At 42.0% G+C, this 115,343-nt stretch carries 109 protein-coding genes and 1 pseudogene (2 of these 110 only partly in view); 38 read left to right on the top strand and 72 right to left on the bottom strand.

Translation table 11 applies throughout. From position 1 onward, the window contains the following. The 19 genes in view from trpA to dapA are tightly spaced (at most 22 nt apart) and all read right to left on the bottom strand, a layout consistent with a single transcriptional unit that may run on beyond the window. Positions 1-653: the 5' portion of a tryptophan synthase subunit alpha gene (trpA, locus tag LEP1GSC050_RS01225; RefSeq protein ID WP_010569251.1), read on the bottom strand. It extends 163 nt beyond the left edge of the window; only the first 653 of its 816 coding nucleotides appear in the window; its start codon is at positions 651-653; the stop codon falls past the left edge of the window. Beyond that, entirely contained in the window at positions 650-1,864 is a 1,215-nt protein-coding gene (gene trpB, locus LEP1GSC050_RS01220) for a tryptophan synthase subunit beta (protein WP_010569250.1), read from the bottom strand. Before trpB ends, trpA begins: the two co-directional genes overlap by 4 nt. A gap of 21 nt (positions 1,865-1,885) precedes the next feature. Further along, complete coding sequence (locus tag LEP1GSC050_RS01215; protein ID WP_010569249.1) at positions 1,886-3,622, bottom strand: proline--tRNA ligase; 1,737 nt, start codon at positions 3,620-3,622, stop codon at positions 1,886-1,888. A gap of 6 nt (positions 3,623-3,628) precedes the next feature. Then, positions 3,629-5,317: a site-2 protease family protein gene (locus LEP1GSC050_RS01210; RefSeq protein ID WP_010569248.1), complete on the bottom strand. Its 1,689-nt coding sequence runs from the start codon at positions 5,315-5,317 to the stop codon at positions 3,629-3,631. Next, positions 5,311-6,480 (bottom strand): 1-deoxy-D-xylulose-5-phosphate reductoisomerase, encoded by a 1,170-nt coding sequence (gene dxr, locus LEP1GSC050_RS01205; protein WP_010569247.1) that lies wholly within the window; start codon positions 6,478-6,480, stop codon positions 5,311-5,313. Before dxr ends, LEP1GSC050_RS01210 begins: the two co-directional genes overlap by 7 nt. Before the next feature lie 7 nt (positions 6,481-6,487). Further along, entirely contained in the window at positions 6,488-7,402 is a 915-nt protein-coding gene (locus LEP1GSC050_RS01200) for a phosphatidate cytidylyltransferase (RefSeq protein WP_010569246.1), read from the bottom strand. Next, the gene (locus tag LEP1GSC050_RS01195) at positions 7,395-8,120 is read right to left on the bottom strand and encodes an isoprenyl transferase (protein WP_010569245.1); all 726 of its coding nucleotides are present in this window, start codon (positions 8,118-8,120) and stop codon (positions 7,395-7,397) included. The genes LEP1GSC050_RS01200 and LEP1GSC050_RS01195 overlap by 8 nt, the downstream gene beginning before the upstream one ends. After that, entirely contained in the window at positions 8,121-8,675 is a 555-nt protein-coding gene (gene frr / locus LEP1GSC050_RS01190; RefSeq protein WP_010569244.1) for a ribosome recycling factor, read from the bottom strand. It abuts the gene before it with no gap. Next, positions 8,665-9,414 (bottom strand): UMP kinase, encoded by a 750-nt coding sequence (pyrH, locus tag LEP1GSC050_RS01185; protein ID WP_020987014.1) that lies wholly within the window; start codon positions 9,412-9,414, stop codon positions 8,665-8,667. The genes frr and pyrH overlap by 11 nt, the downstream gene beginning before the upstream one ends. A 3-nt stretch (positions 9,415-9,417) precedes the next feature. Further along, positions 9,418-10,017, bottom strand: coding sequence for a translation elongation factor Ts (gene tsf, locus LEP1GSC050_RS01180; RefSeq protein ID WP_010569243.1), 600 nt, complete (start codon positions 10,015-10,017; stop codon positions 9,418-9,420). Positions 10,018-10,029: 12 nt separating this feature from the next. Continuing rightward, the gene (rpsB, locus tag LEP1GSC050_RS01175) at positions 10,030-10,941 is read right to left on the bottom strand and encodes a 30S ribosomal protein S2 (protein ID WP_010569242.1); all 912 of its coding nucleotides are present in this window, start codon (positions 10,939-10,941) and stop codon (positions 10,030-10,032) included. 7 nt (positions 10,942-10,948) lie between these two features. After that, on the bottom strand, positions 10,949-11,209 hold the full coding sequence (locus LEP1GSC050_RS01170; RefSeq protein WP_198012825.1) for a hypothetical protein: 261 nt from the start codon (positions 11,207-11,209) through the stop codon (positions 10,949-10,951). A gap of 22 nt (positions 11,210-11,231) precedes the next feature. Continuing rightward, positions 11,232-11,615: a bactofilin family protein gene (locus LEP1GSC050_RS01165; RefSeq protein ID WP_010569240.1), complete on the bottom strand. Its 384-nt coding sequence runs from the start codon at positions 11,613-11,615 to the stop codon at positions 11,232-11,234. Positions 11,616-11,626: 11 nt separating this feature from the next. Next, entirely contained in the window at positions 11,627-11,848 is a 222-nt protein-coding gene (locus LEP1GSC050_RS01160) for a tetratricopeptide repeat protein (RefSeq protein WP_010569239.1), read from the bottom strand. A 4-nt stretch (positions 11,849-11,852) separates the two neighbouring features. After that, entirely contained in the window at positions 11,853-12,233 is a 381-nt protein-coding gene (acpS, locus tag LEP1GSC050_RS01155; RefSeq protein ID WP_010569238.1) for a holo-ACP synthase, read from the bottom strand. After that, positions 12,230-13,279 (bottom strand): CdaR family protein, encoded by a 1,050-nt coding sequence (locus tag LEP1GSC050_RS01150; protein WP_010569237.1) that lies wholly within the window; start codon positions 13,277-13,279, stop codon positions 12,230-12,232. The genes acpS and LEP1GSC050_RS01150 overlap by 4 nt, the downstream gene beginning before the upstream one ends. Then, positions 13,272-14,096, bottom strand: a complete 825-nt coding sequence (cdaA, locus tag LEP1GSC050_RS01145; protein ID WP_010569236.1) for a diadenylate cyclase CdaA — start codon at positions 14,094-14,096, stop codon at positions 13,272-13,274. Before cdaA ends, LEP1GSC050_RS01150 begins: the two co-directional genes overlap by 8 nt. 10 nt (positions 14,097-14,106) lie before the next feature. Continuing rightward, positions 14,107-14,913 (bottom strand): 4-hydroxy-tetrahydrodipicolinate reductase, encoded by an 807-nt coding sequence (dapB, locus tag LEP1GSC050_RS01140; protein WP_010569235.1) that lies wholly within the window; start codon positions 14,911-14,913, stop codon positions 14,107-14,109. Between the two features lie 11 nt (positions 14,914-14,924). After that, the gene (gene dapA / locus LEP1GSC050_RS01135; protein WP_010569234.1) at positions 14,925-15,809 is read right to left on the bottom strand and encodes a 4-hydroxy-tetrahydrodipicolinate synthase; all 885 of its coding nucleotides are present in this window, start codon (positions 15,807-15,809) and stop codon (positions 14,925-14,927) included. A gap of 130 nt (positions 15,810-15,939) precedes the next feature. Between dapA and LEP1GSC050_RS01130 the strand changes: the two genes are divergently transcribed. Then, positions 15,940-16,938, top strand: coding sequence for an MraY family glycosyltransferase (locus LEP1GSC050_RS01130; protein WP_010569233.1), 999 nt, complete (start codon positions 15,940-15,942; stop codon positions 16,936-16,938). Between the two features lie 10 nt (positions 16,939-16,948). On the opposite strand, the gene LEP1GSC050_RS01125 is transcribed toward LEP1GSC050_RS01130, so the two are convergent. After that, a complete protein-coding gene (locus LEP1GSC050_RS01125) occupies positions 16,949-18,130 on the bottom strand; it encodes an MFS transporter (RefSeq protein WP_040910820.1) in 1,182 nt (393 codons plus the stop codon). Positions 18,131-18,321: 191 nt separating this feature from the next. On the opposite strand from LEP1GSC050_RS01125, the gene LEP1GSC050_RS01120 reads away from it, so the two are divergent. Then, positions 18,322-18,717 (top strand): MarR family winged helix-turn-helix transcriptional regulator, encoded by a 396-nt coding sequence (locus LEP1GSC050_RS01120; RefSeq protein ID WP_232225630.1) that lies wholly within the window; start codon positions 18,322-18,324, stop codon positions 18,715-18,717. Here the strand turns inward: LEP1GSC050_RS01120 and LEP1GSC050_RS01115 are convergent. The 11 genes from LEP1GSC050_RS01115 to LEP1GSC050_RS01065 form a co-directional block, all read right to left on the bottom strand. Next, positions 18,714-19,493, bottom strand: coding sequence for an enoyl-CoA hydratase/isomerase family protein (locus tag LEP1GSC050_RS01115; RefSeq protein WP_020986944.1), 780 nt, complete (start codon positions 19,491-19,493; stop codon positions 18,714-18,716). The two genes, LEP1GSC050_RS01120 and LEP1GSC050_RS01115, sit on opposite strands and share 4 nt — an antisense overlap. 164 nt (positions 19,494-19,657) lie before the next feature. Further along, a complete protein-coding gene (locus tag LEP1GSC050_RS01110; RefSeq protein ID WP_040910892.1) occupies positions 19,658-20,158 on the bottom strand; it encodes a hypothetical protein in 501 nt (166 codons plus the stop codon). A gap of 621 nt (positions 20,159-20,779) precedes the next feature. Next, positions 20,780-21,565 (bottom strand): ABC transporter permease subunit, encoded by a 786-nt coding sequence (locus LEP1GSC050_RS01105; protein ID WP_010569227.1) that lies wholly within the window; start codon positions 21,563-21,565, stop codon positions 20,780-20,782. Continuing rightward, positions 21,562-22,281, bottom strand: coding sequence for an ABC transporter ATP-binding protein (locus tag LEP1GSC050_RS01100; protein WP_010569226.1), 720 nt, complete (start codon positions 22,279-22,281; stop codon positions 21,562-21,564). Before LEP1GSC050_RS01100 ends, LEP1GSC050_RS01105 begins: the two co-directional genes overlap by 4 nt. Further along, entirely contained in the window at positions 22,278-23,570 is a 1,293-nt protein-coding gene (locus tag LEP1GSC050_RS01095) for a nitrous oxide reductase family maturation protein NosD (protein ID WP_010569225.1), read from the bottom strand. The genes LEP1GSC050_RS01100 and LEP1GSC050_RS01095 overlap by 4 nt, the downstream gene beginning before the upstream one ends. A 4-nt stretch (positions 23,571-23,574) precedes the next feature. Beyond that, positions 23,575-23,982 (bottom strand): nitrous oxide reductase accessory protein NosL, encoded by a 408-nt coding sequence (locus tag LEP1GSC050_RS01090; protein ID WP_010569224.1) that lies wholly within the window; start codon positions 23,980-23,982, stop codon positions 23,575-23,577. Continuing rightward, positions 23,972-24,580 (bottom strand): hypothetical protein, encoded by a 609-nt coding sequence (locus LEP1GSC050_RS01085; protein ID WP_010569223.1) that lies wholly within the window; start codon positions 24,578-24,580, stop codon positions 23,972-23,974. The genes LEP1GSC050_RS01090 and LEP1GSC050_RS01085 overlap by 11 nt, the downstream gene beginning before the upstream one ends. A gap of 12 nt (positions 24,581-24,592) precedes the next feature. Next, positions 24,593-26,509, bottom strand: a complete 1,917-nt coding sequence (gene nosZ, locus LEP1GSC050_RS01080; protein WP_010569222.1) for a Sec-dependent nitrous-oxide reductase — start codon at positions 26,507-26,509, stop codon at positions 24,593-24,595. 13 nt (positions 26,510-26,522) lie between these two features. Further along, on the bottom strand, positions 26,523-26,984 hold the full coding sequence (locus LEP1GSC050_RS01075; protein ID WP_010569221.1) for a c-type cytochrome: 462 nt from the start codon (positions 26,982-26,984) through the stop codon (positions 26,523-26,525). Positions 26,985-27,464: 480 nt separating this feature from the next. Further along, on the bottom strand, positions 27,465-29,198 hold the full coding sequence (locus LEP1GSC050_RS01070) for a thiamine pyrophosphate-binding protein (RefSeq protein ID WP_010569220.1): 1,734 nt from the start codon (positions 29,196-29,198) through the stop codon (positions 27,465-27,467). Between the two features lie 13 nt (positions 29,199-29,211). Next, the gene (locus tag LEP1GSC050_RS01065; protein WP_010569219.1) at positions 29,212-30,843 is read right to left on the bottom strand and encodes an FAD-binding dehydrogenase; all 1,632 of its coding nucleotides are present in this window, start codon (positions 30,841-30,843) and stop codon (positions 29,212-29,214) included. Positions 30,844-31,064: 221 nt separating this feature from the next. On the opposite strand from LEP1GSC050_RS01065, the gene LEP1GSC050_RS01060 reads away from it, so the two are divergent. The 7 genes from LEP1GSC050_RS01060 to LEP1GSC050_RS01025 all read left to right on the top strand — a co-directional run bounded on the left by LEP1GSC050_RS01060 (position 31,065) and on the right by LEP1GSC050_RS01025 (position 35,425). Further along, complete coding sequence (locus LEP1GSC050_RS01060) at positions 31,065-31,994, top strand: patatin-like phospholipase family protein (protein ID WP_010569218.1); 930 nt, start codon at positions 31,065-31,067, stop codon at positions 31,992-31,994. Positions 31,995-32,190: 196 nt separating this feature from the next. After that, the gene (locus tag LEP1GSC050_RS20920; RefSeq protein WP_020986922.1) at positions 32,191-32,358 is read left to right on the top strand and encodes a hypothetical protein; all 168 of its coding nucleotides are present in this window, start codon (positions 32,191-32,193) and stop codon (positions 32,356-32,358) included. A 46-nt stretch (positions 32,359-32,404) separates the two neighbouring features. Continuing rightward, positions 32,405-32,773, top strand: coding sequence for a hypothetical protein (locus LEP1GSC050_RS01050; protein WP_010569216.1), 369 nt, complete (start codon positions 32,405-32,407; stop codon positions 32,771-32,773). A gap of 364 nt (positions 32,774-33,137) precedes the next feature. Further along, a complete protein-coding gene (locus LEP1GSC050_RS01045) occupies positions 33,138-33,359 on the top strand; it encodes a hypothetical protein (protein WP_010569215.1) in 222 nt (73 codons plus the stop codon). Between the two features lie 452 nt (positions 33,360-33,811). Further along, positions 33,812-34,417, top strand: a complete 606-nt coding sequence (locus LEP1GSC050_RS01035) for a tetratricopeptide repeat protein (protein WP_010569213.1) — start codon at positions 33,812-33,814, stop codon at positions 34,415-34,417. Between the two features lie 227 nt (positions 34,418-34,644). Then, positions 34,645-35,103 carry an SRPBCC family protein gene (locus LEP1GSC050_RS01030; protein ID WP_010569212.1) on the top strand — a complete coding sequence of 153 codons (459 nt, stop codon included), beginning with the start codon at positions 34,645-34,647 and terminating at the stop codon, positions 35,101-35,103. Next, the gene (locus LEP1GSC050_RS01025; RefSeq protein WP_010569211.1) at positions 35,078-35,425 is read left to right on the top strand and encodes an ArsR/SmtB family transcription factor; all 348 of its coding nucleotides are present in this window, start codon (positions 35,078-35,080) and stop codon (positions 35,423-35,425) included. Before LEP1GSC050_RS01030 ends, LEP1GSC050_RS01025 begins: the two co-directional genes overlap by 26 nt. A 70-nt stretch (positions 35,426-35,495) precedes the next feature. Here LEP1GSC050_RS01025 and LEP1GSC050_RS01020 read toward each other — a convergent pair whose 3' ends face one another. Further along, entirely contained in the window at positions 35,496-36,047 is a 552-nt protein-coding gene (locus LEP1GSC050_RS01020) for a hypothetical protein (RefSeq protein WP_010569210.1), read from the bottom strand. A gap of 450 nt (positions 36,048-36,497) precedes the next feature. Continuing rightward, complete coding sequence (locus LEP1GSC050_RS01015; protein WP_010569209.1) at positions 36,498-37,880, bottom strand: SBBP repeat-containing protein; 1,383 nt, start codon at positions 37,878-37,880, stop codon at positions 36,498-36,500. Between the two features lie 386 nt (positions 37,881-38,266). Between LEP1GSC050_RS01015 and LEP1GSC050_RS01010 the strand changes: the two genes are divergently transcribed. Together LEP1GSC050_RS01010 and LEP1GSC050_RS01005 are read left to right on the top strand one after the other, a co-directional pair. Further along, complete coding sequence (locus LEP1GSC050_RS01010) at positions 38,267-39,106, top strand: helix-turn-helix domain-containing protein (protein WP_010569208.1); 840 nt, start codon at positions 38,267-38,269, stop codon at positions 39,104-39,106. Then, a complete protein-coding gene (locus LEP1GSC050_RS01005; protein ID WP_010569207.1) occupies positions 39,048-39,773 on the top strand; it encodes an L-2-amino-thiazoline-4-carboxylic acid hydrolase in 726 nt (241 codons plus the stop codon). Before LEP1GSC050_RS01010 ends, LEP1GSC050_RS01005 begins: the two co-directional genes overlap by 59 nt. A gap of 156 nt (positions 39,774-39,929) precedes the next feature. Here LEP1GSC050_RS01005 and LEP1GSC050_RS21270 read toward each other — a convergent pair whose 3' ends face one another. Both LEP1GSC050_RS21270 and LEP1GSC050_RS00990 read right to left on the bottom strand, forming a co-directional pair. Next, positions 39,930-40,223 (bottom strand): hypothetical protein, encoded by a 294-nt coding sequence (locus LEP1GSC050_RS21270; RefSeq protein ID WP_010569206.1) that lies wholly within the window; start codon positions 40,221-40,223, stop codon positions 39,930-39,932. A gap of 693 nt (positions 40,224-40,916) precedes the next feature. Next, positions 40,917-41,288 (bottom strand): hypothetical protein, encoded by a 372-nt coding sequence (locus LEP1GSC050_RS00990; RefSeq protein WP_010569204.1) that lies wholly within the window; start codon positions 41,286-41,288, stop codon positions 40,917-40,919. A gap of 373 nt (positions 41,289-41,661) precedes the next feature. On the opposite strand from LEP1GSC050_RS00990, the gene LEP1GSC050_RS21060 reads away from it, so the two are divergent. Beyond that, entirely contained in the window at positions 41,662-41,829 is a 168-nt protein-coding gene (locus tag LEP1GSC050_RS21060; protein ID WP_020987028.1) for a hypothetical protein, read from the top strand. 372 nt (positions 41,830-42,201) lie between these two features. Here LEP1GSC050_RS21060 and LEP1GSC050_RS00985 read toward each other — a convergent pair whose 3' ends face one another. The 4 genes from LEP1GSC050_RS00985 to LEP1GSC050_RS20775 form a co-directional block, all read right to left on the bottom strand. Then, positions 42,202-42,807 (bottom strand): low molecular weight phosphatase family protein, encoded by a 606-nt coding sequence (locus LEP1GSC050_RS00985; protein ID WP_010569203.1) that lies wholly within the window; start codon positions 42,805-42,807, stop codon positions 42,202-42,204. Then, positions 42,804-43,889 (bottom strand): ACR3 family arsenite efflux transporter, encoded by a 1,086-nt coding sequence (gene arsB / locus LEP1GSC050_RS00980; protein WP_010569202.1) that lies wholly within the window; start codon positions 43,887-43,889, stop codon positions 42,804-42,806. The genes LEP1GSC050_RS00985 and arsB overlap by 4 nt, the downstream gene beginning before the upstream one ends. 41 nt (positions 43,890-43,930) lie before the next feature. Beyond that, positions 43,931-44,260, bottom strand: a complete 330-nt coding sequence (locus LEP1GSC050_RS00975) for an ArsR/SmtB family transcription factor (RefSeq protein WP_010569201.1) — start codon at positions 44,258-44,260, stop codon at positions 43,931-43,933. Positions 44,261-44,841: 581 nt separating this feature from the next. Next, positions 44,842-45,003: a hypothetical protein gene (locus LEP1GSC050_RS20775; RefSeq protein WP_156895921.1), complete on the bottom strand. Its 162-nt coding sequence runs from the start codon at positions 45,001-45,003 to the stop codon at positions 44,842-44,844. Positions 45,004-45,168: 165 nt separating this feature from the next. Here LEP1GSC050_RS20775 and LEP1GSC050_RS00970 point away from each other — a divergent pair, with 165 nt between their 5' ends. Next, a complete protein-coding gene (locus LEP1GSC050_RS00970) occupies positions 45,169-47,133 on the top strand; it encodes a beta strand repeat-containing protein (protein ID WP_020987012.1) in 1,965 nt (654 codons plus the stop codon). 380 nt (positions 47,134-47,513) lie between these two features. On the opposite strand, the gene LEP1GSC050_RS00965 is transcribed toward LEP1GSC050_RS00970, so the two are convergent. Together LEP1GSC050_RS00965 and LEP1GSC050_RS00960 are read right to left on the bottom strand one after the other, a co-directional pair. Further along, positions 47,514-47,873, bottom strand: coding sequence for a PilZ domain-containing protein (locus LEP1GSC050_RS00965; protein ID WP_040910890.1), 360 nt, complete (start codon positions 47,871-47,873; stop codon positions 47,514-47,516). Positions 47,874-48,043: 170 nt separating this feature from the next. Further along, on the bottom strand, positions 48,044-48,397 hold the full coding sequence (locus LEP1GSC050_RS00960) for a PilZ domain-containing protein (RefSeq protein WP_010569197.1): 354 nt from the start codon (positions 48,395-48,397) through the stop codon (positions 48,044-48,046). A gap of 912 nt (positions 48,398-49,309) precedes the next feature. Here LEP1GSC050_RS00960 and LEP1GSC050_RS20915 point away from each other — a divergent pair. The 3 genes from LEP1GSC050_RS20915 to LEP1GSC050_RS00945 all read left to right on the top strand — a co-directional run bounded on the left by LEP1GSC050_RS20915 (position 49,310) and on the right by LEP1GSC050_RS00945 (position 57,339). After that, positions 49,310-49,477: a hypothetical protein gene (locus tag LEP1GSC050_RS20915; RefSeq protein WP_198012823.1), complete on the top strand. Its 168-nt coding sequence runs from the start codon at positions 49,310-49,312 to the stop codon at positions 49,475-49,477. A gap of 780 nt (positions 49,478-50,257) precedes the next feature. Next, complete coding sequence (locus LEP1GSC050_RS00950; RefSeq protein ID WP_010569196.1) at positions 50,258-50,746, top strand: hypothetical protein; 489 nt, start codon at positions 50,258-50,260, stop codon at positions 50,744-50,746. A 671-nt stretch (positions 50,747-51,417) separates the two neighbouring features. After that, positions 51,418-57,339 carry a protein kinase domain-containing protein gene (locus tag LEP1GSC050_RS00945; protein WP_232225629.1) on the top strand — a complete coding sequence of 1,974 codons (5,922 nt, stop codon included), beginning with the start codon at positions 51,418-51,420 and terminating at the stop codon, positions 57,337-57,339. A gap of 486 nt (positions 57,340-57,825) precedes the next feature. On the opposite strand, the gene LEP1GSC050_RS00935 is transcribed toward LEP1GSC050_RS00945, so the two are convergent. Then, entirely contained in the window at positions 57,826-58,146 is a 321-nt protein-coding gene (locus LEP1GSC050_RS00935) for a phasin-related domain-containing protein (protein ID WP_010569193.1), read from the bottom strand. Between the two features lie 859 nt (positions 58,147-59,005). Further along, on the bottom strand, positions 59,006-59,224 hold the full coding sequence (locus tag LEP1GSC050_RS00925; RefSeq protein WP_040910889.1) for a helix-turn-helix domain-containing protein: 219 nt from the start codon (positions 59,222-59,224) through the stop codon (positions 59,006-59,008). A 502-nt stretch (positions 59,225-59,726) separates the two neighbouring features. Here LEP1GSC050_RS00925 and LEP1GSC050_RS00920 point away from each other — a divergent pair. Next, positions 59,727-60,089 carry a PilZ domain-containing protein gene (locus LEP1GSC050_RS00920; protein WP_010569190.1) on the top strand — a complete coding sequence of 121 codons (363 nt, stop codon included), beginning with the start codon at positions 59,727-59,729 and terminating at the stop codon, positions 60,087-60,089. A gap of 371 nt (positions 60,090-60,460) precedes the next feature. Here LEP1GSC050_RS00920 and LEP1GSC050_RS00915 read toward each other — a convergent pair whose 3' ends face one another. The 3 genes from LEP1GSC050_RS00915 to LEP1GSC050_RS00905 form a co-directional block, all read right to left on the bottom strand. Beyond that, positions 60,461-61,714: an RNA polymerase sigma factor gene (locus tag LEP1GSC050_RS00915; protein WP_040910810.1), complete on the bottom strand. Its 1,254-nt coding sequence runs from the start codon at positions 61,712-61,714 to the stop codon at positions 60,461-60,463. Then, the gene (locus tag LEP1GSC050_RS00910) at positions 61,711-62,049 is read right to left on the bottom strand and encodes a YciI family protein (protein ID WP_010569188.1); all 339 of its coding nucleotides are present in this window, start codon (positions 62,047-62,049) and stop codon (positions 61,711-61,713) included. Before LEP1GSC050_RS00910 ends, LEP1GSC050_RS00915 begins: the two co-directional genes overlap by 4 nt. Before the next feature lie 472 nt (positions 62,050-62,521). Beyond that, a complete protein-coding gene (locus LEP1GSC050_RS00905) occupies positions 62,522-62,944 on the bottom strand; it encodes a DUF1761 domain-containing protein (RefSeq protein ID WP_010569187.1) in 423 nt (140 codons plus the stop codon). Between the two features lie 22 nt (positions 62,945-62,966). Here LEP1GSC050_RS00905 and LEP1GSC050_RS00900 point away from each other — a divergent pair, with 22 nt between their 5' ends. Continuing rightward, positions 62,967-63,431, top strand: a complete 465-nt coding sequence (locus LEP1GSC050_RS00900; protein WP_232225628.1) for a winged helix-turn-helix transcriptional regulator — start codon at positions 62,967-62,969, stop codon at positions 63,429-63,431. A 481-nt stretch (positions 63,432-63,912) separates the two neighbouring features. On the opposite strand, the gene LEP1GSC050_RS00895 is transcribed toward LEP1GSC050_RS00900, so the two are convergent. The 4 genes from LEP1GSC050_RS00895 to LEP1GSC050_RS00880 form a co-directional block, all read right to left on the bottom strand. Further along, positions 63,913-64,362 (bottom strand): SRPBCC family protein, encoded by a 450-nt coding sequence (locus LEP1GSC050_RS00895; RefSeq protein WP_010569185.1) that lies wholly within the window; start codon positions 64,360-64,362, stop codon positions 63,913-63,915. A 164-nt stretch (positions 64,363-64,526) separates the two neighbouring features. Then, a complete protein-coding gene (locus LEP1GSC050_RS00890) occupies positions 64,527-64,973 on the bottom strand; it encodes a VOC family protein (RefSeq protein ID WP_010569184.1) in 447 nt (148 codons plus the stop codon). 71 nt (positions 64,974-65,044) lie between these two features. Further along, positions 65,045-65,476: an SRPBCC family protein gene (locus LEP1GSC050_RS00885; protein ID WP_010569183.1), complete on the bottom strand. Its 432-nt coding sequence runs from the start codon at positions 65,474-65,476 to the stop codon at positions 65,045-65,047. After that, positions 65,473-65,793, bottom strand: coding sequence for an ArsR/SmtB family transcription factor (locus LEP1GSC050_RS00880; protein ID WP_010569182.1), 321 nt, complete (start codon positions 65,791-65,793; stop codon positions 65,473-65,475). Before LEP1GSC050_RS00880 ends, LEP1GSC050_RS00885 begins: the two co-directional genes overlap by 4 nt. Before the next feature lie 987 nt (positions 65,794-66,780). On the opposite strand from LEP1GSC050_RS00880, the gene LEP1GSC050_RS00875 reads away from it, so the two are divergent. Next, positions 66,781-67,836 carry a methyltransferase domain-containing protein gene (locus LEP1GSC050_RS00875; protein WP_010569181.1) on the top strand — a complete coding sequence of 352 codons (1,056 nt, stop codon included), beginning with the start codon at positions 66,781-66,783 and terminating at the stop codon, positions 67,834-67,836. Between the two features lie 925 nt (positions 67,837-68,761). Here the strand turns inward: LEP1GSC050_RS00875 and LEP1GSC050_RS00865 are convergent. The 4 genes from LEP1GSC050_RS00865 to LEP1GSC050_RS00850 are packed head-to-tail and all read right to left on the bottom strand — an operon-like array spanning position 68,762 to position 72,649. After that, positions 68,762-69,445 (bottom strand): hypothetical protein, encoded by a 684-nt coding sequence (locus LEP1GSC050_RS00865; protein ID WP_010569179.1) that lies wholly within the window; start codon positions 69,443-69,445, stop codon positions 68,762-68,764. Positions 69,446-69,489: 44 nt separating this feature from the next. Beyond that, positions 69,490-70,341, bottom strand: coding sequence for an HAD family hydrolase (locus LEP1GSC050_RS00860; protein WP_020986898.1), 852 nt, complete (start codon positions 70,339-70,341; stop codon positions 69,490-69,492). 47 nt (positions 70,342-70,388) lie between these two features. Then, the gene (locus LEP1GSC050_RS00855) at positions 70,389-71,237 is read right to left on the bottom strand and encodes an SDR family NAD(P)-dependent oxidoreductase (protein ID WP_010569177.1); all 849 of its coding nucleotides are present in this window, start codon (positions 71,235-71,237) and stop codon (positions 70,389-70,391) included. Then, positions 71,234-72,649, bottom strand: a complete 1,416-nt coding sequence (locus LEP1GSC050_RS00850; protein WP_010569176.1) for a flavin-containing monooxygenase — start codon at positions 72,647-72,649, stop codon at positions 71,234-71,236. The genes LEP1GSC050_RS00855 and LEP1GSC050_RS00850 overlap by 4 nt, the downstream gene beginning before the upstream one ends. Before the next feature lie 142 nt (positions 72,650-72,791). Between LEP1GSC050_RS00850 and LEP1GSC050_RS00845 the strand changes: the two genes are divergently transcribed. Beyond that, complete coding sequence (locus tag LEP1GSC050_RS00845; RefSeq protein ID WP_020987052.1) at positions 72,792-73,445, top strand: TetR/AcrR family transcriptional regulator; 654 nt, start codon at positions 72,792-72,794, stop codon at positions 73,443-73,445. 1,322 nt (positions 73,446-74,767) lie between these two features. On the opposite strand, the gene LEP1GSC050_RS00830 is transcribed toward LEP1GSC050_RS00845, so the two are convergent. The 3 genes from LEP1GSC050_RS00830 to hpnA form a co-directional block, all read right to left on the bottom strand. Beyond that, the gene (locus LEP1GSC050_RS00830) at positions 74,768-75,757 is read right to left on the bottom strand and encodes an NAD-dependent epimerase/dehydratase family protein (RefSeq protein WP_010569172.1); all 990 of its coding nucleotides are present in this window, start codon (positions 75,755-75,757) and stop codon (positions 74,768-74,770) included. After that, positions 75,754-77,622: a PP2C family protein-serine/threonine phosphatase gene (locus tag LEP1GSC050_RS00825; protein ID WP_010569171.1), complete on the bottom strand. Its 1,869-nt coding sequence runs from the start codon at positions 77,620-77,622 to the stop codon at positions 75,754-75,756. Before LEP1GSC050_RS00825 ends, LEP1GSC050_RS00830 begins: the two co-directional genes overlap by 4 nt. 82 nt (positions 77,623-77,704) lie before the next feature. Continuing rightward, complete coding sequence (gene hpnA, locus LEP1GSC050_RS00820; RefSeq protein ID WP_010569170.1) at positions 77,705-78,691, bottom strand: hopanoid-associated sugar epimerase; 987 nt, start codon at positions 78,689-78,691, stop codon at positions 77,705-77,707. Between the two features lie 279 nt (positions 78,692-78,970). Here hpnA and LEP1GSC050_RS00815 point away from each other — a divergent pair, with 279 nt between their 5' ends. Beyond that, entirely contained in the window at positions 78,971-80,596 is a 1,626-nt protein-coding gene (locus LEP1GSC050_RS00815; RefSeq protein ID WP_020986984.1) for a xylulokinase, read from the top strand. 18 nt (positions 80,597-80,614) lie between these two features. Beyond that, on the top strand, positions 80,615-81,835 hold the full coding sequence (locus LEP1GSC050_RS00810) for an MFS transporter (protein ID WP_020986979.1): 1,221 nt from the start codon (positions 80,615-80,617) through the stop codon (positions 81,833-81,835). A gap of 200 nt (positions 81,836-82,035) precedes the next feature. On the opposite strand, the gene LEP1GSC050_RS00805 is transcribed toward LEP1GSC050_RS00810, so the two are convergent. Further along, the gene (locus LEP1GSC050_RS00805; RefSeq protein ID WP_020986919.1) at positions 82,036-82,692 is read right to left on the bottom strand and encodes a TetR/AcrR family transcriptional regulator; all 657 of its coding nucleotides are present in this window, start codon (positions 82,690-82,692) and stop codon (positions 82,036-82,038) included. A gap of 147 nt (positions 82,693-82,839) precedes the next feature. Here LEP1GSC050_RS00805 and LEP1GSC050_RS00800 point away from each other — a divergent pair, with 147 nt between their 5' ends. From LEP1GSC050_RS00800 to LEP1GSC050_RS00780, 5 genes are all read left to right on the top strand, one after another. Next, positions 82,840-83,484, top strand: a complete 645-nt coding sequence (locus LEP1GSC050_RS00800; protein ID WP_010569167.1) for a class II aldolase/adducin family protein — start codon at positions 82,840-82,842, stop codon at positions 83,482-83,484. 55 nt (positions 83,485-83,539) lie between these two features. After that, complete coding sequence (locus tag LEP1GSC050_RS00795; protein WP_020986961.1) at positions 83,540-85,024, top strand: aspartate aminotransferase family protein; 1,485 nt, start codon at positions 83,540-83,542, stop codon at positions 85,022-85,024. A 24-nt stretch (positions 85,025-85,048) separates the two neighbouring features. After that, complete coding sequence (locus LEP1GSC050_RS00790; RefSeq protein ID WP_010569165.1) at positions 85,049-85,780, top strand: class II aldolase/adducin family protein; 732 nt, start codon at positions 85,049-85,051, stop codon at positions 85,778-85,780. Positions 85,781-85,795: 15 nt separating this feature from the next. Continuing rightward, the gene (locus LEP1GSC050_RS00785) at positions 85,796-86,578 is read left to right on the top strand and encodes an SDR family NAD(P)-dependent oxidoreductase (protein WP_010569164.1); all 783 of its coding nucleotides are present in this window, start codon (positions 85,796-85,798) and stop codon (positions 86,576-86,578) included. Positions 86,579-86,647: 69 nt separating this feature from the next. After that, positions 86,648-87,373, top strand: a complete 726-nt coding sequence (locus LEP1GSC050_RS00780; protein ID WP_010569163.1) for a TetR/AcrR family transcriptional regulator — start codon at positions 86,648-86,650, stop codon at positions 87,371-87,373. A gap of 1,443 nt (positions 87,374-88,816) precedes the next feature. On the opposite strand, the gene LEP1GSC050_RS00770 is transcribed toward LEP1GSC050_RS00780, so the two are convergent. Next, positions 88,817-89,173, bottom strand: coding sequence for a PilZ domain-containing protein (locus LEP1GSC050_RS00770; RefSeq protein WP_010569161.1), 357 nt, complete (start codon positions 89,171-89,173; stop codon positions 88,817-88,819). Positions 89,174-89,674: 501 nt separating this feature from the next. Next, positions 89,675-89,935, bottom strand: a pseudogene (locus tag LEP1GSC050_RS21265) (transposase). An 844-nt stretch (positions 89,936-90,779) separates the two neighbouring features. On the opposite strand from LEP1GSC050_RS21265, the gene LEP1GSC050_RS00760 reads away from it, so the two are divergent. After that, positions 90,780-92,846: a TonB-dependent receptor gene (locus LEP1GSC050_RS00760; RefSeq protein ID WP_020986959.1), complete on the top strand. Its 2,067-nt coding sequence runs from the start codon at positions 90,780-90,782 to the stop codon at positions 92,844-92,846. 444 nt (positions 92,847-93,290) lie between these two features. On the opposite strand, the gene dmpG is transcribed toward LEP1GSC050_RS00760, so the two are convergent. From dmpG to LEP1GSC050_RS00730, 6 genes are read right to left on the bottom strand one after another with little or no spacing between them, the layout of a single operon-like run. Continuing rightward, on the bottom strand, positions 93,291-94,307 hold the full coding sequence (gene dmpG, locus LEP1GSC050_RS00755; RefSeq protein ID WP_010569158.1) for a 4-hydroxy-2-oxovalerate aldolase: 1,017 nt from the start codon (positions 94,305-94,307) through the stop codon (positions 93,291-93,293). Further along, on the bottom strand, positions 94,304-95,260 hold the full coding sequence (locus LEP1GSC050_RS00750) for an acetaldehyde dehydrogenase (acetylating) (protein WP_010569157.1): 957 nt from the start codon (positions 95,258-95,260) through the stop codon (positions 94,304-94,306). The genes dmpG and LEP1GSC050_RS00750 overlap by 4 nt, the downstream gene beginning before the upstream one ends. A gap of 27 nt (positions 95,261-95,287) precedes the next feature. Further along, positions 95,288-96,082 carry a 2-keto-4-pentenoate hydratase gene (locus LEP1GSC050_RS00745; protein ID WP_010569156.1) on the bottom strand — a complete coding sequence of 265 codons (795 nt, stop codon included), beginning with the start codon at positions 96,080-96,082 and terminating at the stop codon, positions 95,288-95,290. 1 nt (position 96,083) lies between these two features. After that, positions 96,084-97,826, bottom strand: coding sequence for a bifunctional 3-(3-hydroxy-phenyl)propionate/3-hydroxycinnamic acid hydroxylase MhpA (gene mhpA, locus LEP1GSC050_RS00740; RefSeq protein WP_010569155.1), 1,743 nt, complete (start codon positions 97,824-97,826; stop codon positions 96,084-96,086). 19 nt (positions 97,827-97,845) lie between these two features. Beyond that, positions 97,846-98,829 carry a VOC family protein gene (locus LEP1GSC050_RS00735; RefSeq protein WP_010569154.1) on the bottom strand — a complete coding sequence of 328 codons (984 nt, stop codon included), beginning with the start codon at positions 98,827-98,829 and terminating at the stop codon, positions 97,846-97,848. Positions 98,830-98,832: 3 nt separating this feature from the next. Beyond that, positions 98,833-99,753, bottom strand: coding sequence for an alpha/beta fold hydrolase (locus LEP1GSC050_RS00730; RefSeq protein WP_084695299.1), 921 nt, complete (start codon positions 99,751-99,753; stop codon positions 98,833-98,835). 406 nt (positions 99,754-100,159) lie between these two features. Here LEP1GSC050_RS00730 and LEP1GSC050_RS00725 point away from each other — a divergent pair, with 406 nt between their 5' ends. Together LEP1GSC050_RS00725 and LEP1GSC050_RS00720 are read left to right on the top strand one after the other, a co-directional pair. Further along, positions 100,160-101,230, top strand: coding sequence for an amidohydrolase family protein (locus LEP1GSC050_RS00725; protein WP_010569151.1), 1,071 nt, complete (start codon positions 100,160-100,162; stop codon positions 101,228-101,230). 39 nt (positions 101,231-101,269) lie between these two features. Further along, positions 101,270-101,587, top strand: a complete 318-nt coding sequence (locus tag LEP1GSC050_RS00720) for a hypothetical protein (RefSeq protein ID WP_010569150.1) — start codon at positions 101,270-101,272, stop codon at positions 101,585-101,587. A 58-nt stretch (positions 101,588-101,645) separates the two neighbouring features. On the opposite strand, the gene LEP1GSC050_RS00715 is transcribed toward LEP1GSC050_RS00720, so the two are convergent. Then, a complete protein-coding gene (locus LEP1GSC050_RS00715) occupies positions 101,646-102,224 on the bottom strand; it encodes a TetR/AcrR family transcriptional regulator (RefSeq protein ID WP_156895924.1) in 579 nt (192 codons plus the stop codon). A gap of 164 nt (positions 102,225-102,388) precedes the next feature. Between LEP1GSC050_RS00715 and LEP1GSC050_RS00710 the strand changes: the two genes are divergently transcribed. The 5 genes from LEP1GSC050_RS00710 to LEP1GSC050_RS00690 all read left to right on the top strand — a co-directional run bounded on the left by LEP1GSC050_RS00710 (position 102,389) and on the right by LEP1GSC050_RS00690 (position 106,400). After that, positions 102,389-102,787 (top strand): DUF2721 domain-containing protein, encoded by a 399-nt coding sequence (locus LEP1GSC050_RS00710; protein ID WP_010569148.1) that lies wholly within the window; start codon positions 102,389-102,391, stop codon positions 102,785-102,787. Positions 102,788-102,988: 201 nt separating this feature from the next. Beyond that, entirely contained in the window at positions 102,989-103,528 is a 540-nt protein-coding gene (locus tag LEP1GSC050_RS00705) for a hypothetical protein (protein WP_198012822.1), read from the top strand. Continuing rightward, positions 103,521-104,621 carry a VOC family protein gene (locus LEP1GSC050_RS00700; RefSeq protein ID WP_010569145.1) on the top strand — a complete coding sequence of 367 codons (1,101 nt, stop codon included), beginning with the start codon at positions 103,521-103,523 and terminating at the stop codon, positions 104,619-104,621. Before LEP1GSC050_RS00705 ends, LEP1GSC050_RS00700 begins: the two co-directional genes overlap by 8 nt. A 17-nt stretch (positions 104,622-104,638) precedes the next feature. Then, positions 104,639-105,589: a fumarylacetoacetate hydrolase family protein gene (locus LEP1GSC050_RS00695; protein WP_010569144.1), complete on the top strand. Its 951-nt coding sequence runs from the start codon at positions 104,639-104,641 to the stop codon at positions 105,587-105,589. Positions 105,590-105,596: 7 nt separating this feature from the next. Next, positions 105,597-106,400: an SDR family oxidoreductase gene (locus LEP1GSC050_RS00690; RefSeq protein WP_010569143.1), complete on the top strand. Its 804-nt coding sequence runs from the start codon at positions 105,597-105,599 to the stop codon at positions 106,398-106,400. 297 nt (positions 106,401-106,697) lie between these two features. On the opposite strand, the gene LEP1GSC050_RS00685 is transcribed toward LEP1GSC050_RS00690, so the two are convergent. The 5 genes from LEP1GSC050_RS00685 to LEP1GSC050_RS00665 all read right to left on the bottom strand — a co-directional run bounded on the left by LEP1GSC050_RS00685 (position 106,698) and on the right by LEP1GSC050_RS00665 (position 110,914). After that, on the bottom strand, positions 106,698-107,168 hold the full coding sequence (locus LEP1GSC050_RS00685; RefSeq protein ID WP_010569142.1) for a hypothetical protein: 471 nt from the start codon (positions 107,166-107,168) through the stop codon (positions 106,698-106,700). Next, entirely contained in the window at positions 107,165-108,142 is a 978-nt protein-coding gene (locus tag LEP1GSC050_RS00680) for a PdxA family dehydrogenase (protein ID WP_020986999.1), read from the bottom strand. Before LEP1GSC050_RS00680 ends, LEP1GSC050_RS00685 begins: the two co-directional genes overlap by 4 nt. 20 nt (positions 108,143-108,162) lie before the next feature. Further along, positions 108,163-108,603: a bactofilin family protein gene (locus LEP1GSC050_RS00675; RefSeq protein ID WP_010417822.1), complete on the bottom strand. Its 441-nt coding sequence runs from the start codon at positions 108,601-108,603 to the stop codon at positions 108,163-108,165. A 169-nt stretch (positions 108,604-108,772) separates the two neighbouring features. Continuing rightward, entirely contained in the window at positions 108,773-109,546 is a 774-nt protein-coding gene (locus LEP1GSC050_RS00670; RefSeq protein WP_010569140.1) for a hypothetical protein, read from the bottom strand. A 54-nt stretch (positions 109,547-109,600) separates the two neighbouring features. Further along, entirely contained in the window at positions 109,601-110,914 is a 1,314-nt protein-coding gene (locus LEP1GSC050_RS00665) for a tetratricopeptide repeat protein (protein WP_010569139.1), read from the bottom strand. A gap of 58 nt (positions 110,915-110,972) precedes the next feature. On the opposite strand from LEP1GSC050_RS00665, the gene LEP1GSC050_RS00660 reads away from it, so the two are divergent. From LEP1GSC050_RS00660 to LEP1GSC050_RS00650, 3 genes are all read left to right on the top strand, one after another. Continuing rightward, positions 110,973-113,228, top strand: a complete 2,256-nt coding sequence (locus LEP1GSC050_RS00660; protein WP_010569138.1) for a lytic transglycosylase domain-containing protein — start codon at positions 110,973-110,975, stop codon at positions 113,226-113,228. 197 nt (positions 113,229-113,425) lie between these two features. Next, on the top strand, positions 113,426-114,715 hold the full coding sequence (locus tag LEP1GSC050_RS00655; RefSeq protein ID WP_020986988.1) for a citrate synthase: 1,290 nt from the start codon (positions 113,426-113,428) through the stop codon (positions 114,713-114,715). 117 nt (positions 114,716-114,832) lie between these two features. Further along, positions 114,833-115,343, top strand: the start of a protein-coding gene (locus LEP1GSC050_RS00650; protein ID WP_010569137.1) for a class I SAM-dependent rRNA methyltransferase. Its footprint extends 755 nt past the window's final position; the window shows 511 of its 1,266 coding nt (coding positions 1-511); the start codon lies at positions 114,833-114,835; its stop codon lies beyond the right edge, outside the window.

Here is a 115,343-nt window from a genome sequence, read left to right as displayed (position 1 = left end):
GCCTGCTCCGGCGACGAAATTCCAAATCCGGCGCAAACGGGAAGTTCGAAAAGAGTCTTGGTAAATCGAATTCGATCCTCCAAACCTTCCGAAACGGCTTTTCTTTCCCCCGTTACTCCGTAGGACGTAACGTAATACACGAAACCTGACGCGAATTCGCGAATCCCTTTCATTCGGGAAGCCGGGGTCGCTGGCGTAACCAAATGAATAAGATCGATTCCTCTTTTTTTGAGCGATTTGAAAAGTGCATCGGTTTCCGAAGTGTCGAACGGAAGGTCCGGGATAATCATTCCTTGAATTCCGGAAACCTTGGCCTTTTCTGCGAAACGTTCGAAACCATAACTATAAATCGGATTAAAATAAGTCAGGTAAACGAGAGGAATATGAGGATGCTTTGCGTAAATTCTCGCAGTAGTATCCAAAATTTGATCCATCGAAAAAGGGTGAGCTAATGCTCTCTTGAAAGCTTTCTGGATGATGGGTCCGTCCGCCACCGGATCGGAAAAAGGAATTCCCAATTCTAATATTCCGGCCCCTCCTCGAATCAGAGCGTCGGCCCAATCCACGCAAGAATCATAATCCGGATCGCCCAGAGAAATATAAGGTATGAATGTGCTAGCGGTTTCTGAAAAGACGCTTCGAATTGCACTCAAAGAACTTCTCCTTTAATGATTCCCGTTAAGCGAGCAACTTCGGCGACGTCCTTATCGCCCCTGCCCGAGAGACAAATCAGTATATCCTTCTTCTTACCTAAATCCTTCGCTAAGCTCTTTGCGAAGTGGAACGCATGTGCGGTTTCGAGAGCGGGAATAATTCCTTCCACACGGCATACTTCTAAAAATGAATCCAGGGCTCCTTCGTCGGAAACAGTTTCGTATTTGACTCTGCCCGAGCTATGCAAGTAAGCATGTTCAGGCCCGACCCCCGGGTAGTCTAAACCCGCGGAAACGGAATGTGCAGGAACGACCTGCCCATTCGAGTCTTGAATCACTAAAGTCTTGGTTCCGTGTAAAAAACCGGTCTTTCCGAAAAGCATCGTAGCGGAATGTTCCCCAGGAGAACTCCCTCTTCCTCCAGCCTCGACCCCGTATAACTTTACTTTTCTCTCATGTAAGAAATCGTAAAAGATTCCCATCGCGTTGGAACCGCCTCCGACGCAGGCAACCACCGCGTCCGGCAATTTATCATTCGTTTTGCGAAATTGTTTTTTTGATTCCCGTCCGATTACCGACTGAAAATCCCTAACGATCGTCGGGAACGGATGAGGCCCGATCACCGAACCTACTATATAATGAGTATCGGCAACGTTGAGCGCCCAATCTCTCATCGCTTCCGAAGTGGCGTCTTTAAGTGTCGCAGTTCCTGAAGAGACACCCACGACCCTCGCCCCTAACATCTGCATGCGAATTTCGTTCAACTTCTGGCGACGGAGATCTTCCTCTCCCATATACACGACGGTTTCAAATCCGAATAAGGCGCCCACTGTCGCAGTAGCGACTCCGTGTTGCCCAGCGCCGGTTTCTGCGATCACCCGCCTCTTTCCCATTGCTTTCGCGATTAAAGCCTGGCCGACGGTGTTATTGATTTTGTGCGCGCCGGTATGATTCAAATCTTCGCGTTTGAGCCAAATCCTAGCGCCACCCCAAGCTTGGGTCAATTTCTCCGCAAACGTTAAAGGAGAAGGTCTTCCGATATAATTTCTTTGATAGTATTCCAGATCTTTCTTAAATTTCTTACTTTTGCGAAGTCGATTATAAGTCGATTCCAGTTCGATCAATGCCTCGGTGAGAATTTCGGGGGCGTATCTTCCCCCGAATTCCCCGAAGTATCCTTCTTTTTCCGTGAAGCTGCGTTCTTTAGCCATATAGCGGCTCCTTACGGAGGATCAATCCTCCGCCAACTCTTGGTATAATTCCTGGCGTAACCGTTCCACTCGATTTACGAGATCATCAAAACTCTTGAACGTAAAAACTTCTTCTTTATCTTTCTTCCTATTATAGATGGAAATTTCTCCGGCTTCGAAGAACTTCTTACCGACGGTAACTCGGATCGGAAAGCCGATCAATTCGGAATCTTTAAACTTGAATCCCGGGCCGAGGTCTCGGTCGTCCCAAAAAACTTCGATGCCCTCGCTTGAAAGAGCGTCGTAAAATTCCTTAGCCTTCGCTTCCTGCTCGGAACCTTTTCCCAGAGTCACTAGAGAAACTTCGAAAGGAGCGATACTGATTGGCCAATAAATGCCTTTTTCGTCGTTACACTGCTCGATGACAGTCGCCATCGTACGATTCACTCCGATTCCATAACAACCCATAGTAAGAGATCTAGCTTTTCCCCGCTGGTCCAATACTTGAATCTGGAACGACTTGGTGTATTTATCGCCTAGTTTAAAAATATGTCCTACTTCGATTCCCTTCTCCGCTTTTAGCGGCTTTCCGCAATCGGGACAGGGATCTCCCTCCCGAGTCAAAGCGATATCGGCAGTTTCGAATTCCGACTTCATTTCCTTTGCCGGGACATAGCCTTGAATATGCGCGTCTTCCTTTCCGGCGCCTACGATATAGGCTTGGTCGTTACGAATGGAAGAATCCAAAATTACTCTGAAGGACGATTTGGCATCGGAAGGTCCGATGTAACCCGGAAAGAGTCCGGCGGATTGCAATTCGGCTTCGGGTATTAAATCCAATTCGGGCCATTTAAGATGGGCCTTTAGCTTATGTTCGTTTAATTCCAAATCCCCGCGTAAAAAGACCAGCACGGATTCTTTCCCGTTTTTTAAAGCCACCGCTTTCAAAGTATCTTTCGGCCGAACGGAAAGAAGATCCGCGACTTCTTGGATACTTTTTTTACCGGGAGTCGAAACTTCCTTCTTCTCTTTCGGACCGCTTGGACAGTCAGCATCGGCGGAAATAAACGGAGTTTTTTCGCTATTGGAATTGTATCCGCAGTTTCCGCAAAGCAGTAGCGTTTCTTCTCCTATCGGAGAAACGACCATAAACTCTTCGGAGGCGGAACCTCCCATCGCTCCGGAATCCGCTTGAACGGGTATGGTCTTTAATCCGCATCGCTGGAAAATTCTTCTGTATGCGGTTCTCATATCCTGGTATGTCTCATCTAAAGACGCGTCGTCTATATGAAAAGAATATGCATCTTTCATAATGAACTCTCGGGAACGGATTACGCCGAACCTAGGCCTGATTTCGTCCCGAAACTTGGTATGAATTTGGTAAACATTTAACGGTAAATCCTTGTAGGATTTCAAAAGCGGTTTTACGAGATAAGAAAAGGATTCCTCGTGCGTGGGACCGAGCGCATACCACTGATCATGACGATCTTTTACTCGGAACATTTCCGGTCCCATTACTGACCAACGACCGGATTGCTCCCAAAACTCTGAGGGAGTTAATATGGGAAGTTCAAACTCCAGGGCCCCGGTTGCGTCCATCTCTTGTCGAACGACGGATTCTATTTTTTTTATAACTCTTAATCCTAGAGGTAAAAAGAAGTAAAATCCCGAACCTGATTTTCGTACAAGTCCGGCGCGGATCATCAATCGATGTGACGCAACGACCGCATCTGCGGGATTTTCTTTTTCAGTCGGTAAAATATATTTTGATGCTCTCATGCCAGCCTAACGGAAAAAATCGTAATAGCTGACATAGAATCCCAATCCCAATAGGAAGAAAAATCCGATTCTCAAGATTCCTTCCATGACTCTTTGGGGTAAAGGCCTACCAGCTACCGCTTCGTATGCAAAGAAAACGATATGTCCACCGTCGGCCACAGGAATCGGAAGTAAATTCATAATCATTAAAGCGATCGAAATCTTAGCGACGAATTCCCAATAATCCAGGATCCCGTTCCCCATAAAATATTGCGAGGCCTTGAAGAGCCCTACCGGACCCGAAAGACTATCCTTCACTTTGATCAATCCAGAAAATAGCATTCCCAATCCTCGAAGATTATCGGAAATCATTTTTACGATATCCTTTCCGGATTGAGTGAACGCTTCCAAAAGCGAAAGCTTGCGATCCATTCTTTCTTCGTTAACGTACATCGTGGCCCGGAACCCGAGCAGACCGATATTTCTTAATCCGAGAGTTGCTTCCCAGGAATCCCCGCCCATTTGCAATTGGGCCCGCTGCCCGACTCTACCCCGAACTTCGTCCAGAAAATCCTCGAAGCTTGCGAAAGATTTCCCGTTTAATTTAAGGTTCAAAAGTTTCAATTTCACTTCGGGGTCGTAGCTCAGCAGATTTCGAGACGACGGAGAGAGTTCTGGATATTTTTTATCCTTTAAATTTTTAAACTCGACGACGTATGCGGGAAGAACCGGCATCTCTACCTCTACTTTCTCCCGAGACCAGGGATTCAAAAGAGGATATTTTTTCCGATCGATTACGAGTTTGACTTTCTCTTTCTGAAACTTACCTAGGGTTTCCTGCAGTTGCGGAACCGTATGAACTTCCATCCCGTTGACGGATAAAATACGATCACCGTCGTTTAAATAATCCAGTGCCCTTGCTTGGAGAATTTTTTGACGTTCTTTCGATTCCTGCAAAGCTAATTGCTCGGGAGGAAGATCCCTTCCGACTGCTATACGCTCCATCCTTTCTTTTTGATAGAGTTCCGCTTCCTTATTCTTATCCAGCTTCGACGAGAGCCAATGATAAAGGCGATCGGACAGATCGAACTCGGCTTCCACCCACCGCTCGCCCGCAAACTCGATCCCTAAATACGCGTCCGGGACCGTAATTTCGAACGGCTTCCCGCCATCTCGCTCCACGCGAAGAGCGACTTCATGTCCTTTAGAAAGTCCTAATTCAGAAATGAGTTCATACTTGGTTTCGGTCTGAATTCCATTTACAGCCAAAATTTTATCGCCGCTTCTTAAGCCGGCGTGATACCCGGGCGAGTATTCGTTATAAGCCGGCTCCAGATAGATTCGATTTCCGGACGGATTATGCCCGTAAAGATAAAGCACTAATACGATGATGAAGCCTAGAATTAAGTTGAATAAAGGTCCGCCTATGACGGGTATCATCCTCTTTAAAGGAGGAGTAGAAAGGAACTCACCCTTTTCTCCTTTGACATTACTACCGTACTCGTCTCCTTTAAAGAGAACATATCCACCGATTGGAATCCCCGTGATTTGAAAAGTAGTTTCCCCGATCTGCTTTTTCCAGATTCCCTTGCCGTAACCGATGGAAAAAACTCTGGCCTTGACTCCGACGAGCCAACCCATGACTAAATGCCCGAGTTCGTGAATGAAAATACAAAGCGCGAGCATAAACACGGCGCCGAAGATAAGCGTTAACATGATTGCGTAACCTTTCCTTTACGGGAATTAAGAACAAATTCTCTAGTTTTACGATCCGCCTCTTCGTAACCCTCCAAATCGGAAGGAAATGAAATTGCGATCGTATTCAAGGCGGAATGGATTTGATTCGGGATTTCCGTGAATCGAATCTCGCCTTTCAAAAAAAGATCCACAGCGACTTCATTCGCCGCATTGAAGATCGAAGGTGCGGTACCGCCGGCCCGACCGGCTTCGTAAGCCAAAGACAAGCCTGGATACCGAGCCGGATCAACTTCTAAAAATTCCAAATTTCCCCAAGACGTGCTCGGGTGGGAGCGTAATACTTTCGGAACAATTGCCGGATAGAAGAGGGAATGGGCGACGGGAAAAATCATATCCGGGTAAGAAGAATAAACGAAACTAGCGCCGTCCTTCATCTCCACAATTCCGTGTGCAACGCTTTGAGGATGAATAACCACTCCGATTTTTTCATAAGGAAAACCGAATAGATAATGAGCTTCAATTACTTCCAAACCCTTGTTGATCATTCCGGCGGAATCCACCGTAATTTTCGGTCCCATATTCCAGGTCGGATGCTGCAAAGCCTGCTGAATCGTAACTTTCTCCAATTCTCCAATCGCTAACTTTCGAAACGGACCGCCTGAAGCGGTTAGAACGATCCGCTCCAGAGAATCCTTTTTTACGTTTTCCAAAAGTTGAAATAATGCATTATGTTCCGAGTCGACCGGTACCAAATACGCTTTAGAATTCTTTAATAGTTCGTTGATATAAGGCCCGCAGGTGACCAACGTTTCTTTATTGGCTATACCGATTTTTTTCCCGGCTCGAATCGCTTCGATTGTGGGTCGAACTCCGCTGGCTCCCACGACTGCCGTAATTACCGTTTCGATTTGGGGATCCTGTACTAATTGAGAAAGAGAGGACATTCCGTATAGGATTTCAGTATTGCCGATTTTCTTTCCTAAAACGAGTTTGTCCGCTGACTCGGCAGTCACGCAAAGAATATCCGGGCAAAATTCTTCCGCGATCGATTTGGCCTTGTCTAAGTTTGAATGAACGCTGAAGGATCGGAGCCTGAATTCTTCCGGAAAAGTTCTCAGTACCTTGAGCGTGGATTCGCCTACGGAACCGGACGCTCCGAGGATGCAGACGTTCCTGGTCATATAGGGATTAGACTGGAAAGCCCAAGGCCCCTTTGATCTGAAGATAAAAATAGAGCATAGGAACCGTTAGAAGAAGAGCATCAGCTCGATCCAAAATTCCGCCGTGTCCCGGGATTAGATTGCCGGAGTCCTTTACTTTGGCATCCCTCTTCATTGCAGATTCCAAAAGGTCTCCGATTACGCCTACAATGGAAAGAATCAAGGAAATCAGCAATACTTCGGCTCCCCCCACAGGAGTAGCTACGCCCGTATTTTTTTCCCAAATGAAATTCAGTAAAAATACGGAGAGCGCCGCGATAATGATTCCCGAGACGTAACCCTCCCAGGTTTTTTTAGGAGAAATCGCTAATCCCGCCGGATTTCGCCCGAACCATCGACCGCCAAAATATCCGCCTACGTCCGTTAAGAACGTGGCAACCGAAACAAGAAAGATATAATAAATTCCGTCATTCATTCCTAGAAGTAAGAGCAAATGTCCCAACGGAACCGCCGCATAGAAAACTCCTAAGACGGTGGAGCTAACGGAAAAAATGGCTCCGTCCAAAGGTCTCCTCAAAATTTGCAGCACGAAACTCGTGATGAACAATAAGATAAATGCAAGTATAACTGCATCGAACGGGGGCACGAAGAATTTAAAGTTCCTTTGAAAGACCATCGGAGCCTCGAACTTATTTTGGGCCGCGACGAATCTAAAGTAGTACAGCAACAAAATCACAAGGAAGAAAAAAATTCCGGTTCCCTTAAAAGGTCGTCCGTCCTGCTGGCGATCGGAAAGCCTATAGAACTCGGTCAGCCCTATCACTCCGCCGACTCCAAGAAGAATTAACGTTTGAAGATAATAAAAATCACGATAGAAAATCATGAAAAGATAAAGGACTACAAGTACTGCGGCGGATAGGATCCGTTTCGGCGTTTCACCCATTTTCTAAACCTCCAAATTTTCGAGTTCTTCCTGCGAACCATTCCAATGCGAGTTCAAGATTTTTTCTGTCGAACTCGGGCCAGAGCGTTTCACTGAAAAAAAGCTCCGCGTATGCGGATTGCCATAGGAGAAAATTGGATAGCCTCTGTTCTCCGGCAGTTCTGATCAGTAAATCTACGGGAGGAAGAGGGTACGTATACAAATATTTTTCAAGTTCTTTAGTGGTGACCGCCTTTCCGGATGAGACTTTATTCTTACGCCTCTCCTCGATCAAATTCCCGACTGCAGTGAGCAGCTCCTCTTGCGAGCCGTAATTCAGGCAAAAGTTTACGGTTAAATTACGATTTTTTCTCGTTACTTCTATGGCATGATCGATCTTCGTTAAGACCTTAGCGGATAAACGTTTACGGGAACCCGAATGCATAATTCGAATTCCCCTTTCGGCAATGGTATCCAAGCGAGATTCGATGAATTCCACAAGCAGATCGAAAATCGATTTAATTTCGGTAATCGGACGTTTCCAGTTTTCGGTAGAAAACGCATATAGAGAAACGTTTTCCAAACCGATCGCAAGACTAGCGTCCATCAACCGGTCGATCGCATCCGCTCCGGCACGATGACCTTGAGATCGAGGCAAACCTTTGGCCGCGGCCCATCTGCCATTTCCATCCATTATGACCGCCACATGGCGGGGAAGTTTAGAACTAGAAGAAATCACTTAGATTGTGGTGATTTCCTTCTCCTTGTCGGCCGTGACTGCGGAGATTTTATCGATGTAAGAATCGGTAATCTTTTGCACCTGATCTTGAACAGACTTTAATTCATCCTGAGATATTCCCTCGGAATGTCTTTTCAAATCTTCTAGAGTGTCCCTACGAATATTGCGAACCGCAACCTTCTTCTCTTCGGATTTCGATTTGACGACTTTTGCCAGTTCTTTTCGTCTTTCCCCGGTTAGTTCGGGAATAACTATACGAATAACGGAGCCGTCGTTCGTAGGTTGGAGTCCGAGACCAGAAGCTTGAATGCCCTTTTCTATATCCTTAATGATTCCCTTATCGTACGGAGAAATCACGAGCAATCTGGGCTCGGGAACGGAGATATTACCGAGTTGATTGATCGGAGTCAGGGCGCCGTAGTATTCTACTTTAATATCTTCGATAAGAGCGGGGTTGGCTCTTCCCGTCCGAATCCCGGCAAAATCCTTACGAAGGAGTTCCACCGTCTTGTCCATTTTGGACTTCATTGTGTTTAGAAGTTCGTCATTCGCCATCGATCTGTATATCCTCCGAGTTAGAAATCAAAGTACCGATTTCCTTCCCGACGACCAGATCTTTTAAATTGCCCCGCTTAAAAATGTCAAATACGATAATGGGCATATTGTTTTCCATACACAAGCTAAGCGCGGTAGAATCCATGACCTGTAACCGTCTTTTGATCGATTCCATAAACGAAACCTGGCTGTAGCGTTTTGCGGTCGGATCCTTCTTAGGATCGGCTTCGTAAACTCCGTCCACTTTGGTCGCCTTGAGGATCAATTCACAACCGACTTCGACCGCTCTTAAGCTAGCCGCGGTATCCGTGGTGAAATAGGGGTTACCGATTCCACCGGCAAAAATAACGATTCGTTTTTTTTCTAGGTGGCGAACGGCACGCCTCCGAATATAGCTCTCGGCAACGGAATGAATATCTATAGCGGATTGAACCCTAGTATAGAGTCCTTTTTTTTCGCAAGCATCCTGCAAAGCTAACGCGTTTTGAATGGTCGCTAGCATTCCCATGTAATCGGCAGTGGCTCGGTCGATCCCGACTTTTACCAAATTGGCTCCTCGAATTAGGTTCCCGCCTCCGACTACGATGGAAATCTCCACCCCGAGAGCATGAACTTCCTTCAATTCTTCCGCCAAGGAATGAGTCTTTTTACTATCGATTCCGAACTCGCCCTCTCCGGCAAGGGCTTCGCCGGAGAGTTTGATTAAGATACGCTTGTACTTTGCGGTTTCCTGTGCCAAAGTTTACAGGCCGCCTACCTGGTAACGGGTAAAGCGAGCTACGGTGATATTTTCGCCAAACTTCGCGATGGACTCCTTAACCAGATCGTCGACCGTCTTAGCATTGTCTTTGATAAATGCTTGGTTGAGTAGGCAAACTTCGGAAAAATATTTCTTAATTTTTCCAGGAACGATCTTTTCGATTTGTTCCGGCTTTTTGCCCTCTTCCTTTAGCTGCGCTTCGATCACTTTTTTTTCACGCTCGATATCCTCTGCGGGAACTTGATCTTCGCTGACGTATATGGGAGCCATTGCCGCAATCTGAAGACAAAGTTCCTTTCCCAAAGCCTCGAAGCCTTCGTTACGGGAAACGAAATCCGTCTCGGAATTGAGTTCCAGAAGAACGCCGATTTTACCGTCTCCGTGAATATAGGAAACGGTCCGACCTTCTTTTGTTACGCGGCCGGCCTTTTTTGCAGCCTTCGCAATTCCCTTTTCACGGAGCCAATCCGCGGATTTATCGACGTTATTATTGTTTTCTACAAGAGCTTTCTTGCAATCCATGAGCCCCGCGCCGGTCCGGTCACGAAGTTCCTTAATCAGGTCTGTGGTAGATGCTGACAACGCCTTCCCCTCCTACTCGTTCTTGTCGATTTCGATCGTTGCCGCAATTGTAGGCTCGGTCGTTTCCGTAGTACCGGCGGTAGCTGCTGCTGCGGCTGCTGCCGCATCTTCGGCTTTTTTCAGACGATCAGCGTCTTCGTCCATAATGAACTTACCGCTTTCATCATACTCGCCTTGGTATTCCAGAGCAAGAGCTTCGGAATCCAGATCTTCGCTAAAGCGAGGTTGTTCTACGACACCGCCGGTTCCTTCGATGACTGCGTTGGACATCGTCTCAAGGAAGAGAGAGATGGCACGAATCGCATCGTCATTTCCCGGAATCGGATAATCGATCAATTCAGGGTCGCAATTTGTATCGACGACCGCAAAGATTTTAAGTCCGAGTTTACGAGCTTCTTTAACTGCAATTTCCTCTTTCTTAGGATCGATCACAAACAGTATGTCCGGAATCGAAACCATATCTTTTATGCCGCCCAATGTTTTCCGAAGTTTTTCGGATTCACGACGAAGAGAGAGGATTTCCTTTTTGGTTTTTACTTCCTTTTCGAAAGTATTTTCGGTTTCCATCGCTTCCAATTTTTTTAATCTTGCGATGGATTTTTTAACCGTATTCCAATTCGTTAAGAGACCGCCCGGCCAACGATTATTAATGAAATACATATTGGAGCGGATCGCTTCTCTTTCGATTGCTCCGCGAGCTTGCTTCTTAGTTCCGACAAAAAGGACTTTCTTTCCCTCGCTCGTCAGACGTTTGAGAGCGTCGTAAGCTTCTTTAGCTTTCTGTACGGTCTTTTGAAGATCGATGATATGAATCCCGTTTCTTGCTGTGAAGACATAGGGAGCCATTTTTGGATTCCATTTGCGAGTCTGGTGGCCGAAGTGAACTCCGGTTTCCAGAAGGTTTTTCATGGAAATTACTGACATGAGTCGTTTACCCCTTTTTTAGTACGAAGAACAATGTCGCCACAAGTCCCAAGAGACTTGCAGGGGTAACTTGAACTTCGACTTTGATTACGTAAAGTTCTAGCCGAACCGCTTCCTGAAGGAGGTAGACAGAGAGGAAATGAACGCCTAAAAGACGATCCAAAAGAACGCCGACTACGGCTCCCGCTAAGTAACCGAGGACGATTGCAATGGCGATTTTTCCCGCTTTTGCGCCGTCCATAGGTCGTTTCGGGCTAGCAGATACCAATTTCGCAGAATTGACCTATGGGTCAATCTTTATTGGGAAGTATCATTTCACAGTTGCCTTCGAACACGACGCCGTCCGCAATCTGTAGTTTTGCCGTTTTGATATTCCCGTTTACTTTTCCGGTGGGTAGCATTTCCAATCGTTGCGTCGCGATCACATTTCCGGTGATTTCGCCTCCAACCACGACCGTCCCAGCCTTAATATTTGCCTTAACTTTGGCGCCTTCGCTTACCAAAAGAAATCCTTCCGATTCTATTTCTCCATGGAATTCTCCCGAAATTTCCAAGGGCCTACGGAAGTTCAAGATACCCGAAAAAGACGTTTCTCGTCCTAAAACCGTCGAGATGGTTCCGTGTTCGGTGACGGTTCGTGTGGGTTTGGTTACGGTAGAAGCTTTTTTGGACATTGATACCTTTGTTATTTCGTCTTCATTTCAAATACGCCGTCCCAATCCTGGGGGGGCGGTTCTGCGATAAATGCTTCGCAACGGCCTATATATTTTTTGGAAGGTCCGTCTCCGGGAGTAATTTCCAAGGCCTTTTTAAACAATCCCAACGCTTCCGTAAACTTCCGGTTCTTATAAAGCTGGAGGCCGTCGTTATATAATTTGAGAGTTTCCTTAAACGATTCGGAGACCATGAGTTCACTCCTTATAAAGAACTACTACGGCGGTGGAATAATTTTCCGCGTGACTGATCGAAACAGAGACGCCGCTATAACCTTTCTCGATGAACAATTCTTTCGATTTTCCGTGAAGTACCAATTCTTTTTTTCCGAATTCTTTCCCGAAAAGCTCGATTTCCCTCATATCCAAAGCCACCTTCTCACCGGCTTCGATCGCTTTGATAAAGGCTTCTTTGACACAAAATCTACCGCTTAAATGGGGAACAGGGTCTTTTCTGCCCGTGCAGTATTGAATCTCGGTTTCCGAAAAGACCCGCTTTAAAAACCGCTCGCCGTGTTTTTCCAGGAGGTCTCGAATCCGATCGTTTTCTACGATATCATTCCCGATGGAAATTTTCATTCTTCCTCGGGTGTTGGTAGCGGTTCTTCGGAATTCGGTTCCGTCTCCCCCTCCGTACCTTCGTCTCCGGTTTCGCTATCCAGATCGGGGCGAATTCTATATAAGATGGAAATCCGATCCGGAAAGAAACTTTGTATATCGACCGATTTCAGGGCAGGCGCTTTCGTTAAGCGAACTTTAGCGAGAACGGGTTTATTATCCGGTAATAGCTTTTTAGTTTTCGGATCGTACTTATGTGTACATGCCACCGTCGCGGAAAGGCCCTTGATAATTTGAATACTTCTGAGAGGGGTCTTGGATTGCAACTTTACCGAGATTTCCTGCTCGGAAAATTCGGCTTCCAAATTCTTATCCAAGGACTGACATTTTACCGGCACGCCTAATACAATGCTCTCTCCCGGTGTTGAAGAATTCGCGATAATGCTGACCCGAACCGAAATTTCTTTAATATTTTCCCGGTATCTTAGTCCGGACGGGAGTTCCGGAAGTTTTTGTTTTACCGTAAACGATTCGGTTTTATCCTTTAGGGAAATCGCAGGAAGAGTGATTCGTCCGAACTTCTCCAACTGTGCGTGGTTTCCGATCACTACCAAATTTGCCGGAGATATAAAGTGGGAAGACTTTACATAATCTTTAGGGGGATCTCCGGTAAACTTCACGTCCAAAGTCAACGTGCGACTGATATTGGAATCGACGATTATCTTAACTTTATCCTTTAAGCGAGTCACTCTAAGACCTGCAGGGACTCCTCCGATTCGGACCACGTTGACGATATTTTCCCCCGGGTGGAGGTCTGCTGCGGATATATAAGCTTTGAGCGAAGGAGAATAAAAATTCACGTAATCCCGAACTCCTTCCACTTTCACCGGGAACGTAACGTCCGAACCTTTAGCGATCACCATCCCGCCGGATAATTTGGGGTAATCGATTTTGATATTCACTTCCCGAACGAGAATTTTCGAGTTCTGAAGATTGATATAAAATACGATCGCGAGTATGATTGAGCCGAGTTTTGCCTGCCAATTATTGAGGAGGGTTTTAAGCATTTAAATCCTCCCTTTCGTCCCCTTCTACTTTCTTATCGGAATTCGGTTTTTTTTCGTGAAGGATGGTATTTAATAAATTCTTTAACTCGATCGGCTTAACCGGATGAATCATTTCCCCGTCGTAACAAACTGAAATTTCTCCCGTCTCCTCCGAGGTGACTACGACTACCGCATCCGATTCTTCGGCGATTCCGAGAGCGGCCCTATGTCGAGCCCCCATCCTGGCATCGTCCAAATTTTGAGCCATGGGCAAAAAGGCACCCGCACATGCGATCCGGTTCTGTTCGATGATCACGGCTCCGTCATGAAGAGCCGTATTTTTTTTAAAGATCGTGAGTAACAGACTAGAAGAAAGTATCGCATCCAATTGAACGGCTTGCTCGGCGATCTCCTTGAGGCTATGCTCTCTAACGATGGCAATGATGGAGCCTGTCTTATTCTTTGCCATGATCTTGGCTGCTTCCACGATTTCATCCAAATCGGTTACGGTTTTAAGGAGGAAGGGTCGAAAGAATTTCAGCCTCGCCATATCACCCGTAATTTTCCGGAGCTCCGGCTGTAAAAGAACGATGATCGCGAAGACGAGAGCAGGTCGTATATTATCGATGATCCAATCTAAAAGTTCGAATTCGGCGTACTGGGCAAAAATTCCAAGCAACCAAATCAATCCTATTCCGAGTAAAAGCTGGACTCCTCTGGTCCTACGAATCGTGGCATAAAATTGGTATATTAAAAAACTGACGATCAGTATATCGAGAATCACATTGATTCCGAATCGATCATTTTGAAAAAGGGTGATATTCTTAAAGAATCCCATTTTCAGTTTCCTATAGCCCTAAAACGGCGAACATATCGTAAAGTCCTTTCCCTCTTCCTGCCAAAAACTCTGCAGCCTTAACGGAACCGACCGCGAAAGTTTTTCGATCCTGAGCTTTATGCGAAATTTCGATTCTCTCTTCTGGAGTGAAAAAATATACGGTGTGATCTCCGATCACTTCGCCGGCACGCATCGTATGAATTCCGATTTCCTTGGGATCCCTTTCCGGTAAAATTCCGTGGCGACCGTGTACCACATTGGATTCGTTACGACCAAGGGTTTCCAGTAAAATGGATTTTAATTTTTCGGCGGTCCCGGAAGGAGAATCCTTTTTATGGCGATGATGGATATCTTGAATTTCGATGTCGGAGAGATCACCCAAAACTTTCGCCGCAATCTCCGTTAGTTTGAAGAGTAGATTGACTCCTATCGACATATTTGGTGAGTATACGATTGGAATATGCGAAGAAGCTTCCTTGAGAAGATGCTTATGCGCTTCGGTTAACCCCGTCGTACCTACAACGAGCGGCTTTCCTGCATTAATGCAACTTTCCAGCACGTCGGAGAGAACTTCTCTGATGGAAAAATCGATGACGATATCCGAAGCGGAGATCGCCTTGTTTAGATCGTCCGTAAACGGAATCTGATTCGGCTTCAGTCCGGAATGCAAACCTGAATCTAATCCGAGATACACGGATCCTTTACTGACCACGGCTGCCGAAAGTTCGGAAACTTTCGACTGAGATAGAACTTGGATGATGGCAGTTCCCATCCTTCCCGAAGCTCCGATAACCGCGACCCGATTTTTTGCCGTCAAAATATTCTCCCCTAGTTATAACCTTTTCCGATTAGGTCGGAAATGGTTTTTTTTAGTTTTTCCGCTGACGCATTTTGAGTGAGAGGAGTTAAAGGAAGACGAATTTCCGAAGAACAATAACCGTTCCAACTCATAGCTGCCTTAATCGGTATCGGATTCGTTTCGGTAAACGCGAGCGCGAATAATTCCAAGAAATCGTAATGAATCTTTTGTGCCGCCTGCATATCTCCTTTTTGAAACGAATCTATCAGTTTCACTATGCTCGCAGGAAACAGATTCGATATCACGGAAACGACCCCGACTCCCCCGACGGACAACAAAGGCAAAGTTAGATTGTCGTCTCCCGAAAGTACGGTCATTTTATTTCCGACCAAGGAAATTAATTTTGCCATTTGACCCAGATCTCCGGTAGCTTCTTTCATGGAACGAATTTGCGGATGTTCCGAAAGTCTAAGAACGGTCTCGGGCAGCAGATTTACGCTCGTCCTACCCGGAATATTATATAACATGATCGGAACAGAAGAATGATCCGCGATTTCCTTGAAATGAAGATACATCCCTTCCTGAGTCGGTTTATTATAATAAGGATTGACCTGCAAAATTCCGTCTACGCCGTCCGTGCAAGCCTCTTCGGTTAACGATATTGCTTCCCGAGTCGAATTGGAACCCGTGCCCGCGACGACTTGGATCCTTTTTTTTACGATTCGGACCGTCTCCCGAATCAATTCTTCGTGCTCATCGTGGGACAAAGTCGGAGATTCACCCGTCGTACCGCACGGTACGACTCCGGTAACCCCGCCTTTTATCTGCTTTTCCAAGAGAGAAAAATAAGAGTCATAGTCGATTTTTCCGTTCTTGAAAGGAGTGATGATGGCTGTATAAACGCCTCGAAACATAATTTGTAAATTCCTTGGCCCCGGGTGATTTGGCAATAAAAATACCCCGGTTCTCTATCTTGGCCGTTTCGGCCCCCTAAATCCGATTCCGAGTTGCTTTAGGTCGCGATATGGCAATTCTGGTAGGTCGATGCTCGTTTCCGCAGAATTATTGACTTCCTACTCGGCGACGTTTCTTCTCTCGCTAGGACTCTGTAAACTTTATATCGGTTCTAAAAGAATCACGATTTCTGACATCCCGAACGAACGCAGTATGCACCAAGCCGCCACGAAGAAGTCCGGCGGGATTTGGATCTTCGCTTCATTCAGTTTCATTCTAGGAGTCTTTAGTTACTTTGGAATAGCGGAATTTCCCTGGCACTGGTGGACCGGAATTTTATTCTTTTTCTTAATCGGATTAGGCGACGATGTTAAGGGACTAAGTCCCTATCTTCGATTCGGAGCGGAATTTATTTTCTTGGCGGCCTGGGTAAGCCTCGCTCCGTTTCGAATCTCACTATTCGGTTATGATTTAGGGGTCTCTCCGGGCGGTTTCGGCGAGGTTACTTTAATCTCTCTCTATCTACTTTTCTTCATCAATCTATGTAATTTCATGGACGGGTTAGATACGTATCTAACTACAAATTTAATTTTCATGGCTTTCGCGACGGCGATAGTAACCGGTAGCGACCTTCCGTTTTCGTACTTTTTAGTTTTTGCCGCCTTGTTCGGTTTTCTAGCCTGGAATTTACCTAAGGCCAAACTATTCTTAGGCGATTCGGGTTCTTTATTTTTAGGATTTGCCTTAAGCGCCCTACCTTTCGACGTCGCAAGATCGAAAGCATTCGAATTTTCCGATCTTTTCTTTTTTGCTCCCGTTTTTTTTACCGACGGCCTATTAACGATCTTAGTTAGATTGTATAAAAAAGAGAATATTTTCCGAGCGCATCGCTCTCATTTATATCAGCTTTTTGCGATTACGACCCATAACAAAGGATGGGTATCGCTCGGGTTTACGCTCGCAAACATTCCTGCATTGCTAATCTGGGCTTTTGCTCCCAAATACTGGTCCGTATTTTTAACCATATTCCTATATTCAATCTGCTACGTTTATTTCAGAAGAGAACTGCTGCTTAAAAAAGCGATATAAACTAAGAATATTAGAATGTTCTTCTAATTTCTCCCATCCGCCAGCTCATATATAACAACGCGGCAAGTTCCATTAAACCGGCCCAAACGAAGGTCGACGAAATACCGATTCGATCCGAAAAGAAACCAGCAAGAACTCCGGTAATAGCCGGCGTTAAGAGAAATACCAGACTATAAATGGATAGAATCCGTCCGCGTATATAGTTCTCCGTATGTTGCTGAATTCCTGCGGGAATGATCGTAATGATCACTCCGGTAAGACTTCCGAATACGAATAAAACGAAGGTCGTTAAAAGCAGACTCGAAGATAAAAACGGAAGTCCGGCAAAGAGAAGACTACCGATGAAGGCTGCGCCGAATAAGATATGCCCCTTCTTTCGAATTCCATGTACGAAGAACGTTGCAGAACCTCCTAAAACGAGACCGATTCCTAAGGAAGTAAGAAGCGCCCCTCTCGCAGATTCGGATAATCCCAAAACTTCCTTGGCATACTTAGGCAAAAGAACTTGAATCGGCCCCACGAGCATTACCACCGTTCCGAGTAAATACAGGAACTGTCGAACTAACTCGGATCGCTTAAGGTAGGCGAATATTTGACTTACATTCGTTACCTGATTTTGAGCATTCCTCCCCTTTGAGTCCAAAGGAAGAAACGCGAGTAGTATTACGCTTATTAAATATGCGCATCCGATGCCTAAAAAAACTTGTTTGAAGGGTAGGAATTCCCTCAAAGATCCTGCGGCTAATGGTGCTAATCCGTATCCGAATAATACTAATGTGTTTAACCAAACGCTATGTTTTCCGATCTTTGAATGATCTACCAGATCTCCCAGAATCGCAAATCTTCCCGGCATCACGAACGCCAGCCCGATTCCGGAGAGAACGGAAGGAATCAAAAGAAGATATGGTCGTCCTTTAGCGATCCAATCCAGCTCCAAAGACAAGGCGGCAAAGCCCGCTCCGACCGCCATCGAGAGTTGAGCGATTCCTAGTACCCATTTTCTAGAATAGCGATCTAATAAGCGACCGGCCGGAAAACTTAAAAACAAAAGGGGAATGCATACGCAAAAAAACACCCAACCGGAAAAAGCATCCGAATCCGAAACGTTCTGGGATAAAATAATAGCGGTATAATTATACATATTCCCGGCTAGAAGACCGAGAATCGAAGATAAATAATAAAGTAAAATCACCAATGCCGACGTTTTACGAAGACGAATGTCGATGCAAGAGATTTACCGATCTCGGTCCGAAAAGGGAGTTTTCAAATGATAAGTAGTTCCACTTGACGGAAAATATTTAAAAAGAGAATCTCCTAAATCACATGGCCTCATCGACAGTTAGATTTGATTCCGTAAAATATCTACCCCGTTTAGCGGAATTCATGAGCCAGGAAATAGAACGACACCTTAAAGAAGTAGAGGACCTTCGCACGCTATCAGCGTCGCATTTTGAAATTCTAACTTTTTTATTGCGAAAAGAGAAAACGAATATGTCCCTGATAGCCAAGGCGATTCACAGAAAAAAATCGACGGTGACCGTCCTGGTCAATAAACTCGAAGACCTAGGCTTAATCAGAAAATATAGTTCCGATGAAGATAAGCGGGAAACGAATCTCGAACTGACCGAACGGGGACGGGCGGTCCGAGTCGTAGCCAAACGCATCAGTTCGAGTATAATGTCCTTAAAACTATGGGGTCTAAATCCTAAAGAATCGGAGCAACTATTTTATTTATTAGAAAAAACGTATACTTATCTCAGAGATACGAAAAAACTTTAACTGATCGCTTTATTGAATTCCGGTCTCCGCCCGTTAATCATAGCTTCAATTCCCTCAACCGCGTCCACGCTTTGGATACTTTCAATCGTTTTCCTCTTATCGTATTCGAACATTTCCCGTAAGTCTTTGGATAAGTAGCGAACCGCTTCCTTGCATGACGATGTTGCCGATCGGGAATTTTTCGATAGCTTCTTCGCAAATTTTTGAACTGCATCCTTTAATACGGCGGAATCGTCAAAGACTTCGTCAAGCAATCCGATTTCATTCGCTTCCGACCCTTTATATGCGACTCCAAGCAGAATATGGCGTTCCGTCTCTCGGATCCCGACAATATTCGAAAACATTTTGGCGACCGAAGCTGGAACCCGAATCCCTATTTTCACTTCCGGCAGCCCGATTCTGGCATTCTGTAAACCGAATCTAAAGTCGCTCGCTATACCTATCATCGCCCCGTAGCCTATAGCATGTCCGCTTATTTCCGCCAAAACAGGACAAGGAAAGAAGTAAATTTTTTGTAATATTCCAAAAAAATAGTCTAAGAAAGGGACTAAGTCTTTCCGGATCTCTTCTTTTTTTAATTCGCCCAAATTAAGGCCTTGAGAAAAAACCCCTTCTCGATCGCTTCCGATCACCAAAACTCCCAAATTGGAGTTCATCGCCGATTTCAAAGCAGCATCCAGCTTCTGAAAAACTTCGAAAGTAAAACTATTTTTATCGTCGGTGTTCAAGGTAATTCTACCGACTCCATCTTCTTCTATAAATCGAACCGATTCCATATCCCGCCCCATTTAGTTAGATATCTTACTATATTTTTTGAATGAATTCTGTAAAGAAAGTTTCTTCAAAAATTTGCACCGATGAAGGTCGGATTTATCGGTTTTCCGTCGGGCGAAATTTTCGGCCAACGGAGCTTAAATCGGGTTTCGAATTCAAAATTAACCTAATTGTATCTTGCCATAAGTTTTTTTAAACCGAGCTTTGCCGGCTCATAGCCAAAATCGATCTGCAGCGCCGATTCGAACTCGATTCTTGCACGATCGAGATATCCGAGGGTTTCCCAGCAACAACCCGCATTAAAAAAAGGATAAACGCGGACTTCGTATCTAGGGGCATGCTTTGCCTTTTCAAACCAGGGGATGGCTTCCAGATACTTTTTCTGCTGCATCATGTAGACGCCTATATCATTATAAGGATTCCCTAATTTAGCATCCGTATCGATCGCCCTATGGCAGTATTCGATCGCCTTTTCCGTTTTGCCTGCGAGGGAATAGACCCAACCTAAAAACGTCCAGGCTTCGGCTGTCGGGCGGAGAGACAGGCTTTTCCGATAATAGAAGGAAGCACGTTTTAGATCGCCCTCGGTTTGGAATTTATAACCTTCCAGGAAATAGTGTTTTGCATCCTCGTTTTCGCCAAACGCTCTTAGATACATAGGGTGGATCATTCAATCTTCTCCTTATCTCTCGATTTGCGGAACAATTCTTTTCACTTAGGGTAAGCCCCTTCGTTTAACAAAGCAGGAAAGTTTTCGCGATGATTGGCCATAAACCTCATATGCCGAAATCCTTTCCCTTACTTATCTTTAGACATCCCGAACCCTCCTGATCATCGGGAAGATTCGATTGATTCCACTAAGTATGGAGTATTTCTCGAAATAATAAAAAGCCTGTAAGCGGGGAACCAAAGTATCGATCGGACGAAGAAAGTAACCTTCGAAAATTCGCAAGTTTCGGTCTAATGTGCGGATGAAGATCCAAAATATCCGCCTACCGTTGGCCGCCATTTCGGGCAGTCTGGGGTAGAAAACATACGTTTACCAGTATTTTTTAATCCGGATAGGAATTTTTGAAATATGGCCGAAAGAGATCGAAACCTCCTTTCTGATTGGTTCAAAACATCCGAATTCGGCTGCCATACATGTCCTCTAAAGGAACGGTAGTAACTTCGAATTTATCCTATTCCGTTCTTGGAACTTCGGTGAATTTCGATCCGATCCAGTCTATTTTGAAAATCAAAAGCAACCTATAAACTTCGCTTTATAATCGGAGAAAGCGAAAGCTCTCTAAAAATTCTTTTTCATAAACCGTTGATAAGCGAAGAAGAGCGGCCAAAAAATCCAGGCGGTAAGGACGCAAATACAAAGGCAGATTACCCATAGAGTCCCTAACGTTTTCAATAAAAAGGCACCGGAAAAACCGAGTAAAACGGACGCCTTCGTCTGCAATACCATCGTAATTCTAACCAAATCGATAGGGTTTAATAATATTATGATTAAAGCGGGGATTTCTATCGGATACTCTCCCAAATATAAACTTAAAACAAAAATAAACGAATCGAAGAATATAAAGAAATACAGCCAAATCAGGAGAGCGCCTGCGATAATTAATTCCCCTTTTTTAAAGAATGTGGCTAGCAAAAAAGCTAAGGATACGAAAATCAAAATCAAGATCACACCGAAGCAGATCAATTCCAAAAAAAGGAGAACAAAATGAATATCGGAATAAAACGAGACGAACCCGGGAATCCCCACGCCTAATAATAAACCGAGCGATAATGAGGCGGAAATTCCCAAGTATTTCCCTATAAAATATTCCGATCTAGTGACCGATTTGGAAAATAGCACTTCCGCAAAAGGAAGAGAATCCATAAAGGACAAGCCTGCAAAAGTAATCGTAAAGAGAGGAACGATTAGAAGAACCACGTTCATTAAACTTGCGATAAGCCTAACTCCGTTCTCATCGCCGAAATAATTCAAGATGCTGACGCAAATCGCCAGAAAAAATCCGAAGATGAAAATCCACCTGCTTCTAATATTTTCTTTTAGTTCGAAAATTAGAATTTCTTTCATCGTTTATTCTTATATTCCCTGTTCCAAAATTCCATAAGCGAGAGTTGTAAACTTTCGAATCCGCTTTTCCGAAGAAATTCTTTAGGAGATTCATCGATCAAAAGAGATCCGTCCGATAAAAGTAAAAATCGGTCCGCTACATCTTCGACTTCCGCAAGAATATGAGTGGAGAAAATGAGTAGAGCCCCCTCCTTTTTTTTGCTCCTAAGGAGTTCCTTCAAAATATGAGATACGTAAGGATCCAGACTCGCAGTCGGTTCATCGATTAGATATATATCCTTTTTAGAAGAAAAACATTGGAGTATATTAACTTTCTGTTTTGTTCCTCCGGAAAGAGATCCTATTTTCTTATCCTCCTGAGACCTTAATCCCAAGTTTTCATACATTTCGGAAAAAGTTTCTTCGTCGAAGGGCTCCAATTTCTTAAAAAAATCGACCAATTCTAGAATCGTAAGATTTTTAGGAAAACTTGGGCTTTGCGGCATATAACCTATGCTGCCTTCCGCTCTCGTTTGCGCCGATCGGGAAACGTTCTCAAAAAAAATCGAGCCGCTTGAAGGCTTTACTAAGCCGATAATGCTTTTTATTAGCGAACTTTTACCCGAACCGTTCGGACCTATGATGGATAGAATATTTCCTCCTTCAACCCGAAACGAGACATCCTTTACAACCTTTGATTTGCCGTAGGAAACTTCTAAATTTCTTATATCTATCATATGTTTCCTTTCATGGTCGGTTTCGGGTCTTCAAAATCGATCGGTGTTACTATAGGAAATGCATTCTCAATTCCTTGCAAAAATGTAACGACCGGAGATTCGTAAAGGACCATTAGGAACGGGTAAATCGCGACCCAATACCCGAAAAAATGAATCGGCCTATGCGGAGAATCCCCGATTTTATCGCCGTCCAAATCGTAACCTCTATAGCTATCCCAGTAATTCTGGGAAAATTTATTCGTAGTTTGCTTCGCATTAGTGCTGATATCAAACACGTTATCCCGAAAATCATTTTTAGAAAAAACGTTCGAATCGCTGCTTCCTAAAATACGCACACCCCAACCGTTTTCTTCGATCGTATTATGGGTGAAAAAATTTCGATTACAACCGTCTGCAAAGATAGCCGTAGAGTTTTCTATGAATTTATTTTTTACCAAAATACTATCGGAGATTTCCTTTAACAGGAGGCCGTAAGAACTTTCCCCCCAATTATTTCTGAATGTATTGTTTTCGATCAGAATATTCTTGCTGTACATTACCGCAACGCCGGCAGAGTTGCTCTCGAAAGTGTTTCCTCGAAAATCGTTATCGGATGAAAACATGAAATGCATTCCGTATCTGATATTGTTTTTAGAAATGTTATTTTCTATCTTAAGGTTGGAGGAGAATTCCAAGTAAATCCCGTCACGATGTTTTTCCGCCCGATTACCTATAATTTGCACGTACTTCGAATTCCAAAGATGAACTCCGTTTCCGCCCGAAACCTCGTTACGCGCATTACCCTGGGTAATATTATCTTTTATTTGACAATGACTCACCTCGGCTAAATAAATCGCATAAGCCGTATCTTCGAACGTATTATTTGCAAAAGTACAGTTAATGATCTTCTGGGCATGAATTCCGGCGTACTCCGCTGTGTCCGAAATGCCGCTCGCAATAATTTTCAATCCTCGAATTGTTACTCCGTTCGAGGTGACTTCGAAAACATGCTTCTCTTTTTTTCCGTCGATTATGGCCCCCGGTAGCCCGAGAATCGAAATTCTCTTATCAACATGAATTTCACCTTCTCTGTATATCCCGGATTTTATAATTATCGAATCTCCATCCCGAGATTTATTGATGGCGCTCCGGACCGAGGAAATGGCGCAATCGACACAGACGGTAATTTCCTTGGGAAAAAGTTCATTTCCGAATAGAATCAAAACAAAGAAAATAATTCCGTTTATACTTCTAACGACGGCTGAAATCGCGGGATTTTGCTTTAGAGCTCGCCTTATCTTAAAGCTCATAAACTCACTGAATCAAAATGCCGGTATGTAACGTTAGATATGATTTTGCTCTCTCCAACGATCGAAAAGCCCCAAGCCCCCTTCCCATCGGGGAATGAATCGATTCGGATTGAACGAAAACCGCGTTTGGTTCGAGCAACATTTTTCCGGGATTCTCGAAATCCGAAACCCAAATAGAACGGATAGCCGGCTGATTTTCACGAATATAGGATTGCAAACATTCGATCGAATCGAAATAATATCTGCGACCTTTTTGCGTTAAAAATTGCGCATGAAACCGGAAATCGACGATGGACATCGAACAATATTGACATTGCTCCCGTCCTGCCTCGGGTAGTATCGGCTCATTTTTCGCGCAACCGACCGAAAGAATGAGAATGATTAAGGAAGAATAGTATATTCTATTTTTCATATAGATATCGTTTTCTCTCAAACCATATTATGATAAACAGGCATAACAGAGCCGAAAAAAGAATTATTCCTCCGTACGAAGGATAACTGCATGCCGTTATATTCAACATCTGTTTACAACCTAATAAAGGAGGTTGATATGCCATGCCTGGAACAATAATCGGCGCATCCGGATTCAGATTATGGCTGTAGTTATATTCCCATCTCCAAAAATCGTATAAACCTACCAATCCAACAAGGACTATATTGACTATTCCTAATGCTGCAAATCCAACCCTAGGGATCAGGACCGTCACAAACGCTCCGAAAATTAAATATGCCAGCACATATGGCATAAACAATAATTCCGGTATCGATGCTGATATGATTTCCCGCATACCTATATAATGATTTAATAAATTAATATTCTGCAAGTCGTAGGGAGTGGAACCGGTTACGGTATTGATCCATATTTTCATTCCCAACCCCTCCGGATACTGGGGAGCATCCAGAGAGATATCCCATAGAGGCAGAAAGAAAACGCCGAGAAGAACGATGCCGACCCCTAAAATTAGGAGTCGGTTTTGTTTAGAAAGTTTTTGAAATAATAAATCTTTCATAACTTTCTTCTTTTAAGGACTTACACGAATGTATTGTTGCATTTCTTGATGCAAGGCGGAACAAAAATCCGTGCAGTAAAAGGGGTAAATTCCGGGTTTCGAAGCCTGCCATTTGAAAGTTCTCGTTTGACCGGGCATAATCAGTAGGTTCGGCATTTCCGGCGCACCGTTGATCGCAAAGCCGTGAGGAATATCAAAGTCTTGCTCCAAATTAGTGACGTGGAAATAGACGGTATCCCCTTTTCGCACTTCGATGGTATCCGGTTTAAAATGGGATCTTATTTGAGTCATTAAAACCCTGACCACGTTTCCTTCGCGAATTATTCTCGCATCCTTTTCGCTTTTAATCGCGTACGGATGTTTATTCTCTTCTAACGGATAAATTTTAGCTGCCTTGTCCATTAACATTTTAGCAGGTATCATTTGAGAATAATGGGGTTCCCCTACGGTAGGAAAATCCGAAAGCAATTCCGCTTTGTTACCCGAAATATCGTACAACTGAGCGCTTTGCGGTAATTCCATTCCAACCGGAAGGTATCGATCCTTCGTAATCTTATTTAAAGCTATCAAATACTTTCCATAAGGTTCTTTAGAACTTCCTCCTACGATCGAAAGGTGGCCGACACTATAGTAGGCAGGCAAATGTTGAACCACTTCCCAGGTGCCGAGCTTCCATTTTACGACTTCCGAGCTGACAAAACAGGAAGTATATGCATATCCCTTTCCGTCAAATTCCGTATGTAAAGGACCTAAACAAGGCTTATTCACTTCTCCCGCTAAAGTAGATTCATACTTTAGAACCGGGATACTCATAATTTCCTTCGTTCTATGTTCGGGTTTATCTTTTACATCCAAGAGCTTGGTAAAAGAGTGAACCGGAATGACCGTCGCCAATTTACCTCCGCCTACGATATACTCTCCCGTCGGGTCAACGTCGGTTCCATGCGGGCTTTTTGGAGTCGGTAAATAATACATTACGCCCGGACAGTCTTTCGGTTGAAGCATTTTAACTCCGCTTAATTTCTCCGAAATCGCCGGTTGATTTTCCGGTAAGAAATTTCTATAATATTCTCCGCCGAAATTGGAAGCTTTACCTTGATCCAAACATTGCTTAGCACGAACCCAATTGAAGGCGAGGATATAATCCTTATCGTTTTTAGAAGCCCCGACTTCTATCATCTTATATGCTTGCTCGGTATTATATGAAGTAAAGAAACACCAATCATGGGATTTTCCTTTTCCGCAATGCGAGAGATCGTAATCGAATCCTGGAACGAGTATTTGCAACTCGATCGAAAGACGTCCTGATTTAGGATCGACTTTAACCATAGTGATCGTTCCCTTAAAATCACCTTTAGAAAAGTTTTCGATCGGAACACTGCTTTGAGGAATAGGGACCGAGAACCTGGTTGCGGCCATTAAATATTCGGTATTTTCGGTTGAGAACGGAGACGCGTGATTACCGGCGGTATTCGGAATCTCAATAATCTCCTTAGTTTCAAAGGATCTCAAATCGATTCTAGCTAGCCGCGGAGTGTTATTCGCATTTAGAAACAACCATCGGCCGTCCTGCTTCCCGTCGGTCATCGAAGCCTCGACGTGATGACTATCGTCCCAGGGAACGTAACCGTGGGTCGTCCTAAGCATATTCTTGGTTTCTTCGTCATACCCGTAACCGTTTTCCGGAAAGACAGAGAAGACCGGAATAATCTTAAACAACCTTGCGGAAGGAATTCCGTACACGGACATTTGTCCGCTAAATCCGCCAGAGAGGAAAGCATAGACTTCGTCCTTATCTCCCGGGGCAACATAAACTCTCTTTGCGGCATCCGATGCAAGAGAAGCCGTTGCAGCTCCTTTTTTACATCCGACAAATGCTAGGAATACTAATCCTAAATAAAAGAAATATTTGAATATTTTAATATTCATCTTTCGCCCTACCTTATTTTTTATCCGATTTTCTGAAGTACTCTAGAATTTCTCGAGCTTCGGATTCTTTTACATTTTGGAACGTCATTTGAGTTAGATGTTCGGCAAGAAGTCCCATTGCTACCGGATCCTTTTGAGTCATTTCGGTCGGATTCAGAATCATGTTCATGATCCATTCCGGAGTTCTTCTCTCTGTAACCCCTTTCAAAGCCGGACCGACGACCTTCTCTTCAAACTTATGACAGGCGCTGCATTTCGTTTCGAATTGCTTCTTACCTTTCTGCACCATCGACTCGTCGATAGGGCCCAAAGTAACCGAGGATACCGGACCGATACCCTTATTGCTTACATTATTCTCTGTTTCTCCAACTTTCTCCTTTCCGCAAAATGAATACGAAATTATGGAAAACAGAATAAAAAACGCAGCAATAGACTTTCTTTTAATAAATTTATTATTTATTAATTTAACATCCATCTCGAATATTCTCCCAACTCAGGCAAAATAATAAATTCTCGATATTCCAAACAAAAAGTCGAGATATTGCCAGATATTCAGATTAGCATGCAATCGCAGAATTTAGCATTGATATAGATCAAATTACACCGAGAACGGACGATGATATTTATCACGACGTATATTCTCGAATTTAATATTTTAAAAATGAATCCGATGATAAACGAAAAGAATCCGTTACATTGAACATGAAATGTTTTGAATGCGGTTATTTTAAGATTGGATATTATAGACCGTTTTAAGCCAAAAAGGGGAAAAATTCAAAACCGCCGCCACCATGTCGCTTATAAAAGCCCGGTATTATTGTAAATCGGTCCGGATTGACGAAAAAGAAAATCTATCTGCAGGTGATAGAGATTGCAAAGAAAGGATCCTTTCGTTTAAACGATTTTCCTTCCTTTTTATCTTTAAAAGTCGATTCCAATTTTATAATAAATACAGTCATCCTGTAAACTTTCGGATAAGAGCGCGCCCGATAAATCTGAATTTCTCGCCGAGAGGAAACCGGCCCAAATTCACTTTTACTACTCCTTTAGTAAATCTTGTGGCCTTCGAGTAATCTATCTTCACGTCGACTATCACCGGCCTTCCCATTTCGGATAATAGAAACGCCTCTTGTATCGTCTTTTCTATGTGATCGTTGGAATGCAAAGATATATACGCCGCTCCAGTAGCCCTAGCGACTCCTTCCAGCTGTAATTCGCCCAGAATAGTGCATGTCTTTCTACCGTAAGGTATCTGCTGTCCTTGCGAAATTTGAGATAATTCTCCATCATAAAATACGAATATAACGGTTCCCAAAGAATGCACTGTTGCAGTAATCAGTTCAAGCCCGGTCATAAGAAATGCACCGTCTCCGACGATACCTACTACTTTTCTATCAGGATGCGCCAGCTTAGCTCCGATGGTTGCGGGAACACAATACCCCATAGAATTGAAATCGGTCGGAGAAAGAAAAGTTTTGGAGCGATAAACCGGAAACAGTTCTTCCGCCAAAAAGGTGTGATTTCCGTCGTCCACGACTAGAATGTCCTCTTCCTGCATTTTAGCACGTAGTTCTTTGAAAAATAGATATGGATTGATTTTGTTAGAAACTTGGTGATTTTCCCATTCCTTGGAGTAAGCTTCTTTTTTTTCGCGAATTATCTTACTGAGATGAGTATATTCATTTTTCCTAAACTCATTCTGCTCCAATCCCTGTATCAATGCCAACAAGACCTGTTTGGCATCTCCGGCAATTTCCACGGTGGCCGGATAATTTTTCGAAAATACGTCCGGATTTATATCTATATGAATTAAATCCTTCGGGACTTTCATTCCGAAACTTCCGGTCGGAATTTCCGAGAATCGAGTACCGATCGCTAGAAGGCAATCACAGGATGAAAAAGCCGCTTCCCCCGCCGGTACGGAATATGAGCCGAACCCCATGCCGGTATGATGCGGATGATTCGCCGGAAATACGCTAAGTCCCTGGAGGGTCGTCGCGACAGGAGCATTCAATATTTCTGATATTTTAATCAGTTCTTCGGTCGCCTCCCTTCCTCCCCAACCTACCAGGATTCCCGGATGTCCGGATGATTTTAGTAATTTGCAAGCTTCTTCGATTTTGCTTTGCTCTATTGGTGGATAGGTACGTTCCGGTTTAAAATCGGGAAGAGATGAGATCTGTCCCTCGAATAGCTGGATATTCACCGGAATTTCTATAAAGACGGGTCCGCATTCGTCGGTCGTCGCGATCTTATAAGCTTCGTAAATCGTCGGAACGATCTCCTCGTGTGTTTGGATTTGATAGAATTTTTTCGTAATTCCCTTTAATATCGAAGATTGATCTATTTGATGAAGTTGATATTTTTTTCCAGTATCGGTTCGAACTCCTCCCGAAATAATCAGCATAGGGATTCCGTCTAAATAAGCCTCTCCGATTCCACTGAGAGCATGAGTCATTCCGGCAGCGGGAACGATTACCAATGTTCCGATCGAATCCGAAGTCCTGCTGATTGCATCAGCCATGAAGGCGGCGCCGCATTCGTGAGTTACTAGAATCGGAATGATACTCTTTGAATTGCTTAATTCGTCATATAATTCTGTATTGTGCACGCCCGGAATTCCAAATGTGTATTTTACCCCGATTTGCTCCAACGCATGAACTACTAAGGATGCTCCTGATTTTTTCATATTTCCCTCTTCGTTAATTTCCGAATTTTAAAATCGAACGCGCTGCAAATCTTGCTGTTAATATACATCCGCCTAAGAAGGTCCCCTCTAACGTTCCTTTACCGTGAATTCCTCCTCCGCCAAAACCTGCAGCTTCGCCCACTGCATAAAGGCCAGAGATCGGATTTCCGGATTCATCCAAGACTCTAGATTTCAAATCGGTCTGGATACCGCCCATCGATTTGCGAGTTAGTATAAATTCTCGAATTGCAAGCAACGGCATCGCTTTCCGATCCATTATCTTTTGAAATTTACAGGTTCGGGGCCTCTCCCCTCGATACTGCCTAAGTTGAGCGATCCGTCTCAATTGATCGTCATCGAAAAAAGATTCCCCGCGATCGATCATCGAATCGTATTCCAGAATCGTTTTTTCCAAAAGAGTCGAGTCAACTAGGGGCCTACCTACCATTCGGTTCATTTTAGCGGCGAGTTCGGGAACGGAATCAGCCAATATAAAATCCGGGCACTCGGACGTAATCGTATTTAGAAATGATTTATTTCCTAGAAAAACGGTTTTAAGGAATTTTAGAAAATCTTTATTTCGTATCGCTTCATTGAATTCCGAACCCGAAACGGCTAACTCTTTTAAAGCGATTTTCCAATTCATTACCTGCCACGAGAATTTCTCTTTCTCTTGGCAAATGCGTTCGACAAGATATCGAGTATCAAATCCGGTAACTAGCGGTATGGGACCGATTCGTTCTCCTTTCGAATTCAACCACAGAGCCGATTTTGGCGGCACTAAACTTAATCCATGAGCTTCCATTTTAGGATAAGGGTGATGAACTCCTGCAGCGTAATTCCACATTTTATCCAGATGCGTAATCTGAGCTCCGATCTTTCGAGAGGCTGAATGTAGATCTCCTAAGGCGTACGGATGAGAACCGTTAAGCAGGACTGCCGGAGGTTCCCCCATATCTTTGGGCCAAGATTTTCTAACTTCATTAAGATTTCCTGCAATTCCGCCGGATGCAATGACTACATGTTCGGCTTTGAGACCGTATTCCGTTCCCGAACTGGACTCCGCAATGCAACCAGTAATATTCTTTCCGACTCTGCTTAATTTACTAGCCCTTGTTTCGAAAAACAGTTGAAGCTTATTTCGATTCTTATGAGAAAGTAGGTGCTTCTTCAAAGATTCCACAAGACCGTCTCCGGTTCCCCAAACCATATGAAATCTAGGTACGCTATTGCCGGGTTTGAATAGTCCCCTCTCAACCCAATGAACTACGGGAAAGAAATTCACTGAACGTTTTCTTAAAAAATAGAAAATATCCTCTATGGAATTATTAATGTAAGCTTCCGCCCAAAGTTTAGGAAGCACATCCTGAGAAGAAAATTCCGCCGTCGAATTCCAATCGGAAATTGCCAGTGCGATGCTATCTTTTATCCCGTTCCATCGTTGAATGGGCGTATCTACCATTAAGATCCCGCCGAACGATAATTTAGCAAGTCCTCCGAATCTATTCTGCGTATCACGATCAATTAAGACTACGTTCTTTCCGGCATCGAGTAAGTCTAATGCCGTCACAATACCCGCCAAGCCGCCGCCTATAACTATCGCGTCGGATGAAATCGTTTCTCTACGAATGCTTTTACCTTTCATGATGCGACTTTCTACTTTAGCATACAAAATTTTTCGGGCAATTGATTGATATCAATGTAAGCTCCATTATTCGTCATGTTTATTTAATATATTTATCGTTTCGGTCGATCGAGTTTCGTTTATTTGCAACAAATAGGAACCGCTCGCACTCTTATTAAGTGAATTCCCGAGAAATCGGAAAAAATAATTCGGATTTAATCCGAATATAAAAGGAAATCATAATGAATTTACCTAAGGCAAAAAAAGGAAAACGAGCGCTATTAGTGGAAGGCGGAGGAATGAAAGGCGCATTTTCAGGCGGAGTACTTCATTCTTTAAATTGTATCTTACCGGCACAAAATTATGACGTAATTGTAGCAGTCTCTTCCGGAGCCTGCTGCGCCGCCTATTATGCGACAACCCCTTCGCCGGAACCGACAGAAGGAGAGCATAAACTTTCAATCTGGAAACGAGAACTAGCCGGTCGAAAGTTAATTTCGATACTGAATCCTCTTCGAGGAAAATTCTTTTTAGATCAAAAATATTTAATCGATTATCTGTTTCGCGAAAAATACCCGATACAAACTCAAAATTTCGGAAAATACGGTTTGCCTGAATTGAGGATAGCGGTGAGCAATCTTAGTACCCGCACCTCCGAATATATCAAAGCGACTTCCGAGAATATTTTCGATTTATTAAAGGCCGCAACTTCTCTACCTATTGCGACGAAAGGAAGGCATAAATTAGAAGGCGGTTCGTATTCGGATGCCGCAATTCTGAATCCCCTTCCATTAAATGATTTAATCGAAGCCGGATACAATAATATAACCGTAGTAATGAATTCTCCGCTCGAACACGTGTCGCCGCCTCTCGATTCGCTCAGTCGATTTCTATCTTTTCCTCTCGATCGTAAAATGTCTAAAATCATGAAATCATCCCATCACTTCCATTTTAACGAAGCCAGAATTCTAGCCGCCAACCCGCCAAGAGGGGTAAAGATCCATGTAATAGCTCCGAATCGGGACCTACCCGTGGGATTGGTTACGACAAAGCAATCCCTATTGGAGGAAACGGTGGAAATCGGAAAACGAGTCGGATTAAATGCGGCGCTTTATCTAAAGCAAAAACTAAGAAAAAGAAAACTCGAATATAACTTCGATCTTGCTACGTAATAAAGTCCTAATTCCATCGATCCTAGTTAAGGAAAAGAGGATTTAAGAATGATAAAAATCAATCCATTCCTAAATCCTCGTGTCGAATTATTATAATTTTATGAATCAAATGATTTAGGTGGGACGGACAACTGCCGTTGATCCGAATTTACTCGAACAACGGCTTTCTGAGTTATTTCCGTTTTCGGAGAAGCGCATGAAACGTTTAATCTTGCATACGTTGGTTTGGATTCTTTGGCTTTCTACGCTGAAAGGCGGCGAGGCGTTAGGGACTTATAATACTTTAGAAGAATGCAGAAATGCAAAAGCTTATGATCCGTCCGGACTCGTCCATTGGAAGACGGTTTGCAAGGAACGCAAATAAGGAAAGGCCCGGGTTTCAATTCCGGATTCAGTTTGGTTACTTTGCGATGAAAGAGAAGACATTTCGGTTGGCGTCTTTATCCGATGCAATCGAGAAAATCTTTCACGAAATGATAATCGAATTCGAAGAACATCATCCTCGAATTTACATACATCTTACTTGGAAGCTTGAATCTCAAGAAGCATCGAGCAGTATCGAATTTCCCGAGGGCGAATACTTATATGTCAACGTTCAATATCCGAACATCGTCGATTTCATTAACGCGATAACGACGCCGGAAGAAAAAATACTCAGCTCCATGATCAAGGTCATCTGTTTCGATTCCGAAAGAAAACATCCCCATGAATTGGCCAGGTTCGTAATTTCTAAACCCGTATATGAATCGGCGACAGTTCTCCTCGAAAGATCCGATTGATCAAAGCTATCTCGTTTATAACCTACGTTTAAAGATCGCTCGATATTCGCCTTTTAGACTTGTTAGTTACTTCCTTAGGTTAGAAAGTCTCTTTCGCATCGTACATCTTTGACGCAATTTAACGGTCCCGTGATTTGCATCGATCCTTCCTTTTTTTATGAAATTACCCTCAACTAACGATCATTGCCCGGATTGTTAAGCGAACATTTTCAAACTTTTAGGCTACAGCGCGGATTTATTTTCAGGACATGATCTTTCGCAAATCTTACAATGATGAAAATCATGATTTTTGAGATCGCATTTATTTTTTTATTGCTGGCCAAGTCTCCCTAATCTTCGTAAAACTTAGCCTTCGGAATTGAACATGAAAGTAGAAGATTTTAAACCAGGCACACTATTCAGAAAAAAAGGAAGTTATTCTGGCATCATCAAATCAGCGGTCCACCTCAAGAAACATGGTTGCCTAGTCGTCAATCTATTCTGTTTCGAGGAAGCAAAATCGAGGTCGGTCAGAGTCTTTCAAAACGAAGGATTAGATCAGTGGGAATTGATTCCGGGAGTTTTCAACAGTCTGTCTTTGCGATAAGATAGAGACGATCATTAGATTATGGTTTCATGATTTAACATATTTCTTATCGCAATCTCTTGGATCATAATCATGGCGTATGCAAAAATGGTAAGATCACTTTATCTAATTTCCTATTTGAGCGATTCGGGCCAAGAAATTAGGCCGATAGGCTACAATTTATTCGATTTCAGGGATGCAATTATTGAAATCGAAAAATTGTGTTCCGGAAGTCTTAAACTTAGCCGAGAAAAATTTAATTTAAAAGAAATAATAGAAAAATAATTTACAATCTAATAATACTATATACGATTATTTCTTCTTAATAATTTCAGAAACTATAAATAGGCTACTTATTAAAGGAACAAAGATAAGCTATTTTTTCCCGAATTTTATTGAAGGCCGGATATTCGATAACTGTTCGGTCATTTTTCCATTTTAAATCTCCATTATTCTCTTTATAGGAGAAAATTATGAAATTTGCAAAAATAATTTTATACTTATTTCCGATTGCTTTCACCTTAAATGTTTGCGACTGTGGAGACCCGCTGATTCAAAAAGGATGGGAACTGAATCGGCAGGGAATCGAACTCCTCTCCTCAAATCCGGAGAAAGCTTTACGTAAATTCTCGGCAGCCCAGGAATTAATTCCGGACATTCCTGATTTTCCGACAAACGCAGGTCTCGCCTACGTAAACTTATCCAAGAATAAAGAAGCCCTAGAGAAATTCGCGGAGGCGATCGAAATCGACCCGAAGTATATTCAAGCTTATTACAACCAAGGAATTATCTTTGAGAAGTTAGGAAATCACAGAAGCGCGATCGAGAGCTATACTAAAGCTCTGCAAATCGCACCCGATATGCCCGATATAGTTTACAATATCGGGCTCGCTTACGAGAACTCCGGTAATAAAAGATTAGCGATCAAAAATTACATTCATTTTATAGAAATCGCTTATACATCCGACGAAACGAACATTAACGATGCCAAAATACGAATAGAAAAACTTAGTAGAGAGGAAAGCGATTTAACGACGGGAAAATCGAGCAAGGACAGAAAGAAATTTTCTTTTCCCTAATCCTCTGCGACTACCTATATTTCCGAGATCGCTACAATCCATCCGCTTATAGCCCCGACCTTTATCTTCCCTTCTTTTGTCTAACGGGCTAATGGTATTTCAGACTTGCTTTTGCAAACGATTTGAAGTTAATCAAGTACCCTTTGGTTCAAATAAATTCCGCAATAATGCAACAAAATTGTTGCATTTTCACGGACAGTTGTTATTATGCAACCAAGAGGTAGCACATGGAAAATCGTATAGAAAAAAGAATCGAACTTGATGCCCCGGTTTCACGGGTATGGCAAGCTTTGACGAATCATAAACAATTTGGAGAATGGTTCCGAGCTAAATTCGAAACCCAGTTTGCACCGGGTCAAGTTACTCTAGCTCGGATGACCTGGCCAGGTTATGAAGATTTTACGTTCGAGATTACTGTAAAAAAAATGGAACCAGAACGGCTCTTCTCTTTTACCTGGCATCCATATGCAGTCGACATGAAAATGGATTACTCGAAAGAGGAGCCGACGCTTGTCGAATTTCTACTTGAAAAAACTCATAAGGGAACTTTGCTGACCGTCATCGAGTCCGGATTCGAAAAAATTCCGGAAAACCGCCGTGCCGAAGCATTCCGCATGAATGACGGCGGTTGGAGTTCCCAATTGAAGAATATAAATGAGTATGTCGCAGTCCATTCGCAAAGGTGAGACCGCCAGGCTGCATGGATATGCAACCTTATTTGCTGCGCTTGGCGACGAGACAAGACTATCGATAGTTGCAAAGCTTTCGAAAGGACAGCCTCGATCCATTTCCCAATTAACGGAAGGATCGAAGCTATCCCGACAAGCAGTAACAAAACACCTTAAGGTATTGGAGAACGCAGGAATCGTGCAAAGCACGTATTCGGGCCGTGAGAACCTTTTTGAACTGGATCTGAGGCCTTTTAAAGATATTCGGGAATATTTAGGATTTGTATCGGAACAATGGGACCAAGCTCTTTCCAGATTAAAATCGTTCGTCGATAATTAAGGAATTCTAAATCGTTTTTATCCGATAGTAAGGGTGTTCCGCCTTATCGGAATTGAAAAATGTAAAGCCTTCATTGAATCTTAATCGTAATATCGGTCGGATAAATAAGAGATAATGAATATGGAAAATAGAGTTCCAGTACGAAAAGATAATTATTTGTAAATCCCCCGTTCACGGAACATGAAATACTATTCGAACTAGCGCTGCAGGAGGCAAGCGCTCCCGAGGTGATATTATTCGCACGCTCGCTAGAACATACGGCTGGAGGAAAATAGACGGAAGCGCTTCCAAAACTAGCGTTTAGATTAGTATTAGTGGACGAAATCTTATAGCTTTGTCCGGCCGATATCGTACCCGCCGCATAACCCACAAATGAATCCCCCCAATACGGAGACGGGTGCCTAATATTATCTTGTACTAATGGTAAATTCTGATAGGATGTTGTTAGTTGAACTATATTGAAGCTATTGCAAGGAGCCGGTTGGGTTATTAGCAGGTAAATTGCGGCAAACATAAATTGATTTTGCACATCGTCAACGTTGTCATTAGTGTTAGATCCTTGCGTACAATCAAAAAGTTGAATCGAGAGACCGAAAATGAGAAAGAAAACAATATTTTTCACCGGGAATAACCTAAAATCAAACTTTCTGATCGAATCGAATTAACGTCACAAAATTTTAGTTTCCTTCGACCCGCTAAAATCTCCGATCGATCCGAGACCGAATTCGAAAAATTCTATAAACCGGAAGCAATATTGCTTTCTCGATCTATTAAAGTAATTTGTCTTCGGCGTCTATTATACGTAAAATCACGATAAACTCATGCATTTTTTTTCCCGTCGACAATTGAAATCCTTTGTCACAAAGTTTTTTTGTCAGTTATTTTGATTCGTAAAAAGTGACATCTGTCGAAATTTTTATATTATATCGGGGCAATTATACTCAACAATGTCGATCACCGAGCGAGTTCTCGTTAAAAAATTAAGGCAAAGACCATTTTGATATCGGGAAATCAAAGTAGCTAAAATCCCAAAGTTGATAAGCGAATTGTATCTTTAAATCCTACGAATAATTTAATTTTTTACAATATACATGCTTTGTGTTCCGACAGCTATTTGGCCGTTGAGATTTCCAGGCGTATAACCGACTTTATATATATTATCGTAATAATCCGAAGTGACCCCCGTCGCATTGGTGGAAAATCCGCCTACACCTGTCTGTTGAGTGAATTGTTTAACGCCGTTCGAGTCGAATTTTGTGAGGTAAAAATCTTGAGCTCCGGTCAAGGTATTCCCGTCCAAATTACCGCTCGTATTACCCGTCACAAACACGTTATTAAGCGAATCAAATGTTATACCTATCCCGTATGTATATGCTCCTCCGGCTCCCAAGAGGCGAGTCCACTGTTTTACCCCCCTATTATCGTACTTCACGATAAACAAACTGAAAGTACCGATTAAGGTTTGTCCGTCTAGATTTCCGTTCGTATTTCCGGTGGCATAAATATTCCCGGCCATATCGGTCGTGATACCGTTTCCGATTTCGGAACCGCTAGCTACTCCCAATTGCGCTGTCCATTGCTTATTACCGTTCGAATCGTATTTTACTACGATTAAATCCTGAGCGCCGGCAAGCGTGTTCCCATCCAAATTGCCGGTAGTATAACCAGTTAGATACACGGAATTAGAAGAATCGAGAGTGATAGCATCAATTTGCGTGTGACCCGCTACAACTCCTTGAGTACGGGTCCATTGTTTATTACCGTTCGAATCGTACTTTGTCAAAAATAAATCGTAAAGACCGATAAGAACGTTCCCATCCAAGTTTCCATTCGTATAACCCGCTATGTAAATATTATTCAAAGAATCTAAAGTAATTCCTTGCCCAAACGCACTACCTCCGGTTGGCCCTAGTAGGCGAGTCCAAATTCTATTACCGTTAGGATCGTATTTTGAAAGGAAAAAATCGGATGTTCCTGTAAACGGCTGTCCATCAATGCTAACGGAAGTACTACCAAGGATATAAATATTTCCGAATGTGTCGGATGTAATTCCGGTCGAACTCAATGTCCCTGCGGCTCCTAAAGTCTTGGTCCAAAGTTTATTTCCGTCGGTATCATATTTAGTCAAAAAAACATCTTGGGATCCGATCAGCGTATTTCCGTCTAAATTTCCGTTAGTAAATCCTGTAACATACACGTTGCCCGAAGCGTCCGCAGTAACTCCCGATCCCTGCGTTGTAGCTGCGGATGCTCCTAAAAGACGAGTCCAGGAAGCGGTCGGCAACGGGCGTTTAAGGTACCCGCAAAAGGAAGCTCCTTTTCGGGACTTCAAGCCTTGGATAAAAGAAGCCTCAAAAAGATTGGAATCGTCGCATAGTGATAACTCCGTCTTTAAGCAGGCGAATTGAAATAGTAGGCTGAAACAAATAAAAGTCGGAAATAAAAAAATTCTCATTGGGTCTCGGAAAGTAATTTTACACTTTCTTTCTAATTGACTGATATGCAACATATTTTTCCAAAACCGGACACTCTTTGAATTCCTTTTTCAGAGGCAAAGCCGTAAACCAAGGATTTTTCAACAATTCGCTTCTAATACAAGTTTTGCATATAGGCGGCTAAAAGTCGGACATATTTGAAATTCCTAAAGTTCAGATAGAATCTTCCGCAAGTCTTACTTACTTAAAAGCGGCGCCTCTCACGTTTTATAACGTATTGTTCCACTAAAAATAAAACGCATTGACGTTTAAAAATTAGAAAGGTTAAAATTTCAAAGTCCAAGGTGTAAAGCGAATTCTACTCCAAGTTCAAGTCGTGTAGTTGAAGTCGGGCATTATCCTATCAATGAGTAAAATTTTGACGCCGGAAGAATATTATATTCTAAATAGATCCGCATTTCATCGTCGGGTACGGACTGTAAATTCTATCGCCTGCTTATCGCCATATTTAAAGGTGCAAGAGAATAAGTATTTGCTCGTTGGACAAACCGACGCTTCGGTCGATTGGAGCCTAAAGTATTCTTCAATGAATACTTTTGCAATTAAGCTTACGCCCGGATTTATATTCAGATACTTAAAAATTCCGGCCAATATCTTTACCAATACTGTAGTGGATTTAAAGGAAATTTTATCGAAAGAAAAATTTGCGTGCTTACGCGAATTAACCGAGTCTTACGGTACGGTAAGCGAGAAATCATTACGGATATTAAATTTTCTTAAGAGCGTCGATGTCGAAAAAAATACGATTTTATCCGAATTCATCGTTCGGAGAATAATGGAAAAGTCCGATCTAAAATTGGAAAAATTGGCTTTAGAAATCGGTTATTCTTCAAGACAAATTCGTAGACTGGTATTATCCTATACCGGATTTACGCCGCAACTATTATATAGGATAGCGAAATTTGAAAAGTGCAGGAGTTCCCTTCTACCTCAAAATGAAAATCCGATCCTTCCTTTAATTCAAAAAACGTACGAAAATAAGTATAGCGATCAATCGTATATGATTCGCGAATTTAAGCGCTTCGCCGGAGAAAATCCCTCTTCATACTTATCGAAAATGTCCGAATTGTCCAATACCGAATCCGATGTGTTCATTAAAATCATCTCCGAACTTAAAGGAGATTTGAATGAGTATAATAATCATAGTATTGGCGATAAAAGTCGCCATAGTAATTTTTACGGCTAACGGTTTAAAAAAAGTAATTCGTCGATTGTTCATAATGAACTTTTGGTACGAACACTCAATGAATTTGACCTACTGGAATACTTTAAAGAGGTCGACCATCTTCAATCAGGATGATATTAAAAAAATAAAAGCGAACTACCGCTCTTTGAAGCTACAAAACAAAGGACGGCTCGTCGACATTCAGTCGGAATACCATCTTTCCTGGTGTTGTTTAATTCATGCCACATACAATAGATGTATTGAAAAAGGCTTTAGCGTGGAAAGATCGCTTGAGATAACGGAAAACTCGCTTTTTGAAAATATGAAGCCGGACAATATTGGAAAGTATATATTAAATGCTCTCAATAAATCAACGGATCCGTTTGGATATTTGGTTGGCACATCCAAGAGACAGGAAACTAATTTTTTCGGTTCCACGTTTTCCTTTTCGACGACTGTCGATGATCTTAATTCCTATCATTTATTAGTACATAATTGTTTTTACAACAACTACTTTCGAGAACATCAAGTTCCGGAGCTTATGAAAATAGCGTGTAAATGGGACATGATCTCTTGGTCAAAAGGGATTATTCCGGAAAAACATGGGATAACCTTTTCCAGACCGGCAACGTTAGGCCTTGATAATTCCGATTGCAAATTTAACTTCGAGAGGATTCCTAAAAAATAATACTCTATTTCTACGCAGGTAAAAATCAAAAATGGAATTTTAAGTCAGGTCTGAATTCGTTTAAGCAATTCATAATGATGCATGAGATCGGCAAGACAGTGCATAGATATGAGATATTTACCGGACCGTCAATTGAAAGAAAAGGTTACGACACTCCTATTTGCTGCCGCTACTGTGCCCGCTACTCGATCCATTTCTACGAACGGATGAACTGTTCGTTTTAGTCGTTCCCCCGGGGCTGTCACAATTTGATTCGCAAAGTGCATCCGCGAGATAGCAAGTTAAAGCAATGCGACTTTGCGAATCGACCGAGACAGTCGTGTCCAATGCGAAGCAATTCGCGAGTTTTTCACGACAATCTCTTCTGCAATTGGCCGGCGCATCCTGGCAAGATACGAGAAGCATAATAAAAGCGAAAAATACAAATCCAAGGCTCTTACTTAAAAGCATGCGGTTTCCTGATCTAAAGCTAAATGAGTTCCAATAAGGAAGCTTGGCAATTCCAAAACATTTATTCACTATTGAAAGAACTAGTAAGTAAAAGAATGATGAAAGATTTGCTTAATTGCCAGCCAAATTCAAATATTAATTTTCGCAATTCAGTATCTAAGACTTTTTTTAATACTGATAGTTCCTTCGAATTCGAAGAGTATCTGCTACTTTTATCTAAAGTCGATTACCCTTATACCTGCGACGGAGAGCTCCTCGTTTCCCGGGAAGAAATGAGGAGGAGAATAAGTTTAATCGAGAAGTTTATAAAAAATCACGAGATAATTCCTGATAGCAAAAAAGTCCAAGAAATCCTGAAGGCGTATATGAACGATTATTCAAACGGGTTGGAAGCGCTCCTGTTTGCGATTTTCAGAACTATACGCAAGTTTCCGACGTTCAAAGCAGTTTTAAAAAATTTCTGAGGGAGAATAAATCTTCCTACTGCTATTCGTTTATGGAAAAATCATATTCAATACACGGAAGGAATAATTTCAAATGCAAGCAATAGATCGAAAATTATAGTTTTACTTTCCTTTATCCGAATGATAAGAAATAAAAATGGGAAATTCAACGAGGCCTAAAAAAGTAGCTTACACTAAAAATGTGTAATCGAACTTGTTTAATAAAATGCATCGAGTATTCGAATAACTATCAAGGGCGCGATCTTTCAAGTAAATCTACCAAAGAAAAATCCTGCGAAATGGAAAGCCCGGTTAACTTTGAATTCAAGATTCTCCGACTGACTCCATGTTTCGTGAAAATCGATTCCGGCGTAATATTAACGATTCCAAGGAAAATTCCGGGAATCAAAGAAGCAGGTTCAAATTTTGTTCCTTTTGAAATTTCTCTAAGTATTTTCCATTCCATTTCGGAAAACAAATCCTTTAGATATTTTTCTTCGATAGATACGATAAAATTCAGCCTATCTACCGATTTACTTATAGCTCCTGAAAGGCTAATTCCGTCATGAAGTCGTAATTTATTTTTTGTAATTTCATTCAAATAAAGACTAGCATCCGACATCCGCTGATCCTTCTTTTAAATACTTAATATTGTCAAAGATTCGAACCGGTCGTTTAAACCTTCGAATCGAAGATAAGATATAACAGTAGAGCTTATGCGTTTTTGCATTAAAAGGATGAAGGCATTTTAAATTTATTAATTTCCGTCTCAATTTCTTTATGCGTCCCGCAAATTTAAATGTTTAATTTTAAAATTAGAATCTAACTCAGTCAATAAAATATATCTCCAAGCAACCTCTATGAGTTATTCAATGTCATACTTTTGCACTTCTGATCGTCAAAAACATCCGTAAAATTCCTGTTTCAAGATCGTGACTGCTTAGTTCTTTCACTCTATTTCGCAATAGGAAATACTAATTTGGAGATAATTTGTCATGAATAGGGGATTATTGATATTTGGAGTTTGGCTCCTTTGGCTATATTCGTATCGGGGATATTCGACACTCGGGTCTTTTAATTCTTTGGAAGAGTGTAAAGCGGCAATGAAAGCCGATATCGCCGGAGTTTTAAAATGGCGGACCGAATGTAAGGAATCTAAATAATATCGAACTTCGATAGCGATAGTCGTCTCCGGTCGTCTATCACCTTTTATTCTTACTCGTTTTAACCGCGTGCTCAGTTACACTTCCCTCTAAAAACTGAGCGGATAAGCGTTCGCGGTCGGCAAATCCATCAAATGGAACCCCGCATATTTTCTATTTCCGTGCATTATCTAAATGTAATTTTATTTTATCAGCTGAATTTTAATTGTTTTCTTCGTTTTATCCCGATCTGGCGGTCTCTATAACAGGGACACAATCGGCTCTCGATTATTCATCTCTCCCTATCTAAAATAAATCGGGAAAAACTTTCGTTTAAAAGTAAGCGACGTCTCGACGGAATTTATATAAGCATATCGAATTGTTGAAAATCGATTACTTTACATTTTTAAATACGAAGAGTAACTCTCTTCCAATGATCTCACAAGTTTCTAAGTATTTTTGCAAAGCTTCATGAGTATTGTCGTACGCTTTCGGATCCGAATATGGAAGATTAATTCTTGCACCTGCCCCCGGAACGAATGGACAATTTTCATCCGCTTGGGCGCATACCATTACTGCTATGAATTTTTCCTTCGGATTTATCGTATTCGAATATAATTTAGAAAATGCGGTAGTTGGTGGTGAATTTTGAGTATAAGTAACTCTGTATTTAGGGTTAGTTTCATTTTCTTCCGCTTTATCTATTTTAAATCCGACATTTCTTAAAGCTTCTACGGAATTTAGATAAAAAGCAGTGACTTCCGTTCCACCGAAATAGGCTCCAATTCCAGAAATTTCTAAGTACTCCGCAGATGGCGAGGCAAGCATTTGAGCAATTTGACTTCGTCTAGAATTGTGAGTACATACAAATACTATTTCGGAGAAATTATTTCTTTCTTTTGCTTCCTTAATTGCTTTCGCAAGTTGAAGCAAAACCTTCCGTCTTGATTCATTGATCAAGTAAAATTCAGCTTCTCTGCTTTCAAGAAATTTCTTCAACGTTCCGTATAAGTGATTCGTACAATTGTTTCCTTTGAATAAAACTTTCGTCTGAACATTTTGGAAATTTCTACGAGCAAAACGAGAGTCGGGATTTCGACAAGAGGACCCACAATTCCTACGAAAGCTTGACCGGACCCAATCCCGAAAGTTCCTATAGCGACAGCAATCGCAAGTTCGAAATTATTTCCGGCCGCCGTAAATGAAATCGCAGTATTTCTCCTATAATCCGCCTTTAATAGAATTCCAAAACCGAAGCTAAGCAGGAACATCACTATAAAATAGATTAATAGAGGCGCAGCAATTCTAACCACATCCATCGGAATTAACAAAAGCGTGTCGCCTTTCAAGCCGAAGATTACGACGATTGTTAATAAAAGAAAAATTAAAGTAATCGGAGAAATTATCGGTAGAAATTTCGAAGTTGTCCACTCTTCACCTTTAAAGGAAATGCTAACGACTCTAATTAACCAACCTAATAAGAAAGGAATTCCTAGATAAATAAGAACACTGGAGGCTATATCCCAGTACCTAACTTCAATATTCGAAACGTGGAAGCCAAGAATGCCAGGAAGGAAGCTTACATAGAAATAAGCGAGGCTACCATAAAGCAGTAATTGGAAGACGCTGTTTAACGCAACAAGTCCGGCAGCTACTTCCCGGTCTCCGTCAGCTAGATCGTTCCAAACCAAAACCATAGCGATACAACGTGCCACGCCGATTAAAACTAAACCCACTCTATATTCGGGATTATCCGGAAAAAAGAGAAATGCCAAAATAAACATCAATAGGGGACCGAGAACCCAATTCAGAAAAAGAGAATAAAAGATGAGATCTTTTCTTCCAAAGGCCTTTGGGATCCTGGCGTAGTTTACCTTTGCAAGAGGAGGTACCATCATAAAAATAAGCCCTAACGCGATCGAAATATTAGTCCCACCCGATTCGCCTCTTCGAATCCATTCTACAAAACCTGGAAACCATTTAGATATTGCGATACCGATACCCATCCCTATAAAAATCCAGATGGTCAAATATCGATCGATGAAAGATAATCTTTTTTTCTTGGGAATAAGGTCAGACATTAATTGATTTATCGCAATATTACGATTAATGTCAAGTGATATTAGCAGGAAATTTTAGTTTCCGGGTTTTGGGATAAAAGAAAACCGAAATACTCCCGAATTTCCTTCCAGGATTTTTCATCAATGCAATAGCAAATGGAAGGACCTTCGATGGTTCCCTTAATAATACCGACTTCTTTAAGCGCTTTTAAATGTTGGGAAACGGTGGCTTGAGCTAAACTTAGTTCATCGACTAAATCCCCGCAAATGCAAGCTTTTCTCTTAAGAATCGATTCAATGATGGCAATTCGAGCGGGATGCCCCAAGGCTTTCGCATAAGACGCGATTTTGTTTTGTCTTTTGTTAAATAATTCCGTCTTACTTATTCCCATGTGACAGCATCATTTCTGTCCAAATAGATTTTCAAGGAATATTTACGAAGAAGTAGTATTTATAAATAGTAATGATAAGGAATAAATTAGCTATCTATAGCCGAAGAAGCAATCCTGATTTGTTAAAGAGTTCGCGCAGTTGATCGGAGCAGACGAGAATACTACAAACTCACCGCTTATAGCAATCTTATGAACTAGAGTGCAGCCGATTTTTAACGCAATTTCCCGAAGTTGCATATTCCGAATCCTATATGAACCTACCTTTCAGCTTCCACCTATCGGCCTTTTTCAAGTATTCAACCTTCTATTGTCTCAATAAGAAATAACTTATTTCTAACGACAGGAAACTTTTTTTAATGTAAATGAACTGGAAATCGTTAGCTTACAGTCCTTTCTTTAAACTCATAAGATTACTTTTCTTTTCTACTCATCTTACCTTTCCTTATTTTCAGTTGAGAGGGTATCTACTCTAGCGTCACTAGGTAATATTCCTTCCGGATCAAATAATCCAAATCGGATCCGGAAGCTTTCGTTCGATCCGATGCAATTCATGAGGGACATTTCCGTTTCTCAATCGGATTTTAAAAAGCTAAATTGAGCGGGGCGGTTCCTTCAAACGGAATATAATCGTCACCGGGTTTCCTTTTTACGTATTCATGATAGGCAACTTTCTTCCATAAATGTATTTCATAAGCTTGTTGAATCGTACTATAACTTTCAATTTTACATAATATAGATTTCATACTACTCGTTTGAGGGATAAATTTATTGGCTTTATTATTTTTCAAGGCTTCATTTTACGAAATGATTCGAGTTTACGGGAAATTTTGTTGTAATTAGATTTGTGTCCTTCTTGAATAAAAGTTGAATGGATAATAATTTTTCGAAAAATCCGGAGGTGTTCTAAATTGATTCGATTTTCTTTGAATGTATCGCACGCCTTAGGGTCATTTTATTTCCTTAGAAATATTCCAGCTCTTAGAATATTACTCTATTTACTAATAATGTGGACTTCCTTAAATTGCGGAGCCTCGATCGCAATATTCGAAATGTTGCAAAAAACAAGTAAATCAGGAGATGATAATTCATTACTTACGTTATTTTCGTTAGAGACACTGACGAAATCCATAGCCATTTCAAATCTATCGAATATAGGAAATTCGGTTATAGAGACAGGCTTTTTGGTAGGAACTGCATTCGATAATAATTCGGTGAGCTCGGTGGAGGTAAGCTTGGATGGAGGACCTTTTTTGCCCGCGACCGGTACGACAAATTGGGTCTATCAACTCCCGAATGGTGCTAACACTTGGAAAATGGGAAGCTTGCATTCGATTAATGTACGAAGTAAGAATCCGACAGGAAATGTTTCCGCCTCCGTATCAATTAGCGCACGCCAAGGAAAGAATAAGGATATCAACGGAGACGGGTATCCGGATTTAGCGGTGGGAACTCCTTCCGCATCTTCGAATACAGGACAGGTCTTTTTATTTTATAGCTCGGGATCGGGCGGCATTCTAACTTCCAATTTGGCGGCGGCGAATGCTTCGATTTCGGGAACTGCAAATAGCACATTCGGAAATTTTGTGGATCTTGGAGATGTAAATGGGGATGGATATGCGGATCTCGCCGCTGGAGCAACTGCCTATTCGGCAAATACGGGTCAGGTCTATATATTTCATAGCACGGGAATTACCGGAATTAGCGCATCGTCGGTAGGCAATGCGAACGCTACGATTACAGGGATAGCCGGAAGCCAACTTGGATATGCATTAGCGCTTGGGGACATTAACGGTGACGGTTATGCGGATCTTGCTACGGGGGCATATATGTATTCGAATCACGCAGGTCAGGCGTATGTATTTCATAGTACGGGGAGCGCTGGGATCACCGCTTCATCCTATAGCGGGGCAAGTACGACTATTATCGGACCTGGAACCAGTAATTTTGCCGCATCCCTAGCTCTTGGGGATGTGAACGGAGACGGGTACGCGGACCTTGCGCTTGGAGGAAATTATTATAATACTTCGAGGGGAAATATTTGGATCTTTCATAGCGCTGGAAGCGGGGGGATTACCGCTTCATCATACAGTAGCGCCAATACGAACATACCGGGAGAAACGATATATAACGATTTTGGACTTCCCCTTGCTTTCGGAGACGTGAACGGAGACGGGTATGCGGATCTTGCTAGCGGTGCGAATCGTTACAATAATACATTTACCGGGAAGGTTTACGTATTCCAAAGTACTGGAATTAACGGGATTACTGTTTCCGCAGCAGGAAGCGCCACGACGATGATTACTGGACAAACAAGCGGCGATACTTTCGGAGGTAACCTCACCTTCGGTGATATTAACGGAGATGGTTATGCGGATTTAGCGGCCGGGGCAGCCAATTATGCAAGTGCCACTGGACGAGCCTATATATTTCCTAGCACCGGAAGTGCAGGGCTAAGCGCTGTAGCCTCGGTTACGATCAACGGGGAAGGTACCGGTAATAGTTTCGCCTCCGCTCTCGCCTTCTCCGACTTCAATGGAGACGGATATTCCGATCTTGCAGCCGGTGCAAGCACCTATTCTAGTACCCTTGGACGGACTTATGTATTCCTTAGCTCCGGAAAAACCGGAACTGTAGCTTCCCTTGCCTCCGCCGCCAACGCCATTATTACGGGCGCAACGAATAGTAATTTCGGGAGTTCGGTTGCCAATGGCAATGAGGATTCGATATGGAACAACTATTTGAAAATGGTCACTCGAACGGGAATTTTCAAGACGGAAGATACTTCGATTTTTTTAATTTCCAGCAGAACGGAAGAATTAGCTATTCGTGATTTTACTTATTTACGCAAACCTACGCAATCGAATCCTTTTTAGGAATCGGAAAAGCTTCGACTAAAAGGAGAAAGAAAGACTGGAAGAATCGCTTAACCGGAAATTCTCCTGAACGCACTTCATCGATTTCGGAGCTCTATAGCATTCTCCTCCTGAATTGACTCGATGATAATGATCAATAGAAGATGCATTCTTAATTAGTATTAACACCTCAAGAACGTACGATCTCAGTCCATTTCGAAGATTAAGCGTTCAGCGCTCGATATTCAATTTGTCCTAATGCAGGAAAATTGCGATCCTTCGGCCGATGTAACTCTGCGGAGCGTATTCGGCTGACCCAAAATATTCGTTAAGTAAAACTAAAAGAAGCGGATTCGACTACTCCATTCGCATTTTTTGTAGCATGTAGAATTTACCAAACTCTACGCCGATTTGGAGTAGGCCGAAACTAATATTTTAACCTGCTCGGAAGCGCGAAGCGAATTTGAAAATTCTATTGCTATTAATCCTTTGGTCCCGGCCTTCGAAGCGACAGTTTCGATTCGGATGATTTTTCCGGTAATTTTTACGTCTTTGATGGACGATCCGGAAATCAAGCACCGAATCGTAGAACCGACTTCGAAGTTCTTATAATTCCCGCTATCGACTTGGATGCAGAGTCCCGTATCGGAAATGTCAGAAATATTTCCTATGATTACGTCGTTTTTTTGGATAGCCAAAACGAATGGTTCGAAAATGTCCCAAGAATAAATTCTTTCGGCTTTTCTGCGCTCTTCGTTCATTTCGAAATCCTCGATCGCTCGCATTCTATAAAAATTGGACGTGAACTTAATTCAACTAAATAGTTGATAATTAGCAATTTACTTGAGTGCAACTTCAAAACCTTCGCAATTTTAAAAAAGACGAAATCAAAAAGTATAAACTTAATAAGTTAAGATCTGAAATTCGGATGTTAGTCAAAAGCCGTTAAGCTTAGAGCAAGCACTCTGTCCGAAAGCTGTATCATTTCGTTGAATTCAACTCCGATAATGCCTTTCATTCCACTCGAAGTTGCGACTTTATCTTTCCTAATAATGACACCGGCGAAATTGATATCTTCCATACTCGGCCCGGAAATAATCCCGGAGATTCTGGATCCGATTTCTTGATTTTTGACAGTTTCTAAATCCAAAAGAATTGCCATACCGAAGTCGGAGATATCGGACAGATTCCCGACTAATGCCCCCTTTTCATGCACCGCTAAAACAAGAAGTTCCAATAACTCTTTCGAAATGAGTCGTTCGCTTCTCCTCCTTTCCTCTCCCATTTCGAACTCCTTCGTGCAAGTTTTTGCACTTACGAATTTATCGGACGGAAGGAGAAGTAATTAGATTTCATTGTGTTTTAATAATATTGTTAAGTTTATATTCGGAAATTTCCTAGGTAAATACGGAAAACGACCTAAAACTATAAGTTTACCGGACGGAAATTGCGGGAATTAGATCAAATTAATATGCAGGCCGGTATTCTCCCTAAACGCCGCAATCGCTCAATTTAAGGAAAATTCTCTCTTAGAAACCTTTATTCTTTAACAAAACATAGGTTTAAACCGTCTAGCAGATCCGGAAAGGTTGATTATCACTGCCTCTATTCGAAAGCCAATATTTCTGTCCGGCAATTCAATTCCTTCTCGAGATATTCCGAGAACTTTCCTCATCTCTCTTTTGATAGAAGGAAGAGATCACTTACAAAAATCAATAATCACCTCTTAAGAAGTCGACTCGTATTCTAAAAGGCCGTTAACCTCCATTCTATCCTCGAAAGAGACAATCTCAATGGGAGAGCTCCTATACCTATAGAAGATGCTAGGGAACGTCCGAAGAGGGATTTTAAAATCTGCGAGTAAGCATTGCGTTATCGCATTCACTTGGCAGTGAAAAAAAAATCGATGAGGCACTCGATTCTCCCAAATAAGGAAATAACTTTCAGAGGACACTTCCGCTCATCCATATTGGTCCGCAGGAAACGCCCGGCCTAAAATTATCCGGATGATATATCGGAGGGATTCCGTTTACCCTATCCATTGCATATATCTTTCGGATTATACTCGATTATTTACCATAATATATTGATATATTAATCCTATCGGTATATTATTTTTTATTTAATTAAATAATTTATTTCCGTAATCCGATTCGAATTCGCCTCGTCTTAAAAATCCATAATGAGAGGTTTTTCAATGAAACTACTAATGATAATCCTGAATGTTTGGGTTCTTTGGCTCTACTCCTATAGAGAGTATTCCGTTATCGGAACCTTTAAGTCCTTAGAAGAATGCAAGGCAGCGGCGTCTCCCGATTTAGATAGCGTAATGCGTTGGAAAACCGAATGCAAGGAAGCAAAATAAATTAGTGTACTTAATTTGGAAAATCTTTGCCAGAAGCCGACATTCTGATAACGTCCTAAATTATTTGTGCATTTAGTAATTCATAGAAAGGCTCTCCTTCCTGATTGAGTTTGTAACTAACAAATTCATAAAAGGAGAATCCTCTATGAAGGCAAAAGGACGTTATCCAATTCTAAAGTTTACGACTTGAGAGCCTTGTCTTAAACATTAATTGTGCGAAATTTTCAAGGCACTAATTCTGATACTTTTTGTACTATAGGCTATTACTCCAGTCCAACCTCAACTTTTGCTTTGCTAAGTTCATTTCTTTCCGGTGATATATATTCTGCTCGTATTCCTATAGTAATACCTTACAAATTGAATTTTCAGTAACCTTCATCCCTCAAATGCCCTTCTGAATTCCGGAAGCGATTATCGTTTTCTGAAAAATCAGCTTAACGATCGACTCGAAGATTAGTTCCATTATTATATCCATTCATTGATCGAAATCAATTTGGTGGAATAGATTTTAAAGATTGAAGTTGATTTAGATCAATGCTTCGCTTGCTAATGAGGCGGAGATTTATCTAAAACCGATGATGATTGATAAAAAGAGATCTTATTCTCTCTGAAAGTATTATTATTTATTAATATAATCTGATTAATATTCAATTCTGACGTTGAGCTTTCGGATATTCGTTTAAAAAATAAAATACAATTGCACAATCTTCGGCTCTCTATATCGATTTCCTTTTTGAAAATATACTTGGATTTTTATAAAAATATATCAAGGTTAAGAAAATGAACTTAAAGAAAATACCGTTCGGTTTGATAGCATTCATATTATGGATTTGTACGATAACCGTACTAATTTATTATTTTATAGAGGGAAACACGGTTAAATCTAAGGACGATAGAGTTTCGATATATTTGAATGAAGATGAAAAGATACTCGTACTTACCGAAATGCGAGGATTACTTGCTTCGTTAAACGGGATTTTGGGAGGGCTTTCTGCAGGGGATTACGAAAAAGCGTCCGAATCTGCACGAGCATCCGGAATGGGGTTGGTAAAGAGTTTGGAAAATGAAGAAAAGAAAATTCTACTAAAACTTCCGATCGAGTTTAAGCAACTAGGATTTGGTACTCACGAACAATTCGATGTTATTTCCGAAAAGCTTAAACAGAAGAAAGATTTAGGCATTATTTTGCACGAGTTGGATATTTTGACTCGAAAATGCATAGCCTGTCATGCAACGTATAGGATAGATGTAGCGGTGCCAGGAAAATAAGCAAAACGAGAAAAGTTCCCGTCGTCTCCCCTATTTGTATATTTCGGTAGTTAACTGATAAAAAATATGGAACCTAGATGTCTCGGAATCGAACGATAGACAAGACTCAAACGATGACTGACGATTTTAAAAAAGTTAGATCGATCCTGATTCCCTCAATTTGTTGAATTCTTATCAAAATTTGTGTCTTCGAGTAATATCAGTGATTAAATGAAATCGAACGATGAATTTGGAAACCTGAGTCAGGCCCATTCTACTCGAGTTTTATCGATTAAGATTAAATAATGAACTTCTAACGTAGACAAACTGGCATCTTTTAATGCCTGATTTTCGAAAACTAAGAGCGAGAAGTATGGTCAAGCGGAATATTCGAAATTCAATCCGAAAATCGATAGGGTCGGAAACGAATTCGAACAAACTCAATATTAACTTATTAGTCTTCACCTGGCAATTTCGTAAATAATTTATTAGAATATTCCCACTCCTTTATATGTAAGATCTCGATCCGGAAATACGTCTCTTAGAGAATAAGAATCCTACCGAGGCAGTTATGAAATTAATTTTTCATTTTGCGATAAGTGACCTCCAAATTAAGGCTCAGAGAACGGAAGAAAGACCAACATAAACTATAATAAGTTTCGCGTAAGCTTTTCGCATTAGGCTCTTTTTAAATGGTCCATGCGAGCACTGTCCATTCCGCGAGCAACGAAACCAGGGAGCGGAAAACGATGATCACCGGTTATGAGATAAGGGAAGAGATTCACAAGGGCGGTAATGTTTCCGTATTTAGAGGGAACAGGACAGAAACGTCCGATCCGGTTATTATCAAAATTCATACCAACGAATTTCCTAGCATCGAAGACATTTCAAAATTTAAACGGGAGTACGAAATAGGCGCGGGAATCCATTCATTCGGTGTGATTCGTTACTATGGCATCGAGAAGTATAAGAACTCTTTCGCCATCGTTATGGAAGACTGCGGCGCAATTTCGCTTAATAGAATTATTAAAGATTTAAATCTGGAGCTTTCGCTAAAAATTTCGATTAAAATAGTCGAAGCTCTAGGAGAAATTCATAAAATTAATATAATTCATAAAGATATAAAGCCCAGCAATATTATAGTAAACTTACAAACTGGATTCGTAAAGATAATCGACTTCGGAATCGCTTCAAGATTAACGCAGGAAAACGCTTCGCTACAATCTCCGGAACATTTGGAAGGGACGTTAAGCTACATGTCTCCGGAACAGACCGGTCGCATGAATCGTTCCATAGATTATCGCTCGGACTTTTATTCTCTCGGCGCGACCTTTTACGAAATGTTGACCGGGGAACTTCTCTTTGAAACTACTAATTCGATGGAGCTTATCCATTATCATATAGCTAAGATTCCTATCCCTCCGCACGAAAGAAAGAGAGGACGTAATATACCGGAAAACCTTTCAAAAGTCACGATGAAACTACTGGCGAAAAATGCCGAAGATCGTTACCAAAGCATTTTTGGAATAAAAGCGGATTTAGAAAAATGTCTCGCCGAACTCGACGGAACTGCCGTCTCCGACGGCTCGGAATTTATTCCCGGTAAATTTGACATATCGGAAAGATTTCAAATTTCGCAAAAACTTTACGGCAGGGAAGAAGAATTAGAAAAGCTTTTAAATAGTTTTGAGAAAGTTTCCTTCGGGGAACGGGAGATGGTTTTCATTTCGGGATATTCCGGTATCGGAAAATCTTCATTAGTAAACGAAATTCATAAACCCGTATTGGCTCGACGAGGGTACGTTATAGAAGGAAAATATGAACAATTTAAAAAAGACGTACCGTATAGCGGATTTCTCAAAGCCTTTCAAAGTTTAATTCAACAGGTCTTATCCGCTGAAGAGTCTACTATCGAATCATTCCGAAAAGAGCTTACTAAGGTTCTTGGAACTAACGGGAGTATCCTCTCGGATGTAATTCCCGAATTAGAGCTCATTTTAGGAAAGTTACCGCCGTCGGCGACATTAGGACCTCAAGAAACTCAAAATAGATTTAATCTTGCAATTCAGAATTTTATACAAGTGTTTGCGAGAGCGAATCATCCTCTTACGATATTTCTCGACGACCTCCAATGGGCGGATTCGGCTTCTTTGAAGCTACTCGAAATCCTTGAGATAAATCCGGAATGCAAATACTTATTTATCATTGGAGCTTATCGCGATAACGAAGTAGACCCGTTGCACCCGTTATTGCATGTCGTCGGGGAAATTCAAAAATCGGGGACTAGCGTAGAATCGATCGCTCTTTCACCTCTGGATTTTGAGAGCTTGAACCTCTTAATTTCCGAGGCACTTCATTGCAGTATAGAAAAGGCAAAACCTTTGGCCGACTTGGTCGCATCTAAAACCGATCGAAATCCTTTCTTTGTTAACGAGTTTCTAAAAACCTTATATCAAAATAATCTTCTGAGCCTTGACGTCGCTACCGGTTCCTGGACCTGGGATTTAGAAAAAATAAGGGAAAGAGATATTACGGATAACGTTGTAGAGTTAATGTCTCAAAAGATTAAAGACCTGCCAGAGGAAACCAGTAGAATATTGCAATTAGGCGCTTGCATAGGAAACAGTTTCGATTTAAAAACCATTTCGACAGTACGCCAACTACCCGGGATAAAGATAATCGAAGATCTCTATGCCGCCGTTGAAAACGGATTACTTTTGCCTCTTGGAAACTCTTATCGTTATTTGGCAGCCAAGGACTTTTTAAATTCCCAAGATTCCGACTCCCAGTTAATGGTAAATCAATCCGATATTCGATTTAAATTCTTACATGACAGAGTTCAACAGGCGGCTTACGACCTGATACCGGAATCGGATAGGGCAGCATTGCATCTCAAAATAGGAAGACATCTCCTGAGCAGTTCTGACGAAGATAAAATTTCTGACCACTTAATCGACATTGTCGGACACTTAAACGCCGGATTACATTTGGTCGCTAGCGAACAAGAATTGTCTGAAATTGCGGATATGAATTTTCAAGCAGGCGTCAAAGCTAAGAATGCCGTTGCTTACAAATCCGCCTCGCACTACTTCCGAGTTGCGATGGGAATATTAGGCGAATCAGGCTGGGAAGCCCGACCTGAAAAAACTCTTTCAGTATATTCGGAAGCGACGGAGACTGAATATTTAAATACTAACTTCGATAGGATGGAGGAACTAGCAAATATTGTCGTGCAAAAATGCCGTTCCACTATTTCTACTATCACTGTTTTCGAAACGAGAATGCGAGCCAAAACGGCTCAGTCGAGATACAGAGAAGCGATAGGAATTTCAAGCGAGGTTTTACGGTCGTTAGGCGTTCATATTCCGATTAACGCAAAAAAAATTGATGTCATAGTCGGATTAATTATGACAAAGCTTTCGATCGGATCAAAATCCGCAATCGATTTGGAAAATCTTCCCCAGATGCAAGATTTTAAGAAATTAGCCGCGATGAATTTATTGATGGAAACCTGTCCGGCAGCTTACATAGCCGTACCGAATCTTTTTCCCATCATCGTTTTCAACATGATTAAAACTTCCTTAAAACATGGAAGTTCGCCGGTAACCGCCTACGCATTCTGCGTCTATGGATTGATTTTGATAAGCGCAGTCGGCGATCTGCAAGCGGGCTACGAATTCGGAAAAATGTCCCTTCGACTGATAGAAAAATTCGAAGTGCCCGGATTTAAAAACAAAATTAATATGCTATACAATGCTTTTATTATACACTGGAAGGAGCATCTGGCGGAAACGAAAGAAAACATGGAGGAAGTTTCCCGAATCGCCATTCAGACGGGAGATCTCGAATATGCTTGCTACGCTGCGATCACTTATTGCAATAATTCCTTTCTCTGCGGCGACCCTTTACCTTTCGTTCTAAGAAAGGCGAATCATTATTTAGAATTAAGCAAAAAATTTAAGCAAGAAATCGCAATTAGCAATATTCGAATCATCTTGCAATTCAGCGAGGACCTTTCCCAATACAAATCTTTTCCCGAAGAATTTTTCGGAGAAACTTTTCAGAAAGAAAATCTGGAGTACCTGATTGAAACTAGGAACTTTAGCGGCCTTTCTTTCTACTATTTCATGTCTTCAGTATTGCATTATTTATCCGGATCGTATGAAAAAGCCCTAAAATGTTCCGACCTGAGCGCGAAAAATATCGATGCTGCTGCCGGCCTCGCCTGGATACCCGAATACCATTTTTACCGCTCGATGATCCTGTTAGCGTTGAGCGAATCCGTTTCGAAATCGAAGCGAAGAAAGTTCATAGCGATGGCCTACGAAAACCATAAAAAATTAAAGAAATGGGCCAGCTTTGCTCCGATGAATCACCTTCATAAAGTATATTTAATGGAAGCGGAGAAAATGAAAGCCTTAGGAAAGAACTCTGCGGCCGCCGATTTTTATGAAAAGGCGATACAAACTGCTTCTAAAAATAATTACGGAAATATTCTCGCGCTATCGTATGAGAGAGCGGCTAAATTCTATTTTTCCGACAAAAAGGATCTGATCGGAAAAGTCTATCTGCAAAAAGCACACTATTTTTATACGTTATGGGGAGCGCTTGCTAAGGTGAAGGAAATTGAAGAACTATCTCCCGAATCGTTTCCGAAATCTTTTGATTCTTCCACTGTTGCAAATCAAGTGACCTCGACATATTCCGCCGGAACGGCAACTAAGGAAAAGTCATCTCGTCAATTGGATTTCGATAGCATCCTAAAGGCATTTCAAGCGTTGTCCGGCGAGATCGTTTTAGAAAGATTATTGGAGAAGATAATGGCAATTGCGATCGAAAACGCGGGAGCGGAAACAGGGCTCTTGATTTTGGATCGTAACGGAAACTTAGAAATCCTAGCGCGAGGCTCCTTAAAAGAAAAGGGGGCGGTCACCGATCAAGAATCCGCGCAACTTACTCAAAATGATACGACTCCGACTGCGATTTTAGAATATGTCCGTCGGACCGGTAAGACAGTCGTAATTTCGGACGCAATACGGGATGAAAATTTTGCAAGCATTCCTTACGTAATTTATAATAAACCTAAATCCATAATTTCTCTACCGATTCGAAATCAAGGGAAATTCTTAGGTATGCTATATTTAGAAAACAATCTTACGACCGGCGCATTTACGCCGGAAAGAATCGATGTATTAGATATTTTATCTTCTCAAGCCGCTGTTTCGATCGAGAACGCGCTCCTTTATTCGAATTTGGAAGCTAAAGTAAAGGAAAGAACAATCCAATTGAAAAATGTTGTGGATGATCTGAATAAAACGAATTCGAATTTGGAAGGGACTCTAAAAGAATTACATGCTTTAAAACAACAACAAGACGGCGATTACTATTTAACCTCTTTATTAATGACTCCATTAAACAGCAACGAAGTCTCCGATGACCGAATAAGTGTGGAGTTCTTTCTCAAACAGAAAAAAGAATTTCAATTTAAGCAATGGACGTCGGAAATCGGAGGCGATCTTTGCAGTGCTCATACGATAAGCTTAAAAGGAAAAAAATATACAGTATTCTCCAATGCGGATGCTATGGGTAAATCCATACAAGGAGCTGGAGGAGCTTTAGTTTTCGGCTCAGTTTTAGAAGCCATGATTCAAAGGGTCAAATTGTCGGCCACTGCGCAGGACCAATTTCCGGAGCGTTGGTTAAAAAATGCCTTCACCGAATTAGATAAAATCTTTAAATCCTTTGACGGATCGATGTACGTTTCCTGCATAATCGGCCTGATCGATAATGAAAACGGTTTTCTATATTGTTTTAACGCGGAACATCCCGGGATAGTTCTTTATAAAGATCAACATGCCAGCTTTATACAAGATCAGCCGTCTATGTATAAATTAGGAACTTTCTGGAATGAAGGAGTATTTGCGATCCAGACCCATCAACTCGCTCCTGGGGACTCTATCTTTATAGGATCCGACGGTAAAGATGATATAATGCTTCATCCCGAAGGAATCCAGAAAAGAAGAATCAACGAAAACGAAACCCTATTTCTCGATTGTGTAGCCGAAGGGAAAGGCGAACTTACTGCGATCAAAGAAGCTATCTTAAGAAAAGGAGATCTAACCGATGACTTTTCAATATTACATTTAATTTATAAAGGATCGAATGAAGCCGGAAATAGGGTCGTATCTTTACAAGTCGAAAATATTATTAAATCGATCAATTCGGAACCCGCCGAATCGGCCAAATATTCGCGGCTTGTTTCCGAGCTGGAAAAGGAACTTGCGATTAATAAAACTTCGATTCCGATAATCAAATGTTTAATGAAATCGAACCTAAAATTAAAACGATATAAAGAAGCTGCCGACTACGCCGTAATGTTTTCCTCGCTTTGTCCGGGAAACACAAAAGCAATCTTTACTGCGGCGCATTGTTTTAGAAAGATCGGTGATCTTGAACACGCAATAGATATGGGGGAACGTTTGAGGTTGAGAAATTTTCAGGATGTCTCAGTCTTATCTCTCTTAGCCAAACTTTACGAAACGATCGGAAATCACACTCAGGCAGAAATTCTTAAAGAAAAAGTGAGACAGAGTAGTAGTATGCATAATTCTTAAGATGCAATCTTCGGCGTACGAGAACTACGAAAAAAATCGAAATATCGAAAGTATCCAGATTAACCGATCGGAAGTTCGTGCATTTGCACCTTCCCTCCTTTCAGCTTTAGTAGGCATAAGGAAACCTATCAATTTTCAAAAATATTCATCCCGGAGAATTAATTTTCTTATCGATTCAGTAATGTCCATCGGCTGAGATCGAAAAAAAGACAGGAGGAAATATGGTCGAAATAAGACGATATTGGGATCTCCGATCGTAGGATAATCTTTATTTTGCTCAGTAATCAATATTTATCCGTTAGCGTAAAGAAATCTTAATCGTAAGCAATGCCGAAATATTTAAAAAATGAATTCTTACTAAGCAATCGCGGGATTAGTAAGAATTCTGAATGTAAAGACTCCGCGGTAGTGAGTCTCTAAGCTTCAACCAGCCTTACAGTCTAACAGGAGTGAACGGAACTCTTGAAAGCTGTCTCTTAATAAATATTAAGACTTGCTCGCAGCGGGCTTACCGACTGGAATCGCCACCTCTTCTTTCGAAGTGAATTTTTGGATCGCATCTAAAACTTTATCTCTTACCTCGACTGCGTTTTTCTCAATTGTTGCTTTCGATTCCTTTACACTATCTGCCACTTTTATCGACAAATCACGAATACGGGTCGACGATTCACTTTTGTCGGCAGCCCCTTTTGCTACGAATTCTTCGTATTTTTTTATTATGATCTCCTTAGTTCTTTCGAATTCTTCTTTTCCTAAATTCACAACCCCGATTCCAGCGTTGACCATGTTCATTAATTCGATTTCCATGCATTCCTCCTGTCCAAAGACTCTGCGTTTATATTTTCTGCATATAATCAGTCAATATAATTCTGCAATAATATTTTACCAAATTCAATAATATTATGATGTAATAAGTTCATTAACATATCATTATTTTGCTACATTGTGGCGTAGAAATATTTACCTACATAAAAATAGCCCCCTCTCCCTTTATGATAAATTCTTTTTATTATCTTTTCTATGCCTAAAAAAATGTGCAAAATGATTTAGAAATCGTAACAGAAGCAATTCTAACTTATGAAATGAATATCGGAAATATCGATAGCGACTGGAGTTTTTAGCAAGTATCTCCGAAATTGCAGCAGGAATTCCAAGAAAGGATCGTTCGCAAGAATGCCTTTTGCTCGGTTTCCCCTTTCCGCAAATTTTCCGGAAAAAAATTTAGTGATCTTGATTTTAAAGGAATTCTTGCAGGAAGCAAAGCTACCGAAAACTCCAATGCAGATAAGTGTATCATCGGAATTAAATTTACTTCCGAATTTTCTTATCCGGATAGAGCTACTCTGTTAAGCTTGAGATCAAATGACCGAAGTATGATAAAATATATTTCTTGAGTCCAAGATCGGAATATTTCCCGAAATAAGTCCGACCTACCCTAATCTCTCCAGTATATTAGTTAAATTTAATTTTATATTATTATGTCTTTTTTTTAGTTTGAGTTCTACGCCGGATTCCGATTTAAGCACAGATGCCTTATATGCTAATTGCTATCCTTTATATTCGGAATCTATCCGGGCCTGACGGCTACATAGCGGGAAGAGACTCCGGTCACGGATAGGGATAGCTGAAACATAGCTACCTTAAGCGTTACTCTTGAAGGTATTTATTACTTAAGAAACATAGAGATCGGCACATCTAATATATTTGAAACCTTTCTAGCAATTTCGTTTGTCATAGGCAGGATTCCACTTTCTATGCCGCTAATTTGATCAACTGAAACGCCTTCAAGCTTGCTTGAAAATTCTTCATGCGTAAGATTACGTCTCTCCCGCAGTATTTTCATGATAACTCCGGCGGCACGGTTACCGCTTTCTTCCAAATCCAATAACTCGCTCCTCCCGGAAAGAAGGGTGGAGGAAAACGACTGGTCTATCATAATTTTTCGGGAAAAACCCTAATATTTGTCAATTATTCCCCCGTCAGATACCTTTCTAATCGCATAAACGGGGACGGTTAATTAAAAAGAAAATGTAAAAATCGGTTTTCCGACTACGATTTTGAAGCCGGCTATTTCCATACTTAATCTATTCCAAAATAAGAAAGCGACCTGGCATCTGGAACTGAGCAATTCCGATTATTTAGAAATCACTTTTATAGTAATTTGAAAATAAATTAGAATGGTTCTATTGGAAGAAATTCTCTAATCCTAACGGCAAAATATTTTTCTTTAATAGGAGCCGAATACCCATTGAATTCGCAAGTGATCGAAGTATATTCCCTATCCCAAACGTCTACTTTATGTGGAATTAATATAACATAGCTAATGTTCACAATGTAGATACTGCCAAGAAATTACATTTTATCCATTCAGCGGGACAAGGGCAATAATGCGCGAACGTCGACAGTCCGAAAGAATTTATTCGGAAGAACTATGTAAATTTAAAGTTACGCTACGATTCGAAGAAGTAGTATTCAATGGTTTTCTAATGAATATTTCCGAAATCGGAATCGGGGTTGTCGGAACGATCAAAAACGGAAATAGTTTTGCAGTCGGAACATCGGTTTCCGGCCAAATTCAATTTCCGGATTCTTGGGATAAACTTAAATTTAACGGCGACGTAGCCCGCAAGGAATATATTTCAAATGACGCTGGTGATTCTCTTGTATTGGGGATCAAATTTGCTAACCGAATAAGTCTACCAATCTCTATATTAAAATTAGCATTACTAGCAGGAGGAAAATCTGTCTAATGTCAAACTTAATGAATCTATTTATAAAGTTCTCCCGTAATTTCGATCGAATGTCGTGATCGGGATTTCTGGTTCGCTATAACTATACCTCCAAATCCAGTTTTATTTCCCGCCTATTTCGACTCAAACGCAGAACAAGCTTAGAAATCGGGTCGTGCATAAATCGCCGATACGATATTTACTTATCGCTTCCGCTAGTGCATCGATACGACACATACTGATTGATGTAGTAGAAAGACCGCTTTCGAACTATCGTTAGCGGAAAGTTTCCTTGGGCCACTATAGTTTGAGCTGGAGAGAGTAAGTTCAGCATAATTCTATGTTTCCCGAAACTAATACTCTACTGAGTGACGCATTTTAAAACTTAACGATTAACCGATATCGTCGGTCCCAAGTCGTCGTTGTAAAAGTTCCTTCACGGGTGGAGAGGGGGCAGACTCAAACGCTGCATTTCTGTAAAAATTCGCCATCTGGATATTTCCGCATCTCCGATGCAAATCAGCCTGGACTGCAGACCAAATATAAGAACCCAATAATCGAGAATGCGGTTCAAAACCGTCAAGAATTTCAAGTCCCTTCGCTGGGCCTTGCAATTCTGCTACGGCAACTGCGAGATTCAACTTTTGCAGCGCGGAGGGTCCGATCTTTTCTAACATCGAATAGTATTCAACAATTCTCTCCCAGCGAGTTTCCCGAAATGAGGGAGCGAGACAATGTTCCGCCGCGATCCCCGCTTCCGCGTGATACTTTGTAAAGTTATCACCGTTTGCAGATTTGGCTAGCCATTCTAGCCCGACCAAAATTCCTTGTTGGTCCCAAAGATTTCTGTTCTGCTCCTCCAACAAGAGCAACCCACCGGATCCATCCTGACGGGCGGTCATTCGCGCCGAATGTAAATGCATTAATGCTAATAAAGCATATGTTTCTGAATTCCGGCCTATCGAATGTTCGGCCAAAAGAGTCGTAAGCCGTATCGCTTCGTTGCAAAGTTCCTTTCGGATCGGTTGAACTGTATGAGAAGAAAGGTAACCTTCCGTGAATAAAAGATACAACACTTTGTTTACGCTCGGAAGTCGCTTGGAATATTGGGTAGCGGTAAGTTCTCCAGAGTACGGCGGAAGTTTTCGCAAGCTGCTTCGAGCTCGACCGAGACGTTTATATATATTGGCTTCAGTAGTAAATAGTCGAACTGCAATCTCCTGGATGCTGAAACCGCAAAGAGTTTTTAGAGCCAACACAAGCTGCGATTCTATGGGGATCATTTCGTTACAAGAGGCAAATAGCATTAGCAATAAGTCGTCTTGCACTTCCCTTTCTAAAAATGCCTCTTGATCGAAATTGAGGTATAGGATTGCTTCCGTCGCATTTTGTTTCAAGATTCGTCGACGGGTCGTTTGCTGTCGCAATTCTCCCATCAGCCTATTATACGTTACTCGATAAAGCCATGCCGAGGGATTATCCGGCAAGCCTGTTATTATCCATGTTTCAAGCGCAGTCATTAACGAAGACTGAACTACATCTTCAATGTCTTCGATATGTTGCACTCCGACGCGACGCGACAGCATGGCAACAAGCCTGCCATACTCGTGTCGGAAGAAGTGCTCAACCAGTTTCGGAGGCGTCAAGGAACGTTGATCTCTCTAACCTCGACACTTGAGCCAGGTCTTACCACTCCAGGACATTGCCGAGCGATATCTATCGCCTCTTCCAAACTTTCCGCAGAGACAATCATATACCCGCCGATCACTTCCTTTGCCTCTGGAAAAGGTCCGTCCGTTACACCGTCCGAGCTTACGGTTTTTCCTCCCTTTAGCCTCCCTCCCATATCGACGATATTTTCCCGGAACTTCTCTTTCCAAGCGGTGAATAGAGCATACATCTCCTCCATTTGCGCCGGAGATGGCTTATCCATTTTTCCGGATTGTCCTCTTTGGATACATAGATACTTCTGATTTGGCATACGGTACCTCCTGCCTTGTCGTATCGGTCGACTAAACCGATAGCCTAATGACGCGTGTGGAGTACCGTTTTGGACACTTCGTTGCAACTTTTTTTTAAAAAATGAAGATTCGGTTTGGATGCTCGCTTAATGTTTATAATAATTTTTCCGCAAGTATCGATCAGTTTACTTAGATCTCGATCATGCCTAAGTGAGATTCGACCGTAGGACTCGCAATCCTGTCGATTCATAACTTCGATGATACTATTATTCTTTCTATCAAAATTAATTCATTTATTGGTGAATTATCTATGACAAAACTTATTCGTCCTCGGCTTAGGTTCTCCTCAAAATAAACGGGGAAAGGTAAAGCACTTAAAATTTAAAGCAGCAATTTACGACCTGTATCTTCATAAGAAAAGATTCTCGCAAGCTACGGTCAGAATTCGAATGTCATTAAAGCACTGGCGCCTTGCGCGAAGTTCCATTCCATTCACGGTTTTCCGATACTGCTAATCTTTTCTCGATAAGCTAACCCGATAAGCGAGCCGGCGATTACGAATTGAATAATATGAAACGCAGCTTGAACTACAAACCACTCAGTCATAAAATTAACTTGGATTTTTGCAGCATTGGCGATGGTCGAGACCGAGTATAAAAATATCCCCGTTATCAAACCGAATTGAATCCCGCGCTTAATCGGATTTTCTCCGTCCTTACGATAAAAAGGATACAGATATGCGAGAATTAGCCCTTGAATTAGCATCGACCCGAATCCTAACGGGATTATAGGGTCCTTCCTATTATAGATTCCAAAGGATTCATACAATTTACTAAAAATGACGAAATGCCAGACTACACCCAGTATGAATGTGGGGATGAGATAACCAAAAACGGCTATGGTATAGTTTTTCATCCGAATCTCCCTTGGATTACTTGTGAAAAGCAAGCTATATTTATACTTGTATTTTACAAGTAATATTTTATCCATAGGCATGACCGGAAAACACGAGTCCCATTGTCCTATTGCTTTCGCTTCGGATATTTTCTTTGATCGATGGTCGCCGCTTATTTTGCGTGACATTCTATTTAAGAATAAAAAATATTATAACGAATTTCTGGACTCGGAAGAATCTATTTCGACGAACATATTAGCGTCCCGCCTACAATATCTTGAGGAAACAGGACTTTTATATAAGATTCAAGATCCGGCGAACTCGAAAAGATTCGTATATTCTCCTACACCCAAATGTCTAGATCTTATTCCGATATTTTTTGACATCATTCGTTGGAGCGCTCGTCATGACCCTCGAACGGAAACTCCTAAAGCATTTATCAATAGCATTAACAGAAATGAAAAGGAAGTTGAGCGAAATATTAGAAAACAGTTTCGAGTGAAATAGCTTTGAGTTTAGAAAATAACGACAAATCGATTGCTTCTTCCTTTTATGCAGGAGGCTTTCATGAATCATCCGGAATTTTATCGATATCAATAAGAACAACTTCCGTTCGCGTATGTTAAGAAAAAATCTTCAATTAGAGATACGGTCCTTCGACATTACGTCGATCTAGCAGAAAGACCGGAAGTTCGATCAAATTTAAACGAAACTTCCGGAAGTCTCTAACTTCCTTACATGCGAACTTTAATCAAGAATCTTGCGCTTCATTTCTTCCAAATTGATGGATTTGATTTCGAGTCGGACAATTCCCCAAATTCGTAAGAACTAGTTCTCTTCGATGACATCTATGTGGAGAAATCCGAAGTGAAAAATTTCACCCGAAGAAAGGAAGATCCGGTCGACCTCTATTTTTGAGGACTTTAAAGCGCAGGGTCTTTCGCGGAAAACCCTGCGAAGATAAAAAAGAAAAGTGGATTTAGTTTCTTTATTTAGTGGGGGGTCTAAAAATACCTTTCCCCGTAGTAAAATAGGAAAATAAACTTGTTTTGATCCAATGGGTCCAACCTGGTGCGCAATCATTGTAGCACTCGACGTTCGGCGTAAGGCCTTCATGCGTGAAGTTCAGCTCCGTCATGCCGTTATTTTCATTGAGGTCAAAAATTAATTTAGTTTTTGCCCATTCTTTTTTATCGGAATACCAGGGCATGTTGCAATCAGTAACTAGCCAAACGACTCTTTTATCGGGGATCAATTCTTCGACCGTAAAATTAAAGAATGAATCGCCACCCATATTTACGGTAAATTTATCATCTTGCTTTTCGGAGTTTCCCGCAAAGGTTATTCCCCACCATTCAGGTATTTTACTGATCTTTTTGATCGCCTCGCTTGCGCTAATTTTTGCAGAGATACTGCTGTTAAAATCGTTCTTAACCATTTTGTTTACCTTCTAATCTACACTTTACGTATTCTTAACTTAAATTTTACTTCCGTCGAACTTTCCTTCAAATAGAGATTCTCGCCGATAGTAATCCAATTGAGATCTCGGAAAAGTGGATATCTTTAATTCAAGTTGAAACTCGATCATCTTCGAAGATTCAGTCATCGCTTGTTCTCCTCTTTTCTGATTGCCTCTTTTACCTTTGCTACGTCCGGACCTTCTCCGGTTCCTTCGTACTTAGATAGGTCCTCGTCAATTCCGACCAGCCGGAACACTTGTCCTCCTGGAGCTTGGAAGTAGAAATGGGGATCCGGAATCTCTATCTTTCTCACGCCGAAATCGAGAAGTCTCAGTTTCATTTCTTCAACGTTGTCGGATTTAAGCTCAAGCCATACCGATTTTCCGGTGCGCTGGAACTCACTCTCGTCAGAGTGATCCCCATAGAGAATTCCCATATGGAAATTATCTCCCATTCGAATGTCGTCCGCATCCTCTCTCACTCTCATTAGATTGCAACCAAGGATCTCAAGATAAAATCTTCGAACTCTTTCCTTCTCTACCCGAGGAACTATATGTGCTGTATGATTTCCAAAAATTGCCCTTGCCATAATTACTCCCCTATCCGCGCTTCAATTGCACTCTAGTAGTATAAACTCGATACTTTGAAAGAACGCTGGAATTATTTTTTCTCACTTGAAACACTCCCAAATTGCTTCGGGAACATATCTAAAAAGTAGTTCCAACCTTTTTCATGAGATTTTGCCTTGTCATCTTCAGGAAGGTTGGAATGCACTAGCGTCATCAGTGTTTCGTCTCCCTGTTTCCTGAAGGTTACCGTAACCGTCGACTCCCGTCCTAGCGTGTTCGGTGACATCCAAGTATGTCGAATACGACTTGGTCGTTCTACTTCAGTAAATAGCCCGTAATGCGGGGTGTCCTTAGTGGTCCAGTAAAACATCCCATCTACTTTCGGATCTAAGAGAAGCTTATCAGCCATATGCCAGGGGTTGCCCGGAATTTTCGGATTTAGCCATCCATCGAACACGTCGCTCGGCAGGGCCGGGATTGTTCGCTCAAACTTGAATTCAAGAGTCTTCTCGGATTTACTCATTTCTTTTTCTCCTTAAAATATCGCTCGAACTGATCGAGGCGTTCGTTCCAGAACCGTTCGTATTCATGCATCCACCCCGCTACCTCGCGAAGCGGTTCAGCTTTAAAGGAGATGAGCACTTCGCGACCTTGTTTTTCACGATTAATCAGCCCTGCACGCTCGAGCAACTTGAGGTGCTTAGTGACAGCGTTCAAAGCCACATCAAATTGTTTTGCAATATCGGTAAAACGAGTCGGTCCGGATTCCGCCAGCTTTCCAATAATCGCTCGCCTGGACGGATGCGAAATGGCTACGAGGACATCGGTTAATTGGTCCATATAAACATTACACCATAAGGTGTAATGTTTATCAAGTTTTTTTTGTTCCTCGGCGCCGAAATGAGATGCGTGAAGGCATCGAGAGTTTAAAAGTCACGTCTGCATGGAAGTGATGTAATTATGACGGTTGTCGGAGATGCGCGCTTTGTTATGTGCTATCATCAAAGCAGAAATTTATCACAGACGATAATAGAGAAATAACCTATCAAACGATCAGTGAAAATAAAAGATTTTTGGGGCGGCGTAATGCCCAGAATAATCTTATCGATAGGATAAATAATATTGTTTAAAAATTTCATAAATATTATGACCTTAAAAAAATACCGCATCCATTTATTATTCGAGAGATTTCTCAGAATGCTAATGATCTATCATTTCGGGCCCGCAAAACGCCAATCTGTTCTTAAAAGCCGATCGGATTAGTGCAAAGATTTTTTTAAGATTGATTCCGACTCGGAAAAGATACGCTAGACTTTGCTGCAGCCGACGGAGTCTTTCCCCTAAATGTCAAATCCCATCCGCTTTCCCCGAAGTGCATTAGAGTTAGCCGTTGACATTGAGCGATCGGTATTTGCGCGGCGTTTTCCGGCGAGCTGAATTCATAAGCCAGGGCTGTCGCAGCCCTAGTCTCAGGATTGTTCGGCTACAGAGTGAACGAATTGCGTTAGTTGTAGCGATCTTTCGCGTAATCGCTCGCCCTTAGGGCACATGCCGCCGGTCTTCCCCAGCGTGCAGACCGATGGCCGATACAGGAAAGTTATCAATGGCCCGTTTAGAGTCGGGATCGGATGCAATTGCATTTCTAATTAATATCTTTATAACTGATATTTTTCAAAACATAAATCTGTTTTTTAGCGACATTAGCCCGACAGATGAAGATGTCTTCAAAAAATTAAGGTAAAAACCATGTTGACATAGGAAAATCAAAGGAATTAAAATCTCGAAGTTGATAATCGAATTAAAAGAATCTACTTTATCCGAGTAAAAATGATCACGAAACCCGAATTCGAAACATTAGAGGCCGTTCAAAATTACTACGGCAAAGTGCTACAATCAAGTAAGGATTTGAAAACCTCCGCCTGTTGCAGTATCGAATCAATCCCCTCCTCGTATCTTCCGATTATAAATAAAATTCATCCCGAGGTTAAGGATAAATTTTACGGATGCGGATCGCCTCTCCCACCCGCTCTTTTCGGTAAGACCGTTTTGGATTTAGGATGCGGATCCGGTCGAGATGTTTATCTCTTATCAAAGCTTGTGGGGGAAGACGGATCTGTTATCGGAGTCGATATGACCGAGGAACAGCTACGGGTGGCCAGCTCCCATCAGGATTATCATAGAAATCAATTCGGTTACGAAAATTCTAATGTCTCGTTCAAAAGGGGCTATATCGAAGATTTAGAATCTTTAGGAATCGAAGATAATTCCGTCGATCTGGTAGTTTCCAATTGCGTAATCAATCTCTCGCCTAATAAAGCGTCGGTATTTTCCGAAATCTTTAGAGTCCTAAGACCGGGAGGAGAATTATATTTCAGCGACGTATTTGCCGATCGAAGAATTCCGGAAGAACTCAAAGAGGATCCTATTTTATTGGGGGAATGTTTGGGAGGAGCCTTGTATACGGAGGATTTCCGTAGGCTTCTTTTCCAGTTGGACATCAAAGATTTTCGGATCGTTTCCCAATCCAAGATAAATTTGCAAAATCATGAAATAGAAACGAAAATCGGAAATGTGAATTTTTTCTCCATCACCTATCGTGCATTCAAAATCCCTTTAGAAGACCGTTGCGAAGATTTCGGACAGATTGCGTTCTATAACGGAAATATCGAGAATTTCCCCTTTAGATTCGTACTGGATGATCACCATATATTCGAGACCGACAAACCCATGTTAGTCTGTGGAAACACCGCGGATATGCTGTCCAAAACCCGTTATAGCGAATACTTCCGGGTTATAGGAGATAAGTCTAAACATTTCGGCCTATTCGACTGCGGGCCTTCTTCAGTCGGAACACAAATATCGCAATCAGGAGCCTGTTGCTGAAACCGTACAAATAAAAACCGCGGCGCATAAAACCGATTACAGTAAAAACACCTTGTAATTTAATAATGCGTGATAAACGATTGCGAGCCTCATTCCCCAGCGATCAAACCTAGTTAGAAACTATATCGTAAGTACAACCCGATTCGGATTGAGCGAGTCTAACTCGGAGAGCTTCACCTCTTCTTCTTTCTCTCCGCGCAATACATCCGTTCGAGTTTTCAAAAACGATAATTCGATTTCTTGCTCTTTTCTTGATGTTTAAAGTCTTGAATAAATTATTTAGGATCTACTCCCTACATTCCACAATTTTAAAGTCCTTTTATCAGTAAGGCGATCTAAACCGTAGGCCTTTAAACCTTTTAGAGCCGAATATTCATTTAAGTAGAGTGTAGAATTCTCTGGGCGTATATAAGAGTAACTAGCTAAGAAAGAATATTTGACACTCCTTTGGATTCCCTCGCTTACAGCATTCGAGACTCCGACCTTTGACCGACGATTCCTCGCCCAAACATTCCTTTTATGATCCTTAGCCCGAGCATTATGATTGATAAATCTAAAATTTCTATTTAAGAGTTCCAGCCAAGGACAGCCATCGTCAGCAAACAGTGGAGCATCTTTAGGAAGAAAATCCGGTAAAGGCGGTATAGTTCTCTGCCTTTGATCTTAAGCAGAATTTCCCGAATTCCGAGAATTACTTGTATAAGATGAACCAAGTTTTGAAATTCAATTCTTAACTTAAAGCCGTAAACCGAATGAAGCATAGAGTCCAAAAGAGAAAATGCCGAATCGAAAAGTCCATCTGCAAGACACCTGTCCTCTTTGGATTCGAACAAATTTTCGATCATTTATAAGACGCGCGTACAGGCATTTTAATAAAAGAGAATCTTAGACAGAATTTTCGGACCGGTTTTTACCTCGAGCAAAGCTAGGCATACCCTTGCCGCTTAAGAAGCGAATTCAGAATTGAATTTTTAATACTCAGAAAATCTAATTCCCGATCATCAAGGCATTTCAAAGAAGGATGAAGTTTCGAATATGATTCCTTCTTATATTTTCTGCTTCCAAAATCATTTAATCCTTCCGAAATTCCCGTCCGAACAAATAGCATTTCATACCAATCGGATATCGGAAACGTATCGCTGACTTCGCTAAAATACTTTTCGACGCCGGTTATTACGTCTGCAATGAATTCGAATATCCAAATTGTTATTTCCTTTGGTTGCCCATACTCTTCAGACTCGGTCAAATGAGATTCAAACGGATAAGTCTCGTATCTAGGTACGCTTAAAGGCCCGGAAATTTTCTTTCCATTGCCGTACGGGTTAAGAAGATAACATTTTATTGAATTAAGAAAGCTTTGAATATTAGTTTTTTTGTACGAGCTATTAACGTATGACATATATTCCGATAGAAACCTTTTGAAGGAATCAGTTTCCTCATCCTCCTCTGGATTCCAATTCGGAGAAAAACCAAGGTATTCGATGGAACGAAACGAAAGTATCATCGCAGGCATAAATAAAGAATTATCAAGAGAAACTAAAATGTCTCTAACTACGTGATCATAAAATTCGAACTTTATTCGTTTCAGCTTTTCTTTAAATTCTGACATATTGGATCCTTTCACCCATCCCGTTTAAAAACAGTACGTCAATTTCATTGAACATTCAACCAGGAATCTATTGAATCAGCCGATTGAATCCACCACCCGGCCGATTCGCCGATGGAGCGCAAGTCGGGGTCGCCATGATCAATCAATAGACTACGATTTGCCGCGAGCAACATACTAAGATCGGTAAACGCATCCCCGGCTGCAAACCCGATTTCGGAAGAGGTAATTTCGCGAATTGCTTTTACTTTACCGTCATTAAATGTCAATGGCTCTTCGATTTCAGGGAGCATGATTCCTTGCCTGGATTTTAAACGCATGCCGCGCACACGACTCGGTTCCAATCCGAATTCTTGAGCGGCGACTTGAACACAGCATTCGGGAGAAGCGGTAATGATCCACACTTCCCAATTTCTTTCCTTCAACAATCGAATCAGCTCCAATAAGGGTTTACGGATTCGGAGTCGAATATCTATAGAACGCCCGCCAGTTAGAATAAAATCGTTTCTACTTTGCTTCTGGTTCTCTACGAATACATATCTAGCAATTTTCTTAAGCTCTTCCTCAGACATACCGGAATAGATAACTCTGGTCCAACGGTACGCAGCCTCCGGCCCTTCTTCCTCGGAAACTGTAAAATATAATCCTAAAATCTCCTCCACCAACCGTCCGTAACTCTGTGTATCCTTATGCTTCCGGAATGCTCGCCAAAGATCTCGCCAAACGGATATAGTTTCAACCGGTAGAAAAGGATCCTGCAATTGTTCCCAGAATTCGTCTAAATCCGCCCGTAGGAGTCCGTTCGTCAGGATGTATTGCATCGTAGCCACGCCGAGATCTCCACGGATAAGCGTATTGTCAAAATCGAAACAGGCAAGCTGCGGCGGTCCGGATATCATCTCCTCGAAGCCATATCGTATGTTGGAATTCCAAACAGCGGAAAGCATCAATTTTTGCTAATAGAGTAAACCCCTTTTTTGCGAAGCCAACGACGACGTCCTTTTTCACCGATCCATTTTAGGATCGGTGACAGCCATCCTATTAACCAAGGAAATACGGCAGCCAAGCGGGATACCAGACCATCACTGTAGGGTACATAAATTTCCAGGATTCCGGTTTTCGCTCCGCGCAATACGGCACGTGCAACATCGTCCGGAGATTTCACTGCATTTACCCAGTTCAATACGGTTCCACCGTTTAGCGCTTCATGCATTAGCATAGGTGTGTCCACTGCAGCTGGATAGATTCCGGAGACCTTAATTCCCGTGCCTCGCAATTCTTCGCGAAAGGCTGTCAAAAAACCCCTAAGGCCGAATTTGGCGGCGGAATATAAAGCGGAATCTTCAAGAGCAACGATTCCGCCCATAGAAACGATAGAAACAACTGCGCCGCGCCCTTTTTTTAACATAAGAGGAACTAGGCCGTGAATTAAACGGATCGGGCTGAGCAGATTAATCCTCGCGTGACGATCGATTTCGCTTACATTCTGTCTAAGAAACGGACCTTCTTTCGTAAATCCTGCGTTATTAATTAATAATTCAATGTCCGGGTATTTTTGCTCTATCATTTGAATCAATGCATCCACGTCGGACGGGTTTGTTTGATCACATACGACTGTTTTCGGAGGACGAGACAATTTGCCTACTATCGAGGACATTTTCTCTTTGCTAATGTCGGATAGAATCAGAGTAAACCCGAGCTTATCCAATCGGATTGCAATGGCCTCCGCAATCGCACCTCCTCCGCCCGTGATCAACGCTATTCTTCTAAGAGGATGATCCAAGGCAGTATTCACAGGCTCGCTCCTACGACTTTTTCCGCAGAATTGGAATTCGTTATTTTTAATTTATCAAATTGCCTCGGTTTAAGTTGCGGCCAGTTCATTGCTTGATGCATTTTCGAGAGATATTTTCGATATGCGACTTGGTTTACATAAACGGCATGTCGACCTGTGTCGAGGTAATGAATTCCTCCGTTTAGCAAAGGATGATCGGATTCGATTAATTTTTGAAATCTCCTAGCGGATTCCTCCCCCTTTCGCTTGGCCTCGATATAAGCTGCAATTATATTCGCCATTTCATCGAACATTTTATAGGCGCCTCCATCGGTTTCCATAAATCCAAGAACATATAAATTCTCATATTTACGATGGAATAAGGTTAGATACAAATCCGTGGGACGACCGTTTTTCCATTCAAAGTATTGATCCATATAGGGGATCGACCAATTGTATCCGGTTGCAAGTACGATCATATCGATCTTTTCCCGAGTCCCGTCCTTAAACTCCACAAAATTTCCGTTCAATCTTTCTATATCGCCTTTCGCAATCACATCACCATGGCGCAAATTATGCAAAAGCTGATCGTTTACAATCGGATGTGTCTCGAATATTTTATGATCCGGCGCGGGCAGTCCGAGCTTAGTGACGTCGCCGATCAAAAATCTCAAAAGTTTCCCGAGAACCCATTGCGAGAACCAATTCGGTATCCAATGCGCACCGTCTCCAAATACGTCGGCAGGTTGCCCTAACACATGCTTCGGAATAAAATGATAGCCACGTCTTACGCTGATAAACGCCTGCTCGGCATTGGCGCCGGCATCACATGCGATATCACAACCTGAATTGCCTGCCCCCACAATCAGTACGCGTTTTCCCTTAAACAAAGAGGCGTCCTTGTATTTTACGCTATGTAGTACTTCGCCTCTAAACGTTTCGCTACCCGGCAGCTTTGGGAAATTTGGAGACCAAGTGATTCCGGTAGCGCATACGATTCCTCCGTACAACCTTAACTCTCCGTTTCCAAGATCCACTAGCCATTTCGAACCATTTTTCTCTATGTTCTCTACGGAAGCATTGAATTCGATATGAGGGTACAAATCATATTCTCTAGCAAACGATCTGTGATAAGCTAGGATTTGCCGGTTGGATGGATAATCCGGATAGTCGGAAGGCATAGGGAAATCGGCATAATTAGAAAGGTACTTCGATGATATAAAATGTGCGCTCTTATACATCGGGGACCCGGGGTTTTCCATATCCCAGATACCGCCAACATCCGTGTGTCTTTCAATGATATGAAAGGGGATTCGACGCGACTTCAAAGAACGCCCCATCGAAAGTCCAGCCGGACCTGCTCCAACTATACATATAAAATCGGAATAATCAATAGCCTCCCTTGAACCCGACCTAAAACCGTCTCGCTGCATCACAAATTCCCTCACTTTAATACATGATCATTGATCTTTATTATATGAGCATTGCTCATGTATTAAAGTGAGGTCAAACGAAAAACCGACCCACAAGAAAAAAGTAGCCTATATAGACAATTGCGATTATCTATCCATTGTTATGAAAAAGAAGATTCGTACGCCAACGCAAAGCAGAAGTCGAGAGCGAGTAGAACTAATTTTACGTACTGCACGGGACCTTATCGGTAAAAGAGGCATAGATTCTGTTAGTATGAGAGAAATTGCCCAAGCCGCGGGAGTTCAGATCGGTTCCTTATATCAATATTTTCCCGGAAAGAATCAGCTTTTACTTACTATTATGCAGGAATACTACGATCGATTGTACGAAGGTACAAAATCTCTTTTAGAGCGAGTACGCACTATTTCCGAACTGGAAATAGCAGCGGAAAAGGCCCTTAAGCAATATATTCACCTTTTTCAAACCGATCCTGCCTTAACAAATATATGGGCCGGCATAAGGGCGGTTCCTGAATTGGGAATTGAGGATGATAAGGACACCTATAGAAATGCCGAATTAATGGTAAAAACTGCAATGCGTTGTTTCACCGGATTGCGTGAATCCGATCTTCGGCCGTTTGCACTGTATTTTAGTTACTCGATAGGTTCTATAACTCGTCTTGCAGCTGAAACAAATAATGAGCATAACAGAGGAGTAATTCGAGAATGCCGGGAAGTGCTACACCTACGCTTGGAAGCCTTTCAAAAACTGTCAGAAACACGTAAACAGGCTAAGACCAGGAAAACAAATATTTAGAATAAAATTTTCGCCAAAAGCAATTAATGCGAAAGCCTTGACGATAAAAAAAATTTACTTAATTCGTATTTGCGGCTCTCGGACCGATCAAGAAAAGAATTCCGAAAACATAATCTACCTGACTATAGGTATTTACGAAATAATCGATGGTAATGAATACAGACAAAGATCCCCCAAAAAGAACCTCAAAATAAAATGCAAGATCCGTAGATCAAATTTATCTAATGCATTTTATTTCGACAATATACTAGTATTTTCCGCCCTGAACATATTCTTCCGACAAAACGCAAGATAAGATCACCTCGATCCAATCACGAAAATTAAATTTTTCCTAATACGATTATTTAATTGAATATTGTTTCTATTCCACGAATTCGCAAAAAAGGTTCAAAACCGAAAACATATCCATAATTCAAGAATTAAAGGTTTTCACCTTCGACTATCCCGCAAATTCGCATGATAGGTACGGTAGGGAAAGGGATAATCGTCATAAAAATTGTCCAGGGTGGAAAAAAGTCTATCGCATGGATGGACATAGTAGCATTTTTCAATTTTATCGATCTGTGTCCATCGGACTCAGGATCGAAAATAATATCGTTCCAACTAGAAGGAAAAGGGCGATTATACCAAATCAGGACGATAAACGTGTACATACATTTCTTATAACTTTCGCGATTACTTTGATTAAACTTTTTTTCGTCCGGGTTATCGCTTGTTGTAGGGTCAATTTGAATCCTCTGAATATAACCTTTTTCGTAAAGGCACGATGAAAATAGCATAAAGATCGAAAATATTATTAGGATAAGCCTCATTTGGACCTCCTTTCCGGCGTATACTCTATCTTCCAACATCCGTCTTCGTGTTGAAAATGGATGTCTGTAAATGCAACAATGCTCGAATCCCGCTCCATTTCTTTCCGTAGCGCCTCTCTGATCACGTTTGTTTTTGCGCTGTAAATTCCGACCTGAAAGGCATTCAAAAAAACTTTATCACACGATTCGGTCTTTATTCTTTCTTTGGATGCGATTGACTTTAGCTCGAGAAATTCGGAGCCAATAGTCAACTGATCAAAATGTCCTAGGACCTTCCTTCCCGAACATTCACAAATAAATGAAAATGTTATGCAAAGAGATAGAAATCGGAAAAGAATCTTTTCCTTACCTATCATTCGAAAAATGCACCCAGGATTCGTAGAAAATATTTTATTCAAGTAAATATGCCAAGAGCTTAGATTTAAAGGCGACCGAATTCATAATAACCGCGGATAAATTCTGCCTATTTTGAAGGAAAAATTGCGAATCATCGATACGTAGCAAAAAATATTACTTCTTGGTATATCCATTTTCTCTGAACCAGTTTATAGTTTTTTTGACGGTAATGTCGATCGGAGTCTGTGGCAAACCAAGCTCCTTCACCGCCTTGGAGCAATTATACCATTCCATCATTTTAGCGATTCTTACTTCGCTTGAAGTAACTAAAGGAGGTTTTTTCGTTATCGAGGAACCGAACTCGAAGAGATGTCCAAGAGCGAGCGCTAACTTAAACGGCAACTTTATAGAAGGCGGCTTTACGCCAGCAATACCCGCTATTAAATTTAAATAGTCGCGAACCGTTATATTCTCATTTCCTAATAAATACCTTTCGCCCAGCTTCCCTTTTTTTGCGGCGAGAATATGACCACGGGCCACGTCCTCTACGTCGATAATATTCAATCCCCCGTCAATGTACCCTGGCATTTTCTTCTCGACAATATCGAGAATCGTTCTCCCGGACGGAGACGGTTTACTATCGTTCGCACCGATTACCAAAGTAGGATTTACGATTACGATCGGAAGACCTTTAATTGCAAGAATTCTTGCCTCGTTTTCCGCGATGTATTTGGACATCGTATAATGATCTTTCGCTTCCCAAGAATTAAAGGTTCGCTCTTCGTCTGCCTCCACGAGTCCGCTGGCAGCGACAGCGTTATTCGAGCTGGTATAGACGACTTTTTGAACTCCCGCTTCAAGGGCGGCTCTTAAAGCAGTTTTTGTTCCTTCCAGATTGATCTCATAAAACGTTTTAGGATTCGGAGCCCAATGCCCGTTATAAGCGGCGGCTAAATAGAGAGTATCACAACCCAGCAAGGCTTTCTTTATGGAATCCCCGTCGCGAATATCACCGTAAGCCTTCTCTACATCGAGTCCGGCTAGATTACCTCGACTCGGGCGGCCTTTCATAAAAAGGACCTTTACTTCCTCTCCGTCCTTGAGCAGTTCTCTTACGATAGAAGAGCCTATAAATCCGGTGGCTCCAACTACAAGTTTCTTCATCCCAAATGCCCTTCCGTGTTAGTGTTTTGCAATCGCGCAATCTCATCCTGGTATTCTTGAGCCCTCTGCATACGTTTCGATTTTTTGTAAAGACGCACTAACAGTTTCAAGACGGGTATCACCTCGGGTTTTCGACTATAAACTCTCTCAGCCATATCGATCGACCTCTCAATCCGGCCAGCTTTAGCATATTGAACGGCGCTATTAAAAATCATTTGTAGATTTGAAGGTTGAATGTTGGAATAATTTTCGGCGGCATGCCCTGCTTCCGCCGGTAGCCCCATTTGAATGTAGACACGATAAAGTAAATTCCAAGCGAGCTTGTCAGACGGACATTGTTCGATGATCTGTTTCAGAAGTATAAGAGCTGCAGAAGCTTCATTTTTCTCCAGAAGGCGAAGCGGTTCCGCAAGATTAAGCATGTTCCCTCTTTCATCGTCGATCTCCTTAGGATTAAATTTTATACTCAGTAAAGACAGATCATCCGTAAGATCTCCTGCTTCTTGGAGAAGATTACCCAGTTGCTCTAGATCCCCTTCGCTCTTTTCGACCAAATTTAAAATAGCTGTATGATCTTCGTTAATTATCCTCGTTTCCGAAGCGTCGTATCCGATCAAGATATCATCTCTGCCGTCCGAACCGATAATGACGGTATCTCCAGGCCGAATCCAACACGTTTCGATCTGCGCCTTTTCTCTGAGCATTCCTAGTTTGAAATTCGTGGCTTCTTCTGAAAGAAATGCGGCGCAACCTCCGCGCAACCGAATTGGAAATGGATGTTCGGCGTTTATGTAATAAAGAAATCCGTTTTCTTCGTCTACAAGACCGAGTAGCAACGACATCGACATGGAACCGTCAAATCCCTCAAAAACCTTATTGAGTTCATTCAGTGCCGTTCGTAACCAACGTTCCGGAAAATATCCTGAAAGAATTCCTTCTCGGTGAGTTCTTTCGATTAAAGCATGTAGCGCCGTGCCGAATACTAAAACTCCCCCGGCTCCCTGCATCGATTTCCCCATGGCATCACCATTGGCAAACACGCAATAATTGCGTCCCCGCAGAAGGATTTGATCCGCCACGCAGATATCGCCTCCGAGTTCATGCGCTTTGTCCTTAAAGGTAAAAATCTTTTTCTGCTTGATATACGAACACAATTGAACCGTTTTCGATCGAATTCGAATACCGGCTAACGGTCGAATCAGGAGCGATGTCAAAAAATAATCGCCATCCTGCTGATTCTTGAGACTACTAACTTCGTTTATGGCATCCTCGTAAGAACGATTCAGCGTACGCAGCATCAGTCCGGTAGCGCCTAACACGGAAATTATCGTAATCAGAAAATCTTCACTGCGTGCACGGGCGCTGGAATAGTCGGAGAACCAGCCGGGACGTATTTCCTGCAGATAATTGATCACGCAAATCATCGCAACAAAGAGTAACGTCGAAGCCCAATCAAACTTACGCCCGAGTAGAAGTATAAACATAATCAGCATGGGCACCAATACTATTATATTGGCACTCACAATGCCGCCGCTATACTGAATCTGAAGTAACGTTGTGCCGACCCCGATCATTAAGGTTGGTAAAACCAATCGTCTAAATTGATTTCTAACTCTTGCTAAATAGTAAAATAGTACACCAAAAACAAAAGCGATCCAAAGCCCGATCAGACTACCCGTTTCAGTCCCCTCTCGGACGAGCTCGGAGAGGAGAGCTAAACTCATGACGAAGGCCCCGGCAAGCAGCATCCCGTTCAAAATACGGTGCCTCATTTCGAAACGTTCCGACGGTCCGAGAACTAAACCCCCGAACTTCGCGAAACTTTTTCGCAATCTTAGAACTGTTTCTCTAATATTCGCTTTCATAATTATTTTCCGTCACTGTTCGAATCCCGGTCAACTTCCAGTAACTTTCTTTTTGAAGCCGGTAACCGTCGCTAGTCGGGATTTATTTTTTCAAATAACCGTTTTCCCTGAACCAATCTATGGCATTCTTAATAGCAATTTTAACTGGGGTTTGAGGAAGCCCAAGCTCGCGAACTGCCTTAGAACAATCGAAAAATTCCTTTGATTTCCCGATCCTCACTTCGGACGCAGTTGCAATCGGATGTTTTTTTGTGATGGCTGCTCCTAACTCGAAGATATAGCCCATGCCCAGGGCTACATAATATGGAATTTTGATTCTAGGCGGCGTGACTCCTGCGATCTCTGCTATAAGTCTGAAATACTCCGATAAAGTTAAATTTTCGTTTCCGAGAAGGTACCGTTCTCCGACCCTTCCTTTTTTAGCCGCGAGCAGGTGACCTTTCGCAACATCCGACACATCGATAAGATTTGTGCCTCCGTCGATGTACCCTGGCATCGCTCCTTGAACAACGTCGATGATCATCTGACCTGAGGTGGTTGGCTTCACATCTCCCGCACCGATAACGAGAGTGGGATTCACGACAACTATGGGCAACCCCATAGAAACGAACTTTAAAGCTTCCACCTCGCCGAGGTATTTTGAAATGGAATAATGATCACCGGATTTCCAATGATTGAACTCTGCAGTCTCATCCGCCGGAATCTCCCCGTGAGCGCCGATTGTGTTACCGGTGCTTGTATAGACCACTTTTCCGACTCCCGCATCCAAAGCTGCTTTCATGGAAGTTTTGGTTCCTTCCACATTTACCTCGTACGGTAATTTTTTATCGAGTGTCCAGTGAGCGAAAAAAGCAGCGGTATGATATAAGGTGTCACATCCCTTCAGCGCGGATCTCATGGCGCTTCCGTCGCAAATATCGCCGTAGGCAACTTCCACATCTAGTCCGCTCAAACCTTTGGTATTGGTTGATTTGCGAATCATAACCTTTACTTCATGACCCTCTTTCAGCAATTCGCGAACTATAGCAGAACCGATGAAACCGGCAGCTCCAGTGACTAGTTTTTTCATAATCCCTCAGTCTTTCCGAAATTTTATTTCCTGGAGGCAAAGCGGACGACATCGAGATGTCTTTTCAAAGCTAACTCCATAGGCAAGATTCAGATCGCATCCAACTCTTTGTGTCAAGGAGGAAACCTGAAAATAGTCGGCTTTTGTCGAAATATCTACTCTAAGAATATCTATTGAGTGCCATAAAATGGCAATACAACTGTTATTTAATAATCAATGATCATTTTTATTAAACGTTTGTTGACTTTTTGGTCAATCCGTCCCGAATGGGCGACGGGTATGAAGACACAGAAGCAATTATCCGGAAATGACAATTTAATCTTGGCCGTAGACTTAGGAACATCGGGATGTAAGTCAGCGGTTTGCACACTTGACGGACGAATCCTTTCCTGGGCTTACAGAGAAGTGGAACTCATGATTCTTCCGGGTCACGGGGCGGAACAAAGACCTGAGGATTGGTGGACTGCATTATTAGAAACCTCGCGTACCGCATTGAATGCATCGGGAGTCGATCGAAGCAAGGTACGCGGAATTTGCTGCTCCACCCAAGGAGAAGTGACCGTTCCTGTAGACGAACAGGGCCAAGAACTTATGAATGCGGTCCTCTGGATGGATATGAGAGGAGCGGAACATATCCAAAATCATGCGGGTGGCCCGGTAGCCGGCTACTCCCCGCGAAAGCTCTGGAAATGGATTCGACTCACGGGAGGCGCACCGTCCCTATCCGGAAAAGATCCGGCAGCTCATATGCTTCTAATCAAGAATGAATTTCCCGAAGTTTACGAAAGAACCTATAAATTCCTAAACGCATTAGATTATTTGAATATGAAACTGACCGGAAAGTTTGTTGCTACACCGGATTCGATTCTTACGTCTTGGGTAACGGACAATCGCGATTCCAACCGGGTTCGCTACGATTCCAGCCTGCTCACTTTAAGCGGGATCGATCCGAAAAAATTTCCCGAGATCGTCCGATGCACCGATATCATAGGAGGTCTTCTGCCCGAAGTCGCTTCGGCCTTGAAGCTTCCTTCCGGAACTCCCGTTATTGGAGGAGCCATTGATGTTTCCGCGGCGGCGATCGGATCCGGAGCAGTCGTCGACGGGGAGGCACACCTGTATATCGGAACCTCGTCCTGGATTGCGGCTCATGTTCCAAATAAAAAAACCGATATCATTTCATCCATGGCATCGGTGCCTTGTGCGATTCCGGGGAAATACCTAATGACCGCGATGCAAACTACCGCAGGCGCTAACTTAAGCTTTCTTAAGGACAGGATCTTGTATCATCAGGATGAGCTCCTCCGAGAAGAGCATGTATCCGACGTGTACAAGATCCTGGATCGTATTGCCGCAAGAACACCTGCAGGAAGTCGGGGTCTTCTTTATATGCCTTGGTTATATGGAGAAAGATGTCCGGTGGACGATCTATCTCTCCGGGGAGGCATGGTAAATCTTTCCTTAGAACATAGTAGAGAAGATATTATCCGAGCTTTCTTGGAAGGAGTGGCGTTGAATACGCGCTGGATGCTAAAGCCGGTAGAGAAATTCCTGAAGAAAAACTTGTCTTCCATAACTATCGTCGGCGGAGGCGCCACTTCCGACGTATGGTGCCAAATTTTCGCAGACACCCTCGGCATTCCGGTACGCCAACCCGAAGCCACCGTGCAATCGAATGCCAGGGGCTCGGCCTGGATCGCAGGGATAGGCCTCGGACTATTAAAATTTTCTGATATTCCGGAATTAATTCGAATAAAAGCCGAATACCAACCGGATCAAAAAAACAAGAAAGCAATGGATGAAATGTTCGCCAGATTTATGCAATTGCACGATGCCTTAGGTCCTCTATATAAAAGCTGGAACCGGGAAAAAACTTTGATAGTGCATGGGAAAAAAACCGCTTAAAATCACGGGGAAATCGTTATGAAACAAATTAATTATTACAGACCTTATCGATGGATTGTTCTCGCGTCCTATATGACCGTGATCGGAGTCAGCCAAATGATCTATTTGAATTTCGTTTCTCTGATGACGGAAGTCCAAAATCTGTACGGTGTTTCGGAATTGTTAGCCAGCGCATTGACGGTTTGCAATCCTCTGATGTTCACCCTGGTTTCAATGCCTGCGGGCGCTATGACCGATCGGAAAGGATATCGATTCACAATTCGACTCGGCCTCGCTATCATGTCCATATTTGCGTGCATGAGGATCTATACCGGAAGTTTCTGGCTACTTCTCATTTGCCAAATAGGAAACGCGATCGCCCAACCCTTTATCATGAACGGAATTACAAAATTAGCAGCCGACTGGTTTGCAGAAGAGCAAAGAGCGGCCGCAACGGGCTTAGGAACTGCCGGAATGTTCGCCGGTTTAGCTCTTGGGTTTTCCCTTCCACCTCATATTAATCAAAGCTTCGGCTTAAGTGGAACGATGTTGGTTTTTGCAATCATTGCGATCGTTTTAAGCCTGGTTTTCTTTTTACTTGTAAAAGAAAACCATATAACGGAACCGGAAGAAACGGCTCAGCTTCGTTCTTTTACCGCATTGGCGGAAGTCGTACACATCGTCAAAGATCGTTCCATCATGACCATCGTCTTAATGGCATTTATCGCTTTTGGATTCTTCAACGGTCTCACCACTTGGCTGGAAGGAATACTAGGACAGAACGGCGTCGGTGCGACGGACGTCGGAAATATTGGCGGGGTAATGATTCTCGCTGGTATTATTGGCTCGTTAGTAATTCCGACAATCTCCGATTTCATAAAAAGGAGAAAGCCTGTTCTACTCTTCTGCGGAATTTCAGGGATTGCATTGATCATGCCTCTTTGTTTAAGTAGCGATCTTCCTTTACTTTATCTTTACGGCGGATTAATAGGTTTCTTGTTTTTACCCGGCTTCGCTCTTCTCCTTGTAATGTCCGAAGAAGTCGCAGGACCAAAGAGAGCCGGCGGAGCAGCAGCAGCCATTATGCTGGTTGGTAATGCGGGCGGAGTCATCATTTCCGTCGCCATGGCTCTTTTAAAGAGTGACACCAGTGGTTGGAGACCCGCAGAATACTTTATTCTAGGATTATTAATTATAATCTTTATACTGGCCCTCTTTACTTCAGAGAGTTTTCGCTCGGAGAAGGTTACAATTTCATAATATATTAAGTATTTAACCCGGGAAATTTTCTCTATCATTTAAAATCCGCCCCGAATCGATGCCAAGACCTCAATATGGAGCCACTCCGCGCGAAACAGTCAGGAAGGATTACGATGAAACGGAAATCAAATCCGCTACTCCCGGGAGGATCAGTGAAACTAGGCTAATGTCGAGTTTTTACGACCGACGCCGCGATGCGCTTAGACCCTGCTCTCCACATATTCGGGCAAATAACAACGTAAGTAAGCGACTGCCGCCCGACCTGCTTCTCGAACCATTTCATCGGTGATTTCGCCCTGTTCTCGGAAAGAATATCGAAAGACAGAATCAATCAATGCAACCGCAATCCCTACCTTGCGAGCCGCGTCCGGCCAAGAAGGAAGTGCAAAACGATCCATCACTTGTCGGAGAGCTATACTCGCAATTTTGGAATCGAGTTCTTTGCCGATATGCATCGTCTCTTCATTGCGAACCCCATAAACGACACGCATCATTGCAGGATCCTCCCTAACAATAGCGATGGCTTCCGCAGCAAGAAAATACACGTAGTCCTGCCAGCTCTCGAATTGTGAAGTATCAACCTGGGACAATCTCTCGGCCACAAGTTCTGCATGAACGAGCCTTAGGCCAAGATAGAGCGCACCCATATTCGGAAAAAAATGATAGGCCGATGCCCTTGGAATGTCGGCGTGCTCGCAAATTTTTGCAAACGTAAGGGACTCCGGTGGGTGCTCTCGCAATAATTCTCTCAAAGCCTGAACAAGAGCAGCTCTTCGCTTACGTCCTTGGGGGCTCGTTTTAAAATCCCCTCCATTCAGGGAGTCGTCAGGGGATAGTTCTTCCAATGATTTCGGCATTTCTATTACCGACAAAAATCGACATTTGGATCGATTCAAGTCCATTTTTAAGGATTTAAAGCGAAAATTACTCGACAATAGCCGACCCGCCCTTATTCTAGACTCGACGTTTGCCGAGTTTTCATGAGTATGGAAGGAGCAGGAAACATGAAGAATTTAGGATTTAAAGCGGTGCGTGCCTCGATCGTAGCCGCCTCCAGGAAGCTAGCCGATCTCGGTTTTTTTGCGGGTATCGGGGGAAACTTGGCCGTAAGGGTCGACCCCGAACTTATGGCCGTTACTCCATCTGCTTCCGACTATTACAGTATGAAAGATGAGGATATATGTATTCTCCGAATCAAAGATTTGAAATTAGTAGAAGGCAATAAACATCCTACGACCGAAAGCGGAATGCACGCGGCTTTTTTAACTCGCAGACCTGATTTGCAAGTAAGTCTACATACCCACCAACCTCTAGCCAGCGCAGTTACTTTACTCGGAATTGACATGCCCATCGAAGGTGCGGAAGCACGTGCAAGTCTTGGCGCATCCTTACGCCTCGTCTCCTATGCGCCTTCCGGAACTATATTTCTAGTCAACGCGTTTAAGAAAAAAATACGAAAGGATACGAATGGATATCTCTTACGAAACCACGGCATAGTTTGCGGGGCAAAATCTATAGACCGGGCGATCGAGAATGTTCTGCTAGCGGAAAAACAATCCGCAAACTTCCTTCGTTCCCGTATAAAGAATAATCTGAGCTTCTCGGAAATTTCCCCCCTTGTTGTTCATCAGGCACTTTCAATCCTGTAGATAGGTTCGACTATCTACATTCATAAAAAATCCGACTTTCCGACTGGAGGATAGTATGACTACGATCGTAAAAGAAAAAAAACAAACACAGGAAATCTTACCTCGAGCAGAGTACGCAATTTCAGAATGGCACGACACTACCGAGATTTTCGAGCGACTTAAAGTTTTGTTAAAATCTCCGCTCAGACCGATTCGACGAGACAAGATGAACGGGGTGTTAGACTACTTCAATCATAAATGCAAGCAATCTAGAGAGATCGCGTCAGCGGCGGAAGCGGTAATCCCGGGCGGTGTGCAGCATAATCTAGCATTCAATTATCCTTTTCCCCTGGCAATAGACCAGGCAAAGGGCGCCCATCTACGCGATGTCGATGGAAACACTTATATCGACTTTCTCCAGTCCGGTGGCCCCACACTTCTAGGATCCAATTACGAACCTGTCCGGAAAAAAGTTATGGACCTACTCAATGAGTGCGGTCCTAGCACGGGATTGTTACACGAATACGAGGTGAAACTTGCCGAGATAATCTGTAAGAATATGCCCGGAATAGAAATGTTCAGGATGCTAGGTTCCGGAACCGAAGCAGTCATGGGAGCGATTCGCCTTGCGAGAACCTATACGGGGAAGCGCCATGTTATCAAAATCGGAGGCGGTTATCACGGATGGAGTGATTCGATGGTATATGGGATGCGGATTCCGGGAACAGGTCGGCGCGAAGCAGCGGGAATTCCTAAAGGTGCAACCGCTTCTACTGAAGAAAGCTTCCCCAACGACCTAGGAGCAATTCGTCGAAAGCTCTGGTTAAATCGGCTGCGAGGAGGAACCGCTGCCGTAATCGTAGAACCTCTGGGCCCTGAGAGTGGAACACGCCCGGTTCATTTCGAATACAACCAACAATTGCGAGAATTATGCGATTCGTTCGGAGCGTTACTGATTTTTGACGAAGTGGTTACCGGTTTTCGGATCGGCTTAGGCGGAGCCCAAGGCTTCTTTGGCGTTCGGCCGGATCTGACTGTCCTTGGAAAATGCCTGACCGGCGGGTATCCAATGGCCGGAGGAATTGGAGGACGTAAGGAAATCATGATGTTGCTTGCCGGAGGAATCAGTGCCATGGGCAAACGAGCTTTTGTCGGTGGAACTCTATCGGCCAATCCATTATCCTGCGCTGCCGGTTATTTCTCTATACAAGAGATGGAGCGCACAAACGCCGCAGTCAAAGCCGGTCGGGCCGGTGATCGTCTTTGTAAAGGCCTGCAAGAGATAATCAATCGAATGGGATTGCCTTACGTTGCTTACAACCAAGGCTCTATCGTTCATCTACAAACTTCGGGAGTACTTCTCATGTCTCTTCGAAATCCGTTGAAAGTTTTAAGAGAAGCGAAAGAGCGCAAGCATCTCATGGAAGAGATGGGAGCTGCCTATACCGCTCACGGTATGATCACATTAGCCGGAAGTAGAATGTATACTAGCATGGCAGATACGGATGAGGTCATCGACGAAGCTCTAAATAGATTCGAGTCGGTATTCCGACTTACTTAATAGAACAAAATTAGGAAACGAATGATGAAATCAGTACCAGCGACGAAAAATTCTAAACAAGAACATGGATCTACCGACCAGAAAGACTTAATGAATTTATGGCATAGGCTGGAAGCAAAGGGTCTCTTGCAAACCGGAGAGGCAAGTCTATCATTCAGACTTCCTGGACAAGAGCCTCCTGCCTTCCTGCTTATCGATAGAAAGAAAGGCAAAGGAGCAGAAGTAAACCAATTCACCATTCATAACCCATCTGCATCAATCGAAGCGGGCGCCGTTGATTCGGAAAGATTAGCTTTGATTCACTTTCATGCAAGCTTATACTTGAGCAGGTCCGATATTGGAGCCATCGCCTGCTTTCAACCTATTTGGGGATCGCTTCTTAAAACGCTCAAAGACCCGCTTCCCCTTGTTTTTGACGAGCAATGCCGCCAACTCGGTGCGCCTGTCGTTCAAATAAATCGACATGCCGACGGTTCCGTCATCGCCGATTCGGTTTTACTCAACGGAGCAAACGCTTTCCTGAATCAAGAGGGCGTGTTGGTAACAAGCGTAACCCGCGAGAAAGCGATATATAATTGCGAGTTGATTGAAAAATGCGCCAAGGCGTACTTATTAGCTTACGCAACAGGCGGAAAGATACGCCGCATCCCTTGGTTTATCCGTTGGATTGCAAAAAGTCGGTTAAAAAAAGATGAACGCCGCGCAACAGAATCTTACATTCGCGGCGAAATACCATCCGGCTTTACCGCATACTAATCGGACCAGGTGAATATGGATTATAAAAACAAAACAATTTTAATAACAGGTGCATCCTCCGGAATAGGAAGAGCGCTTGCCGTCCGCCTCGCCGATTTTGCGAATAATATCGTCGTTACCGCACGACGAGGCGACCTTCTCAAGGATCTTCAGCGAGAAATCGAATCCAAAGGCAATAAATGTCTTTTTTTTATCGGAGATGCAACGGATCCACAGCATGCGGATCTGGTCGTTTCCGAAACGATAAAAGGGTATGGAAAAATCGATATTGCCATTCTAAACGTAGGAGCAGGCCCGGCTTCCAATACGATCAAGGATTCCAGGGAAATCATTCTAGGTAAGATGAGAACAAATTACGATAGCTTAATAAACTTTTTCGTTCCGATTCTTGCAAAAATGAAATCGCAAACTACACCTTGCATGATTGCACACGTCAATTCTCTAGCGACCTACTTTGGAATTCCCATGCAAGGGGATTATACTGCGGCAAAGGCGGCCGGAAGAATTTTTTTAGACACCGCGAGAATGGAATTAAAGCACTTCGGTTTTAAACATATTCGTATCCAAACAATCCACCCGGGTTTCGTGGCTACGCACGCCGTTAAAGACGATGGAATTCCAGCTCCCAATGAAATTAGCGAGGAAGAAGCTGTGCAATTCATATTGAAAGGATTTCGTTCCGAAATTCGAGAGAATCGTTTCCCTTTTGGAACTGCATTAGCGGTCCGAATTGGACGGATAGCGCCAGTATGGCTGAGAACCAAAATCTTATTGTCGGAAGCGGCAGCAGACTATTAAGAGAACGACATTCTTGACTCGATTCGTCCGCGGGTCTTACTGCGAAAGAGGGGCTAAGGAAGGCAATCATTGAAGGCTCTAAATGGGAAAAAAAGGAAACACAAAAAAAGAAATTGGCTTCCTCAGGCGGAAAGAATATTATCGATCCTTCAAACGTCTCTGCCTTTATTTGCACAAGAAGGTTTAGAGGGGACCAGAACAAGTTCATTATGTAAATCCGCCGGCATTTCGGTTGGACTTATTTATAGGTATTTTCCTAGTAAGCAAGATTTGTTCGCGGAAGTCTTGGAATATTGCCTAAGGCTATCAAATGACCCGTTTAGAAATGCCGTTTTTAATTTGGAACCGGGATCGGATGCGATCGCATTTCTAATTAATACCTTTATTACGGATATTTTTTCAAAACATAAAAATGAAGAAGCCAAACTCGCTCAAAAATTAATTTTAAGAAATATGAGCACTGATGGAAAATTTGCAAAAAAATATATTCGAAAAAGATTAAGAAGTCTTTTTCCATTAATGAAAATTTCTATAGAAGTTTGCATAAAAAATAAGGAACTTCCTGGGGATAGATCTTGGAAAAATTGGAGGGACGTGACTTGGATCATCCGTCATCTTTTGATCGTATTTTCTTTTTTTCCTTTTTCCTTCCCGAAGCAGAAACTGTATTCGGACAGAATCGAATCCCTTCGATTGGAATCTGTTCGATTCTGTCTTCTAGCGATAGGATTTTCTCCCGAATCCACGGAGGTGCTAGTGAAAAAAGTGGCGAAACAATCTGCACTTTTAATTTAAGAATATTGATAGTGTCCCTGAATTTTCGCGCAATTAGAATTCAAGATAAAGTATTCGAGTCGTGAGCTTTGAAATTTTTAACTCTTTTAACTTCTCGATGTTAAGGCATTTTTTAGTTCCCCACTTAGTAGAGGCCATGTAAATGAGTCGAGCGGTTGCTAACATGACAGCGGACTTACCTTCAATCATGCGCTGGCCGGTATTCTTTAAACGTAGAAATCTTTCAAATCGTTGAACATTTCATACTAACACGCGACCTCGATCGAATACAAAGGAAATAACCTTCCGGTTCTCATATTCCTACTCCATTAAACGTTCGCTGCGAATACCAAAGAAGCTTATTAATAGACGCTATTGAAGAATTGTTCGAAAATTTCCGCGTTCTTAGAAAGTATCGATCGGAACTATAATTACGTTGAATTATTCTAAGAGGAATTAAGGCGAGAAAGAAAGCTCGTAAGTCTATTCGTAAAAATAATCGAGTTTTCAAAATTGAAGGCAGGCGACGAGAACGAAAATCACGCGGTCCACTCCTCGCCGACAGAATAAATAGGATATTGCAAGCTTATTTCGATAGACAAAGCTTTGCAACATGATAGATCCACTTCTCTCGCCTTTAAAATAGATCCGGAAAACATAGTATCTTGAATGTGCGGTCCCTTTAAAATTCCGAAAATAAATTCGTTCGAACTCAATTTCAATGCAATATCTTTATCGATTAAAGCCGAAATACGATGACTAGAAATAGAAGATACCGGGCCACTGAAGGTCTTTTCATTACGGTTCGCAACGATGAAAAACCCCGAGAATTGGTCTTTATCTGAAAACCTATTCAATAAACAATCTTCCATCCTATATAACCCTCTCAATCGTAAATATTAAATAGGACTTAAAAAACTAAGTGAAATAAACGACCTCCACAAATAAGATCACCGGTTCAAATTAATTTTTCTCAGATTAAGGAATGATCGCAAATTACCAATAAAACCGATTCTCTAATGAAATTTCTATCCGTCTCACTATGCAAAAAGAAGTATAAGTTAGGATATTTTGATTTGTTCAAAGAAATATTTGGGGCGCTTTTTTAATTATCTGTGGCAGTTATTCTTTAAATTCTCAAGTTTCCCATCGAATTACCCTAAGAATTATACAACCAAGGCTAACTCAGATTTAACAAAGTCCTTTGTTGCACCATCTTAATTTCCCTGTGAGTGACAAATTTGTTATAATCGTCAATCCAATTATGAAGCTTCTGAAAAACTTTGCAAATTCGAAGTGTCAATTCTAACGAATCTCGTATTAGTCTCCCGGTGGATATTTTAGAATTGGACCAGATAAACTGGATTTACAAAACAGATTGAAATTAACTTGAATCGACTTAATCGAATTTAATCAATTCTTTATGTAATCTATCTGTTATAATTAATTTTTCGCATTTAGGATCTAATCCGACAATTGACCGCTTAGTCCTAATACCGTCATTCTATCGATAATTGGAATTATATTGAAAAATTGAATTCCGAGAATTATTTTCACTCGACTAAGCGATTCAACAGTGTCCATTCGTACAATTTTTCCTGCGAAATGAATATCATCTATGGAATGCGCTGAAATGATTCCCACTATTTTTTCGTGGATCTTCAATGTTTCCGTACTTTCATAATCTATAATTCCAATACCATAGTCGGAAAAATCGAATACTCTGCCCTTGATTGTGCCGTTTCCACTGGCTGCTAAAACCATCATTTCGCCTACTTCTGACGATTTGATTCTTTTCCCGCTTCTTCTATCCTCTTCCATGTTTAGAAATCCCCCGTAACACTTGATAAATAGTATTTGATACCATTGAATTTTGCCTTTATTTAACGTACTGATTTTTCAATACGAAGTAATTTCAAAATTACGCTAAGTTCAACTTTGCAAAATATTCCAAGAATTACAGAAAAATTGTGCTGCCAAACAAGACATATCGCTTAAGCGCTTCAATCATAAGACAGCCATATTTACGAAAATCTTTCGCTCGGATTTACTGACTTTAAAAGAAAAGGAAGAATGTTGATTAACTAGTGGTCCGTAAAGGATAACTGCCTCATCCCTTGGATATTTCACTCGATTTGGCCGGTCTGAATAAATTTGCAATAATCTCCCGGAGGCCCTCGGCCATTCTTGTCATCGGAAACCTTCGATTCCTTCCAATGACTTTCGCGAGATCATTTTTTTACGAACCGACATGACCGCTTCCTTGAGTATCTCTACTTCTTCCGTTTTGCGTCCAAGTAGTCGTTCTAAGGTCCTAATCCTTTACTCTAGCTTCTTTGCTTCCGATTCGGAAATCAGATTTTCTTCGTTCTCGATCCCTTTATTTGCACCGTTTTCCATAAACCGCCTCCACTGGAAGAGCTGATTTGGTGCTATATTGTGCTTTCTGACAACTAAGGAAACAGAATTTCCCGGCTCATACGTTTCTCGGATGATTTGTTCTTTTTCCCGAACTGACTATCTGCGTCTTCGCAGAACAGATGTGATTACCTGAATCTCCTCGTTACTACTGGTAATATTCATAGTCTTACTCCTATAACTAAAGAGCTAACTTTGATGTACGGTTTTAAGTGGGGGAACTACAAAATCAATCAACCAAACGAGCACGTATTTAGCGCTTTGATTGAAATTATTCGTTTCGATTATAGCGATATGAACCCTAAACGATTAGCAAAATTTGAGATTAACAAGCGGGTTTACACATTGAAAGAGGTGCTCTTAAAAGGTAAATTCGCAATAAAACAAGTATGACTTAGAATAAAGTTATATACGACATTATTACTCAATCCTTATCCAACCCACTTCTCCACCTCCATCTAAATTCCTCTACTAATTTCCAACTGAAAGGCCTTTAAATCTCCCGAGAATCTGCCTCATTACGATACATTCCTGCAAGGATAGGTGATTGTTTTCCTGTAGAAGCCAGTTATCCATTTTTTCGTTGAAGCAGAGTCGCTTTAAATAAACGATGGCCTCACGCTTTAGGGTGGAAGCAGGGTGAAATTCCCTCACTGTCCCGCAACTGTAATCAAAATAAATACCTTTTAATAATCTGGTATTAATTTTTGTAAGTCAGGTCTTCCCAACGAAATCGACACTTCGAGGTTTAAGTGGTTTCGTATCTTGTATACGCATAATGCGATTACAAGGGGTCCCCAAAAGCATACTGCTTAGGGACCTTTGTGATTTGCATTAAACGAAATCAACCTTTCGTTTTACTACGATCATAGTTGATTATGACGAAACTTCAGCTTCGTCTTTCTTCATTAATCTATATGCAAAGTTATCTTGGTTCCTTTCTAACGAGGGTTGACCATTGGATAGACATCCATGCCGTATATTTTTCAAACTTTACCTTTCTTCTATTATGATAGTTTCGCTTTCAAGCGAACTAAACGCAAAAGATAATAAGCGGGAAGAATCAACTTCAAATCAAGAAAAACGTAAGTATTCTATCGGCGATGCTATAGAAATTAGAGATAAAAAGGATGAACGCTCCGTAAGTGAAGGGAGGATTAGTGGGGCGGCTTTAAGAAGGCGTCCCATGCAATCGACAGGAGAAATCGCGGAAGCAATTCCCGGTGTCCTCGTGACCCAGCATAGCGGCGGTGGAAAAGCAAATCAGTATTATCTAAGAGGATTTGATTTGGATCACGGTACCGATATGGCGGCAAGTATTGACGGAGTCCCAATCAATATGCCGACTCATGCTCACGGCCAAGGATACATTGATTTAAACTTTATTATTCCTGAATTAATTCATGATGTTCATTATAAAAAAGGAGTTTACTACGCTGAAGAAGGAGATTTTTCTTCTGCCGGGGCCATGAACATTTCCTATTCCAAGAGCCTCCAAAAAAACTTGTATTCCGTAGAAGTTGGAAGCTTAGGATATAAACGAATATTCATTGCAGAATCCAAAAAGATAGGAAAGGGGAATATTCTTTTTGGCGCGGAGTATTCTACGTATAATGGTGCTTGGACAATTCCGGATCGTTATAAAAAACTGAATTCAGTTCTTTCATACAGCTTAGGAGATGAAGAACTAGGAATGTCTATTACCGCAATGGGGTATAAAGGAGCCTGGCACGCGACTAACCAAATTCCACAACGAGCAATTCAAAAAGGAAGATCCTTGCTTTATCCGTACGATGACGGGCTAAATCTATATGATCCTGTTGACCGAACTGACGGAGGATCAACTCACAGGACTTGCGTCACGTTCGAAGGTCATAAAAAGAATGCCTATTCGGAAGCTAAGATCGTTTTATACGGAGTATATTATGATTTAGGTCTTTATTCTGATTATACTTTCTATATGGTCGATCCTGATCGGGGAGACCAAGCGGAGCAAGTCGATCAAAGAACGATTTCAGGTATGAAAAATCATTACAAAATTAAATCAAATTTATTTTCCTTTAAAATGGAAAACACATTCGGGTTTCAACTGAGGCGCGATTCTATTCATAATAGTCTGTATCATACGGAATCAAGATCTAGATTGGATACGGAATCCAATAAGAGAATTGTAGAGACTTCATTATCGCCGACATACGAAAATAGGATTCATTGGGTTTCTAAAATCGTAAGCATTATCGGGATAAGAAGCGATGCATATTATTTGACTGTAAATGATAACGTCTCGTATCTTTCCACCCAGAAGACTTCAAATATAGTAAGCCCGAAAGCCTCCTGGATATTCGGGCCTTGGGGGAATATTGAGTTTTTCTTAAACTACGGATGCGGGTTTCATAGTAACGATGCAAAAGGTATTTTGAATAGAATAAGTCCAGTTACGCCGCTAGTTCGGACAAAAGGCGGTGAAGTTGGAATGAGAGCGGCTCCGGTAAAGCAAATCGTATTTAACGTTGCGTATTGGTTTTTAGGCGTAAATTCGGAATTGGTGTTTAACGGAGATTCGGGAAATACGGATCCTAGCGGTCGCAGTATTAGAAAAGGAATTGAACTGTCTTTGTCCTACAAACTTAATTCTTGGTTAAATTTTGATGAGGACATTTCTTATTCTAACGCACGGTACACGAATGGCGGATTTTTTGGCAAAGATGGAGATTACGTTCCTCAGGCGATTCATTCCGCTTTTTCTTCCGGTCTCAGTGTCACCGATTTAGATGGGTTTTTCGGGGCGTTGAGGGTTCGTTATTTCGGACCGAGACCTTTAGTGCAGAATAATTCCGTGCGATCTACTCCATCTACATTCTGGAATATACGAATAGGCAAGAAAATATCGGAGAATATAAGTCTCTCATTTGATATCTTCAACATTTTCAATTCGCACGCACCGCAAGTTCAGTACTATTACGCGACTCGTTTAAAAAACGAAGGCCCTGGTCCTGTCGACGGGGGATATAATGATACATTGACTCACCCTACAGCCCCTAGAAATTTTAGGGTTTCCATCTCAGGTACTTTTTAACTTTGTTTCTTTTTGTAATTACAATGAGCGATAACGTCCCAAATATTATACGCATTTACAGATAAAAAGAAAGGCTCTCCTAACCTACCTAAGATTGTGACCAAACAATTTTCAAAAAAAGGAGAACCACCATGAGGGCAAAAGAAAATAAAAGCCACGTGAAATTAATTCAGGCGGCTGAGACCAAACTCAAGAAGGACTTGAGTGAACTCGTAATGCGAAACTTTCGGGACACTTTCGATTTATTTTAGCTTATATGATCTTTTGCTATTTTTTCAAAAAATTCAAAGTATCGATGCAATTTGCAATCAAGTTTCTCACTTTAATTGGTGATATCAACGAGATCGGAAAATCTCTCGTAGAATTAAAGCTGCGATTTGTTGCTCTTTTGTATAAGTATAATTGCTTAAAAGTCAATCAAAGGAATAACTCGTTTGAACATTTTTACTTTTGCAAGTCCAAAGCAACATCCACAATCATATCTTCTTGGCCTCCGACCATCTTACGTTTTCCTAATTCAACCAGGATATCGACCGTTTTGATACCGAATTTTCGGGAAGCTTCCTCTGCATGACGTAAAAAGCTGGAATAAACTCCTGCATAACCAAGAGCTAATGTTTCTCGGTCTACTCTTACAGGGCGATCTTGTAAAGGACGGACGATCTCATCAGCTGCATCCATTAGAATAAAAAGATCCGTTCCATGATTCCAATTTAATCGCGATGCTGCAGCAATAAACACTTCCAAAGGAGCATTGCCTGCTCCAGCTCCCATTCCTGCTAAACTCGCATCGATCCGATCGCATCCTTCTTCCACAGCGACAATCGAATTGGCCACACCTAGCGAAAGATTATGATGGGCATGGATACCGGTCTGAGTTTTAGGATCCAAAACCTCCCTCATCGCACGAAAACGATCTCGGATATCGTTCATATTCATAGCGCCACCGGAGTCCACTACATAGATGCATTCCGCACCGTAACTCTCCATCAACTTTCCTTGTTCAGCCAACTTCTGAGGAGAGATCATATGACTCATCATAAGAAATCCGACTGCGTCCATTCCAAGATACTTTGCAAATTCTATATGTTGCTTGGAAATGTCAGCTTCCGTACAATGTGTAGCGACTCGAACAGAACGTACACCTGCGTCATACGCGTTTTTTAGATCATGAATCGTTCCAATTCCGGGAAGAAGGAGGGTTGCAATTTTTGCATGTTTAACGATTTTCACGGCCTCTTCAATCATATCTAGATCCGTATGGGCCGAAAAACCGTAATTAAAACTAGATCCCTGGAGTCCATCCCCATGAGCAATTTCGATACTATCAACTCTTGCGTCATCAAGTGCCTTTACGATATTCCTTACGTGGTCTAAGGAATACTGGTGGCGAATTGCATGACTCCCGTCTCTTAAAGTCACATCTGAAATGAATAGTTTTTTATTTTCCGGAAGAATCATTTTGCAACCTCTCGTAATTTATTATTTAGTAATTCTGAGATTCTTTCTCCGGTTGCCAAAGCCGCAGACGTCATAATGTCCAAATTACCGGCAAAAGAAGGCAGATAATGTGCGGCACCTTCTACTTCGATAAAAACAGTAGTCTTTAAGCCGGAAAGGGTTCCAACGCCCGGAATTTTCAGAGGTTTATCCTCCGGAATAATATCGAACAAAACTTTTTGTTTTAAGCGATATCCAGGAACGTACCGCTGGACGGATGCTACCATGTCTTGGATGGACGTTTCTATCTTAGCTTGGTCTCCTATTTTTGATAATACGTAGATTGTATCTCGCATCATAAGTGGAGGTTCAGCAGGATTCATTACTATGATTGATTTTCCCTTCTTGGCTCCTCCGACCAATTCTAGTGCTCTAGAAGTAGTCTCGGTAAACTCGTCTATATTCGCTCTTGTACCCGGTCCAGCCGATTTACTGCTGATCGAGGCTACGATTTCCGCGTAGTGAACTTCTACGATTCTAGAAACTGCGTAAACCACCGGAACCGTCGCTTGTCCGCCACAGGTGATCATATTAATGTTTTTTTGCTCTAGATTCAGATCCAAATTCACAACAGGTACACAATAAGGACCGATCGCTGCCGGTGTTAAATCAATTAGTCTGATATTCGGGTTTGCCTTTCTCAATATTCTTTCGTTTTCGATATGGGAGGAAGCGGAGGTCGCGTCGAATACGATTTCGATTTCGTTAAAATTCGGAATTTCTAATAAACCCTCCACTCCCTTATATGTTGTCGGAACTCCCATTCTAGTTGCCCGAGCCAACCCGTCCGAGCTTCGATCGATGCCAACCAAAACGGCCATCTCCAAACTTTTGGATTTTCTCAAAATTTTAATCATCAGATCAGTGCCGATATTTCCCGAACCGATGATTGCGGACTTAATTTTTCTTTCCATAATAACTTCCTAATATTAAATGGGGTATCAGATCATTCTACAAGAAACTCTTCCGAGGCCAGTAATCTCCGCATCCAAATCATCCCCAGGCTGAATAGGCACCATAGGTCCTAATGCTCCGGACAAGACAATCTGCCCCGCTCGTAGTCCCTGGCCCCTTTCTATTAGATTTTTAGCAAGCCAATAGGCGGCCCGAAGAGGATGATTCAAGCAAGCCGCTCCAGAGCCGACAGATTCAATCTTACCATTTTTTCGCAGGAACATCCCAACTCCGGCGAGATCCAAGTTGCCCAAAGCAATCGGCTGATTTCCTAATACAAAAAGCCCGCAAGAAGCGTTATCCGCCACAGTATCTTCCAATTTTATTTTCCAATTTTCGATGGCGCTATCGACGATCTCCAAAGCGGGAAGTGCATACAGAATCGAATTTAAAAATTCTCCGTAACTTGGTATATTCTCCTGGATATCGCGAGCCAATATGAAAGCTACTTCCGCCTCGATCTTAGGCTGCAGGAGGCCCGCAGTCGGAACCGCATCCGAATCCAAATATTCCATATCGGAGAATAAGGTGCCGAAATCGGGTTGATCGACCCCAAGCTGAATCTGAACTGCTCTAGAAGTTAGCCCGATTTTCTTTCCTACTTCCTTAACACCGGTTTTCAATCTTTCCGAATTGTTAACCTTAGCGATTTCATAAGAAATTTCTAAACCTTGAATTCCATACGTTTCCGATATCGGCGGGATCGGTTTTCCGCTATTTCTTGCCGCCCGTAAAGCCGAAGCGGCCGATTGAATATTGGAATAATTTACAGAATTGTTCATTTTAAGCTCTGACCAACTCCTTATTTTTTACGGGACGAGCTGCGGATTTCAAATCGAGTCTGCGTTCCAATTCCTGAGCGAGCTTATCCCCGGTTCCTTTGGCCATTCCAAAAACGAATTTATCAGGACGAAGTAGGACGAATCCGCTCTTCTTGTATCCCGCCTTTCGGAACCAAGGACTCAAAAGGCCGTAAATATCTTCTACCTCGTCCCAATTTGGATCGAAATTTCGGACTACTTCATTGATGCCTTGTGGTCTGTTTCCTTTTTCATAAATCGTAATATACTTTGTCCCAAGTGAATTAAGAAAAGAAAGAGAGGCATCCGAAAGACCATCTCTTGGATCAATTCCCTGCCCAATTAAGGCGTACGAATCACCGATGATCTCGTCCATTTTTCGACACGTACCATCCATGATTTGAAGATCCGGTTGAGGCATTAAAGTACCTGCATGTATGTTCTCTGAATTTCTAGGTAAACCTAAATAGGTTCCTTTTTTATATTTTGGCTTTGGTTTGAATTTTCCCTCTCGGAAAATGTTATACAAACTCGGAACCGACTTGATCGCTCTTAGTAACGCATTACGTATCATGGCAAAAAATTTATTCTCCAAAGAAACCACATCCTTTAAAAGTATGGAGACAAGAATCATATCTTTAGCGTGAAAATATCGTTCGCTTTGATACGTATCCAATAATTTCTCGCTAGCTCGTCCGCTCATTACCTCAATCAACTTCCAGCCTAGATTAAATGCGTCTCGAACTCCGGAGCTCATTCCCTGCCCCATAAACTGAGGAGTCATATGTGCGGCATCACCTGCGAGAAATATCCGCCCCTCTTTCCATTTTTCCGCGACGAGTCCGTTGAACGTATAGACTAGCCTGCGTTTCACTTCGAAATGATCCGGATTCACATGTTTGGATAATAGCTTCCGGATCGTTTCCGGCTTTTCCATGTATTCTTTCGACGTACCTTTCTTGAGCCTGAATTCGAATCGATGATAGCCATCAGGCTGGGGACAACTGACTACTGGACCCTTTGGATCGCAGTAAAAATTAAAATAAGGTAGGTGCCTCAATCCCAATTCCAAATTTTTCTGTTTAAGATCGACGACAAGCCAGGGCTCGGGGAAACTTTTTCCGATCAACTTGATATTCAATTTATCTCGGACCGTACTTCTTCCCCCATCGCAAGCAACCATGTACGAAGCTCGAACGGACTGCTCGTCTTCTTGTTCCTTCGGTTTATGGTTTTCCGATTTCTGTCCGTATGCGGTCCCTTCACTGGCGATATGAGAAATAGTCACGCCTTCGGAGTCTTGCTCGAAAGAGCGACATTCTCTTCCTCTCAGAACCGTTACATTGGAATATTGCTGTAATTTTTCCGTTAAAGTTGTTTCTAAATACGGTTGGTAGAAAAAGTTTATGATAGGCCATCCATTTGGAGTGCCGGTAGGGGTATACTGCACGATAGGTGTTCCGTCCTCGTATGTGAATTGAACCGGAATGTCGAACATCATACCCTTATGCAAATCCTCAGCGACTCCGGCAGCTTGGAAGACCCTTAGACATTCATCATCTGTATATACGGCTCTCGCGTTTCCGTAAAAGACCGGTTCCTTCTCAAGAACTATAACACGTAATCCGCGACGTCCTAAGAGATGAGCTAACGTAAGTCCAGTAGGACCAAGGCCGATAATGCCTACGTCATACGTTGATTCATTAATGTTATTTAAATTTTCCATAATATCACGATCTCCAAAATTAAAAAGGGGCATATTCGGAACGAAATAGAGAGAAGATTCCCCTCCGAAATTCCCTGAATCTAGACAGCGTTGTCGACATTTCCGGCCTATGGCCCCAAGAGCTGATTTGTTTGTATTTGTTTTGCTTCCATTCGATTTCGTCGACCGGTATCGGATTCCATCCCACTTCGAGTTCGAAACCGGAGGGAGTAATCACGTAGAAAGATAACTCTAAATCATTGGGGTGCTGTCCGATTCCGCGAGCGATTTCGAATCCCAAATTTTTACAACGTAAGTATGCCCCGGTCACATCTTTCAATTCTTTCGCTTCAATATTCAAATGCTGGATTCGAGTAGAAATAGGATCCAGATGCAATCCCCTTGTCGCTGCCACAGCAACGGAATGATGACGCGGATTCATTCTTAAGAATACGATGTCCAGAGTGACTCCGGACATTTTTTGCTCTATATAATCGCTGATCCTCGCTCCGAAAATCTCCTTCCAAAATTCGATAAGTTCTTCAGGTCGCTTAGAAACCATAGCCACATGGCCCATTCCAAACTCTTCCGTTACAAAACCGCTGGCTGACATTTTTAAGGGAGTTTCCGTCAAGATCGGGTCTATAAATAATTCAATATTCAATCCTTTCGGACCTACGAATTGCCAAAAGGATTTTACTCCACGCAAAACCGCTTCGCCAGCTTCTCCAGGAATAATGGTTACTTTTCGCTTCTTTAATCGATCTAATATAATGTTTAAAGAATTCTCGTCTTTTATTTGAAAACCGAGACTAGTAAAATCTTCCGTCCCTCCTTTTCGAATCAAAAATCTCTTTTTATGTTTATCCAATCGAAAGCAAACGCATTCATCGTTATCAAACTCAGCATGTAATCCGATCGCTTCTTTACCGAAGGAATACCATTCTTTCAACCGATTAGATTCTATAACTGCATAACCTAGTTTTACGGAATTGAATATGTTGATATCATTGCCCTTAAACATAATTTACCATCCAACCTTTCCAAGGGAATGAATGGTAAAAAATATATTCGTAATTTGATTGAATTCTTTCGATCGCTCCCATTGGACCCAGTGCCCCGTATGATTAAAATAATATAAGTCGCAATTAGGCATTCTCCTTTGCAAGGAAAGTCCGCCGCTTGGTCTGTTTACCTTATCTTCAGTTCCCCAAAGCACTAAAGTAGGAACATCGCATCGCAAAAGTCTCGGGTCTCGAGTAAAATCAAAATTCTTAAAATTAGGAATTCCTTTTGGTCTGCGTAAAGGAGGTTTAAGTATAACCTCGGGATCGATACTAGATTTGTATCTTTCTTCTATGAGGGCCGCTGGCACTTCCTCTCCTTTATAAACTAGATTCTCTCGGATAAAAGTAGTGAGCTTCTCTATACTTGGGCCACTTCCCGTATAATAATTGAATAATCGGTTCAAACCTTTGGTAGGAAAGGATCGAGTAGTATCCACTCCACCTGGGCCCATCAAAATTAAAGCGGAAACTTTTGAGGGATTCTCAAGCGCCATCCTTAATGCGCAAGCACCGCCGAGAGAATTGCCCACAATATGCACTTTTGGAATGTTGAGTGCATCAAGTAGCCTGAGCATTGAATCCGCTAAATCACCAAATGGGTCTTTCCGATTTATTCCTTTTGTGGACCTGCCATAACCAGGCATATCAGGCACTAAAACACGAAAGTTTTTAGCAAGAACTTCAATGTTTCTAGAGTAATTAGATATACCTGAAGCGCCGGGACCGCCTCCATGAAGCAATAATATAGGCTCCCCAGATCCTTTTTCGAAAAGGTTAATCTTTCGATGTCCAATAGAAATAACTCGCGAATTAGAGAGATATTCGGTTTCTTTTTCACGAAAATCATCATTGGATAACTGTTTGCTTTGGGCATTTATCATAGGGTTCCTCTTTAAATTTCAAAACTTGCATCTTGTCCGCTTTCGGGATCCAGATGGAAGCTCCTCTTCCGGCTTATGCAATTATTCATAACGATTGTAATTATATAATCAATATATTTATGAGAATACTCTCATTTTTATAAAAAATTCAATTTTTGCAATGTATATCATTTCGAAACCTATGTCAACAAAAAGTTCGCCGGCCGAAATAGGCCTTCTACTCAGGGAATTAAATTTTATATATATTTCAATGTTGACAGTTATAATATTTTTGAATTATCTCTCATTTTAATTAATATGCTCATTTATTTTCTGCGCGTTATATTATGAAACAATCGTTATTTAATAGAAATGTCGAATAGAGCTGGAGAGAACCGTCTTATAAAAATAATAGAGAAGAGAAGTAATGAGTAAAACAATCAGTAGTATAGACGTTCATCACCATTTCATCCCTTCGTTTTATACAGAAGCTTTGGAAAAAGAGGGAATCCGAGCGGTCGCGGGTGCACCTTTACCGTCATGGACCCCTTTGCGTTCCCTGAACGTAATGGATATAAACGGAATTAGGACCGCGATCACCTCCATCTCTTCGCCAGGAGTTTATTTTGGAAACGTAGAGAGGGCGTGTGCATTGGCCCGTCGTTGCAACGAGTACGCACAAGAAATCGGGCAACAATATTCTGGAAGATTCGGATCTTTCGCTATTCTCCCCATGCCTTTGCCGGAAAAAGCAGCAGCCGAAGCCGTCTATGCTCTCGACACATTAAAGGCCGATGGAGTAGTAATTTTAGCAAGCACACGAGGCAAGTTTTTAGGAGATCCTGATTTTGAGGAACTCATGACGGAACTAAATACCCGAAATGCGACAGTGTTTGTTCATCCGGATCTACATCCCAGCAGCGAAACCTTAGGATTAAGGACTCCCGGATTTATATTGGAATTTCTATGTGATACCACAAGGGCCGCAGTGAATCTAATTTACTCCGGAACTTTGGAAAAATACCCAAGAATCAAATGGATTCTTGCTCATGCCGGTGGATTTCTTCCCTACGTTGCATGGAGAGTCTCTTTGGGAAACCTTCTGCCAGAAATCGCGGAAAAAACTCCGCATGGGATCTTAACTTACATAAGACGTTTTTATTTTGATACGGCCTTATCCCCTTCTCCATTTGCGATGGCCGCTTTAAAGGAACTCGTGGATCCGGGCCATATTTTGTTTGGAAGCGATTTTCCGTTTGCTCCGGAACCTCTTTTTATCCATCAGAGAGAAGAATTGGAAAAATTAAAACAATTTGATGCACAAACGCTCGCTGGCGTTAACAGAGGGCACGCGCTGAAACTTTTCCCACGTTGGGCATTAGATGGAGAAACAATCGGCGAAGCTCCAAAATTCGATCGAGCCGATCTGAAAACCGCTATTAAATTTCAAATTATGAAACGATTTGTAACTCTCGCCTCGAAAGTCAGAAACCGCTAATTTCAAAACTCAATCTATTTAAGTAAATATAATACGAATATGGAGCAGAAATTAAATAGTCGAGTAAGAGTCACCTCTGGCCGCTATTTAGTTTGGTTCCGACAGGATCTCATCAGAGAGGAAGTCCAGGCGCATTGGAGAGGACCTCATGGTCAGATTGCTAAGAATATCAAAGCAATGCACGAATACGTGCAGCAATATCGGTTTACAGATTTTCTTATAGAATACGAAGGTTCTCGTGCGGGAGTAAAAACATTAGTTTTTGCTCATATCATTCCGCCAATGAGTCCCAAACTCGCAGAATTCTTTGCAACTCGCCCCTTGTTCTTAAATGGCGTTAGGGAAATATTTTCCTGAGAAGTGATTATTGCCGAAGACGGCACCCATTTGGAAATACCTTGATAGCAAAAAGAATCTAATCGAAATCCTGCCAAACCCGATCAAAAGCCCTTTGGCTTATATTCCTTGCAGTCGTCGCTGAAACGCCGTAAGCTTTTAAAACAAATGCGATCATTTCCACATCGTGAGATTTATTCTTTGCTCTTCCTTCCAGAATGTTTCGAATTCCGTAATGTACTGCGCCCACGTATAGTCCCAAAGCGGACTCTTCAGATTCAATATTAAATTTGCCTGCCTTAATCGCCTTCTGCATGTCTTTCAAAGGTTGAGTGCGAATAAGTTCGCTCATTCTAGGGGCTGCCGCAGTAATCCTAATTAAAGCCCAAGCCCAATCAGTATCGTTTCTTGCTCTTTTCAAAAAAAGCATCCCGCCCGTCGCCATCCTCTCGGCCCCATCCGCAATATCTGGCATAAGCCGAACAGCTTCGGCGACCAGCGATTCTGCAAGCGCAAAGGCAGAAGCTTCCAACAGTTCTTCCTTAGTTTTAAAATAATTATAGAAAGTTCCGTTCGCGACTTCCGCTTCGGCAGAAACCTCAGCAATCGAAGTTTCTCCAGCATCCTTAACTGCAAATAAACGTAAGGCCGCACTCATTATTTGAGCACGAGTCCTTTCCTTTTTCGGTAAAAGAACTTTTCGAGATTTTAAAACAGCCATTATTCCAATCAAATTTTGCCGACATAAAATAAACAACTACATTTTTGAGAGGAATCTCAATTTATGATTGTATACGTTATTTCCGAATTATCCATAATGATATGAACCAATTGACCTATAATACACCGGGCCTCCTCTTTCCTGCAATATCGTTATTGATGCTTGCCTATACAAATCGCTTTTTTGGACTAACATCCCTAGTTAGACAATTGCTAATCAAATATCAGGAAAGTAAACAAGAGCTGATCTTAGATCAAATTAACAATCTAAGACTCAGAATTTCTTTAGTGCGTTACTCCCAATCCTTCGGCATAGTAAGTCTTATTCTTTGTATTCTCTCCTTAGGGTCCGTATCCATCCAGAATACAATCGCTTGGACATTCTTTGCCATATCGTTACTCTTAATGATTCTGTCGCTCTTATGTTCCTTATACGAGATACATCTTTCAGCCAAAGCCCTTGAAATCGAGCTAAAGAACGTAATTAAGGAAGATTTTTGATAAATATAAATATTTTTATTATTGACCTATTTATCATTTTTGATACTTCTCTCATTTATATAAATGTTTCCACTCCCGTCCATAGTCCAAACCGCGAGGGCCTCGAACGCCATAGTAATCGGAGCCAATCCGACCGGACTATTCTCGGCTTATCTATTAGGATCGGTAGGAATACCTGCCCTAATAATTGAAGACCAAAGTATGATAAATACAGATAACCAAATCTTGTTAAATCAAAAGGATTTAATCGTCTTTGAAGAAATTCTGTTAAAGAAAATTAAGGACAACACCGATTCACTTCTAACAAATGCCGAGTCCTTCCGAGATTTAAATATTTTATATTCTCATATAAAGGATAAAAGTCTCAAAAATATATATAGACCTGTTTGTAGGATTTCAAAAAAAAGAATAGAATCTATTTTGAAAAAAAATATCTCAATTCTTAATAATGTAACGAATTTGAAGCCCAGTGCATTTCTGCATCATTCTAGGACTGATGGTACGATTCAGTTAGATATAGAATTCGGAAATTCAAAATTCAAAGTTTCAACCGGCCTACTCGTTATTTGCAACGGGATTGAAATGGCGAAAACGGACTTTCACACTCTTTTTCTTTTTTTATTCGAATTTATAATAGATTACATTCAAAATAATTTTGAAAATAAGAACCCATCTTACTCAGGAAATTTTTGCAAAATTAATGCTGAAAAACAATTTATAGAAAAAAATCGTCATGAATAAACCTGCTTCTAAAATTCCCGTTCAAGCGCACACTCCCGTAAGCAAAGTTCAGGACATCGCCTACGTTAGATTAGGTCGAAAAAATCTGTCAGAATCCGAAAGATACTACACCGATTTCGGACTCCGCGTTCTTAGCAAAACAAAGACACAGATCTTATTTCATGGAAATAGCTCTAATTTTCCCTGTTGGTCCATCGAAGAGTCCAACAGGGATTTTTTACTGGGTTTGGGATTTCATATAACTTCCTACAAGGAATTTGAAGCTTTGAAAAAAGTGAAGGGCGCTCAGCTCCTTCCTTTAGGCCGATTTGGAAACTTACCATGCGTAACCTTACTTGATCCTTCAGGCTTGCCTGTAGACGTAGTGTTATCCGAAGTTCCGAAATTCACTTCCCAAAGCCCTAAAAAAAGAGATTGGAATCGTTACGACTCGATCAAGAGAGTTAATCGTCCACAAGCGGCCGAAACTGGACCGCCTGGAATAATCCGCCTAGGACATGCAGTTTTTCTAAAACAGGAGTTTTTAAAAAATGCCCAATGGTATTGCGATACTTTTGGGATGATTCCTTCCGATATCCAATTATTACCTAAATTAAAAGAACCGGTTCTGGTTTTTTTGCGATGCAATCGTGGGAAAACTCTAGCAGATCATCATTCCATCGTAATTGGCGCAGGCGCTGATGATCGATTAGAACATTGCGCTTTCGAACTAAAGGATATCGATGAAATTTCACAAGGAAGACAATGGCTTTTGAGCCGAGGCTGGAAAGCAGCTTGGGGAATCGGTAGACATATCTTAGGAAGTCAAGTATTTGATTACGAAAGAGATCCGACGGGCATGCTTGTAGAACATTATACCGATGGGGACAAGTTCGATGATACCTACCCTGTCGGCTTTCATGAGATTAGCCGTAAAAGTTTGTACCAATGGGGAGAAGATATGCCGAAGGATTTTCTAGATTCTAGACTATCCTTTCACGTTTTAAAAGAGTTAATCAAAGGAATTTTATCCGGAAGAGAAATCCGATTCGGCACTTTAATCGGGATGAAAGCAATGGCAGAAAAACCTCCGAGACATTGGATTAAATATTAATAAGAAGAGAATTGAGAATGGCAAAAAATTATATCCGCTTTAGTAAAGGAAAAAACATCGATTGGGGCCGGACCGAAAATGGTAAAGTCTTTCCTCTCAACGCCGGTGATTTAAGTACGAAAGAATTTTTGGATTTCTTAAAGAAAAATCCTAAAAAGAATAATTCGACAAATTTTCCCTTAAAACAAATTTCGATTCTTTCTCCGATAACTGCTCCCTGCCAAATCATCTGCCAGGGGGCCAATTATAGACAACATCTGATCGAATCGGGTTTGGATCCGGATGATAAAAGTTATAATATGTTTTTCACGAAATCCGACGCGTCACTTTCCGCTCCGATCGGCGAAGTAATCCGTCCTGATCATGTGAAACTTTTAGATTATGAAATCGAGTTAGGAATAGTCTTCGGTAAAAGCATAGATTCTAAAATTGAAGTGAATGCTAAAAACGTTTCTGAATATGTAGCCGCCTTCTTCATGGCAAACGATGTCTCCGCGAGAGACATTCAATTGCCGCAGATGCAATGGTATAAAGGAAAATCGTATCGTACATTTTTGCCTGCAGGCCCTGTCTTAGCCGTTTTGGAGCAGGGAGATTTCGATCTATTAGCCACCTTAGAACTTACATTACTTGTGAACGACCAGATCCGGCAGCATGATACTGCTTCCAATTTGGTTTTTAAACCTGCAGAAACTATTACTGAATTATCTCAATTTTGCAATGTATCTCCAGGAGATATTCTTTTAACAGGTACTCCGTCTGGATGCGCACTTAGAGCTCCAAGTAAATTGGTTCAAAAAATCGGAGGGATTCTTTCCGAAAGGACGAAATGGAAGCTATTCATCAAGGGCCAAAGCAAAAGAATAGAATATTTGAAACCTGGAGACATCGTAAAATCATCCATCCGCACGGCGGATCGCAGAATTGATCTAGGCGATCAGATTTTGGAAGTGGTTCAAGGATCATAAGGAATTTATGAATGAATTCTATAAAGATAAAGTAGTTTGGATTACCGGAGCTTCTTCCGGGATCGGAGAGGCCTTAGTAAAAGAATTATCAGGAACCGGAGCTAAAATCGTTCTCTCTGCGCGCAGGAAAGAGGAATTGGAAAGAGTGCAATTGGAGAATCATCTGAATAATTCTAATTCCTTAGTCCTTCCTTTGGATTTAAATGACTACAAGAGTTTGGCACAATATCCAGAAAAAGTAATCCGGAAATTCGGTCAAATCGATGTATTGATCAATAATGGTGGGATTAGTCAACGTTCCCTCGCTCACGAAACTGATTTCAGTACGTATGAAACATTGATGAATGTTAATTTTTATGGAAACATAGCCCTTACCCTTTCCTCTCTTCCATTTCTTCGAGATAGAAAAAAAGGGTGGATAGCCTCCATTTCGAGTGTAGCTGGCAAATTAGGAGTGCCTTACCGAACAGGATACTCGGCAGCTAAAGCGGCATTAACTGGATTTTTCGAAGCACTCAGGGCTGAAAATCATTCACAAGGAATTAGAATAACTTTGGTTTATCCGGGTTTTATACAAACCCAGATTTCCCAGAATGCACTAAAAGGTGACGGTCAAAAAAACGGCGCGCCGAATCTTCATACTAAAGCCACGATCAAAGCGGACGAATGTGCCCGTAAAATTTTAAACGCAATCCGTGACGAAAAGTTGGAGGTGGTAATCGCAGGACCAAAGGAAGGATTCGCAATTTGGATGCATAAGTATTTTCCCTCTTTCTTCGCAAGGATCTTATCGAGAATTAAAGTGACTTAAGGTATTTTCAGGAAATATAAATTTGGAAAAATAAAAATCGAATCTGGAGAGCCTTCGTAAGCCGACATCCAAAGGACCAGGCAATTTCAAATCCCAAAATTTACCAAAACGATCGAAGAATTTAAGGCGGTAAGTTTCTTTAGGCTGGGAGAATTTAAACAGCGAGATTGACTCTGACTAAATGATTCTGTGTTTCCTGAAACTAACGGCAAAACCTCGGAACCAAGAACTTTCCGAAGGAAAGGATGGGCTTCGATCCTCGCTTGGTTTTGCTTGTTGTGGAAGGAAGGCTCAGAATTACTTAGGAAGGGTAATGGTTATCCAATCTATGAACTTTGATTTCAGAAATTCGTCGACCGGACCGGAAAACTGATGATAACCTAGGAAAAGAATCCAATAAACCAAGGTGAACCCGAATAAAATTTTTGCGGTCGAGTTAGCTAAAAAGGGCGATGCAGAATAAAACATTCTAAATACGGCAATCGGCCAAAAGAAAAGTAGGAAAAAATAGAAAGCTCGAGGGAGTCCGTAAAGCCAGCTTAAAATTTCGGTGGGGTACGATTTTGTTAAACGTTCATAAGATTCTTTTAATTCCGGGAAGAACTGAAAGAAATAAAATACGAATACGAAAAAAGTCGCCACCTTCCAGATTATTTCTATGTCGTTCCGAATTAAAACTAAGGTAAGCCCGACAAACCAAAGTAAAAATAACGGGAACACTATCTGCTCTAAGAGGCCCGCGGAAGCTGTTTGAGCGAGAAAGATCATTTCTGTCTCCGGATTTTATTTATTTTGGGTAATTTTCCGGACGCCCAATCCAAACATTGAAGCAAACTTTCCGGATCGGCTAATCCTTTTCCGGCAATGTCGAAGGCAGTTCCGTGGTCGGGAGAAACTCGTATAAAATCCAATCCCAGAGTCATATTCACCCCGTATTTACCTTCCCACATTTTAAACGGTATCAGTCCTTGATCATGATAACAAGAAAGAAACAACGAAAAGCGACTCCGATAATGTTCGGCAAACGCTGCATCGGCGGAGATCGGTCCTACCACATTCAGTCCCGACTTCTTGAAAGAGGAAATCATAGGCTCTAAAATGGATTTTTCCTCGCCCCCGATTTGTCCACCTTCTCCCGCATGAGGATTCAATCCTAAAAATGCGATCGCTTTCTCCTTTTCTAAAGGAGCGGAACGGATGGCGGCGATTAAACTCGGCACATGTATTTTTTTCAAGTAGAAAGGAACCTTTATTAAAGGAACATGAGTGGTCAAGGTTAGTACGTTCAACTCACGCCCGGCCATCAACATGTAAGTTTTTCGATCGTACGAATCTGCAAGCGTCTCGGTATGACCTCGGAAACCCTTTACTCCCGAACGTAAAACCCATTCCTTGCTCAAAGGCAGCGTGACCAAATTTCCACCGAAGCGTTTTTGTAATTTGATGGCTGCCTGGAGAGACGAATACGCCGCCTTTCCGGATTCGATCGAAGGCTTGCCTACAGTTAGACGGGCCTCTTCCCCCGGAGTCAAAGACCCTGTATTCCATGTATAGAGTCCGGGCCGAGAAATCGCCGTCGGATCTTCCACAGACGTCCAACCTTTCTTGGGGGATTTTTTCTGAGATCGAATTAGAAGGATTGAAACATCCTTGGACAAGGACTTTACTTTCGAGTAGGAGAGCTCTATTAGCTCAGGCCCGATCCCGCAGGGATCTCCTTCAGTGATAAGGATGCGGTTCAAGGCCCTTTAGAATCGGAAGATTAGGCTTCCTTACCGGTTTGTTTTCCGAAGAGTTTTTCGAGGCTAAGAGAATCCTTAGAATACTCCAACTCGATTCTCTCTTTATTCGAATGCTTTAGATCGCTGGAGATCATACAACGTCCCTCCAGGGTCACTCCGTTTTGGATGATTAATTCCGGAGTCCGAATATCTCCCAGAATTAAACTTGTAGGAAGAAGCATGACCCGATTTCGAGCCGTGATATTCCCGATTACGATACCTTCTACGATGACGCTCGCAGCAGTGATATTCGTTTTTACCTTACCGGAAACACCGATATACAACTGTTCCGCTTGAAGAGACTTGCCTTCGAACTTTCCATCGATCTTCAAGGATCCGTTAATGAAGAATTTCCCGCTAAAGTAGGAATTTTCGCCGATCGTGGAATTGGTGACTTCTGAAGAGTTCTTAACAAGTGCCATGAATTTTAAATCCTATAGATTTCGAATCGGGTTATGTAATCCGAATGTATGCACAAAGTATAGCCCCTGCCGCTTCGGGAAAGGAATTTTTAGAGAAAGCAGGGTGTTTTTTCTTGTCGGAAAAAACTTCACGACCGCACGATTTGAGTCTTTGAGCGGAACTTTCGAGTCAATGCTTCAAATTGGGCACATTGATTCGATCCAGCACCTCCGCCGTAAAGTCGCGGAATTCTTCCACCGCTTTCGGAATGGGGAGACCTTCCAATTCGGTGGCTTTTTCAAAGCGCGGGTTAAACGTGATCTTATCCTCGACGTTCATGATAATTCCCCCGCCCGCCTTGAGTCCGTCCAGGACTTTGTTTAGAAACTCGTTGAACTTTTGAAACATCTCGAAAGCTTCCGCTATGAATATTCGAGTTTGTTTGTTCTTCATTCGGCTGAGCTGTTCCCTGAATTCCTGTTTTTCGGCGGCTTGGTATTCCTCGATGGTTTCCGTCAAAACCTTGATATTTCGACGGATGTTTTCCATATGCTTAACGACTCCGTCTTTTTCGTTTCCATGAGAAAAGTCGAAGCGAATATGCATTTCGTTCAGGATAGGCAGATATTCCCGATCCAGAACGTTAATCCAAGTACCGATCTGATTGACTTCGGAGTCGTTCGAATTGGGAGAGATTTTCATGACCGGATATTTAGCCAAAATTCGACCGGCTGCGTCCGGATTTTCTCGGAAGAGTCTGATTTGCTCTGCGGCCGTTTCCAAATTATCGGGAATTCCTTCCGGAGAAATTTCCCGCATACGATTTCGGTACTTATCTAGATCCCTGCTGACCCGATATCTCTGCTCGTCGTTTTTGGAAAGTTTTAGAATCTTTTCCAGTTGATTGATCATCTTTTGATGACGTTGCAACTCTAGAATCTGCTCTTGCGTTATTGCCGCCATAGTGGAAATTTTATTTTAGCCGATTTCGATTCCGAAAGCAAGAAGTTTACGCACTTAATCGGATCTCTTCTTGTATCGTTCCAAGACAAGCCGCAAAAAGTCCGAATCCGGAAATTTATATACCAGAGATTCCAACAGCTTTATTCCCTCTTCTCCCTCGCCGGTTTCCAAAAGCGCAATCGCTTTCAGATAAATCATTTCCGGAGAATATTGGAAGCGTCCGGTGCGGGTCGATCGTTCGCGGAATGCGTCGAATTTTCTTTCTTTGAATTCTTTTACGGCTATGGCACGATGAATCAAATACGAATCCGGATAAGCTCGTTCTATATCAACCAAATCCGAGTCTAGGCGAGACGCTGCAGTGGAATTCCAAAGAACCAAAAGTTCGAAAGGTCTAAGGGTATGTACAAGTTGCTTTTCCCTCAAAATTTCGTACCGTTCGAAAAGACTTTCGTCTCCGGAGCCTATAATCGATTCCCTCAGAGTGTCGGAGAGTTCTTCCCTACCGTTCTTTTGTTTCTCCAGCCGAATCCATGATTTTTGTTCATCCGTCGATTTGAATTTCTTCAAAAGAAAAAAACGATCCCAAATCGAATGCCTCGTTTCATAGTCCCTAAGAAAAAGGTCTTTTTCCTCGTCGTTCAACTCGTTCCAACGACGCACGACGATCGCATCCAAAACCTTTACCGTACGTAAGCCGATCTGATTGAATCGAAAATAATGATATGCTAATCCGACCAGCGACGGCTCTTTTCCCGAGACGGTAAGATCGTACAATAGAAATTTTTGCGCTTCGTCCAAATCCCCTTTTTTATGGGAAAGCACCAATTTTTCCCGTAGGCCAAAATCGGTCGGAATCGGAGTCTTTTCCGGTAGAGAATCCAAAAATCCCAGAAAAAATAGCAGTATTCTGCCTTCCTTCGCTTCTGGAAGATCCTCGGGAAAAGAATTCAATAATTTCTTATACTCGTCCAGGCGTTCTTCGCAAAGCAAGAATGCGGAACAAAGCGAGAAGAGTTCGCTATCCCAAACGACATGCCCTTCGAGTTCCTCTAGAAGTTCTTCGAAAAACAAACGTAAGAGCCTCTCCTCTCTTTCCGTAATTCCGTCTTCCCGAATCCAATCCGTTCGGGGAGAAAGGAATTTGAAAGAACCGAATAAGTCGGAACGAAAACAATCCAACGGTTTCAAGTGAGTAAGAATACTTCCGTTGTAGTTTTCCAGAATCTTCGTTTTTAAGCGATAAACTTCCGACGGAGCGGAAACCTCGGGTGCAATCTTGGCGCCGACAGACGCCTCCGAATTTTCCGTTTCAGGGCGACTCAGGGTGATCTCGGGCCATTCTGTTTGGGAACTTAAAACCTGCATGCCTGACTACCTTTTTGGAGTTGAACCTTTGTAAACGAGAGAAAGAGTGAAGAATCGCATGAAAAAGACGGTTCTCGTAACTCTACTATTTCTAGTTGTCGGCAGTCTTTTGGGGAACGACGACGTAAAATACCTGACCAAGTCCTATAGTTTGGAAAAAATCAGACGCATCTTCCGAGAGCGTCACCCGACCACCGAATCCGAAGTTTATGCGATGGTCCGTTTTCATGAAACCCATCCAGACGGCGACGGAAACTCAAGATATCGATATTTAGTTTCCTTACTAAAAGGCAAAATGGTCGCGGGGGTCGGTCGAGACGATCTTTTAGAAGTGACCGGCAATCCTCTACCTTCTACAAGCGCAATAACAAAGGTCGCATATTGGAAATTGTATGAGGAAATGGCAAAACGAAAAGCCCTTTCCTCGGGAGAATTAATAACCTATCTCAAAAAATTTCCTCAGCAATACGATCCGATCTACAGGAACTCAGTCTCCGAAATTTTAAAAATTCTCTACGAAACCAATCAATTTAAAGAGGCTAAAGAATACGCGGAGTCTTTTGCCGAGAAAGACCGACGGGAATATTTCGGAACGATGGCAAACTATCGCTACGGAAAAGCACTGTATAAATTCGGTGAGTTCCAAAAAGGGGAAGCGATTCTGTACGGATTGATGGAAGACGCGAATACCCCCGCCTACACGAAAAAGGATATCTTCACGGATTTAAAAACCTGGAAAGGGGAATCATTCTACCGATCTCTTTCCCCGGAAAAAGGAGTTCATTTTCTACCTTTCCTTTCTGCGGGCGATCGAAAATCGTATCTTTCCTCTCATTCCAATTTCGGTTCCGTCCAGTTCGAAAAGCCGGAAAGTTTTAAAGCCGCTGCGAGAACCCTAGTCCTGTATCAACCGGAACGCATTCCTTCCTTCCTTTCCAGATACAAAGGATTCGCTAACTCCAATTCCGACTTTACCGCGGCAATGTCCCGGGAACTCTCCAATCAAAGTCTAGGCGCTCAGGCTCTAAAAATCTTGGAAGACCTCTCTCTCTCTTCCACCGATGAGGTCGAATATGCGTATGCTAGAGCTTATAAGAAATTAGGAAATCGGGATAAATATTTTTCACGCCTTCTTGCTTCTTTGGAACGCAATCCTTATAACTTAACTCGTCAAGACGAACTAATCGATCTAATCACCGGAGACCAAGCTCATTTTTTAGAGGATGCTTATTGGAAGGAAGCGTTACGAAGAATTCCGAATCTTCCCGTAAAAGGGAGACTAGTCTATTGGTATCTTCGAAATCTTAAGAACAAGGGCAAATCGGATGAACTTAGAGATTGGTTAAAATCGTATTATCGTTCCATTCCCGGTTCCTATTATACGAGGGTGATAAGAGAAGAATTTTCCGGCGAGATTTCGCAAATTTCGCAACCGGAAAGTCCGTTACGAAATAAGGAGAGCTTGTTCGAATATCTTTCGCTCACTGCAGGAGATCCTAAATTCGCAGGTAAAATCGTGGGACGGGATTTGGAATTCGCTTATTTCCCGGAAGCATTTCAACTAGATGCGCGAATAGACTCGGCTCACAGTAGAATCCGAGGCAATCATCTTCTACAAAATGCCCGGGAATATTTGGAGATCGGTGAGATGGTCTACGCTACCTCCCTAGTCGATAAGTACAAATCCCAAAACGGAATCGGAGAAGATGAAAGAGATGAAATTTTAGCCGCTTTAGGGGAAGCCACCGGAAATCAATATTTAACGGTTTTCCATATTCGTAATTTAATGAAAAAGCAACGGATTCCGGACGACGTAATTCTCCTCCCCTCCAAACTCGCTTCCAGAATTTACCCCCGCCCTCATCGGGATTTAGTGACGAAATATTCCCAATCCTTCGGCATCGACGAAGACATAGTGTATGCTGTTATGAGACAGGAATCCTTTTTTAAGGAAAATGCCGTCTCGGTCTCCAACGCTCGCGGACTGATGCAAATTATGGGTGCGACTGGAAAAGGATTGGCGCAAGGTTTAGGATTAGGCCCATATTCGCTCTTTGATCCGGAAATTTCCGTACAGATGGGCGCGAGATTCCTGAAATATCTTTTATCCAGTAACGAAAACGACTTAAAGTGGGCTTCCATAGCTTATAACGGCGGCCCGGGTAATTTGAGAAAATGGAAACGGAATCACTATCGAGGAGACTTTAATCATTTTCTGGAAGAACTTCCGATCAAAGAGCCGCGTGATTATTGCAGAATCGTAACGTCCAACTATTACAATTATCAGACTCTAAGGCAGTACAAGAACCGCTAAACCGAAGTTTATCTTTCCCTTTTTTTGGATTGTCTAGAATTTCCGATTCATAGGATAGTATTTACGGAAAGTTCCGAATCCGAAAAAGTCTTAAAGTCGACATGCCGGGTTCTATACCGAGGATTTGCTTTCGCATTTCGTCGGATCCGTTGCATTCGACTGCCGTACTTAATAGATACATTACCCAGGAGAAAAAAATGGCAAACACCGCAATCCTCAAAATCGATGGAAAGGAATATGAACTTCCCATCATTGTCGGGTCCGAAAACGAGAAAGCGATCGATATTTCCAAACTTAGGCAACAGACCGGCTATATTACCCTGGATAACGGCTATCTGAATACCGGCGCTTGCACGAGCGCGGTCACTTTCCTGGATGGAGAACTCGGAATATTAAGATACCGTGGTATTCCGATTGAACAGCTTGCTGAACAATCCACGTTTACAGAAGTAGCGTACTTACTCATCTACGGACATTTGCCGAACGAAGCCGACCTTCAGAAATGGAATCAGGAACTGACGATGCATACTCTGATTCACGAAGATCTAAAACGTCTTTATAACGGGTTTCCTAAAGACGGTCATCCGATGGCGATCATGTCCTCGATGATCGGATCCCTATCGACTTATTATCAGGATTCCTATGATCCGGAAAACCCGGAGCATCGTCACATTTCGATGATCCGTCTTTTGGCGAAATTTCCGACAATTGCGGCCTTCGCATATAAGAAATCGTTGGGACAGCCGACGATTCATCCTTTGAATCATCTGGATTATTGCGGAAATTTCTTGAACATGATGTTCTCCGTCCCGAGCGAAGAATATTATATCGACCCTGAAATCGTAAAAGCTTTGAATCTGCTTTTAATCCTGCACGCAGACCACGAGCAAAATTGTTCGACTTCGACCGTCAGGTTGGTCGGTTCTTCATTAGCGAATCTTTATGGAGCTATTTCAGCCGGAATCTGCGCGCTCTGGGGACCTCGACACGGAGGAGCAAACCAGGAAGTTTTAGAAATGCTTTTGGAAATTAAGGCATCAGGACTTCCTGTTAAAAAAATCGTAGAAAAAGCGAAGGACAAAAACGACGCTTTCCGTCTTTCCGGTTTTGGTCACAGAGTTTATAAGAACTTCGATCCGAGAGCTAAGATCATTAAGAAAGCTTGCGATTCGGTACTGACTCGTCTTGGAGTGAAAGATCCTCTACTGGATATCGCTAAAGAATTGGAGGAAGCGGCTCTAAACGATCCGTATTTCGTCGAAAGAAAACTTTATCCTAATGTGGACTTTTACAGCGGCATCATTTACCGCGCCTTAGGAATTCCGGTGAATATGTTTACGGTGATGTTCGCGATGGGTCGTCTTCCAGGCTGGATCGCTCAATGGAAGGAAATGATAGAATCACCTGACATGAAGATCGGCCGCCCTCGTCAAATTTATGTCGGCCCGACGGACACCGGCTACGATCAGGCAAAGAAAAAAGCCTAATTTGTTCGGAGCCTCAATCGACAAAGTCGATCCGAAGAATCCCTCCGTCGTTCACGGGGGGATTCTTTTTTTGCCTATTCTCAGATAAATATCTTCGATTAAAAACTTCCCTTAACATTGTTTCATCAAGTGCGTCGTTATCAGCTCAATAAATCTTCCGAAGCGATTTTACGTTCAGGACATCCATGGATATTAACGGGAAATATTTCTTCCGCAGCCTCCATATTCAAAGACGGGGATTGGTTACGATTAGTATCCGGAACAAACGAAGTCTTAGGATTCGGTATATACTCCGCTTCAGGACCTATAGGAATACGGATTTTACAGAGAGGAAAAGAATTCTCTCTCGAAACACTTCGCAAAATTCTATTAAGTGCATTAGAAAAACGAAAACAACTACGATCCGTTACGGACGCGTATAGAATTTTACACGGAGAAAACGATGAGATTCCCGGAATCACCGTGGATAAATATGCGAATACTTGGGTGGTGCAGGTTTATTCCAAAAGTTTATACCGGCTTGCAAGATTAGTAATGCGCTTATTGTATTCCGCGTCGGATATTGTCGACGAGCCCAAGCCCGCAAGGATACTTTTGATTTCGCCCCATAGGACCGGAGATGCACCGT

This window comes from Leptospira broomii serovar Hurstbridge str. 5399, from assembly GCF_000243715.2.
In the GTDB taxonomy this organism is placed as follows: domain Bacteria; phylum Spirochaetota; class Leptospiria; order Leptospirales; family Leptospiraceae; genus Leptospira_B; species Leptospira_B broomii.
Note: the sequence above shows the minus strand (reverse complement) of the source record. Positions and strands in the feature narration are given on the sequence as shown.

Coding starts and splice junctions, on each gene's coding strand:
- trpB (WP_010569250.1), bottom strand. CDS start 1,864: ATGGCTAAAGAACGCAGCTTCACGGAAAAAGAAGGATACTTCGGGGAA.
- LEP1GSC050_RS01215 (WP_010569249.1), bottom strand. CDS start 3,622: ATGAGAGCATCAAAATATATTTTACCGACTGAAAAAGAAAATCCCGCA.
- LEP1GSC050_RS01210 (WP_010569248.1), bottom strand. CDS start 5,317: ATGTTAACGCTTATCTTCGGCGCCGTGTTTATGCTCGCGCTTTGTATT.
- dxr (WP_010569247.1), bottom strand. CDS start 6,480: ATGACCAGGAACGTCTGCATCCTCGGAGCGTCCGGTTCCGTAGGCGAA.
- LEP1GSC050_RS01200 (WP_010569246.1), bottom strand. CDS start 7,402: ATGGGTGAAACGCCGAAACGGATCCTATCCGCCGCAGTACTTGTAGTC.
- frr (WP_010569244.1), bottom strand. CDS start 8,675: ATGGCGAATGACGAACTTCTAAACACAATGAAGTCCAAAATGGACAAG.
- rpsB (WP_010569242.1), bottom strand. CDS start 10,941: ATGTCAGTAATTTCCATGAAAAACCTTCTGGAAACCGGAGTTCACTTC.
- LEP1GSC050_RS01165 (WP_010569240.1), bottom strand. CDS start 11,615: ATGTCCAAAAAAGCTTCTACCGTAACCAAACCCACACGAACCGTCACC.
- LEP1GSC050_RS01160 (WP_010569239.1), bottom strand. CDS start 11,848: ATGGTCTCCGAATCGTTTAAGGAAACTCTCAAATTATATAACGACGGC.
- acpS (WP_010569238.1), bottom strand. CDS start 12,233: ATGAAAATTTCCATCGGGAATGATATCGTAGAAAACGATCGGATTCGA.
- LEP1GSC050_RS01150 (WP_010569237.1), bottom strand. CDS start 13,279: ATGCTTAAAACCCTCCTCAATAATTGGCAGGCAAAACTCGGCTCAATC.
- cdaA (WP_010569236.1), bottom strand. CDS start 14,096: ATGGGATTCTTTAAGAATATCACCCTTTTTCAAAATGATCGATTCGGA.
- dapA (WP_010569234.1), bottom strand. CDS start 15,809: ATGTTTCGAGGCGTTTATACAGCCATCATCACTCCTTTCAAGAACGGA.
- LEP1GSC050_RS01130 (WP_010569233.1), top strand. CDS start 15,940: ATGCTCGTTTCCGCAGAATTATTGACTTCCTACTCGGCGACGTTTCTT.
- LEP1GSC050_RS01120 (WP_232225630.1), top strand. CDS start 18,322: ATGAGCCAGGAAATAGAACGACACCTTAAAGAAGTAGAGGACCTTCGC.
- LEP1GSC050_RS01115 (WP_020986944.1), bottom strand. CDS start 19,493: ATGGAATCGGTTCGATTTATAGAAGAAGATGGAGTCGGTAGAATTACC.
- LEP1GSC050_RS01105 (WP_010569227.1), bottom strand. CDS start 21,565: ATGAAAGAAATTCTAATTTTCGAACTAAAAGAAAATATTAGAAGCAGG.
- LEP1GSC050_RS01100 (WP_010569226.1), bottom strand. CDS start 22,281: ATGATAGATATAAGAAATTTAGAAGTTTCCTACGGCAAATCAAAGGTT.
- LEP1GSC050_RS01095 (WP_010569225.1), bottom strand. CDS start 23,570: ATGAGCTTTAAGATAAGGCGAGCTCTAAAGCAAAATCCCGCGATTTCA.
- LEP1GSC050_RS01090 (WP_010569224.1), bottom strand. CDS start 23,982: ATGAAAAATAGAATATACTATTCTTCCTTAATCATTCTCATTCTTTCG.
- LEP1GSC050_RS01085 (WP_010569223.1), bottom strand. CDS start 24,580: ATGAAAGATTTATTATTTCAAAAACTTTCTAAACAAAACCGACTCCTA.
- nosZ (WP_010569222.1), bottom strand. CDS start 26,509: ATGAATATTAAAATATTCAAATATTTCTTTTATTTAGGATTAGTATTC.
- LEP1GSC050_RS01075 (WP_010569221.1), bottom strand. CDS start 26,984: ATGGATGTTAAATTAATAAATAATAAATTTATTAAAAGAAAGTCTATT.
- LEP1GSC050_RS01070 (WP_010569220.1), bottom strand. CDS start 29,198: ATGAAAAAATCAGGAGCATCCTTAGTAGTTCATGCGTTGGAGCAAATC.
- LEP1GSC050_RS01065 (WP_010569219.1), bottom strand. CDS start 30,843: ATGAAAGGTAAAAGCATTCGTAGAGAAACGATTTCATCCGACGCGATA.
- LEP1GSC050_RS01060 (WP_010569218.1), top strand. CDS start 31,065: ATGAATTTACCTAAGGCAAAAAAAGGAAAACGAGCGCTATTAGTGGAA.
- LEP1GSC050_RS20920 (WP_020986922.1), top strand. CDS start 32,191: ATGAAACGTTTAATCTTGCATACGTTGGTTTGGATTCTTTGGCTTTCT.
- LEP1GSC050_RS01050 (WP_010569216.1), top strand. CDS start 32,405: ATGAAAGAGAAGACATTTCGGTTGGCGTCTTTATCCGATGCAATCGAG.
- LEP1GSC050_RS01045 (WP_010569215.1), top strand. CDS start 33,138: ATGAAAGTAGAAGATTTTAAACCAGGCACACTATTCAGAAAAAAAGGA.
- LEP1GSC050_RS01035 (WP_010569213.1), top strand. CDS start 33,812: ATGAAATTTGCAAAAATAATTTTATACTTATTTCCGATTGCTTTCACC.
- LEP1GSC050_RS01030 (WP_010569212.1), top strand. CDS start 34,645: ATGGAAAATCGTATAGAAAAAAGAATCGAACTTGATGCCCCGGTTTCA.
- LEP1GSC050_RS01025 (WP_010569211.1), top strand. CDS start 35,078: ATGTCGCAGTCCATTCGCAAAGGTGAGACCGCCAGGCTGCATGGATAT.
- LEP1GSC050_RS01015 (WP_010569209.1), bottom strand. CDS start 37,880: ATGAGAATTTTTTTATTTCCGACTTTTATTTGTTTCAGCCTACTATTT.
- LEP1GSC050_RS01010 (WP_010569208.1), top strand. CDS start 38,267: ATGAGTAAAATTTTGACGCCGGAAGAATATTATATTCTAAATAGATCC.
- LEP1GSC050_RS01005 (WP_010569207.1), top strand. CDS start 39,048: ATGAGTATAATAATCATAGTATTGGCGATAAAAGTCGCCATAGTAATT.
- LEP1GSC050_RS21270 (WP_010569206.1), bottom strand. CDS start 40,223: ATGCTTTTAAGTAAGAGCCTTGGATTTGTATTTTTCGCTTTTATTATG.
- LEP1GSC050_RS00990 (WP_010569204.1), bottom strand. CDS start 41,288: ATGTCGGATGCTAGTCTTTATTTGAATGAAATTACAAAAAATAAATTA.
- LEP1GSC050_RS21060 (WP_020987028.1), top strand. CDS start 41,662: ATGAATAGGGGATTATTGATATTTGGAGTTTGGCTCCTTTGGCTATAT.
- arsB (WP_010569202.1), bottom strand. CDS start 43,889: ATGTCTGACCTTATTCCCAAGAAAAAAAGATTATCTTTCATCGATCGA.
- LEP1GSC050_RS00975 (WP_010569201.1), bottom strand. CDS start 44,260: ATGGGAATAAGTAAGACGGAATTATTTAACAAAAGACAAAACAAAATC.
- LEP1GSC050_RS20775 (WP_156895921.1), bottom strand. CDS start 45,003: ATGAAATCTATATTATGTAAAATTGAAAGTTATAGTACGATTCAACAA.
- LEP1GSC050_RS00965 (WP_040910890.1), bottom strand. CDS start 47,873: ATGAACGAAGAGCGCAGAAAAGCCGAAAGAATTTATTCTTGGGACATT.
- LEP1GSC050_RS00960 (WP_010569197.1), bottom strand. CDS start 48,397: ATGGGAGAGGAAAGGAGGAGAAGCGAACGACTCATTTCGAAAGAGTTA.
- LEP1GSC050_RS20915 (WP_198012823.1), top strand. CDS start 49,310: ATGAAACTACTAATGATAATCCTGAATGTTTGGGTTCTTTGGCTCTAC.
- LEP1GSC050_RS00950 (WP_010569196.1), top strand. CDS start 50,258: ATGAACTTAAAGAAAATACCGTTCGGTTTGATAGCATTCATATTATGG.
- LEP1GSC050_RS00945 (WP_232225629.1), top strand. CDS start 51,418: ATGGTCCATGCGAGCACTGTCCATTCCGCGAGCAACGAAACCAGGGAG.
- LEP1GSC050_RS00935 (WP_010569193.1), bottom strand. CDS start 58,146: ATGGAAATCGAATTAATGAACATGGTCAACGCTGGAATCGGGGTTGTG.
- LEP1GSC050_RS00920 (WP_010569190.1), top strand. CDS start 59,727: ATGCGCGAACGTCGACAGTCCGAAAGAATTTATTCGGAAGAACTATGT.
- LEP1GSC050_RS00910 (WP_010569188.1), bottom strand. CDS start 62,049: ATGCCAAATCAGAAGTATCTATGTATCCAAAGAGGACAATCCGGAAAA.
- LEP1GSC050_RS00905 (WP_010569187.1), bottom strand. CDS start 62,944: ATGAAAAACTATACCATAGCCGTTTTTGGTTATCTCATCCCCACATTC.
- LEP1GSC050_RS00895 (WP_010569185.1), bottom strand. CDS start 64,362: ATGGTTAAGAACGATTTTAACAGCAGTATCTCTGCAAAAATTAGCGCA.
- LEP1GSC050_RS00890 (WP_010569184.1), bottom strand. CDS start 64,973: ATGGCAAGGGCAATTTTTGGAAATCATACAGCACATATAGTTCCTCGG.
- LEP1GSC050_RS00885 (WP_010569183.1), bottom strand. CDS start 65,476: ATGAGTAAATCCGAGAAGACTCTTGAATTCAAGTTTGAGCGAACAATC.
- LEP1GSC050_RS00880 (WP_010569182.1), bottom strand. CDS start 65,793: ATGGACCAATTAACCGATGTCCTCGTAGCCATTTCGCATCCGTCCAGG.
- LEP1GSC050_RS00875 (WP_010569181.1), top strand. CDS start 66,781: ATGATCACGAAACCCGAATTCGAAACATTAGAGGCCGTTCAAAATTAC.
- LEP1GSC050_RS00865 (WP_010569179.1), bottom strand. CDS start 69,445: ATGTCAGAATTTAAAGAAAAGCTGAAACGAATAAAGTTCGAATTTTAT.
- LEP1GSC050_RS00860 (WP_020986898.1), bottom strand. CDS start 70,341: ATGATATCCGGACCGCCGCAGCTTGCCTGTTTCGATTTTGACAATACG.
- LEP1GSC050_RS00850 (WP_010569176.1), bottom strand. CDS start 72,649: ATGCAGCGAGACGGTTTTAGGTCGGGTTCAAGGGAGGCTATTGATTAT.
- LEP1GSC050_RS00845 (WP_020987052.1), top strand. CDS start 72,792: ATGAAAAAGAAGATTCGTACGCCAACGCAAAGCAGAAGTCGAGAGCGA.
- LEP1GSC050_RS00830 (WP_010569172.1), bottom strand. CDS start 75,757: ATGAAGAAACTTGTAGTTGGAGCCACCGGATTTATAGGCTCTTCTATC.
- LEP1GSC050_RS00825 (WP_010569171.1), bottom strand. CDS start 77,622: ATGAAAGCGAATATTAGAGAAACAGTTCTAAGATTGCGAAAAAGTTTC.
- hpnA (WP_010569170.1), bottom strand. CDS start 78,691: ATGAAAAAACTAGTCACTGGAGCTGCCGGTTTCATCGGTTCTGCTATA.
- LEP1GSC050_RS00815 (WP_020986984.1), top strand. CDS start 78,971: ATGAAGACACAGAAGCAATTATCCGGAAATGACAATTTAATCTTGGCC.
- LEP1GSC050_RS00810 (WP_020986979.1), top strand. CDS start 80,615: ATGAAACAAATTAATTATTACAGACCTTATCGATGGATTGTTCTCGCG.
- LEP1GSC050_RS00805 (WP_020986919.1), bottom strand. CDS start 82,692: ATGCCGAAATCATTGGAAGAACTATCCCCTGACGACTCCCTGAATGGA.
- LEP1GSC050_RS00800 (WP_010569167.1), top strand. CDS start 82,840: ATGAAGAATTTAGGATTTAAAGCGGTGCGTGCCTCGATCGTAGCCGCC.
- LEP1GSC050_RS00795 (WP_020986961.1), top strand. CDS start 83,540: ATGACTACGATCGTAAAAGAAAAAAAACAAACACAGGAAATCTTACCT.
- LEP1GSC050_RS00790 (WP_010569165.1), top strand. CDS start 85,049: ATGAAATCAGTACCAGCGACGAAAAATTCTAAACAAGAACATGGATCT.
- LEP1GSC050_RS00785 (WP_010569164.1), top strand. CDS start 85,796: ATGGATTATAAAAACAAAACAATTTTAATAACAGGTGCATCCTCCGGA.
- LEP1GSC050_RS00770 (WP_010569161.1), bottom strand. CDS start 89,173: ATGGAAGAGGATAGAAGAAGCGGGAAAAGAATCAAATCGTCAGAAGTA.
- LEP1GSC050_RS00760 (WP_020986959.1), top strand. CDS start 90,780: ATGATAGTTTCGCTTTCAAGCGAACTAAACGCAAAAGATAATAAGCGG.
- dmpG (WP_010569158.1), bottom strand. CDS start 94,307: ATGATTCTTCCGGAAAATAAAAAACTATTCATTTCAGATGTGACTTTA.
- LEP1GSC050_RS00750 (WP_010569157.1), bottom strand. CDS start 95,260: ATGGAAAGAAAAATTAAGTCCGCAATCATCGGTTCGGGAAATATCGGC.
- LEP1GSC050_RS00745 (WP_010569156.1), bottom strand. CDS start 96,082: ATGAACAATTCTGTAAATTATTCCAATATTCAATCGGCCGCTTCGGCT.
- mhpA (WP_010569155.1), bottom strand. CDS start 97,826: ATGGAAAATTTAAATAACATTAATGAATCAACGTATGACGTAGGCATT.
- LEP1GSC050_RS00735 (WP_010569154.1), bottom strand. CDS start 98,829: ATGTTTAAGGGCAATGATATCAACATATTCAATTCCGTAAAACTAGGT.
- LEP1GSC050_RS00730 (WP_084695299.1), bottom strand. CDS start 99,753: ATGATAAATGCCCAAAGCAAACAGTTATCCAATGATGATTTTCGTGAA.
- LEP1GSC050_RS00725 (WP_010569151.1), top strand. CDS start 100,160: ATGAGTAAAACAATCAGTAGTATAGACGTTCATCACCATTTCATCCCT.
- LEP1GSC050_RS00720 (WP_010569150.1), top strand. CDS start 101,270: ATGGAGCAGAAATTAAATAGTCGAGTAAGAGTCACCTCTGGCCGCTAT.
- LEP1GSC050_RS00715 (WP_156895924.1), bottom strand. CDS start 102,224: ATGAGTGCGGCCTTACGTTTATTTGCAGTTAAGGATGCTGGAGAAACT.
- LEP1GSC050_RS00710 (WP_010569148.1), top strand. CDS start 102,389: ATGAACCAATTGACCTATAATACACCGGGCCTCCTCTTTCCTGCAATA.
- LEP1GSC050_RS00705 (WP_198012822.1), top strand. CDS start 102,989: ATGATAAATACAGATAACCAAATCTTGTTAAATCAAAAGGATTTAATC.
- LEP1GSC050_RS00700 (WP_010569145.1), top strand. CDS start 103,521: ATGAATAAACCTGCTTCTAAAATTCCCGTTCAAGCGCACACTCCCGTA.
- LEP1GSC050_RS00695 (WP_010569144.1), top strand. CDS start 104,639: ATGGCAAAAAATTATATCCGCTTTAGTAAAGGAAAAAACATCGATTGG.
- LEP1GSC050_RS00690 (WP_010569143.1), top strand. CDS start 105,597: ATGAATGAATTCTATAAAGATAAAGTAGTTTGGATTACCGGAGCTTCT.
- LEP1GSC050_RS00685 (WP_010569142.1), bottom strand. CDS start 107,168: ATGATCTTTCTCGCTCAAACAGCTTCCGCGGGCCTCTTAGAGCAGATA.
- LEP1GSC050_RS00675 (WP_010417822.1), bottom strand. CDS start 108,603: ATGGCACTTGTTAAGAACTCTTCAGAAGTCACCAATTCCACGATCGGC.
- LEP1GSC050_RS00670 (WP_010569140.1), bottom strand. CDS start 109,546: ATGGCGGCAATAACGCAAGAGCAGATTCTAGAGTTGCAACGTCATCAA.
- LEP1GSC050_RS00665 (WP_010569139.1), bottom strand. CDS start 110,914: ATGCAGGTTTTAAGTTCCCAAACAGAATGGCCCGAGATCACCCTGAGT.
- LEP1GSC050_RS00660 (WP_010569138.1), top strand. CDS start 110,973: ATGAAAAAGACGGTTCTCGTAACTCTACTATTTCTAGTTGTCGGCAGT.
- LEP1GSC050_RS00655 (WP_020986988.1), top strand. CDS start 113,426: ATGGCAAACACCGCAATCCTCAAAATCGATGGAAAGGAATATGAACTT.